Source organism: Allobosea sp. NPDC055353, from assembly GCF_053644975.1.
The window spans coordinates 1,828,751-1,942,318 of record NZ_JBSHMC010000001.1 but is presented as its reverse complement, the minus strand read 5'-3'; the positions used below and the strand labels follow the sequence as shown (position 1 = coordinate 1,942,318).

At 66.5% G+C, this 113,568-nt stretch carries 101 protein-coding genes, 3 tRNA genes and 1 pseudogene (2 of these 105 only partly in view); 42 read left to right on the top strand and 63 right to left on the bottom strand.

Features of this window, described 5'->3' with window-relative positions:
* A protein-coding gene (locus ACWIEX_RS08960; protein ID WP_454032710.1) for an NAD-dependent succinate-semialdehyde dehydrogenase crosses the window boundary here: on the top strand, window positions 1-201 show its end. The gene continues 1,260 nt to the left of window position 1, outside the view; the window shows 201 of its 1,461 coding nt (coding positions 1,261-1,461); its start codon lies off the left edge, out of view; its stop codon occupies window positions 199-201.
* Between the two features lie 64 nt (window positions 202-265).
* On the opposite strand, the gene ACWIEX_RS08955 is transcribed toward ACWIEX_RS08960, so the two are convergent.
* Together ACWIEX_RS08955 and ACWIEX_RS08950 are read right to left on the bottom strand one after the other, a co-directional pair.
* On the bottom strand, window positions 266-1,543 hold the full coding sequence (locus ACWIEX_RS08955) for an NAD(P)/FAD-dependent oxidoreductase (protein WP_454032709.1): 1,278 nt from the start codon (window positions 1,541-1,543) through the stop codon (window positions 266-268).
* A 25-nt stretch (window positions 1,544-1,568) separates the two neighbouring features.
* A complete protein-coding gene (locus tag ACWIEX_RS08950) occupies window positions 1,569-2,237 on the bottom strand; it encodes a haloacid dehalogenase type II (RefSeq protein ID WP_454032708.1) in 669 nt (222 codons plus the stop codon).
* Window positions 2,238-2,569: 332 nt separating this feature from the next.
* Here ACWIEX_RS08950 and ACWIEX_RS08945 point away from each other — a divergent pair, with 332 nt between their 5' ends.
* From ACWIEX_RS08945 to ACWIEX_RS08915, 7 genes are all read left to right on the top strand, one after another.
* On the top strand, window positions 2,570-3,418 hold the full coding sequence (locus ACWIEX_RS08945) for a GNAT family N-acetyltransferase (RefSeq protein ID WP_454032707.1): 849 nt from the start codon (window positions 2,570-2,572) through the stop codon (window positions 3,416-3,418).
* Between the two features lie 14 nt (window positions 3,419-3,432).
* The gene (locus ACWIEX_RS08940) at window positions 3,433-4,809 is read left to right on the top strand and encodes an aspartate aminotransferase family protein (protein WP_454032706.1); all 1,377 of its coding nucleotides are present in this window, start codon (window positions 3,433-3,435) and stop codon (window positions 4,807-4,809) included.
* Window positions 4,810-5,102: 293 nt separating this feature from the next.
* Window positions 5,103-5,819, top strand: a complete 717-nt coding sequence (locus ACWIEX_RS08935; RefSeq protein ID WP_454032705.1) for an HAD-IA family hydrolase — start codon at window positions 5,103-5,105, stop codon at window positions 5,817-5,819.
* Between the two features lie 64 nt (window positions 5,820-5,883).
* Entirely contained in the window at window positions 5,884-7,497 is a 1,614-nt protein-coding gene (locus ACWIEX_RS08930; RefSeq protein WP_454033488.1) for an ABC transporter substrate-binding protein, read from the top strand.
* Between the two features lie 88 nt (window positions 7,498-7,585).
* Window positions 7,586-8,536 (top strand): ABC transporter permease, encoded by a 951-nt coding sequence (locus tag ACWIEX_RS08925; protein WP_061963512.1) that lies wholly within the window; start codon window positions 7,586-7,588, stop codon window positions 8,534-8,536.
* A 2-nt stretch (window positions 8,537-8,538) separates the two neighbouring features.
* The gene (locus ACWIEX_RS08920; protein WP_454032704.1) at window positions 8,539-9,393 is read left to right on the top strand and encodes an ABC transporter permease; all 855 of its coding nucleotides are present in this window, start codon (window positions 8,539-8,541) and stop codon (window positions 9,391-9,393) included.
* A complete protein-coding gene (locus ACWIEX_RS08915; RefSeq protein WP_454032703.1) occupies window positions 9,393-11,060 on the top strand; it encodes an ABC transporter ATP-binding protein in 1,668 nt (555 codons plus the stop codon). The genes ACWIEX_RS08920 and ACWIEX_RS08915 overlap by 1 nt, the downstream gene beginning before the upstream one ends.
* Before the next feature lie 8 nt (window positions 11,061-11,068).
* Here ACWIEX_RS08915 and ACWIEX_RS08910 read toward each other — a convergent pair whose 3' ends face one another.
* Window positions 11,069-11,557 carry an Lrp/AsnC family transcriptional regulator gene (locus ACWIEX_RS08910; RefSeq protein WP_113585860.1) on the bottom strand — a complete coding sequence of 163 codons (489 nt, stop codon included), beginning with the start codon at window positions 11,555-11,557 and terminating at the stop codon, window positions 11,069-11,071.
* A gap of 222 nt (window positions 11,558-11,779) precedes the next feature.
* On the opposite strand from ACWIEX_RS08910, the gene ACWIEX_RS08905 reads away from it, so the two are divergent.
* From ACWIEX_RS08905 to ACWIEX_RS08880, 6 genes are all read left to right on the top strand, one after another.
* On the top strand, window positions 11,780-13,105 hold the full coding sequence (locus ACWIEX_RS08905) for an NAD(P)/FAD-dependent oxidoreductase (protein WP_454032702.1): 1,326 nt from the start codon (window positions 11,780-11,782) through the stop codon (window positions 13,103-13,105).
* Between the two features lie 146 nt (window positions 13,106-13,251).
* Entirely contained in the window at window positions 13,252-13,998 is a 747-nt protein-coding gene (locus ACWIEX_RS08900; protein WP_454032701.1) for an ABC transporter substrate-binding protein, read from the top strand.
* Window positions 13,999-14,021: 23 nt separating this feature from the next.
* Window positions 14,022-14,678, top strand: a complete 657-nt coding sequence (locus ACWIEX_RS08895) for an amino acid ABC transporter permease (RefSeq protein ID WP_454032700.1) — start codon at window positions 14,022-14,024, stop codon at window positions 14,676-14,678.
* 2 nt (window positions 14,679-14,680) lie between these two features.
* Complete coding sequence (locus ACWIEX_RS08890; protein ID WP_454033487.1) at window positions 14,681-15,409, top strand: amino acid ABC transporter ATP-binding protein; 729 nt, start codon at window positions 14,681-14,683, stop codon at window positions 15,407-15,409.
* Window positions 15,410-15,419: 10 nt separating this feature from the next.
* Window positions 15,420-16,730 (top strand): NAD(P)/FAD-dependent oxidoreductase, encoded by a 1,311-nt coding sequence (locus ACWIEX_RS08885; protein ID WP_454032699.1) that lies wholly within the window; start codon window positions 15,420-15,422, stop codon window positions 16,728-16,730.
* Between the two features lie 88 nt (window positions 16,731-16,818).
* The gene (locus tag ACWIEX_RS08880) at window positions 16,819-17,718 is read left to right on the top strand and encodes a LysR family transcriptional regulator (RefSeq protein WP_454032698.1); all 900 of its coding nucleotides are present in this window, start codon (window positions 16,819-16,821) and stop codon (window positions 17,716-17,718) included.
* Window positions 17,719-17,728: 10 nt separating this feature from the next.
* Here ACWIEX_RS08880 and ACWIEX_RS08875 read toward each other — a convergent pair whose 3' ends face one another.
* Genes ACWIEX_RS08875 through ACWIEX_RS08860 form a run of 4 tightly spaced genes read right to left on the bottom strand, consistent with a single transcriptional unit; the run spans window position 17,729 to window position 23,479 of the window.
* Window positions 17,729-19,111, bottom strand: a complete 1,383-nt coding sequence (locus ACWIEX_RS08875) for an FAD/NAD(P)-dependent oxidoreductase (RefSeq protein WP_454032697.1) — start codon at window positions 19,109-19,111, stop codon at window positions 17,729-17,731.
* Window positions 19,108-19,425, bottom strand: coding sequence for a (2Fe-2S)-binding protein (locus ACWIEX_RS08870; protein WP_454032696.1), 318 nt, complete (start codon window positions 19,423-19,425; stop codon window positions 19,108-19,110). Before ACWIEX_RS08870 ends, ACWIEX_RS08875 begins: the two co-directional genes overlap by 4 nt.
* Entirely contained in the window at window positions 19,422-21,410 is a 1,989-nt protein-coding gene (locus tag ACWIEX_RS08865) for a hydantoinase B/oxoprolinase family protein (protein ID WP_454032695.1), read from the bottom strand. The genes ACWIEX_RS08870 and ACWIEX_RS08865 overlap by 4 nt, the downstream gene beginning before the upstream one ends.
* 5 nt (window positions 21,411-21,415) lie before the next feature.
* The gene (locus ACWIEX_RS08860; RefSeq protein ID WP_454032694.1) at window positions 21,416-23,479 is read right to left on the bottom strand and encodes a hydantoinase/oxoprolinase family protein; all 2,064 of its coding nucleotides are present in this window, start codon (window positions 23,477-23,479) and stop codon (window positions 21,416-21,418) included.
* A gap of 320 nt (window positions 23,480-23,799) precedes the next feature.
* Between ACWIEX_RS08860 and ACWIEX_RS08855 the strand changes: the two genes are divergently transcribed.
* Window positions 23,800-24,942, top strand: coding sequence for an NAD(P)/FAD-dependent oxidoreductase (locus ACWIEX_RS08855; protein ID WP_454033486.1), 1,143 nt, complete (start codon window positions 23,800-23,802; stop codon window positions 24,940-24,942).
* A gap of 13 nt (window positions 24,943-24,955) precedes the next feature.
* On the opposite strand, the gene ACWIEX_RS08850 is transcribed toward ACWIEX_RS08855, so the two are convergent.
* On the bottom strand, window positions 24,956-27,010 hold the full coding sequence (locus ACWIEX_RS08850; RefSeq protein WP_454032693.1) for an oxidoreductase: 2,055 nt from the start codon (window positions 27,008-27,010) through the stop codon (window positions 24,956-24,958).
* 158 nt (window positions 27,011-27,168) lie between these two features.
* On the opposite strand from ACWIEX_RS08850, the gene ACWIEX_RS08845 reads away from it, so the two are divergent.
* Complete coding sequence (locus ACWIEX_RS08845; protein ID WP_454032692.1) at window positions 27,169-28,110, top strand: LysR substrate-binding domain-containing protein; 942 nt, start codon at window positions 27,169-27,171, stop codon at window positions 28,108-28,110.
* A 41-nt stretch (window positions 28,111-28,151) separates the two neighbouring features.
* On the opposite strand, the gene ACWIEX_RS08840 is transcribed toward ACWIEX_RS08845, so the two are convergent.
* The 6 genes from ACWIEX_RS08840 to dapA form a co-directional block, all read right to left on the bottom strand.
* Window positions 28,152-29,321 (bottom strand): alpha-hydroxy acid oxidase, encoded by a 1,170-nt coding sequence (locus ACWIEX_RS08840; protein WP_454032691.1) that lies wholly within the window; start codon window positions 29,319-29,321, stop codon window positions 28,152-28,154.
* A 54-nt stretch (window positions 29,322-29,375) separates the two neighbouring features.
* Window positions 29,376-30,137 carry an amino acid ABC transporter ATP-binding protein gene (locus ACWIEX_RS08835; RefSeq protein WP_454032690.1) on the bottom strand — a complete coding sequence of 254 codons (762 nt, stop codon included), beginning with the start codon at window positions 30,135-30,137 and terminating at the stop codon, window positions 29,376-29,378.
* A 10-nt stretch (window positions 30,138-30,147) separates the two neighbouring features.
* Complete coding sequence (locus ACWIEX_RS08830) at window positions 30,148-30,813, bottom strand: amino acid ABC transporter permease (protein ID WP_454032689.1); 666 nt, start codon at window positions 30,811-30,813, stop codon at window positions 30,148-30,150.
* 102 nt (window positions 30,814-30,915) lie between these two features.
* Complete coding sequence (locus tag ACWIEX_RS08825) at window positions 30,916-31,764, bottom strand: transporter substrate-binding domain-containing protein (protein ID WP_454032688.1); 849 nt, start codon at window positions 31,762-31,764, stop codon at window positions 30,916-30,918.
* Window positions 31,765-31,890: 126 nt separating this feature from the next.
* Entirely contained in the window at window positions 31,891-33,315 is a 1,425-nt protein-coding gene (locus ACWIEX_RS08820; RefSeq protein WP_454032687.1) for an FAD-binding oxidoreductase, read from the bottom strand.
* An 11-nt stretch (window positions 33,316-33,326) separates the two neighbouring features.
* Window positions 33,327-34,226 carry a 4-hydroxy-tetrahydrodipicolinate synthase gene (gene dapA / locus ACWIEX_RS08815; protein WP_454032686.1) on the bottom strand — a complete coding sequence of 300 codons (900 nt, stop codon included), beginning with the start codon at window positions 34,224-34,226 and terminating at the stop codon, window positions 33,327-33,329.
* Window positions 34,227-34,463: 237 nt separating this feature from the next.
* On the opposite strand from dapA, the gene ACWIEX_RS08810 reads away from it, so the two are divergent.
* The 10 genes from ACWIEX_RS08810 (at window position 34,464) to ACWIEX_RS08765 (ending at window position 47,615) form a co-directional block, all read left to right on the top strand.
* Window positions 34,464-35,105 (top strand): helix-turn-helix domain-containing protein, encoded by a 642-nt coding sequence (locus ACWIEX_RS08810; RefSeq protein WP_454032685.1) that lies wholly within the window; start codon window positions 34,464-34,466, stop codon window positions 35,103-35,105.
* A 148-nt stretch (window positions 35,106-35,253) separates the two neighbouring features.
* Complete coding sequence (locus ACWIEX_RS08805) at window positions 35,254-36,414, top strand: ABC transporter ATP-binding protein (RefSeq protein ID WP_454032684.1); 1,161 nt, start codon at window positions 35,254-35,256, stop codon at window positions 36,412-36,414.
* A complete protein-coding gene (locus ACWIEX_RS08800) occupies window positions 36,411-37,286 on the top strand; it encodes an ABC transporter permease (RefSeq protein ID WP_454032683.1) in 876 nt (291 codons plus the stop codon). The genes ACWIEX_RS08805 and ACWIEX_RS08800 overlap by 4 nt, the downstream gene beginning before the upstream one ends.
* Entirely contained in the window at window positions 37,283-38,107 is an 825-nt protein-coding gene (locus ACWIEX_RS08795) for an ABC transporter permease (protein WP_454032682.1), read from the top strand. Before ACWIEX_RS08800 ends, ACWIEX_RS08795 begins: the two co-directional genes overlap by 4 nt.
* Window positions 38,108-38,151: 44 nt before the next feature.
* Window positions 38,152-39,189, top strand: a complete 1,038-nt coding sequence (locus ACWIEX_RS08790; RefSeq protein ID WP_454032681.1) for an extracellular solute-binding protein — start codon at window positions 38,152-38,154, stop codon at window positions 39,187-39,189.
* 95 nt (window positions 39,190-39,284) lie between these two features.
* Window positions 39,285-41,333 (top strand): hydantoinase/oxoprolinase family protein, encoded by a 2,049-nt coding sequence (locus tag ACWIEX_RS08785; protein ID WP_454032680.1) that lies wholly within the window; start codon window positions 39,285-39,287, stop codon window positions 41,331-41,333.
* Entirely contained in the window at window positions 41,330-43,315 is a 1,986-nt protein-coding gene (locus tag ACWIEX_RS08780; protein ID WP_454032679.1) for a hydantoinase B/oxoprolinase family protein, read from the top strand. Before ACWIEX_RS08785 ends, ACWIEX_RS08780 begins: the two co-directional genes overlap by 4 nt.
* Before the next feature lie 816 nt (window positions 43,316-44,131).
* A complete protein-coding gene (locus tag ACWIEX_RS08775) occupies window positions 44,132-45,319 on the top strand; it encodes a M14 family metallopeptidase (RefSeq protein WP_454033485.1) in 1,188 nt (395 codons plus the stop codon).
* A gap of 44 nt (window positions 45,320-45,363) precedes the next feature.
* Window positions 45,364-46,806: a metal-dependent hydrolase family protein gene (locus tag ACWIEX_RS08770; protein WP_454032678.1), complete on the top strand. Its 1,443-nt coding sequence runs from the start codon at window positions 45,364-45,366 to the stop codon at window positions 46,804-46,806.
* Window positions 46,807-46,907: 101 nt separating this feature from the next.
* A complete protein-coding gene (locus ACWIEX_RS08765; RefSeq protein ID WP_454032677.1) occupies window positions 46,908-47,615 on the top strand; it encodes an alpha/beta hydrolase in 708 nt (235 codons plus the stop codon).
* A 48-nt stretch (window positions 47,616-47,663) separates the two neighbouring features.
* On the opposite strand, the gene ACWIEX_RS08760 is transcribed toward ACWIEX_RS08765, so the two are convergent.
* The 9 genes from ACWIEX_RS08760 to ACWIEX_RS08720 all read right to left on the bottom strand — a co-directional run bounded on the left by ACWIEX_RS08760 (window position 47,664) and on the right by ACWIEX_RS08720 (window position 56,791).
* Window positions 47,664-49,367: an alpha/beta hydrolase gene (locus ACWIEX_RS08760; protein ID WP_454032676.1), complete on the bottom strand. Its 1,704-nt coding sequence runs from the start codon at window positions 49,365-49,367 to the stop codon at window positions 47,664-47,666.
* 113 nt (window positions 49,368-49,480) lie between these two features.
* Entirely contained in the window at window positions 49,481-51,280 is a 1,800-nt protein-coding gene (locus tag ACWIEX_RS08755; RefSeq protein ID WP_454032675.1) for an SLC13 family permease, read from the bottom strand.
* Window positions 51,281-51,302: 22 nt separating this feature from the next.
* Window positions 51,303-52,934 (bottom strand): complex I subunit 5 family protein, encoded by a 1,632-nt coding sequence (locus ACWIEX_RS08750; protein ID WP_454032674.1) that lies wholly within the window; start codon window positions 52,932-52,934, stop codon window positions 51,303-51,305.
* The gene (locus ACWIEX_RS08745; protein ID WP_454032673.1) at window positions 52,931-54,454 is read right to left on the bottom strand and encodes a complex I subunit 5 family protein; all 1,524 of its coding nucleotides are present in this window, start codon (window positions 54,452-54,454) and stop codon (window positions 52,931-52,933) included. The genes ACWIEX_RS08750 and ACWIEX_RS08745 overlap by 4 nt, the downstream gene beginning before the upstream one ends.
* The gene (locus ACWIEX_RS08740) at window positions 54,451-54,786 is read right to left on the bottom strand and encodes an NADH-quinone oxidoreductase subunit K (RefSeq protein WP_454032672.1); all 336 of its coding nucleotides are present in this window, start codon (window positions 54,784-54,786) and stop codon (window positions 54,451-54,453) included. Before ACWIEX_RS08740 ends, ACWIEX_RS08745 begins: the two co-directional genes overlap by 4 nt.
* The gene (locus ACWIEX_RS08735; RefSeq protein WP_454032671.1) at window positions 54,783-55,715 is read right to left on the bottom strand and encodes a hydrogenase subunit MbhD domain-containing protein; all 933 of its coding nucleotides are present in this window, start codon (window positions 55,713-55,715) and stop codon (window positions 54,783-54,785) included. The genes ACWIEX_RS08740 and ACWIEX_RS08735 overlap by 4 nt, the downstream gene beginning before the upstream one ends.
* Window positions 55,712-56,005 carry a monovalent cation/H(+) antiporter subunit G gene (locus ACWIEX_RS08730; protein WP_454032670.1) on the bottom strand — a complete coding sequence of 98 codons (294 nt, stop codon included), beginning with the start codon at window positions 56,003-56,005 and terminating at the stop codon, window positions 55,712-55,714. Before ACWIEX_RS08730 ends, ACWIEX_RS08735 begins: the two co-directional genes overlap by 4 nt.
* Window positions 56,002-56,289: an MrpF/PhaF family protein gene (locus ACWIEX_RS08725; protein ID WP_091855391.1), complete on the bottom strand. Its 288-nt coding sequence runs from the start codon at window positions 56,287-56,289 to the stop codon at window positions 56,002-56,004. Before ACWIEX_RS08725 ends, ACWIEX_RS08730 begins: the two co-directional genes overlap by 4 nt.
* Window positions 56,282-56,791 (bottom strand): Na+/H+ antiporter subunit E, encoded by a 510-nt coding sequence (locus ACWIEX_RS08720; RefSeq protein WP_454032669.1) that lies wholly within the window; start codon window positions 56,789-56,791, stop codon window positions 56,282-56,284. Before ACWIEX_RS08720 ends, ACWIEX_RS08725 begins: the two co-directional genes overlap by 8 nt.
* A 149-nt stretch (window positions 56,792-56,940) precedes the next feature.
* Here ACWIEX_RS08720 and ACWIEX_RS08715 point away from each other — a divergent pair, with 149 nt between their 5' ends.
* Complete coding sequence (locus tag ACWIEX_RS08715; RefSeq protein WP_454032668.1) at window positions 56,941-58,767, top strand: metallophosphoesterase family protein; 1,827 nt, start codon at window positions 56,941-56,943, stop codon at window positions 58,765-58,767.
* Here the strand turns inward: ACWIEX_RS08715 and ACWIEX_RS08710 are convergent.
* The 11 genes from ACWIEX_RS08710 to ACWIEX_RS08660 form a co-directional block, all read right to left on the bottom strand.
* Window positions 58,757-59,815, bottom strand: coding sequence for an AI-2E family transporter (locus ACWIEX_RS08710; protein WP_454032667.1), 1,059 nt, complete (start codon window positions 59,813-59,815; stop codon window positions 58,757-58,759). The two genes, ACWIEX_RS08715 and ACWIEX_RS08710, sit on opposite strands and share 11 nt — an antisense overlap.
* Before the next feature lie 65 nt (window positions 59,816-59,880).
* Window positions 59,881-60,948, bottom strand: coding sequence for a patatin-like phospholipase family protein (locus tag ACWIEX_RS08705; RefSeq protein WP_454032666.1), 1,068 nt, complete (start codon window positions 60,946-60,948; stop codon window positions 59,881-59,883).
* A 31-nt stretch (window positions 60,949-60,979) separates the two neighbouring features.
* The gene (locus ACWIEX_RS08700; RefSeq protein ID WP_454032665.1) at window positions 60,980-62,710 is read right to left on the bottom strand and encodes a hypothetical protein; all 1,731 of its coding nucleotides are present in this window, start codon (window positions 62,708-62,710) and stop codon (window positions 60,980-60,982) included.
* Window positions 62,707-63,216, bottom strand: a complete 510-nt coding sequence (locus ACWIEX_RS08695) for a DUF1269 domain-containing protein (RefSeq protein ID WP_454032664.1) — start codon at window positions 63,214-63,216, stop codon at window positions 62,707-62,709. The genes ACWIEX_RS08700 and ACWIEX_RS08695 overlap by 4 nt, the downstream gene beginning before the upstream one ends.
* A complete protein-coding gene (locus ACWIEX_RS08690; protein ID WP_454032663.1) occupies window positions 63,209-64,687 on the bottom strand; it encodes a leucyl aminopeptidase family protein in 1,479 nt (492 codons plus the stop codon). Before ACWIEX_RS08690 ends, ACWIEX_RS08695 begins: the two co-directional genes overlap by 8 nt.
* A 91-nt stretch (window positions 64,688-64,778) precedes the next feature.
* Window positions 64,779-65,918 carry an efflux RND transporter periplasmic adaptor subunit gene (locus ACWIEX_RS08685; protein WP_454032662.1) on the bottom strand — a complete coding sequence of 380 codons (1,140 nt, stop codon included), beginning with the start codon at window positions 65,916-65,918 and terminating at the stop codon, window positions 64,779-64,781.
* The gene (locus ACWIEX_RS08680) at window positions 65,915-68,998 is read right to left on the bottom strand and encodes an efflux RND transporter permease subunit (protein ID WP_454032661.1); all 3,084 of its coding nucleotides are present in this window, start codon (window positions 68,996-68,998) and stop codon (window positions 65,915-65,917) included. The genes ACWIEX_RS08685 and ACWIEX_RS08680 overlap by 4 nt, the downstream gene beginning before the upstream one ends.
* A complete protein-coding gene (locus tag ACWIEX_RS08675; RefSeq protein ID WP_454032660.1) occupies window positions 68,995-70,050 on the bottom strand; it encodes an efflux RND transporter periplasmic adaptor subunit in 1,056 nt (351 codons plus the stop codon). Before ACWIEX_RS08675 ends, ACWIEX_RS08680 begins: the two co-directional genes overlap by 4 nt.
* A gap of 288 nt (window positions 70,051-70,338) precedes the next feature.
* Complete coding sequence (locus ACWIEX_RS08670) at window positions 70,339-71,511, bottom strand: MFS transporter (protein ID WP_454032659.1); 1,173 nt, start codon at window positions 71,509-71,511, stop codon at window positions 70,339-70,341.
* 80 nt (window positions 71,512-71,591) lie between these two features.
* Window positions 71,592-72,587, bottom strand: a complete 996-nt coding sequence (locus tag ACWIEX_RS08665; protein ID WP_454032658.1) for an AraC family transcriptional regulator — start codon at window positions 72,585-72,587, stop codon at window positions 71,592-71,594.
* A 194-nt stretch (window positions 72,588-72,781) separates the two neighbouring features.
* Complete coding sequence (locus tag ACWIEX_RS08660) at window positions 72,782-73,957, bottom strand: alpha/beta hydrolase (protein ID WP_454032657.1); 1,176 nt, start codon at window positions 73,955-73,957, stop codon at window positions 72,782-72,784.
* 325 nt (window positions 73,958-74,282) lie between these two features.
* Between ACWIEX_RS08660 and ACWIEX_RS08655 the strand changes: the two genes are divergently transcribed.
* The 4 genes from ACWIEX_RS08655 (at window position 74,283) to ACWIEX_RS08640 (ending at window position 79,491) form a co-directional block, all read left to right on the top strand.
* Window positions 74,283-75,833 (top strand): AbgT family transporter, encoded by a 1,551-nt coding sequence (locus ACWIEX_RS08655; protein WP_454032656.1) that lies wholly within the window; start codon window positions 74,283-74,285, stop codon window positions 75,831-75,833.
* Between the two features lie 51 nt (window positions 75,834-75,884).
* The gene (locus ACWIEX_RS08650; RefSeq protein ID WP_454032655.1) at window positions 75,885-77,090 is read left to right on the top strand and encodes a M20/M25/M40 family metallo-hydrolase; all 1,206 of its coding nucleotides are present in this window, start codon (window positions 75,885-75,887) and stop codon (window positions 77,088-77,090) included.
* 48 nt (window positions 77,091-77,138) lie between these two features.
* Window positions 77,139-78,968: an SLC13 family permease gene (locus ACWIEX_RS08645; protein WP_454032654.1), complete on the top strand. Its 1,830-nt coding sequence runs from the start codon at window positions 77,139-77,141 to the stop codon at window positions 78,966-78,968.
* A 235-nt stretch (window positions 78,969-79,203) separates the two neighbouring features.
* Entirely contained in the window at window positions 79,204-79,491 is a 288-nt protein-coding gene (locus ACWIEX_RS08640; protein WP_454032653.1) for a hypothetical protein, read from the top strand.
* A 577-nt stretch (window positions 79,492-80,068) separates the two neighbouring features.
* Here the strand turns inward: ACWIEX_RS08640 and ACWIEX_RS08635 are convergent.
* Window positions 80,069-80,335 (bottom strand): YMGG-like glycine zipper-containing protein, encoded by a 267-nt coding sequence (locus ACWIEX_RS08635; protein ID WP_454032652.1) that lies wholly within the window; start codon window positions 80,333-80,335, stop codon window positions 80,069-80,071.
* A 576-nt stretch (window positions 80,336-80,911) separates the two neighbouring features.
* Between ACWIEX_RS08635 and ACWIEX_RS08630 the strand changes: the two genes are divergently transcribed.
* From ACWIEX_RS08630 to ACWIEX_RS08615, 4 genes are all read left to right on the top strand, one after another.
* The gene (locus ACWIEX_RS08630; RefSeq protein WP_454032651.1) at window positions 80,912-81,274 is read left to right on the top strand and encodes a hypothetical protein; all 363 of its coding nucleotides are present in this window, start codon (window positions 80,912-80,914) and stop codon (window positions 81,272-81,274) included.
* 403 nt (window positions 81,275-81,677) lie between these two features.
* The gene (locus ACWIEX_RS08625) at window positions 81,678-81,908 is read left to right on the top strand and encodes a hypothetical protein (protein ID WP_454032650.1); all 231 of its coding nucleotides are present in this window, start codon (window positions 81,678-81,680) and stop codon (window positions 81,906-81,908) included.
* Window positions 81,898-82,221, top strand: a complete 324-nt coding sequence (locus ACWIEX_RS08620; protein WP_454032649.1) for a hypothetical protein — start codon at window positions 81,898-81,900, stop codon at window positions 82,219-82,221. Before ACWIEX_RS08625 ends, ACWIEX_RS08620 begins: the two co-directional genes overlap by 11 nt.
* A 407-nt stretch (window positions 82,222-82,628) precedes the next feature.
* The gene (locus tag ACWIEX_RS08615) at window positions 82,629-83,471 is read left to right on the top strand and encodes an O-methyltransferase (protein WP_454032648.1); all 843 of its coding nucleotides are present in this window, start codon (window positions 82,629-82,631) and stop codon (window positions 83,469-83,471) included.
* Here the strand turns inward: ACWIEX_RS08615 and ACWIEX_RS08610 are convergent.
* The 6 genes and pseudogenes from ACWIEX_RS08610 to ACWIEX_RS08585 form a co-directional block, all read right to left on the bottom strand.
* A pseudogene (locus tag ACWIEX_RS08610) lies at window positions 83,468-84,034 on the bottom strand (SOS response-associated peptidase family protein); the annotation flags it as partial. The gene ACWIEX_RS08615 and the pseudogene ACWIEX_RS08610 sit on opposite strands and share 4 nt — an antisense overlap.
* The gene (locus tag ACWIEX_RS08605) at window positions 83,970-84,149 is read right to left on the bottom strand and encodes a hypothetical protein (RefSeq protein ID WP_454033514.1); all 180 of its coding nucleotides are present in this window, start codon (window positions 84,147-84,149) and stop codon (window positions 83,970-83,972) included. The pseudogene ACWIEX_RS08610 and the gene ACWIEX_RS08605, both read right to left, overlap by 65 nt.
* Window positions 84,146-84,433 (bottom strand): hypothetical protein, encoded by a 288-nt coding sequence (locus ACWIEX_RS08600; protein ID WP_454032647.1) that lies wholly within the window; start codon window positions 84,431-84,433, stop codon window positions 84,146-84,148. Before ACWIEX_RS08600 ends, ACWIEX_RS08605 begins: the two co-directional genes overlap by 4 nt.
* The gene (locus ACWIEX_RS08595) at window positions 84,433-84,555 is read right to left on the bottom strand and encodes a hypothetical protein (RefSeq protein ID WP_454032646.1); all 123 of its coding nucleotides are present in this window, start codon (window positions 84,553-84,555) and stop codon (window positions 84,433-84,435) included. Before ACWIEX_RS08595 ends, ACWIEX_RS08600 begins: the two co-directional genes overlap by 1 nt.
* A gap of 492 nt (window positions 84,556-85,047) precedes the next feature.
* Window positions 85,048-85,124 (bottom strand) — tRNA-Asp (locus ACWIEX_RS08590).
* Between the two features lie 119 nt (window positions 85,125-85,243).
* Window positions 85,244-85,693 (bottom strand): hypothetical protein, encoded by a 450-nt coding sequence (locus tag ACWIEX_RS08585; RefSeq protein WP_454032645.1) that lies wholly within the window; start codon window positions 85,691-85,693, stop codon window positions 85,244-85,246.
* 131 nt (window positions 85,694-85,824) lie between these two features.
* On the opposite strand from ACWIEX_RS08585, the gene ACWIEX_RS08580 reads away from it, so the two are divergent.
* Window positions 85,825-85,900: transfer RNA gene (locus tag ACWIEX_RS08580), tRNA-Val, on the top strand.
* Window positions 85,901-85,937: 37 nt separating this feature from the next.
* On the opposite strand, the gene ACWIEX_RS08575 is transcribed toward ACWIEX_RS08580, so the two are convergent.
* From ACWIEX_RS08575 to ACWIEX_RS08550, 6 genes are all read right to left on the bottom strand, one after another.
* Window positions 85,938-86,150 (bottom strand): hypothetical protein, encoded by a 213-nt coding sequence (locus tag ACWIEX_RS08575; RefSeq protein ID WP_454032644.1) that lies wholly within the window; start codon window positions 86,148-86,150, stop codon window positions 85,938-85,940.
* Between the two features lie 137 nt (window positions 86,151-86,287).
* On the bottom strand, window positions 86,288-88,714 hold the full coding sequence (gene lon / locus ACWIEX_RS08570) for an endopeptidase La (protein ID WP_091855403.1): 2,427 nt from the start codon (window positions 88,712-88,714) through the stop codon (window positions 86,288-86,290).
* A 345-nt stretch (window positions 88,715-89,059) separates the two neighbouring features.
* Entirely contained in the window at window positions 89,060-90,331 is a 1,272-nt protein-coding gene (gene clpX / locus ACWIEX_RS08565; protein WP_061963721.1) for an ATP-dependent Clp protease ATP-binding subunit ClpX, read from the bottom strand.
* Between the two features lie 267 nt (window positions 90,332-90,598).
* Window positions 90,599-91,222 carry an ATP-dependent Clp protease proteolytic subunit gene (locus ACWIEX_RS08560; RefSeq protein WP_061963723.1) on the bottom strand — a complete coding sequence of 208 codons (624 nt, stop codon included), beginning with the start codon at window positions 91,220-91,222 and terminating at the stop codon, window positions 90,599-90,601.
* Between the two features lie 163 nt (window positions 91,223-91,385).
* A complete protein-coding gene (gene tig / locus ACWIEX_RS08555; protein ID WP_454032643.1) occupies window positions 91,386-92,816 on the bottom strand; it encodes a trigger factor in 1,431 nt (476 codons plus the stop codon).
* Window positions 92,817-92,956: 140 nt separating this feature from the next.
* Window positions 92,957-93,041 (bottom strand) — tRNA-Leu (locus ACWIEX_RS08550).
* A 189-nt stretch (window positions 93,042-93,230) separates the two neighbouring features.
* Here ACWIEX_RS08550 and ACWIEX_RS08545 point away from each other — a divergent pair.
* Entirely contained in the window at window positions 93,231-94,667 is a 1,437-nt protein-coding gene (locus ACWIEX_RS08545; protein ID WP_454032642.1) for a multicopper oxidase family protein, read from the top strand.
* A 164-nt stretch (window positions 94,668-94,831) separates the two neighbouring features.
* On the opposite strand, the gene ACWIEX_RS08540 is transcribed toward ACWIEX_RS08545, so the two are convergent.
* The 3 genes from ACWIEX_RS08540 to ACWIEX_RS08530 form a co-directional block, all read right to left on the bottom strand.
* On the bottom strand, window positions 94,832-95,356 hold the full coding sequence (locus ACWIEX_RS08540) for a gluconokinase (protein WP_454032641.1): 525 nt from the start codon (window positions 95,354-95,356) through the stop codon (window positions 94,832-94,834).
* Window positions 95,357-95,360: 4 nt separating this feature from the next.
* The gene (gene gnd / locus ACWIEX_RS08535; protein WP_454032640.1) at window positions 95,361-96,347 is read right to left on the bottom strand and encodes a phosphogluconate dehydrogenase (NAD(+)-dependent, decarboxylating); all 987 of its coding nucleotides are present in this window, start codon (window positions 96,345-96,347) and stop codon (window positions 95,361-95,363) included.
* Between the two features lie 79 nt (window positions 96,348-96,426).
* Window positions 96,427-97,296 (bottom strand): AraC family transcriptional regulator, encoded by an 870-nt coding sequence (locus tag ACWIEX_RS08530; protein ID WP_454032639.1) that lies wholly within the window; start codon window positions 97,294-97,296, stop codon window positions 96,427-96,429.
* On the opposite strand from ACWIEX_RS08530, the gene ACWIEX_RS08525 reads away from it, so the two are divergent.
* From ACWIEX_RS08525 to rpmG, 5 genes are all read left to right on the top strand, one after another.
* Window positions 97,295-97,705 carry a DUF2000 family protein gene (locus tag ACWIEX_RS08525; protein WP_454032638.1) on the top strand — a complete coding sequence of 137 codons (411 nt, stop codon included), beginning with the start codon at window positions 97,295-97,297 and terminating at the stop codon, window positions 97,703-97,705. The genes ACWIEX_RS08530 and ACWIEX_RS08525 overlap by 2 nt on opposite strands.
* Before the next feature lie 422 nt (window positions 97,706-98,127).
* Complete coding sequence (gene rnr, locus ACWIEX_RS08520) at window positions 98,128-100,497, top strand: ribonuclease R (RefSeq protein WP_454032637.1); 2,370 nt, start codon at window positions 98,128-98,130, stop codon at window positions 100,495-100,497.
* Window positions 100,497-100,943 (top strand): DUF983 domain-containing protein, encoded by a 447-nt coding sequence (locus ACWIEX_RS08515; protein ID WP_454032636.1) that lies wholly within the window; start codon window positions 100,497-100,499, stop codon window positions 100,941-100,943. The genes rnr and ACWIEX_RS08515 overlap by 1 nt, the downstream gene beginning before the upstream one ends.
* Complete coding sequence (locus ACWIEX_RS08510; protein WP_454032635.1) at window positions 100,940-101,674, top strand: NUDIX hydrolase; 735 nt, start codon at window positions 100,940-100,942, stop codon at window positions 101,672-101,674. Before ACWIEX_RS08515 ends, ACWIEX_RS08510 begins: the two co-directional genes overlap by 4 nt.
* A gap of 141 nt (window positions 101,675-101,815) precedes the next feature.
* Window positions 101,816-101,983 (top strand): 50S ribosomal protein L33, encoded by a 168-nt coding sequence (gene rpmG, locus ACWIEX_RS08505; protein ID WP_038367996.1) that lies wholly within the window; start codon window positions 101,816-101,818, stop codon window positions 101,981-101,983.
* Between the two features lie 130 nt (window positions 101,984-102,113).
* Here rpmG and ACWIEX_RS08500 read toward each other — a convergent pair whose 3' ends face one another.
* From ACWIEX_RS08500 to ACWIEX_RS08440, 13 genes are all read right to left on the bottom strand, one after another.
* On the bottom strand, window positions 102,114-102,428 hold the full coding sequence (locus tag ACWIEX_RS08500) for an I78 family peptidase inhibitor (RefSeq protein WP_454032634.1): 315 nt from the start codon (window positions 102,426-102,428) through the stop codon (window positions 102,114-102,116).
* 85 nt (window positions 102,429-102,513) lie between these two features.
* Entirely contained in the window at window positions 102,514-103,200 is a 687-nt protein-coding gene (locus ACWIEX_RS08495) for a DUF2161 domain-containing phosphodiesterase (RefSeq protein ID WP_454032633.1), read from the bottom strand.
* Window positions 103,201-103,402: 202 nt separating this feature from the next.
* Window positions 103,403-104,524 (bottom strand): mandelate racemase/muconate lactonizing enzyme family protein, encoded by a 1,122-nt coding sequence (locus ACWIEX_RS08490; RefSeq protein WP_454032632.1) that lies wholly within the window; start codon window positions 104,522-104,524, stop codon window positions 103,403-103,405.
* 29 nt (window positions 104,525-104,553) lie between these two features.
* Complete coding sequence (locus ACWIEX_RS08485; protein WP_454032631.1) at window positions 104,554-104,913, bottom strand: RidA family protein; 360 nt, start codon at window positions 104,911-104,913, stop codon at window positions 104,554-104,556.
* 35 nt (window positions 104,914-104,948) lie between these two features.
* Entirely contained in the window at window positions 104,949-106,316 is a 1,368-nt protein-coding gene (locus tag ACWIEX_RS08480; RefSeq protein ID WP_454032630.1) for an FAD/NAD(P)-dependent oxidoreductase, read from the bottom strand.
* Complete coding sequence (locus ACWIEX_RS08475) at window positions 106,313-106,645, bottom strand: (2Fe-2S)-binding protein (RefSeq protein WP_454032629.1); 333 nt, start codon at window positions 106,643-106,645, stop codon at window positions 106,313-106,315. Before ACWIEX_RS08475 ends, ACWIEX_RS08480 begins: the two co-directional genes overlap by 4 nt.
* On the bottom strand, window positions 106,635-107,771 hold the full coding sequence (locus ACWIEX_RS08470; protein WP_454032628.1) for an NAD(P)/FAD-dependent oxidoreductase: 1,137 nt from the start codon (window positions 107,769-107,771) through the stop codon (window positions 106,635-106,637). Before ACWIEX_RS08470 ends, ACWIEX_RS08475 begins: the two co-directional genes overlap by 11 nt.
* Window positions 107,772-107,868: 97 nt before the next feature.
* Window positions 107,869-108,663 carry an ABC transporter permease gene (locus ACWIEX_RS08465; protein WP_454033484.1) on the bottom strand — a complete coding sequence of 265 codons (795 nt, stop codon included), beginning with the start codon at window positions 108,661-108,663 and terminating at the stop codon, window positions 107,869-107,871.
* Between the two features lie 11 nt (window positions 108,664-108,674).
* Complete coding sequence (locus tag ACWIEX_RS08460; protein WP_454032627.1) at window positions 108,675-109,547, bottom strand: ABC transporter permease; 873 nt, start codon at window positions 109,545-109,547, stop codon at window positions 108,675-108,677.
* The gene (locus ACWIEX_RS08455; protein ID WP_454032626.1) at window positions 109,540-110,607 is read right to left on the bottom strand and encodes an ABC transporter ATP-binding protein; all 1,068 of its coding nucleotides are present in this window, start codon (window positions 110,605-110,607) and stop codon (window positions 109,540-109,542) included. The genes ACWIEX_RS08460 and ACWIEX_RS08455 overlap by 8 nt, the downstream gene beginning before the upstream one ends.
* Window positions 110,608-110,656: 49 nt before the next feature.
* The gene (locus tag ACWIEX_RS08450) at window positions 110,657-111,682 is read right to left on the bottom strand and encodes an ABC transporter substrate-binding protein (RefSeq protein WP_454032625.1); all 1,026 of its coding nucleotides are present in this window, start codon (window positions 111,680-111,682) and stop codon (window positions 110,657-110,659) included.
* 216 nt (window positions 111,683-111,898) lie between these two features.
* Window positions 111,899-112,822, bottom strand: a complete 924-nt coding sequence (locus ACWIEX_RS08445; protein ID WP_454032624.1) for a LysR family transcriptional regulator — start codon at window positions 112,820-112,822, stop codon at window positions 111,899-111,901.
* A 37-nt stretch (window positions 112,823-112,859) separates the two neighbouring features.
* Window positions 112,860-113,568: the 3' portion of a LysR substrate-binding domain-containing protein gene (locus ACWIEX_RS08440; RefSeq protein ID WP_454032623.1), read on the bottom strand. 257 nt of this gene lie beyond the right edge of the window; 709 of the gene's 966 nt are visible here — the last part of the coding sequence; its start codon lies off the right edge, out of view; it ends in the stop codon at window positions 112,860-112,862.

Below are 113,568 nucleotides of genomic sequence, written 5' to 3'. Positions count from 1 at the left end.
TTCTTCACGCAGGACATGCGCCGCTCCTGGCGCGTCGGCGAGGCGCTGGAATTCGGCATGGTCGGCCTCAATACCGGCGCGATCTCGATGGAGGTCGCTCCCTTCGGCGGCGTCAAGCAGTCCGGCCTCGGCCGCGAGGGCTCGCAGCTCGGCATCGAGGAGTATCTCGAGGTCAAGGCCTTCCACATCGGCGGTCTCTGAAAACAGAACAGGCGCCGGGAGTTTTCCCGGCGCCTGTTCAAGCTGTCGCACAGTGCGATGCGCTTTACTGAATCCGGTCGAGCGCCTTGTAGTAAAGCCCCACCAGCGGCAGGAACCAGGGCTTGCCGAAATGGCCCGGAACCGGCGGCCAGGACAGCCCCTTCAGCGGGTTGCGGTCCGGCCGGCCGAGGATCGCATCGGCCATGATCATGCCGAGATGGGTCGACATCTGGGCGCCGTGCCCGGAATAGCCCATCGCGTACCAGACACCGTCTTCGTAGCCGGCGCGCGGATAGCGGTCCTTGGTCATGTCGACCAGCCCGCCCCAGCAATAGTCGATCTCGACATCCTTGAGCTGCGGGAAGATGCCGGCAAGGCTCGCGCGCAGGATGGCGCCGCTCTTTGCATCGGAGGTCTGGTCGGAGGTGGCGGAGAAGCGCGCCCGGCCGCCGAAGATCAGCCGGTTGTCGGGGGCGAGGCGGAAGTAGTTGCCGATGTTCAGCGAGGTCACGGCCGTGCGGTTGCCCGGCATGGTCGCGGCGGCCTCGGCTTCGGTGAGCGGCCGCGTCGCGATCAGGAAGCTCCCGACCGCGATGACGCGCCGGCGAAACCAGGCGAAGGGGCCGGAGGTATAGGCGCCGGTCGCGACCAGCACATCCCTGGCGGAGACGCTGCCGCGCGGCGTGTCGAGGATATGTCGCCCGGCCTCCTGCCGCCGCCCGGTGACCGGGGCGTTTTCATGGATGACCGCGCCGTAGCGCGCCGCGGCGGTGGCGAGCCCGGCGACGAAGCGGCCCATATGCATCATCGCGCTCTTCTTCGAGAGCATCGCGCCATGGAAGCTATCGGAGCCGATTTCGCTCTTGAGCTCGGCCCGGCTCAGCATCGCGGTATCGGGATCGGCCTCGCGATGCAGCACCTCGAAATTGCGGGTGAGCGAGGCGACGTGCTCCGGCTTCGAGGCGAGCTTGAGCTTGCCGGCGCGGCGGAAGGCACAGTCGATGCCCTCCTCCGCCACGATCCGCTCGATCGTGTCGACCGAGTCGTCGAAGGCCTTGTAGAGCGCGACGGCACGCTCGGTGCCGAGCGCTTCCTTGGCAGCGATGAAGCTGTGGGCGAGTCCATTGTTGAGATGGCCGCCATTGCGGCCCGAGGCGCCGTAGCCGACGCTTCGGGCTTCCAGGACGACGACTTTCGCACCGGCCATCGCCAGTTGGCGCGCAGCCGCAAGACCCGTGAAGCCGCCGCCTATCACCGCAACGTCATAGCTGCCCTCGACCGGCCCGGAGACGGCGCAGTCGAAGGGCGCCGCCGTATCATGCCAATAGGACTTGAACTGCATCGCGCCTATGTCCCCTGCCCTTGCCTCAGAGGCCGAAGACGCCGGGCAGGCCGCCGATGTCCTTGATCTCGGTGTAGCCGTAATACGGGTTTGCCGGCTCGTGCCCGCGATTGACCCAGACCTTGTTCCTGATGCCGAGGTCATGGGCCGTCATCAGGTCGTAGCGGAACGAGGACGAGACGTGGCAGACGTCCTCCGGCCCGCAGCCCAGCATGTCGAACATATATTCGAAGCCCTTCATGCGCGGCTTGTAGGAGCGGGCCTGCTCGGCCGTATAGACGGCATGGAAAGGCGCGCCGAGCCGGGCGACGTTATGCGGAATCTGGTCGTTATCCGCATTGGAGAGAATGACGAGCGGGATTTCCTTCGCCACCTTGGCGAGGCCGGCCGGCACGTCCGCATGCGGGCCCCAGGTCGGCACCTGCTCATAGACCCAGCGCGCATCCTCGGGGCGGAAGGCGACGCCGTCACGGCGGCAGGCGCGCTCCAGCGAATTGTAGACGACCTCCTCATAGGGCTTCCAGTCGCCGAGGATTTCGTCGAGCCGATAGGCCGAGAAATTCGTAATGAAGCGCTGCATCGCCGGCTCGTCCAGCTTGTCGCCGTAGAGCGCGCGCGCTGCCTTATCCATCGCGAAATAGATCAGCGTGCCGTGGCAGTCGAAGGTGACGAATTTCGGCTTGAAGACAGTCATCCGCGCAAATCCCCTGTGGCGAAACGGTTGTGGCCGTTGCAGGGATCATAGACGGGCCTCAAACGGCGCGAGCACCGCATTGCCCGCGGCAGGAAGCACAAACTGCCGTCCGCCCCCGAGGCTATGGCACAGTGTTGCGCCTCTCCACCGCGGCCGATGTGCCTGGCGAGGCGGCGGCGGCCGCTTTCCACCCGGCCGTGCATCTGGCCGTGGCATTCCATGCGGTCGCCGCACGTTCCTACGGCCGAAGATATCGCCTGAGCCCGTTCCTCGGGAGGAACTGCGCCGGCATGCGGCTTATCCATGATGCAACGGATACGAAGCGAAGCAGCATGGACCAGGAAACGATCGATCTCGTCGCGTTCGAGGAACACCATCTCGACGGCGCCCTTCAGCTCTCGCGCGAAGCGGGCTGGCCGCATCGGCGCGAGGACTGGGCGATGCTCCTCACGCTCAGCGACGGCTTCGTCATGCTCCAGGGCGACGTCGTGGTCGGCACCGCCATGATGACCCCGTTTGCCGACGAATCCGCCAGGATCGCCATGGTGATCGTGGCTGCCACGATGCGCGGCCGCGGACTCGGCCGCCGGCTGATGGATGCCGCCCTGCAGGCTTGCGGCGAGCGGGAATGCTGCCTCACGGCGACGGCAGACGGCCTGCCCCTCTACGAGAAGCTAGGCTTCCGCACGGTTCATGAGATCCGCCAGCATCAGGGCCATCTTCGCGAGGGGATAGCGGCTCCGGTCCCGGTGCGCGGCATCGCATGGGCGCGCGCCGAGGATTTCGCCACCATCGCCGCCCTCGATCGCCAGGCGCTCGGTTTCGATCGTCGCACTCTCCTCCGCTTCCTCGGCGAGACCGCGCAGATCGCGGTCCTGCGCGAAGGAGACCGCATCGCCGGCTTCGGAGCCTTGCGCCCGTTCGGGCGCGGCGAGGTGATCGGCCCCGTGATCGCGGAGACCGAAACGCAGGCGCAAGCCATTCTGTCGTTCCTGATCAATGCCCGGTCCGGCACCTTCCTGCGGGTCGACACGCCCTTGCCCGCCGGGCTCTCCCCCTGGCTCGCCGCCTGCGGCCTCGCGCATGCCGGCGGCGGCATCGCCATGCGCCGCAACGCGGCGAACCGGCAACCGATCGGCCCCGCCCAACCCTTCGCTCTCGCCAGTCAGGCGCTCGGATAAGCTGGAGAACCGCCATGTTGAGCAATTCCCTGATCGAACTCGACCGCGAACACTGGATTCATCCGGTCGCCTCCTATCGCGGCCACGAGAAGGCCGGGGTTCGCGTGCTGCGCTCGGCGAAAGGCGCGACCATCACGGATGCCTCCGGCAAGCAGCTCATCGACGGCTTCGCCGGGCTGTGGTGCGTGAACGCCGGCTACGGGCATGACAGCATCGTCGAGGCGGCGGCGAACCAGATGCGCGAACTCGCCTATGCGACCGGCTATTTCGGCCTCGGCTCCGAGCCGGCGATCCGGCTGGCGGCTGAGCTCGCGGAACGTTCGCCGGGCGACCTCAACCGCGTCTACTTCACGCTCGGCGGCTCGGACGCCATCGACAGCACGGTCCGCTTCATCCGCTACTATCAGCAGGCGCGCGGCAAGCCGCAGAAGGACCAGTTCATCTCGATCGAGCAGGGCTATCACGGCTCCTCGACCGTCGGCGCCGGCCTCACCGCCCTGCCCGTCTTCCATGCCGGCTTCGGCGTGCCCTATGACTGGCAGCATAAAATTCCGTCGCATTATACCTACCGCAACCCGGCGGGCTCGGCGCCGGACGCCGTCATCGCCGCCTCGCTGGCGGCGCTCAGGGCCAAGGTCGAGGCCGTGGGCGGCACTGAGCGGGTCGCAGCCTTCTATTGCGAGCCGATCCAGGGCTCCGGCGGCGTGCTCGTTCCGCCGCCCGGCTGGGTCAAGGCGATGCGCGAGCTCTGCCGCGAGCTCGACATCCTCTTCGTCGCCGACGAGGTGATCACCGGATTCGGGCGCACGGGTCCGCTCTTCGCCTGCGAGGACGAGGATATCGTCCCCGATCTGATGACCGTCGCGAAGGGACTGACCTCCGGCTATGTGCCGATGGGCGCCGTGCTGATGTCGCAGAAGGTCTACGCGGTCATCGCGGACGGCGCGGGCGCGGCGGCGGTGGGCCATGGCTACACCTATTCGGCCCATCCGGTCAGCGCCGCAGTCGGCCTCGAGGTGCTGCGCCTCTACGACAACGGCCTGCTCGACAACGGCCGCAAGGCCGGTGCGCGCCTGATGGCGGGGCTCGAAAGCCTCAGCGATCATCCCCTCGTCGGCGAGGTGCGCGGCCGCGGCATGCTGGCCGCGGTCGAGCTTGTCACCGACAAGGCGAAGAAGACGCCGCTGCCCGCGTCCTCCGCGCCGGCCCAGCGCATCTTCGACCGCGCCTGGGACAGGGGTCTGGTCATCCGGGCCTTCGGCAACGGTGTGCTGGGCTACGCGCCGCCGCTGTGCTGCACCGACAGCGAGATCGACGCCATCGTCGAACGGACCCGCGCGACGCTGGACGAGACGCTGGCCGACCCGGATGTGCGCGCCGCGATGGCGTGACCGTCCGGTCCCATCACGTCATCGGGAGCGGACGCAGCTTCTCCTCGCGCCCGCTTCCGCAACAGCCGATATTCCGCGAACTCCGCGAATTCGGAATTTTGTGCCGCCCGGTTTTCGACATTCGGTGAATCCGGCGAGCCAGCGGTGGGAAACTCATTCACGGCCGGCGCAGAGCGGCCGGGGAACAGAACGCAACCGTCGCGACCTGCGACCGAGTAACCCCGAGGCGACGCGACCGCGCTCGCCGACGATCACGGATACCCGCACGCAAAAGCGGGAGAAGCGGAGAGGCGATGGCTAAGGGTTTCGGCGACTTCCGCTACATGACCTTCGACGTCGTGGGCACGCTGATCGATTTCGAGGGCGGCCTTGTCGGCAGCCTCGAAGCCATCGCACGCGAGGCCGGGGTTCCCTTCGACGGCGAGGAGGCACTGAACCTCTACCGCGGCGCCCGCTATATGCCGGATGTCCAGCACTTCCCCGACGATCTCGTCCGGGTCTATGGCGTGATCGCGCCGAAGCTCGGCCTGCCCGTCGGCGGCAGCCATGGCCAGCGCCTGCGGGACGCGGTCAAGGACTGGCGCCCGTTCCCGGACAGCACTGATGCCCTCGCCCGGCTGGCCAAGCGCTACAAGCTGATCGCGATGACAAACGCCCAGCGCTGGGCTTTCGAGCATTTCTCCCGCGCGCTGGGCAACCCGTTCCATGCCGGCTTCACCGTCGACGACACCGGCACCGAAAAGCCGGACCCGGCCTTCTTCGAGCAGGTCTTCGCCTTCGTCGAGAAGGAGGGCGGCTCGCGCAACCAGATCCTGCATGTCGCGCAGAGCCAGTACCATGACATCGGAATCTCGCGGAAGCTCGGGCTGAGCAATTGCTGGATTCAGCGGCGCCACGCGCAAGCCGGCTATGGCGGCACGATCGAGCCTGAACGCTTCACCGAACCCGACTTCCACTTCACCTCGATGGGCGCGCTCGCCGATGCCGTCGAGAGCCGTCTGGTGGCCTGAAGGAACCCGCAACGAAGAAGACCAACGCCGGCGCAACGGCGCAAATCAGAAGAGGGGAATGAGCATGACCGACAAGATTTCTTCCAGCTGGACGAGCGCCGACGACGCCATCGTCGAGAATGCGATCCGCCGCGGCGCCAGCCGCCGCGATCTCCTGCAGATGCTGATGGCCGGCGGCCTCGCCGCCTCCGCCAGCAGCCTCGTGCTGGCGCGCGCCACCTCCGCGCTCGCCGCCACGCCGGTGAAGGGCGGCAATCTGAAGGCGGCCGGCTGGTCGTCCTCGACCGCCGACACGCTCGATCCCGCCAAGGCCTCGCTGTCGACGGACTATGTCCGCTGCTGCGCCTTCTACAACCGCCTGACCTTCCTGGACGGCGACGGCAAGCTGCAGATGGAGCTCGCCGACAAGTTCGAGACCAAGGACGCCAAGGTCTGGACCGTCACGCTCAAGAAGGGCGTCACCTTCCATGACGGCAAGCCGCTGACCTCGGCCGACGTCATCTATTCGCTGAAGCGCCATCTCGACCCGGCCGTCGGCTCGAAGTCGAACTCGCTCGCCAAGCAGATGACCGAGTTCAAGGCGGTCGACCCGCTGACCGTCGAGATCACGCTCGCGGCGCCGAACGGCGACCTGCCGACCATCCTGTCGACGCACCACTTCATGATCATCGCCGACGGAACCACGAATTTCGCCAAGGCGAACGGCACTGGCGCCTTCACCTGCGAGTCCTTCGAGCCCGGCGTGCGCTCGATCGCCGCCCGGAACAAGAACTACTTCAAGCCCGGCGGGGCGAACCTCGACTCCTTCGAGTTCTTCGCGATCACCGACGACACGGCGCGTGTCAACGCGCTGCTCTCCGGCGATATCCATATGGCCGCGGCGATCAATCCGCGCTCGATGCGCCTGGTCGAGAGCCAGCCGAACGTCGTCTTGTCGAAGACCACGACCGGCAACTACACGAACCTCAACATGCGGCTGGACATGGCGCCCGGCAACAAGGCGGATTTCGTGGCCGGCATGAAATATCTGCTCAACCGCGAGCAGATCCAGAAATCGGCCTTGCGCGGCCTGGCCGAGATCGCCAACGACCAGCCCGTTCCGCCGATGAACGTCTATCACAACAAGGATCTGAAGCCGAAGGCGTTCGATCCCGAGCGGGCCAAGTCGCTGTTCCAGAAGGCCGGCGTGCTCGGCCAGTCGATCCCGATCGTCGCCTCGGATGCCGCCGGCTCCTCGGTCGACATGGCCGTGCTCGTCCAGCAGGCAGGCAATGCGATCGGCATGAAGTTCGACATCCAGCGCGTTCCCTCGGATGGCTACTGGTCGAACTACTGGCTGAAGGCCCCGGTCCATTTCGGCAACATCAACCCGCGACCGACGCCGGACATCCTGTTCTCGCTGCTCTACGCCTCCACCGCGCCGTGGAACGAGAGCCAGTACAAGTCCGAGAAGTTCGACAAGATGCTGCTGGAGGCGCGCGGCTCGCTCGACGAGGCCAAGCGCAAGCAGATCTACGGCGAGATGCAGGTGATGGTCGCCGAGGAGGCCGGCACCGCGATCCCGGTCTACATCTCGAATGTCGATGCCATCTCGAACAAGCTCAAGGGCCTGCTTCCGAACCCGCTCGGCGGGATGATGGGCTACGCCTTCGCCGAGTACGTCTGGCTCGAAGGCTAAAGCCCTCTTCTCCTGCGGGCCGGGCGCGTGCGTCCGGCCCCCTTTTCGTGTCACACTCCACCTGGAGGTGTCAGCTGCGGGAGCGTCGATGAACCTTCACCTGTTGTCCCTGCTGGGCGGACGGCTGCTCGTCGCGCTGCTGACGCTGCTGATCGTCTCGTTCGTGGTGTTCTGCGCCACCCAGATCCTGCCCGGCGACGTGGCCGAGGTTCTGCTCGGCCAGGCGGCGACGCCGGAGGCCGTGGCAGGGCTTCGCACGGCGATGCATCTCAACGACCCGGCGATCCTGCGCTTCTTCCGCTGGCTCGGCGGAATGCTGACCGGCGATCTCGGCATATCCTACGCCAATAACCGGCCGATCGCGGAGCTGATCGCCGGGCGGCTCGGCAATTCGCTCCAACTCGCGGCCGCGACGGCCCTCTTCTCGGTGCCGATCGCGCTCGCGCTCGGGATCACCTCCGCCATGCTGCGCGGCACGCTCTATGATCGCTCGGTCACGATGGCGACGATCACGGTGATCTCGGTGCCGGAATTCATGATCGCCACGGCGGGCGTGCTGATTTTCGCCGTCTGGCTGAAATGGCTGCCGGCGCTGTCCTTCGCGCGTGACGTCCACTCCTTCGGCGAGATGCTGCGCATCTATGCGATGCCGGTGTTCACGCTGAGCTTCGTCATCTCCGCGCAGATGATCCGGATGTCGCGTGCCGCCGTCGTCGAGACCCTCGACACGCCCTATGTCGAGATGGCGCAGCTCAAGGGCGCCTCCCGCACGCGGGTCGTGCTGCGCCATGCGCTGCCCAATGCGCTCGGCCCGATCGTCAACGCGGTGGCGCTGTCGCTCTCCTATCTGCTCGGCGGCGTCATCATCGTCGAGACGATCTTCAACTATCCCGGCATCGCCAAGCTGATGGTCGATGCCGTGGCGACGCGGGACCTGCCGCTGATCCAGAGCTGCGCGATGATCTTCTGCGTCGTCTACCTGCTGCTGATCACGACGGCGGACGTCATCGCCATCCTGTCGAACCCGAAATTGCGCTGATCATGGCAACCGACGCCACCACCACGATCCTGAAGCCGCGCCGGGCGGGATATCGTTTCAACCTCACGGGCTGGATCAGCCTCGTCATCATCCTGACCTGGGCTGCGATCGCGATCCTTGCTCCCTACGTGACGCCCTACGGCATCAGCGACATCGTCGACACCGACTATTTCGGCCCGATGAGCCTGCAGTTCCTGCTCGGCACGGATTATCTCGGCCGCGACATGCTCTCGCGCATCATGTTCGGCGCGCGCTATACCGTCGGCATCTCGCTGGCGGCGACGCTGATCGCCTGCACGATCGGCGTCACGCTCGGCATGGCCGCGGCCGTCAGCGGCGGCTGGTTCGACACGGTGCTGAGCCGCTTCATCGACGCGCTCAGCTCGATCCCCAGCAAGCTCTTCGCTCTCGTTGCCGTTGCCGGCGTCGGTTCCTCGATCCCCGTGCTGATGGTGATCCTCGGCATCATCTACACGCCCGGCTCCTATCGCTTCGCCCGGGCGCTCGCGGTCAACGTCAACACCACGGATTTCGTCACCGTGGCGCGCATCCGCGGCGAGAAGCTGAGCTACCTGATCCGCGCCGAGATCCTGCCCAACATCATCGGGCCGGTGCTCGCCGATGTCGGCCTGCGCTTCGTCTTCATCGTGCTGCTCCTGTCCGGCCTGTCCTTCCTCGGCCTCGGCGTGCAGCCGCCGGAGGCGGACTGGGGCTCGCTGGTGCGCGAGAATATCGGCGGCCTGCCGTTCGGCTCGCCGGCCGTGATGGCGCCCTCCTTCGCCATCGCCAGCCTGACGATCGCGGTGAACCTGCTGATCGACAACCTGCCCCAGAAGATCCGCGACCGGAGCGAATGATGAGCCCTCTCGTCGAAATCCGGGACCTCAAGGTCGAGGCGACCACCGATGCCGGCCGGCGCGTCGAGATCATCAAGGGCGTCAGCTTCGAGATCGCGCCGGGCGAGATCGTCGCGCTGATCGGCGAGAGCGGCTCGGGCAAGACCACGATCGCACTGACCCTGCTCGGCTATACGCGGACCGGCTGCCGCCTCACCGGCGGCAGTGTGCGCGTCGACGGCGCCGACATGGCCGCATTATCGGAGAAGGAACGCGCGAAGATCCGCGGCGTCGCGGTCTCCTATGTGCCGCAGAGCGCGGCCGCCGCCTTCAATCCGGCGCAGCGCATCATGGACCAGGTGATCGAGATCACCCGCATCCACGACCTGATGCCGCGTGCTCAGGCCGAGGCCAAGGCGGTGGACCTGTTCCGTGCACTCTCCCTGCCCTCGCCCGAGACGATCGGCACGCGCTATCCGCACCAGGTCTCCGGCGGCCAGCTCCAGCGCCTCTCGGCGGCCATGGCGCTGATCGGCGACCCGAAGGTCGTGATCTTCGACGAGCCGACGACGGCTCTCGACGTCACCACGCAGATCGAGGTCCTGCGCGCCTTCAAATCGGTGATGCGCCAGAGCCGCATGGCCGGTGTTTATGTTTCGCACGATCTGGCTGTCGTCGCGCAGATCGCCGACCGCATCATCGTCCTGAAGGGTGGGGTCATCCAGGAAGTCGGCGCCACCGCACAGATATTGTCGGCGCCGAAACACCCTTATACCCAGGAGTTGCTCGCTGCCTTCGCGCCGCCCGGGCGCGTGCCCGCACAGGTGGCGGGCCCGGAAGGCGCGGCTCCTCGCCCCGTACTGGAACTCGCATCCGTCAGCGCCGGCTACGGCAAGCTGCAGGCGGATGGAACGCCGCTGATCCTGGCGGTGGACAAGGTCAGCTTCAAGCTGGAGCGCGGGCGCAATCTCGGCATCATCGGCGAGTCCGGCTGCGGCAAGTCCACGCTCGCGCGTTCGATCGCCGGCATCATCCCGCCTTCGTCCGGCACGATCTCCTTCGACGGCAAGCCGATGGCGCCGCGGGCGCAGGACCGGAGCGCCGATGATCTGCGCAAGCTCCAGATCGTGTTCCAGTCGGCCGATACGGCGCTCAATCCGGCCAAGCCGATCGAGGATATCCTGGGCCGGCCCCTCACCTTCTACCACGGCCTGCGTGGCGCTGCCCGCGACGCACGCATCGACCGGCTGCTCGAGCTGGTGCATCTGCCGCGCGCCCTGAAGCACCGGCTGCCGAGCGAATTGTCGGGCGGACAGAAGCAACGCGTGAATCTGGCCCGCGCGCTCGCCGCCGATCCGGAACTGATCCTCTGCGACGAGATCACCTCCGCGCTCGATACGGTGGTCGCCGCGGCCATCATCGAACTGCTGAAGGATCTGCAGCGCGAGCTCGGCCTGTCCTATCTCTTCATCAGCCACGACCTGACGACCGTGCAGGCGATCTGCGACGAGGTCGCGGTCATGTATCGCGGCGTGAAGGTCGAGCAGTTGCCGGCCGATCAAGTCGGCAAAGCCGGCGGCCACCCCTATGCCCGTCTGCTGATGTCATCGGTGCCCAAGCTCGACCCGAGCTGGCTCGACAAGCTCGAACGCGATCCGGAACTCGTCGCCGCCTTCTCGAAGCGCTGACGCAAGTCCTAGCTCGTCGCCGTGACCGGAAACAGGCTGGTCAGCGGCATATGCGGCTTCACGATCGGCGATTTCAGCACGACGAAGCTGAAATACTTGTCGATGCCGATATCGAGGTCGATCAGCCGCTCCATCAGCGTCTGGTACTCGATGATGCCGCTGGTGACGAACTTCACGAGATAATCGTAACCGCCCGAGACCAGGTGGCATTCGATCACCTGGTCGAGCTTCTCGATGGCGGCGAGAAAGCGCGCGAAATCGATCTGCCGGTGGTTCTTCAGCGTCACCTCGGTGAAGACCGTCAGGGTCTGGCCGAGCTTGCCGACATTGATGCGGGCGGAATAGCCGGTGATGTAGCCGTCCTGCTGCAGCTTCTTGACGCGCATCAGACAGGGGCTCGGGGACAGATTCACCAGCTCGGCCAGCTCGACATTGGTGATCCGGCCGTTCTTCTGCAGCTCGTAGAGGATCTTGATGTCGATCTGGTCAAGCTTCATGGCGATTCCACCTCGATCGACGGACAAATGCTGGGCGCCGTCCAGCATCGGGCGCTCCGGCAGCAGATTATGCCGGGAACAATGCGCAGTGTCTAACAGGTGCCAAGCGCAGGCGATGACGAAAATATCCCGTCTGAACCGAAGGAAATGCCGTTGCGATCCGATCTGCGGCGCACATGCACTTCGTCCGGCCGATAATCTCGCCTCGGCAAGGAGACCGTGATGCCGGCGCCACTGTTCGAGATCGAAACCAGCCCCGCTTTGCCCGAGAGCGCCGATGTCGTCGTGATCGGCGGCGGCATCGTCGGCGTCAGCGCCGCCTATTATCTCGCACGGCGCGGCGTGAAGGTCGCGCTCATCGAGAAGGGCCGGATCGGCGCCGAGCAGTCGAGCCGCAACTGGGGCTGGTGCAGGCAGCAGAACCGCGACGCCCGCGAGCTGCCGATGGCGACGGAAAGCCTGACGCTCTGGGATCGTTTCGCCGGGGAGATCGGAGAGGATCTCGGCTTCCGTCGCTGCGGCCTGCTCTATCTGAGCGATGACGACGCACAGCTCGCCAGTTGGGCGAAATGGCGCGATTTCGCCCGCGGTGAGGGTGTCGTCACCAACATGCTCTCACCGGAGGAAGCCTCGAACCGCGGCAGCGCGACCGGGAAGCGCTGGAAGGGCGGCGTGTTCTCGCCGACGGATGGCACCGCAGATCCCGCCCGCGCCGCACCGGTGATCGCGCGCGGCATCCTCAAGGCCGGCGGGAGCGTGCATCAGTTCTGCGCGGCGCGGGGCATCGAAACGGCGGGCGGGCGCGTCTCGGGCGTCGTGACCGAGAAGGGCACGATCCGAACCACGACGGTCATCCATGCCGGCGGTGCCTGGGCCTCCTCGTTCCTCAACCAGTATGGTATCCGCTTCCCGCAATCCTCTGTCAGATCGTCCATTCTATCGGTCGCGCCCGGCGCGACCGGCCTGCCGGACGCTCTGCATACCGCCGCAGTCTCAGTGACGCGGCGCAGCGATGGCGGCTACACGCTGGCGATCAGCGGCGGCGCCCGCGTCGACCCGACGCCGCAGCAATTGCGCTTCGCCCGCCAGTTCGTACCGATGTTCCTGCGGCGCTGGCGCAGCCTCGCCATCGGCGGGCTGGACGGCTGGAAGGCCGGCCACGAGACGCTCGGTCGCTGGAAGCTCGACGCGCCGACGCCGATGGAGGCCAACCGCATCCTCGACCCGACGCCCGATCCGCGCCAGATCGCCGAGACCCATAAGCGGGCGCAGCACCTGCTGCCCGCCCTGAAGGCCGTGCCGGTGCAGGCGCGCTGGGCGGGCTATATCGACTCGACGCCGGATGGCGTGCCGGCCATCGGAGAGCTCACCGGCCTGCCGGGCTTCATCCTCGCAGCCGGGTTCAGCGGCCACGGCTTCGGCATCGGTCCCGGCGCCGGCCACATGATCGCGGATATCGTGACCGGCGCGCAGCCGATCGTCGATCCGGCGCCCTATCGGCCGGAGCGACTGGAGGGCTCGGCCTTCGGCAAGGTGGCGGAGTTCTAGACCGGCGGAACGATACACGCCCGGACCGCATAAGCCCGGCTTATGGACCCGGAAAAAATCCGTCTTTTCGCTCGCTGCGCCGGGCACGGATGCTGCATGGGCCAGTTCGGAAAGACGAGCGAATTCGAAGCAAAAAGGGGAACGGGATGATCGGGTTCAGGACAACGGTCGCGGCGCTCGCCATGATGGCCGCCGCGGCGACCGCCCAGGCACAGACGGTCTACAAGGTCGGTTCGACGCCGACGGGCACGCCGTTCACCTTCCTCGACGCCAAGTCCAACACCATCCAGGGGATGATGGTCGACGTGATCGAGGAGATCGGCAAGGACGCCGGCTTCAAGGTCGAGATCCAGCCGATGCAGTTCTCGACGCTGATCGCCTCGCTGACCTCCGGCAAGATCGATATCATTTCCGCGGCCATGTACGGCTCGCCGGAGCGCGCCAAGGTCGTCGACTTCAGCCAGGACGTCTACGCCTATGGCGAGGGTCTCGTGGTCAAGTCGGACGACACCAAGGATTATGCCGGCTTCGCGGATCTCAAGGGCAAGAAGGTCGGCGGCCAGATCGGTACGCGCTATATCGACGCCCTCAAGGCCTCGGGCGCGCCGGCCGAGGTCGGCGCCTATGACAGCCTGCCCGACATCCTGCGCGACGTCTCCAACGGCCGGCTCGATGCCGGCATCGGCGACTATCCGATCCTGGCCTACAACCTCGCGCAGGGGCGCTTCCCGCAATTGCGACTGGTCAAATCCTACAAGCCCTCGGTGCCGGGACCGATCAACATCGCCGTCAAGCAGGGCAATGCCGAGCTTTTGGCGAAGATCAACATCAGCCTCGCGAACATGAAGAAGGACGGCCGCTTCGAGACGATCCTGAAAAAGTGGGGTCTCTGAGCGCGCACCATCCCCATCCCGTCATGACGCATTTTCTCAGCCAGGTTCCGACATACCTGCCGATCCTGATGCAGGGCGTCTACCTCACGCTGCTGGTCACGCTCGGCGCCTTCGTCCTCGCCACAGTGCTGGGCCTGGTCTGGGCCTTCATGCGGGTGAGCGGCATCGCGCCGCTCGCCTGGACGGCGCGCACGATCATCGTCATCGTGCGCGGCATCCCCGGTATCGTCACCCTGTTCTACATCTATTTCGTGCTGCCGGATCTCGGCCTGTCGCTGAGCGCCGTCCAGGCCGCCATCATCGGCCTCGGCATCGCCTATTCGCCCTATATGGCCGAAGTCTTCCGCTCCGGCATCGAGGCGATCGACCGCGGCCAGACGGAAGCGGCGCTCTCGATCGGCATGGGCTGGGGCCTGCTGATGCGGCGCGTCATCCTGCCCCAGGCGATCCGCGTGGCGCTCCCGCCCTATGGCAGCACCATGGTCATGCTGCTCAAGGATTCCTCGCTCGCCTCGACGATCACCGTCGCGGAGCTCTCGCTGCAGGGCAAGCTGCTGGCATCCTCGACCTTCGAGAACACCACGATCTTCACGATGGTCGCCCTGATCTACCTCGCGATGAGCCTGCCGCTCACCGCCTTCAACGGCTGGCTCGAACGCCGCTTGAGGCAGGCCCGATGAGCATCATCGAACTGCGCAACATCAGAAAATCCTTCGGCTCGGTCGAAGTCATCCACGATGTCTCCTTCTCGGTCGAGAAGGGCGAGGTGGTCTGCATCATCGGACCGTCCGGCTCCGGCAAGTCGACGCTCCTGCGCTGCATCAACGGCCTCGAGACCTATCAAGGCGGCTCGATCGCCGTGCACGGCGAACGGGTCGACACGGGGTCGTGGACAATCCGGCAGGTGCGGACCCGCGTCGCCATGGTGTTCCAGCGCTTCAACCTGTTTCCGCACCGGACAGCGCTGGAAAACGTCGCGGAAGGCCCGATCTTCGTGAAGAAGGAACCGCGCGAGGAGGTGCTGAAGCGCTCGCGGGATCTGCTCACCCGTGTCGGACTCGGCGCCAAGATCGACGCCTATCCCGCCCAGCTCTCCGGCGGCCAGCAGCAGCGCGTCGCGATCGCGCGCGCGCTCGGCATGAAGCCCGACGCGATCCTGTTCGACGAACCGACATCGGCGCTCGATCCGGAGCTCGTCGGCGAGGTCCTCGCCGTCATGCGCTCGCTCGCCGACGAGGGCATGACGATGGTCGTCGTCACCCATGAGATGGGCTTCGCGCGCGAGGTCGCAGACCGCGTGCTGTTCCTCGATGGTGGCGTTCTGGTCGAGCAGGGCCCGCCCGACGAAGTTCTAAGCCGCCCGCAGAACCCGCGCACGCAGGATTTCCTGCGGCGCATCCTGCCTTCGTGAGGACATACGCATGGCTCGCCTGACCGGTCCGTTCTTCAGCGATGATGCGGTCGACACACCCTATTGGTGGGATGCGGCGAAGCCGGCAGCCCCGACAGCGAGCGAACTGCCGGGGCAGAGCGAAGTCGTGATCGTGGGGGCCGGCTTCACCGGGCTCAACGCCGCGCTGACGCTGGCCCGGGCCGGCAAGCAGGTCACCGTGCTGGACGCGGAAGCCCCCGGCTGGGGCGCCTCCTCCCGCAATGGCGGCATGCTCGGCCCGGGCTGGGCCAGCCTCGACACCGCGATGGCCTATGGGCCGGACAAGGCGCGTGCCATCGTCGAGGAAAGCTTCCTCGCCCTGGAGCACGTCAAGGATGTCGTGGCCCGCGAGGCCATCGCCTGCGACCTCGCGGTGGTCGGCTATTTCCGGGGCGCGATGACGCCACGCCTCTACGACGCGATGGGGCGCAATCTCGACCGCATCCGGCAGGTCATGCCCTGCGATGCCTATCTGGTCCCGCGGGCCGAGCAGCAGGGCGAGATCGGCACCGAACTCTACCATGGCGGCCTCGCCATGCCCGGCTATGCCGGCCTGCACCCGGCCCGCTATGTCGCCGGCCTCGCCGAGGCCGCGCGCCGCCTCGGCGTTAAGATCGTCGGCGGCGCCCGCGTCACGGCGATCGCATCGCAGGCCGGTGGGTTCAGCCTCTCCGTCAAGGGGCGGACGATCACGGCGAAGCAGCTCCTCGTCGCGACCAACGGCTATACCGGAGCGCTCCTGCCCTTCCTGCAGCGGCGGATCATTCCGATCCGCAGCGCGCTGATCGCGACCAGCCAACTGCCAGCCGAGGTGATGGATCGCCTCATGCCGAAGCGGCGCATGCTGGCGGGCAGCCAGCGTGTCGTGACCTATTACCGCCCCTCGCCCGACGGGACCCGGATTCTCTTCGGCGGGCGCGTGCTCAAGGTGACCGGCGAGAATGTCGGCCACGCCAATGCCGCCCATCTGCGCAAGCAGATGCTGCAGGTCTTCCCCGAGCTGGAACGGACGCCGATCACGCATTACTGGCACGGCCAGACCGGCTTCACCTTCGACAAGCTGCCCCATCTCGGCGAGCAGGACGGCATCTTCTACGCCTGCGGCTACAACGGCACCGGCATCGCGCGGGCGAGCTGGTTCGGCCACAAGATCGCGCAGCGCATGCTCGGCAGCAGGGATGCGCCCAGCGCCTATGCCGACCTGCCCTTCCGCAGCCGCCCGCTCTATTACGGCAAGCCCTGGTTCCTGCCGCTCGCCGTGCTGTTCTACGAAATGCGCGATCGCTGGGACCAGCGATAATCCGGGAAGCCAGCCCAGCGGCGGTTGAGACTGGACATCCGCGTCGACGGCGGCGATGTCTGCGCTATCGCCGTTGATGGGACGACAGATGCGGGCGCGCCAACTCGAAGTCTTCTGCACGCTGATGCGCTGCGGCACGGTGACCGGCGCGGCCGCGATGCTGAACATCTCGCAGCCGGCGCTCAGCCAGATCCTGCTTCATGCCGAGGACCAGCTCGGCTTCAAGCTGTTCAACCGCGTGCGCGGCCGGCTGGTGCCGACGCAGGAGGCCGAGGAACTCTACTCCCAGGCCGAGCACATCTTCGGCGAGCTCGATGCGCTCAGGCGCCGGACGATCGACATGCGGCACGGCCGCACCGGTCTTGTCCGGCTCGCTGCATCGGCGCCGCCGTCCATGTCGATCGTGCCGCGGGCCCTGACCGCCTTCCGGGAAGCCCATCCCGAAATCGTCGTGCGCTCGCTGATCGCCTCGCAGACGGCCATCGTCGAGATGCTGCGCAACGGCGAGGTGTCCCTCGGCATTGCCATGAACAACCTGCCGCATGCCGGCATCCATGCCGAGACGGTGGGGCGCGCCACGCTGGTCTGCGTCGTCTCGGCCAAGCATCGGCTGGCGGGGCTGGACTGCGTCCGTTTCGCCGATATCAGCGACGAGACCCTGATCTCCTATCGCGCCGACACCTTGCCGGGCCGGCTGCTCGCCGCCTCGGCCGAAGCCGAGGATTTCGCCTATGCACCGGCGATCGAGATCGATCTTTCGATCACGGCCCTGCCCTATGTGCGCGACGGGCTGGGCATCGCGATCGTCGACAGCCTGCTGCCCTGGGAGCAGTTCAACGGCGTCGTGACCCGGCCGTTCGAGCCCCGGATCGAGGTGCCGATCGCGATCCTGACCAGCAATGACCGGCCGCTCTCGGCCAGCCATGAATTGATGCGCGATTGCCTGCGGGCCGCCTGCCGGGACCTCGGCCGGCCCGGCAACGCATGAACGCGCCGCTCTACCCTTCGACGACCGCATCCTGAAGCAAGGCTGCGATCGGGACCGGCCTCACCGGAGCCTGGCCACGCAGCCGGCCCGCCGCTGCGACACAATCATGGCCTGCGCTGCCGGCGACGATCTCCGCAGCGGCCAGTTCGCAATAGCGTCCCTGACAGCGCCCCATGCCGACACGCCCCAGCGATTTCGCGCGATTGACCTCGCCGCCGCCGAAATCGACGGTCTTGCGCAATTCACCCGCCGTCACGCCTTCGCAGCGGCAGATCACCGTCTCAGCAGGCAATCCCGCCGCCGCCTCGGCCGGCCAGGGAAAGGCCTCGGCGACGCCGCGCGCGAAGCGGCTCAATCGCGCGAGACGGCGCCTGTCGCCCGCCATGTCCGGTGCCGGCAAGCCAAGGTCCTGCAAGCATGCCGCGGCGGCCAGGCGCCCGGCGACCTCAGCCCCGTCAGCGCCGAGAATCCTGAGTCCGTCACCGGCGAGATAGACGCCCGGTACAGCCCGGCCGACCGCATCGGCCTTCGGCAGCCATTGCCGCCAGGTTTCGTCATAGGCGAAATCGCAGCCCGCCAGATCCGCGAGGCGGGTCTCCGCCCGCAGATGCCAGCCCAGCCCGACCGCGTCGCAGGCCGTGCGCTGCTCCCGGCCCGCGGCGTCGCGCCAGAGCAAGGCGACCGGGCCGCGCTCATCGGCCTCGATACGCTCCAGTTGGACACCGGCATGGTAGAGCCCGGCAAGGCGCCGGCGCATCATCAGCCCGCGCAATGCGAAAAGCGGTCTCGCCGACAGACCGGGAAAGCCGCGCAACTGCCGGCGCATGGGCGCCGTATCCAGCACGGCCGCGATCTCCGCTCCGGCCTTCAGCAACTGCACCGCGAGCAGGGTCAGCAGCGGGCCGGAGCCAGCCAGTACGATACGCCGCCCCAGCGCCGCGCCTTGCGCCTTCAGCGCGATCTGCATCGCGCCGAGCCCGTAGACACCAGCATTCTCCCAGCCCGGCACGGGCATCACGCGATCCATCGCTCCGATCGCGAGGATCAGCCGGTCATAGGCGATCCAGCGCGAACCCGCCCCGTCGAGCACCTGCAACCGCCCGTCCGCGATGGCCACGACGGAGCTTCGTGGATGATGAGCGAGGCGGCCTGCCGCGGCCATGGCGTCGAAAGTCTCGTGCAGCGCGACCGCCTTCGCGGCCTCCGAGCCGTAAAGGATCTCGGGCGGGCGCGTGAAGCCTTGCGGCGGCCTGCGATAGATCTGGCCGCCCGCCCGCTCGCCCTCGTCGATCACGACGGGCGTCAGGCCTGCGGCGACCAGGGTCTCTGTCGCCCGGATGCCCGCCGGCCCGGCGCCGACGACGACCACGCACGGCTTTTCCGCGACGCTCATGGCCAATCGCCGGGAATGTCGGAGAGGAGGCGCATGCCTTCGACCAGAGGCGTCGAACAGGCCCGCAGCCGCGGCCCATCCTCCTGCCAGATCCAGCAATCCTGACAGGCGCCCATCAGGCAGAAGCCGGCGCGAGCCTCCGGGCCGAACTCGGAACGGCGCAAAGCGGGCGCAACCGAGAGCACCGCGCTGAGCACGGTGTCGCCCGCCAAGGCGCGGTGCTCGCTGCCGTCGAGGACGAAGCGCAGCGGCGCGCGATCCGTCTCTGTCAGCCGAACCAGCCGCCCCATCGCCTCGCCTGCAGCCATACTCATTCGGCAGCCTCGGCATAGGATAGCCGAGGCTCCGGCATCTCGGGAAACCGGACCCTGGCTGCGGCAAAGGCCTCGTCCACACCTCGGGCACCGACCCTGCCGGTCATGCGGCGGAATATCTCGGTCTTGGCGAAGAAGCGCCAATGGGTCGGCAGGCCGGCGAGGATCGCCGTCAGCCTGTCATAGGCGCCGGGCGTCCATTGCGCCTCGTAGCCCTCGCGCTCCGGGCCGAAATGGAAGTGGCCCGCGACGGCCGCGCGGTCGCCGCGTCGTAGCTTCGTCGCATCCTCGTCCAGGACGCCGTCACTGATGACGACGCCGTACTCGCGCTCGGCCGCCGCCTGGGAGACATAGCCGCGCACGACATCCTCCGCGACGCGCCAGGCCTCGCGGTCGAACGGGTGCCCCCGGCCGCCGCCGCCGGCCGAGCGGATCTCCAGCACGTCGCCGGGCTGGAGCACGGCGGTATCGATATTGCCGAGCCGCCGCGCTTCCGGCTGCCCCGGGTTGACCACCATGTCGGAGAGACCTGCGGCCTTTCCGCCCAGCACGCCCCAGGGGCGGAAGAAGCTGCGGTCCCGGTTGCGGGCGGTGATGCGGCTGTCGGGCGCGAAGACACGGAACGCCATCTCGGTGGCGAGGCCACCGCGCCAGCGCCCGGCGCCGCCGCTGTCCCGCGCCAGCCCGTATTTGACGAATTCCACCGGCGTCTCGGTCTCGGTGATCTCGATCGGCGTGTTCTTGAGATAGGCGGCGTCGGCGCCCGAGCCGTTGGTGCCGTCGCGATGCGGCATGCCGCCGCCGCCGCCCACCACCGGGTTGACCGCGGCGATGACGGTCCGGCTGGTGCGCTCGTCGGTGGTCATCACGTTGACGATGCAGTTGTTGCCGGCGGGCGCGGCCGGCAGCCGTTCTGGCACCGCCTGCGAGAACGCCCCGAAGATCACCGAACGCAGCCGCGCGCAGGTCAGCGAGCGCATGCCGACCGCGGCCGGGAAGACCGGGTTCAGGACCGTTCCCTCGGGCGCAATGCAGGTGAAGGGGCGCGTCAGCCCGGTATTGAGCAGGATCTTCGGATTCAGCGTGTAGAGGACGTAATAGACCCCGACCAGCAGGATCGTATGCCGGGGATTGCCGCCGCTCGGTACGTTGAGCGAGGAGCCGAGTTGCGGATCGGAGCCGGTGAAATCCAGCACCGCCTCGTCGCCGCGGATGGTGAGCTTGAGCTTCAGGCGGCAGGGATTGGCCTCGACCGAGTCCTCGTCGGCGTAATCCGCGAATTCCCAGGTGCCGTCCGGCATGCCGCGCAGCACCTCGCGCGCCTGCGCTTCGGCGTGGTCGAGCAGCGCATCGATGCCTTCAAGGAAAGCCTCGCGGCCGAATTTCTCGATCATCGCCAGCACCTTGCGCTCGCCGGTGTTGAGCGCGCCGACCAGTGCCTTGATATCGCCGATGTTCAGGTCCGGCTTGCGCACATTGGTCGTCATGATCCGGAGGATCTGCTCGTCGAAGACGCCTTCGTTGACGAGCTTCATCGGCGGGAAGCGGATACCCTCCTGATGGATCTCGGTGAGCGCCCGCGAGAGCGAGGCCGGCACGGCGCCACCCATGTCGGTGTTGTGGATGTGGCCGCCGGTCCAGGCGACGATCTCGCCCTCGTGGAAGACGGGCTTCCAGAGATGGGTGTCGGGCGCATGGGTGGCGACGAAACAGGAATAGGGATCGTTGGTGAAGGCGACGTCGCCCGGCTTGTAGTCGTCGACCATCGCCAGTGCCGGCGCCCAGGACAGGCCGGGATACCAGGTCGCACCCAGCTCCATCGGCACGGCGAAGGTGTCGCCGCGGCGGCTGATCAGCATGACGGTGAAATCCTCCGTCTCCTTGACGAAGGCGGAATGGGCGGTGCGGTGCAGCGTATGCGCCATGTTCTCGGCGGCGGCGCGCGCATGATTGGCGAGCACCTGAAGCTTCATCCGGTCGAACATCGGCATCACTCCGCGAAGGTCAGGTGCAGGTTGAGATGGCTGTCGATCCGGGCGCTGGCGCCGGCCGGAATCGCGACCGTGGTGTCCTCCTGCGCAACGACCGCCGGCCCCGCGAAGCGGTTGCCGGGCTGCAGATCGGCGCGGCGATAGAGGCCGACGGCCTTACGGCTCCCGCCGGTGTGGATCGTCAGCTCGCGTTCCGGGATAGCGACAGCATCGGTCTCCGCGACCTCCGGGAAGGACAGCACGGGGCCGGCACCGATGGCCGAAAGCCGCAGATTGACGATCTCGATGCGGCCATCGGGATCGTCGAAATCGTAGATCCGCTGATGGGTCCGATGAAATTCCCGGGCAATCGCCGCCGGGTCGCCGGCTTCCAGCCAGGCCGGCAGCAGGGGGACCTCGATCTCATAGCTCTGGCCGACATAGCGCATATCCGCCGAAAACCGGAGATCGGCGGGGCCGACATGCCCCTGGGCTGCCAGCCAGTTGCGCCCGTCCTGGACCATCGCGGCCGCCGCCGCCTTCAGTTGCGGCAGCACCGCAGCCGAGAGTTCGGCGAAAAGCGTGCGGACGAAGTCGCCGCGCAGATCGGCGACGAGACCGCCCAGCGCGGAGACGACGCCCGGCCGGCGCGGCGCCAGCAACCTGTTCATGCCGAGTTCGCGGGCGAGGAAGGCGCCGAGCATCGGGCCGCCGCCGCCGAAGGGCATCAGGGTGAAATCCTTCAGGTCGACGCCGGCCCGCGAGGACAGCTTCTCGACCTCGACGAACATCTCGGAGACGGCGATGTCGAGGATCGCCTGCGCCGTGTCCTCCAGCGGCCGCCCGAGCTTTTCGGCCAGCCGCCCGACGGCAGCGCGGGCGAGGCCGGCATCCATCTTCAACTGGCCATAGGCCATCTCGCTATGGCCGAGCCAGCCGCAGACCACCATCGCGTCGGTGACGGTCGCCTGCTCGCCGCCGCGGCCATAGCAGGCCGGCCCCGGCGTCGAACCGGCCGATTCCGGCCCGACGCGCAGCACGCCCTGTCCGTCGACGGAGGCGATCGAGCCGCCACCGATGCCGATCGAGCTCACCGAGACCGAGGGGATATAGAGCGGGAACTCGCCGATCATCTCGCCGGTGCCGTATTGGGGCTCGCCGTCGATGATCAGGGCGAAGTCGGCGGAGGTGCCGCCGATGTCGAGCGTCAGCACGCGCTTCTCGCCGGCCTGTCGCGCGAACCAGGTCGCCCCGATCACGCCCGAGGCCGTGCCCGAGAGCAGCATCGAGACGCAGGCGCGCTTGCCCTCGGCAGCGTTCATCACACCGCCGTTCGACTTGGTCAGAAGCGCGCGCGCCGGCACGCCACGATCCGCGAGCCGCTGTTCCAGCGCCGTCAGGTAGCCGGCAATGCGGGGATGCACATAGGCGTTGAGGATCGCCGTCGTCGTCCGCTCGTATTCGCGGATGACCGGCCAGACCTCGGCCGAGGTGAAGACGAAGAGCTCCGGAGCCAGCCGGGCGATCTCGGCCTTGACGGCCTCCTCCTGCGCGCCGTCGCGCCAGGCGTGCAGGAAGGCGATGACGATGCCGACGGCCCCGCGCGCCTTCGCCGAAGCGACGGCGGCTGCGACCGCAGCGAGATCGGGCTTCACCGTCTCGCGCCCGTCAGAGCGCATGCGCGCCGGGATGCCGAAGACCCGGTCACGGGTGATGAGCTGCTCCGGGCGGCAGCAGAACAGCGAATAGGTCTCGGGCATGCGCAGCCGGGCGAGCTCGATGACGTCCTCGAAGCCGGCATTGGTGAACAGCGCGAGCGGCGCCCCCTTGCGCTGGATGATGGTGTTGACGCCGACCGTCGTGCCGTGGACGAAGCGGGTCACAGCGCGGGGATCGAGACCTTCGCGCTCGGCCAGCAGCGAGAGGCCGGTCATCAGCTCCGCGCCGGGATCGTCCGGCGTCGTCAGCACCTTCAGCGACGCGACCTGGCCCGAATGCGTTTCGAGCGCGCAGAAATCGATGAAGGTGCCGCCGATATCGACGCCGACCTTCCAGTCCGCACTCGGCACAGTTCCACCGTCCATGTCCGCTCCTCTTGCTGGCCGCCGGAAGCTGGCACGGAAGCCGCGGAGCGGTCCAAGAGACATGCGTGGCAGGACCATAGGCTGGACTTATGGCCTGCCGGCCATCGCGTCTTTGACCTAGCCGCCGGCGGGCGGCAGGTTCGGCCGGACGAAGGACCCCGGGCGCGCGGCAAGAGCGCTTTTCGATGGGATCGGATTGTCATTGCGAGCGTAGCGAAGCAATCCAGGAGACGTAGAGCGCTGCCGCCCCTGGATTGCTTCGCTACGCTCGCAATGACGGATCCTGCGATCCGGATCGGAAAATGATCCAGAGGCTGGACATGGATGTGATCGTGCTCGGCGGCGGCCTGATGGGAACCGCCGCAACCTTCTTCCTGAGACGGCGCGGCCTGAAGGTCACGCTGATCGAACGAAACCGTGTCGGCACGGGCGCCACCGTCGCATCCTTCGGCAATATCCGCCGCACCGGGCGCCATCTCACGCAATTGCCGCTGGCGCATCGCTCCCGCACGCTCTGGGGCGAGGCGGAGCGCCTGCTCGGCCGCGACGTCGAATTCCGCGCGACCGGGCATCTGCGGCTGATCTTCGAAGAAGATGCGCTGATCGACATGCGCGCCTATGCCGAGGCCGCGCGGCCCTGGGGGCTGGAACTGGAGGAACTCGGCGCCAACGAGATCCGGGCACGCTTTCCCGGCCTCGGCCCCGGTGCGATCGCAGCCTCCTACTCGCCGCAGGACGGCTCGGGCAACCCCCGGCTGATCGCGCCGGCCTTCGCCGATGCGGCGCGGCGGATCGGCGCGGAGATCGTCGAGGACTGCGAGGTCGGCCGCATCCAGAAGACCGATGCCGGCTTCCGCGTAACGACCTCCAAGGGCGTGTTCGAGGCCGGCAAGCTGCTCAATACCGCAGGCGCCTGGGGCATGCGGATCGCCGCGCAATTCGGCGAGCCGGTTCCCCTCACACCGCGCGGGCCGCAGATGGGCGTCACCGAACCCCTGCCCCATCGCATCCTGCCGGTCGTCGGCGTCTGGACCCGCCGGCACGGGACCGACGCCTATTTCCGGCAGGTCGAGCGCGGCAACATCGTCTTCGGCGGCGCGGCCGAACGGGTCGACGTTAATCTCGATCCCGGCCACGCCAGGGCCGATCCGGCGCGGCTGCCGGCGCAGCTTCGTGCCCTCGGGCAATTGCTGCCGGCCCTGGACAAGGTTTCGGTGATCCGCACCTGGTCGGGCTGCGAAGGCTATCTCGCCGACATGCTGCCGGTCATGGGCGCCTCCGCCACCACGCCAGGCCTTTTCCATGCCTTCGGCTTCAGCGGGCACGGCTTCCAGCTCGGCCCGGGCGTCGGCGACACGATGGCCGAACTGATCGCGACGGGCACCACGGAGATCCCGCTCCACGACTTCCGGATCGAGCGCTTCGCCAAGGCGGAAACCGGCCTCAGCCCAGCCGCGGCTTGATCCTGACGACCGCTCAGAGCTTCGAGCAGAGCCGGTAGGCTTCGTAGATCGCGGAATAGAGGTCCCGGCTCGAGACCGCGTCGCCGATGCGGTGCAGGAGGAAGCCCCCCGGCGCAGGAGCGGCCGCCTCCGCGCTACCCAGCATGAAGGCGATATCGGTCACTCCGTCATTGGCCGAGAGATGCCGCAGGTCGTGATAGATCTCGGCGGCCGGCAGCGTGCCGTATTCGACGACGACCTGGCTGGCCTCGACCCTGCTTTCGGCGCCGGTCAACTCGTTGCGGAACGTGGCCTGCAGCGTGTTGCCGCGGCGCTCGACCTTCTCCAGCCTGGCATCGACGAGCGAGCGGATGCCGAGCTCGGCGAAGCGCTTCCGGAAGCTCGACTTGTCGATATAGGACATCTCGACGGCAAGCGCGTCGTCGGGCGTGGCGATGCTGACGGCCTTGCCCTGCCGGGCGAGCTGCAGCGCACAGGACGCCGCGGCCTGCCGGCCGGTGCCGTCATAGACGAGCACGTCGGCCTTGCCCGGCACCGTGCCGGTCAGCACATCCCAGACGCTGTCGCAGAGGTCCGAACCTTCGAACCAGTCAGTATCGGGAATGCCGCCGGTGGCGACGATCACGAGGTCCGGCATCTCGGCGCGGACGGTGTCGGCCTCGGCATAGCAATTCGTCCGGACATCGACGCCAAGCCGCTCCAGCTCGGCAATGCGCCAATCGACGATGCCGATCAGGTCGTGGCGCTCCTCGGCTGCGGTCGCAACGAGCAACTGCCCGCCGAGCTTCGCCGCTGCCTCGAACAGCACGACCGAATGCCCCCGCTCGGCGCAGACGCGCGCGGCTTCGAGCCCGGCCGGCCCGCCGCCGACCACCACCGCCTTCAGGCGGCGCGAGGCCGGCGCGACCTCGTGGCCGAGCACGGTTTCGCGACCGCTGGCGGCGTTATGAATGCAGTTGACCTTCTTGTAGAGGCAGTACGAGGCGCCAACGCAGGGCCTGATGCGCTCCTCCTCTCCGCGCCTGATCTTGTTGACCAGATGCGGGTCGGCGATATGAGCGCGCGTCATGCCGACGAGGTCGACGACCCCCTCGCGGATCGTATGGCGCGCGGTCGCCACGTCGCGGATGCCGCCGGCATGGATCAAGGGCAGCTTCGTCTCGCGGCGGAACTGCGCCACCGAGGCGAGATAGGGCGCGTTGCGCTGGAACAAGCCGGGCATGTTGTCCTCGGCCAGCGCGAGATCGGTATCCATGCGGCCGTAGATGCAGTTGAAGTAGTCGATATGGCCTTCGCGTTCGAAGATCCGGGCAAGCTCGAGGCAATCGTCGAAATCCGAACCGTCTGCGACGCCCTCGTCGATCACGAAGCGGATGCCGACGATCGCCTCATCGCCGACGCGCTTGCGGATGGCCTCGTGGACCATGAGCCCGAAGCGCGCCCGGTTTTCCGGCGAACCGCCGAAACCATCCGTGCGCCTGTTGGTGCGCGGCGACAGGAACTGGCCGATGAGATGGCCTCCGGTCACGGTCTCGATGCCGTCGAGCCCACCCTGCATGCAGCGCAGCGCCGCATCGGCATAGTCCCGGACGATCCGCGCGATATCCGCGTCGTCCATCTCCTTGGGGAAATTGCGGTTGCGCGTTTCCCTGACGCGCGACGGCGCCAGCACCGGAAGCCAGTTCCAGCCATAGGAGGTGGCGCGGCGACCGAGATGCGACACCTGGCACATCACGGCGGCGCCATGGCCGTGAATGCGTTCGGACAGCGCTTGCAGATGTGGAATGATACGGTCACTGGAAAGGTCGAGCTGGCCGCCGCCCCAGCTCGAATCCGGCGAGGTCATCGCCGAGCCGCCGATCATCGTCATGGCGAGGCCGCCGCGGGCCTTTTCCTCGTGATAGCGCTGATAGCGTTCGAGCGGCAGGCCGCCTTCGTCCAGCATCGAGGCATGGCTGGTGCTGACGATGCGGTTGCGCAGCCGGAGGTTCTTGATCGCGAAGGGTTGAAGCAGGGGGTCGCCGGCGGCAGCCGAATGACGATCTGCTGTGACGATGGCCTCGCTCACCGAATGCCCCCTTGTGACCGGACCAGGATTGAAGCCACGGCACCCCGCGGCCGCGACGATGCCGGTTGGCACCGGCCCGAGCCGTCGACGCCGATGATGACGATGTTCCTGGAACAGGAACAGATTGAAAAAGCCTGGGAGAAGCATACGCTCAGCGTATGGCTCAGCTATCTCGCCTCGTCCCGTCCGCACGCGGGCTTCTGGTCTTCGAAGCCGCGGCCCGGACCGGCAGCTTCACGGCCGCGGCAGCGGAATTCAACGTCAGCCAGCCTTCCGCCAGCCGCAGCGTCGCGGAACTGGAAGCCGCCATCGGAGCGAGGCTATTCGAGCGGCGCGCCCGCGGTCTCGCATTGACCGTGGACGGCAGCGACCTCTACGCCGTCGTCGGCGATGCCGTCGGACGCATCGCGGAAACCATCGCGGCGATCCAGCGACGGCAGCACGGGACGAAGCCCATCGTCACGCTGTCGATGTCGAGCTCTTTCGTGGCCCATTGGCTGCTGCCGCGCCTCGGCGAATTCCACGCCGCCTTTCCGCAGATCGATATCCGGTTCGATCTGATTCCGGGTGTTCTGCGCGGCGTGCCCGACAATGTCGATCTGGCGACACGCATCATCGCCGACGATGACCCGAACTACCATCGCTGGTCCTTTGCGCCCGAGATCGTCTTCCCGGTCTGCAGCCCCGCCTATCTCGACGCGCGCGGCAGGCTGGATCATCGGGGCGATGGCGCCGGGCATGTGTTTCTCTGGCTGAGCGACCACGCCACGCATGAATGGGCCAGGGACTGGGGCAATGTCGCCCATCGCAACGCCTCCAAAGGGGTCTGGCACGAGTTCACCGACTATTCCGTCATTCTCCAGGCCGCGCTGAACGGGGACGGTATCGCTCTGGGCTGGCTGAGCGTCGTGTCGAGCAGTCTGGTGAAGGGCACATTGGTGCCGGCTTCGGACCTCGTCATCCGGACCGGCCGGCACCACAGCCTGATCGCGCCCCGGTCGAGGCCCCTCAACCCGATCGTCGCCGAGGTCGCGCTCTGGCTTCGCAGCCATCTCGCCCGGGAACTCGAGGCGCTGGACGAAAGCTTTCGCCCGCGATGAGCTTGCCGGAATGCCGGCGCCCTTTCCAGGAGGCAGCGATCCTATCGAACGGCTGGAACGGTGTCGTGCAGCTCGGTCGGCCGCACCTTTCCCAGGAATCCCATCGTGGTCCTCAGTTCCGCCTCCAGCAGGTCGAGGATCCGCCCTGCCCCGTCGGCCCCGCCGATCGCAAGGCCGAACAACGGGGCCCTTCCGACCATGACGCCGTTCGCCCCGAGCGCCAGAAACCGGGCAATATCGGCCCCGCGCCGCACGCCGCTATCCGCCAGGATCTCGATGCGATCGCCGACCGCCTCGACGATGCCCGGCAGCACCTCGGTCGGGCCGACGGCGCAATCCAGGTTGCGGGCGCCATGGTTCGAGACGACGATGCCGTCGCAGCCGCATGCAGCCGCCGCCATTGCATCGTCGGCGCGCAGGATGCCCTTGAGCACGAGCTTGCCGCGCCAGTGCCGGCGCAGCAGTTTCACGTCCTCCCAGGTCACGTCACGGGCGAGCGCCACCTCTTCGGAGATCGCCTCGCGGCCGAGCTTCGTGCGGAAGGCTTCGGGATAATGCGCATAGGTCGGCACCCGGCCGGTCGCCAGGGCGCGCAGCATCACGCCGATGGCCCAGCGCGGATGCAGGGCAACGTCGAGCCCGGCACGCCACGATGCCTTCAGGGGAATGCCGAAGCCGTTGCGGGCATTGTATTCGCGGTTGGGGGCGACAGCGGTGTCGACGGTCAGCACCAGCGTCTCCGCGCCCGCCTCCCAGGCCCGCTCGAGCAGGCCGAGCATGCGCTGCCGGCTCTTCCAGACATAGAGCTGAAACCAGAGCCGCGCGTTGGATTCGGCGGCGATCCGCTCGATCGCGGTGATCGACTGCGTCGCGACGCAGAAGGGGATGCCGGCCCGGGCCGCCGCCCTGGCGAGCGCGATCTCCCCGTCATGCCAGACGAGGCCGGCCACGGCGGTTGGCGCGATAATCAGGGGCAGCGGCTGGTCCTGGCCGAGGATCTGCGTCCGCGTCGAAATATCCGAAACGTCGACCAGAACCCTGGGCGCGAGCCGGATCGCATCGAGCTGCTGTCGGTTCAGCGAGATCGCGGTCTCGTCCTCGCTGCCGCGATCGACATAGGCGAACAGGCCGCGCGGGAGACGTCGCGCCGCGGCGCGACGGGCATCGGCGACGTTGAGAATGTGGGCAAAGGCAGGTCGCGTCGCGGTCATGGCAAGGGGCGGTTTTTTCCGAAACTCGGACCGGAGCATGGCCAAGGCCCGGCCTCAGCCGCGATTGTGGAAGTGGCTGAGGAAGGCCCGCGTCGCTTCGTGCTTCGGCTCACCGATCACGTCGCGAGCCGGTCCCTCTTCAACGATGACGCCGTCGCGCATGAAGACGACACGGTCGGCCACCTCGCGCGCGAACCCGATCTCATGCGTCACGATGATCATGGTCATGCCCTCTGCGGCAAGGTCGCGCATGACGCCCAGCACCTCTCCCACGAGTTCGGGGTCGAGCGCCGAGGTCGCTTCGTCGAAGAGCATCACCTCCGGCTCCATGGCCAGCGCACGCGCGATGGCGACGCGCTGCTTTTGCCCGCCCGAGAGCTTGTTCGGGAAAACATCGACCTTGTCGCTCAGACCCACCTTGGCGAGCAGCCTGCGCGCCAGCGCCTCGGCGTCCCGCTTCGGCATCGCCTTCACCGAGACCGGGCCTTCCATGACATTCTGCACCACCGTCATGTGCGGAAAGAGATTGAAGTGCTGGAAGACCATGCCGGTATTGGAGCGGAAGCGCGCCTGCTCACCGGTCGCCGGAAGCTTCGAACCGTCGCCGAAGGAGAAGCTGTCCCGGCCGATCCGGACGCGCCCGCCATCGGGCATCACCAGCAGGTTGAGGCAGCGGAGCAGCGTCGACTTGCCCGAGCCGGACGGGCCGATCAGCGCGACCACCTGGCCGGGCTCGACCGCGACATTGATATCGCGCAGCACGGTCAGGGCGCCGAAGCTCTTGCGCAGGCCGGAGACCTCGATCTTGTAGCTCATCGGCGCCTCCTCAATTGCTCTGGGCCAGGCGCTTTTCGGCCTGCTTGACGATCGCAGTCATGGGCAGCAGCACGATGACGTAGATCGCGGCGACGACGGTGTAGACCTCGAGCGCGCGATAGGTGTCCATCGCCGCCACCTGGCCCTGATAGAGGAGATCGGGCACGGCAAGCACCGAGACGAGCGAGGTGTTCTTGAACTGGATGATCGACTGATTCATCAGGGGCGGGATCATCCGTTTGATCGCCTGCGGCAGCACGATGCGACGCATGACCCGCGCCGGCGTCATGCCCAGCGCCATGCCTGCTTCCGTCTGGCCAGGATCGATCGAGACGATGCCGCCGCGGATCACCTCGGCGTAGAAGGAACCGCCATAGAGCGTCAGCGTCACGATCGAGGCGGTCAGCGCATCGAGCTTGATGCCGGTCACGATCGGCAGCGCGTAGTAGAACCAGAGCAGCAGCACGAGCAGCGGCGTCAGCCTGAACATCTCGATATAGGCCCAGGACAGCCAACGCAGCACCGGCGAGCGCGAGAGCTGGGCGATGCCGGCGACGAGCCCGACGATGAGGCCGAGCACGATCACCGCGATCGTGATGGCGATGGTGACGCCAGTCCCGCTCAGGAAGATCCAGCGATAGCTCCAGAGGATGTCGAAATTCCAGGTATAGGGCATGCCGAACCCCTGCAGCCGCCGCAGCGCGGCTGCAGGGGCAAAGCCGTTTGGAAATGAAACGAGGCTTCCCGCGACCAGGCGCGGGAAGCCGATGCGGTTGCGTCAGAGGGTGATGCCAGCCGGAATGTCTTCCGACTTCACGCCGACCTGCTCCAGGCTCTCGACCACCGCGCTGCGGACAAGGCCGAGCCCGCGTGCATAGCCGATCCAGGTGTTGACGAAGAACAGCCAGGTCTTGTCCACCTCGCGCCTGACCGCGGCGTTCGAGGTCGAGCCGAAGAAGGGCTGCGGCACGATCACCTTGCCGAGGGCGGCATCCGCCTTCACCGCGCGCACGCCGCCCATCCAGAAGATGCACTGCGCGTCGGTGCGCCCGGTGCGCAGCGCCAGCATCGCCTCGTTGATGGTCTTGAACCGCGTGATCTGCGCCTTGGGGCAGAGCAGCGTGGCGATCTGGTCATGCGCCGAGCCGAGGTCGACCGAGATCTTCACCTCCGGCTTGTTCATGTCGGCCCAGCTCTTGGGCTCGAAGCCGGGCCTGGCGACGACGACGAGCGCGCTGTCATAGGCCGGATTCGAGAAATCGACCGCCATGGCGCGCTTCGGTGTCGGGTTGAGACCGAACATGATGTCGATCTTGTCGGCCTGCAGATCGAGCACGGCATTGCCCCAGGTCGTCTCGACAAGTTCGAGCTCGACATCCATGTCCTTCGCCAGCGCGGCGCCGATCGTATAGAAATGGCCGCTCCACTTGCCACTGGCCGGGTCCTTGACGAACCACGGCGCACTCGACGTGACGGCGCCCAGCCGCAGTTTTTTGGCGGCGATGATGCGATCGAACGTGTTCTGCCCGGCGGCCTGCGCCTTGGCGCCGCTGGAAGCGAGCGTGATGGCGCCGGCGGCGACCGCGCCTGCACCGATGAGGCCTGCCAAATCCCTGCGTGTCGTCATGGTCTTCTCCCGGCTTTGCGAGGACGCGCCTCGTCCTGGTTGGTGAGGCAGGCATCCGCTTCCCCGGCGGATGTCCTTGACCCTGCGCCCCCTCACCGAAGGCCGCAGCGCATCCGTTTCGAGCGCTCACCTCGCCTTTGCGAGAAGGACGCCCGGATTCATCAAATTCTGCGGGTCGAACAGCGCCTTGACCTTGGTCATCAGCTCGTAGCGCAGCGGGTCGGCGAGGCGCTCCAGTTCTTCGGTGAGCTTGCGGCCGATGCCGTGCTCGGCGCTGAAGGTGCCGCCGAACCGTGCCGCGACATCGTGGATCGCCCGCTCGACATCGAGCGCGAAGGCCTCGGCATCAGGCAGCGCCGACCAGAATTCGCGGGTGAACATCAGGATGTAATGCACGTTGCCGTCACCGAGATGGCAGACGACCTCGGTCAGCGCCTGCGGAAACATCTCCGCGGCGACCTTGTCGGCGGCGGCGATGAAGGGGGCGACATCCGACGAGCGCACGGCGACGTCATGCGTGATGCTCACGCCTTCCTTCTTGTTCGCTTCCGAGACCGAATGGCGGATGTGCCAGAAATCGGCCGCCTGCTGCTCCGAGGTCGCGACGACCGCGTCAAGCACCTCGCCGGTCTCGAGCGCGGCGCCGACGACCTCTTCGAGAATGCCGGAAAGAGCCGTCGTCGCGTCCTCACTGCCGAGTTCGATCAGCACCGACCAGGCGGGGATTTCCGCGAAGGGGAAGCGCGCCCGCTCGGCGTGCTTGCGGACCAGCTCGAACTGCGATGCCGAGACCAGCTCGAAGGCCTGGATGTAGGAGCCGGCCCGGTCCTGAAGCGCTGCCAGAAGCGCGACCGCAGGCGCCGGGTCAGCGACAGCGACCCAGGCATGGGCGGTGTTCGGGGTCTGCGGATGCAGCCGCAGGGCCGCGCCCGTGACGATGCCGAGCGAACCTTCCGCGCCAATGAAGAGATGGCGCAGCATGTAGCCGGTATTGTCCTTGCGCAAAGCCGCGAGGTCGCTCAGCACGCGGCCGTCGGCCAGCACCACCTCGAGCCCCGCGACGAGATCGCGCATCGGCCCGTAGCGGACGACGCCAGTGCCTCCGGCATTGGTCGAGATCAACCCGCCGATCTGGGCGCTGCCCTCGCTGCCGAGATGCAGCGGGAACTGGCGGCCTGCCTGGGTCGCCGCATCGTGGAGGTCGCCGAGAACCACGCCGGCATCGACCGTGGCGATGCCGGTGGCGCGGTCGATGCCCCGGATGCGGTTCATGCGCCGCAGCGACAGCATGATGCCGGGCTTGTCGGCCCGGCCGCTTTCCGGCACCGCGCCGAAGCAGAGGCCGGTATTGCCGCCGACCGGAAAGACCGGCTGCTCCTGCGCGGCGCAAAGCGCGACGATGGCCGAAACCTCGGCCGTGGAAGCGGGCTGGACGATGGCAAGCGCATGCCCGCGCCGGCGCTGGCGCCAGTCGACGAGCCAGGGCTCCATCCCGGCTGGATCGGTGATCAGCCCCTTGTCGCCGACGATACCGCGAAGCGCTTCCAGCACGGCCGCTCTCCTCAGGCGAGGCTGATGGCTTTGGCCTGCGCCGCAGCGACCTTGAGCTTGGCCATGGTCTGGTCGCTCGGGCCCTGCAGCGGCAACCGCACGCCACCAACCGGCATGCCGGCCAGCGCCATGTATTCCTTGAGCGGACCCGGATTGGTCTCGACATAGATCGAGTCGACGACCGGATCGATCCTGTCCTGCAGCTTCAACGCCTCCTTGAGCTTGCCCTGGCGGGCGAGCTCGAAGATCTCGATCCAGATCTTCGGATAGATCGTCGCCGAGGCCAGCACGCCGCCACGCGCGCCGAGCGCGGTATGGGTCGCGAAGAGCGGCTCCTCTCCTGACAGGATCGCGATCTTTTCGCCGGCATATTTCACCGTGCGGATGAAGTCGGGCATGTCGTAGGAGGAATACTTCATGCCGATGATCGAGCCGTCCTCGGCCATCGCCTGGACGGTATCGGCAAAGGCGGAGACCGTCGTGCGGCGCGGGATCTGGTAAAGCATCACCGGCAGATCGAGCGCATCGCGATAACGCCGGAAATAGGCGCGCATGCCGTCCTGCGTCCCCGGCGCGTAATAGGGCGTCACGGTCATGACCGCGGCCGCACCGGCGGCCGCGAAGTCGCGGCCGGCTTCGAGCGCGTCCTCGAAGCCGGTCGAGAGCACACCCGGAATGACCGGCTTGTCGCCGGCGGCCTCGACACAGGCCGCGACGATCGTGCGGCGCTCGTCACGTGAGAATGCCGGATACTCGCCCGTGCCGCCGATCGGCACGATGCCGGCGGCGCCGGCCGCAAGCTGGAAGCGAACGAGTTGCTTCAGGCCCTCGACATCGACGGCTCCGTCGCCGGTCAGCGGGGTGACGATGGCCGTGTACAGGCCGCTCAACTGGTCGTGCGCAAGTGTCATGCGAAGCATCCCTGCCGCCGAGGCGATCGCCACGCCCGACCCCTCGCCGAGCATGCGCGGTTCATTGCCGGCGCATCATCGAAGCGAAGCCTCCTGCACAACAGGAATGCTGTCAACATAAAAATACATAAATGTCGTATCAGATAAATCCATGAACCAAACTGACCGACTTGGCTTTTCATCATGCAGCGGGAGGACTAAGACAGAAACAAGCGAACGAGGCGGCGGAGAGATGGCATGCCGGAACTTTCATGGGCTGAGCAGGGCGACGCGGCCGAGCCGCCCGAGCCCTCCCGCGACGCCGAGGAGCTGAAAGGCGTCGATGTCGGCGCCCGCCTGCTGAAGCTGCGCAAGAGCCGCCGCCTGACGCTGCAGGATGTCAGCGCACTCACCGGTGTCTCGGCTTCGGCCTTCTCGAAGATCGAACGCAACGAGCTGTCGCCGACGATCTCGACGATGCAGCGCATCGCCCACGGGCTCGAAGTGGAGCTGGTGACGCTGCTATCCGCCGATCAGGATAGCGCGGCGTTCGGTTTTCCCGGCCGCCGCAGCATCAGCCGGGCCGGCAGCGGCAGCAAACACGCCACCGGGACCTGCAATAACGTGCTGCTGTGCGCCGACCTGAAGAACAAGCGCGCGACGCCGATCCTGACCACGGTAACGGCGCGCTCGCCGGACGAGTACCCGACCTGGGCGAAATCGGACGCCGAGATCTTCGTGATGGTTCAGGAAGGGACGCTGATCGTTCACAGCCGCCTCTACGAGCCGCTTGAACTCAACAAAGGCGATTCGGTCTATTACGACGCGACGACCGAACATACCTGGACATCGAAGGGGCCGACCAATGCCGTCGTGCTCTGGGTTCTCGTGGATCTCTGACGCCTGGAGACCGCAAGCCGGGTTCCGACCGACCCCGCTTCCACCGCGCCTAAATCGCGTGTCTTTTACGAAAAATTCTGTCGCTTTGGAATTTTAAGCTTGCTACTGGAAAAATTCTTGGTTTAGCCTCTTCGTCAAGAGGGAAACCATGACGCAAACGACGCCAAAGGCGCAGTCACCCATCACGTCGGACGAGCCGGGCCTGCGGCTGCGCGACGTGAGCAAATCCTTCGGCAGCGTCGTCGCGCTCCAGCCCTCCTCCTTCGACGTTCCGGCCGGGACGCTTTGCGCCCTGCTCGGCCCCTCCGGCTGCGGCAAGACGACGACGCTTCGGATCGTCGCGGGCTTCGAACTGCCCGATGCGGGCCAGGTGCAGATCCGCGGCGAGGACCGGACCTACGATCCGCCGCAGCGTCGCAAGCTCGGCATGGTCTTCCAGAACTACAGCCTCTTCCCGCATATGACGGTGGCGCAGAACGTCGCCTTCGGGCTGCGCATGGCGCGGGTCAACCGGGCAGAGACCGAGACGCGCACGCGCCGGATGCTGGATATCGTGCATCTGCCGCAGCATGCGGATCGCTATCCGCATCAACTGTCGGGTGGCCAGCAGCAGCGCGTGGCGCTCGCGCGCTCGCTGGTGACCGAGCCCTCCATGCTGCTGCTCGACGAGCCGCTCGGCGCGCTCGACAAGAACCTGCGCGAGCAGATGCAGTTCGAGATCCGCCAGCTCCAGCGCGAAATCGGCATCACCACGCTGCTGGTCACCCATGACCAGGAAGAGGCGCTCACCATGAGCGACATGATCGTGGTGATGGACCGCGGGGCGATCCTGCAGACGGGCTCGCCGACTGAGGTCTACGAGCATCCGCGCACCCGCTTCGTCTCGGAATTCCTCGGCACGTCCAACATCATGGCCTGTACCGTCATGGGTCCGGACGCAGGCGGATTGCGGCTCCGGCTTCCCGGCGATGATGGCGGCCCCGGCTTCATCGTCGCCGACGCAGCAGGCCGCCCGGCCGGCGCAACGGCCCTCGTCGCCATCCGGCCCGAGCATCTGCGCATCGCGCCGGCGGCGGACGCGCCTGCGGATGCGCCGCGCGCAACGGTCTCCGGCCATGTCTTCCGCGGCGCCACCCATGTCTTCCAGCTACGGCGCCCCGGGCTCGACCGGCCGCTGATGGCCTATCGCCAGGTCACCGGCCCCGTCGGCGAGACGGCGCTGCCGGTCGGGGCCGACGTCGCCCTGTCCTGGCAGCCGGGCACAGCCCGCCTGCTCGAGGACGAGCCCGGGCGGGAGGGTGCGGCGTGAGCGCCGCCGCCGCACCGGTCCGCCGCCGTCGTCGCTCGCTTGGCGCCGGCCTCTGGCCCGTACTGCCGGCGGTCCTCTTCCTGCTGCTGTTCTTCCTGCTGCCGCTGGTGGAGAACGGCCTCCACAGCCTCTACGTCCCGGACGCCACCGGCAAACCGGTGCTTTCGCTGGGCTACTACGTCAAGCTCTTCACCGACGGCTATTATCTCGGCGTGCTCGCCCGCACGATCTGGGTGAGCCTGCTCGCCACGGTGATCTGCGTCCTGATCGGCTATCCCGTCGCCTATTTCATGGTCCGCCATGCCGGGCGCTGGAATGGCGTGATGATCTTTCTTCTGGTCGCGCCGCTGCTGACCTCGATCATCATGCGCACCTTCGGCTGGAACGTGATCCTCGCCCGCAACGGCGTGCTCAACAACACGCTGCAATCGCTCGGGCTGATCGAGCGCCCGCTGCGGCTGCTCCAGGACCCCTCCGCCGTCACGATCGGGCTCGTCCATGTGCTGGTGCCGTTCATGGTGATCTCGATCGCCGCGGTGCTGAAGGGCATCGACACGAGGCTGGAAGAGGCGGCGGAGCTGCTCGGCGCCAGCCGCTGGCGCACCTTCCGCGAGATCACCCTGCCGCTCAGCATCGACGGCATCGCGACCGGCGCCATCGTCGTCTTCATGCTGGCCAATGGCAGCTTCCTGACGATGCTGCTGCTCGGCGGCGGCAGCGTCGTGACCCTGCCGCTGCTGATCTACCAGCAGTTCCTGCTCGTCCAGAATCTCGGCTTCGCCGCGGCGATGGGCAATGTGCTGCTGGTGCTGGCGGTGATCTCGCTGTTCCTGCAACTGCGCCTGATCCGGCGGGACGGAGGTGCGCCATGACCGCGATCGCCCAGTGGCGCCGGTTCGAACGGCGCCTGCCGGCGCTGCTGCTGCTGGCCTTCGTCCTGCTCTTCTTCGCCTTCCTGCTGGCGCCGATCGTCTTCGTCGTGCTGGTTTCCTTCGCGGATTCCGAGATCGTCGCCTTTCCGATCACGTCCTATTCCCTGCGCTGGTACCACCGGCTGCTGGAATACCGGCCGCTGCTCGACTCGCTCTGGTTCAGCCTGAAGCTCGCCGGTGCCTCCGCCGCCCTCGCCGCGCTCTTCGGCGTGCCGGCCGCGCTGGCGCTGGCGCGCAGCCGCTCGGGCCTCGCCGACCTGGTCTCGACCTTCCTGCTGGCGCCGCTCTCGATCCCGATGATCCTGCTGGGCATCGCGCTGCTCTACAAGCTGTCGGCGATCGGGCTCGGCATCTCCTTCGCCTCGCTGCTGATCGCGCATACCGTCGTCTCGATCCCCTATGTCGTGCGGACGGTCGTCGCCGTCTATCGCGGCATCGGCCGCAATTACGAGGAAGCGGCCGCGATCCTCGGCGCCTCACGCCGCCAGATCTTCACCTATGTGACGCTGCCGCTGATCGGCTCCGGCATCTTCAGCGGCATGCTCTTCGCCGTGCTGATCTCGCTCGACAACCTGTCGCTCTCGCTCTTCTTCGGCAGCGCCCAGACCAGCACCCTGCCCGTGGTGATGCTGAGCTATCTGCAGAACCAGTTCGACCCCGCCATCGCCGCGATCGGAACGGTGCAGATGGCGATCGCGCTCGTCGTGCTGCTGCTGATCGAGCGCACCATCGGCCTGAAATTCATGAGTTCGCCGACGTGACGAGGCGTCTCGCCGCGCAACATCCATAAAAGGGGAGAATGACGATGAAGACGCTCACATCTTTCCAGCCGCTGCTGGCCATGGCCGGGCTCGCGCTGACGCTTGGCGCGCCGGCCCGGGCCGCAGACCTCACCGTCACCGCCTTCGGCGGCGTCTGGGAGAAGTCGCTGCGGACCTGCTATGTCGAGCCTTTCCAGAAGAAGACCGGCAAGACGGTCGACGTCGTGCTCGGCACCCCCGCGCAATGGGTCAACCAGGTCGCCGCCAACCCGGGCAAGCCGCCGATCGACGTGTTCCTGACGCTCATGGACGGAGCCGAGGACGCCAGGGCCCGCGGGCTCGTCGAGCCGATCGATCCGGCCAAGGTTCCCAATCTCGCCGATGTGCCGGATGTGCTGAAGCGCGTGGTCGGCGGCGATGCCGTGGTGCTGCACTACGGCGCGGCCGGGCTCGCCTATAACGAGGCGAAGATCAAGAACCCACCCAAGACCTGGGCAGAATTCATCGATCGTACGCTCAAGGGCGAGTGGCAGGCGGCCCTGCCCGGCATCAACGTCGCCAGCACGACGCCGACGGCGCTGATCTGGAACTTCAACGACATCCTCGGCGGCAAAGGCACCGACATCTCCCCGGCGATCGCCAAGATGAAGGCGCTGCGCGACAGCGGCAACGTGATCTTCTGGAACGACGTCAACCAGTTCCTGACCCAGATGCAATCCGGCGAGGCCGATATCGGGATCTACTGGGACGGGCGCGCCTGGGCGGCACGCGATGGCGGCTTCAAGGCGTTGAACTTCTATTATCCCGAGCCCGGCGGGGTCGTCAGCCCGACGGTCGTCCAGAAGGTCAAGAACGGCTCGCCGCTGGCATGGGAGTTCATCGACTTCGCCTTCTCGCCCGGGCCGCAATCCTGCTGGGCGGCGGCGATCCAGTACCCGGTCGCGAACGTGAAGGCGGAATACAATCCGCAGCAGGCCGCGCGGATGCCGAAAGTCGATACCGTGCGCTGGCCGCCCTTCGCCGAGATCCCTGGCGCGATGCCGAAATGGGTCGAGATCTGGAACAAGGAAATCGGCCGCTGAGCGCGCCACGAGGCCGCCGTTCAGGCGGCCCGACCTGATCCGCGGGCGTGGCGCCGGAGCGTGCGCTCGCATCCCAAGACCATCTGGAGGATTCCATGGGTTACCGCGTGGGCGTCGATATCGGCGGCTCGTTCACCGATTTCGCGCTGTTCGACGAGGAGACGCAGAGCCTCAAAACGCTGAAGACATTCTCGCGGCCCGACGAACCGGGCGCGGAAGTGATGGAAGGCCTCAGGCTGATCGGCGAGCGCTACGGCATCGCGCCCTCCGACATCTCCTACTTCACCCATGGGACGACGGTCGGCATCAACACGGTGATCCAGCGCAAGGGGTTGAAGCTCGCGCTGTTCACCACCGAGGGCTTTCGCGACGTGCTGGAAGTCGCGCGCCTCAAGATACCCGACATGTACAACCTGCTCTCGAAGCGCCCGGACCCGCTGATCCCGCGCAGCCGCGTCTTCGGCATCGGCGGCCGCCTGCGCGCCGACGGCACGCAGGACCGTCCGCTCGACGAGGACAGCGTCGCGCGGGCCGTCGAGGCCACCAGGGCCGCCGGCTGCGAGGGCATCGTCGTCTCGCTGCTGCATGCCTACCGCAATCCGGCGCATGAGGAAGCGGTCAAGGCGATCGCACAGCGCCTGGCGCCGGACATCCCGGTCTTCGCCTCCAGCGAGACCTGGCCGATCATCCGCGAATACGAGCGCACCATCACCGCGACGATCGGCGCCTATGTGCAGCCGCGCGTCTCGCATTATCTCGGCTCGCTGCAGGCGGCGCTGAAGACGGCCGGCGTCGCGCCCGAGCCGCGCCTGACCAAGTCCAATGGCGGGGTGATGACCGCCGAGCAGGGCAAGAGCGAATGCGTGCAGATGATCCTGTCGGGCACCGCATCGGGCGTCATCGGCGCCGCCTACGTCGCCGAGGTCTCAGGCATCAAACACTGCATGAGCCTCGACATCGGCGGAACCTCGGCCGACGTCGCCGTCATCGTCGATGGCCAACCGCAATACGGCGTCGGCGAGCTGATCGGCGAGTTCCAGATCTATATCCCCTCGGTATCGGTCTCCTCGATCGGCGAAGGCGGCGGCTCGATCGCCTGGGTCGATGGCCAGGGCGTGCTCAAGGTCGGCCCTGAAAGCGCCGGCTCGCGCCCGGGCCCGGCCTGCTACGGCCGCGGCGGCGAGCGCGCGACCATCACCGACGCCTTCGCGGCGCTCGGTCTCGTCGGCCTCTCGGAGATCGGCTATTCCGCGGTCACCATCGACCGCGCCAAGGCACGCTCCGTGGTCGGCGAGCTGGCGACCACGCTCGGTCGCAGCATCGAGGAGACCGCCGAGGCGATCATCCGCATCGCGGTCTCCGGGATGTATACCGATGTCAGCGCGCTGGTCTCCCGCTTCGGCATCGACCCGCGCGACTTCTCCTGTCTCGCCTTCGGCGGTGCCGGCCCGATGATGGCCTGCTTCCTGGCCCGCGAGCTCAACATGCGCGAGACGGTGGTGCCGCCGACGCCCGGCGTCCTCTCGGCGCTGGGCGGGCTGATCGCCGACATCAAGAACGACTTCATCAAGACGCTCTACAGCGATCTCCTGCCAGCAGCCGGCGCGACCATCCGCGACGAATTCGCCGCGTTGGAAAGCAAGGCGCGGATCTGGCTGGATGACGACCAGGGCTATGCCGGCGAGAGCCGCCTCCTCTACTCGGCCGAGATGCGCTATCGCGGCCAGTCCTTCGAGCTCGACACTCCGCTCGATCCGGCTGCGGTCGCGGCCGGCGACACCGCCGCGATGGCGCAGGCCTTCCATGCCGAGCACGAGCGGGTCTATGGCCACAGCGACCCGACGGCGGCCGTGCAGATCATCTCGCTGCGACTCGTCATCAGCGGGCGCACCGCCCGGCCAGAGTTCAAGCGCCATGCGCTGGTCTCGGAAGCCGCCGCGCCGCGACGCCATGCCGAGGTCTGGCTCGATGGCGCGTTGCGCAGCGTCGCGGTCTTCGCCCGCGTCGACCTGAAGCCCGGCCAGAGCTTCGCCGGCCCCGCCGTCGTCACCCAGGACGACTGCACCACGGTGGTGCCACCGAACATGACCGTGAGCGTCGACGCCTACGCCAACCTTCGCATCGTTCCGGAGACCCAGCCGTGAAACTCGACAAGACCACGCTGCAGGTCCTGGCCAATTACTGCGCCGCGGCCGCCGAGAGCATGGGCTGGACGCTGATGCGGACCGCCTACTCGACCTTCGTCAAGGAGACGGAGGACTTCTCCTGCCAGGTGCTCACCCGCGACGGCCTGACCGTCGCCTCGCCCAAGACCTTCGGCGCGACCTGGTACACCGGGCTCGACTATGGCGACGTGATCAAGCGCTTCGACTACGAAGAGGGCGATATCTGCATCACCAGCGACCCCTATGCCGGCCATGTCGCGACCCATACGCCAGACATCCATATGTGGAAGCCGGTCTTCCGCGACGGCGAGATCGTCTGCTTCGTCGGCAACCATATCCACAACACCGATGTCGGCGGCGCCGTGCCGGCGACCCTGTCGCGCACCCTGACGGAGATCCAGCAGGAGGGCCTGCGCATCCCGCCGATGCGGCTCATGCGCGGCGGCGTGCTCAACAAGGACCTGCTCGATATCATCGCCCACAACGTGCGCCTGCCGGAACAGAACTGGGGCGACCTCAACGCCCAGATCGCCTGTGCCAATGTCGGCGAGCGCAAGGTCCACGAAATCCTCGATCGCTTCGGCAAGGAGAATTTCGTCGCCGGCCTCGACCAGCTGCTCGACTATGCGGACAATCAGGCCCGCGCGGTGATCGGCGCGATTCCGGACGGCGAATATTTCTTCGCCGACTATGCCGATGAGGACCAGGCCGGCGGCTATCCGGTGCGCGTCGCCGTCACCCTGAAGATCCATGGCGATACACTGACGGTGGACTTCACCGGCTCCGACCCGCAGCTCGCCTCCTCGCTCAACATGCCGACCGGCGGCAAGGAGCGCCATGCGCTGGTGACGGTCGGCACCGTCTACGCGCTCTATTGCCTCGACCCGACGATGATGCTGAACGCCGGGTTGATGCGCCCGACACGGGCGATCCTGCCGGAGGGCACCGTCGTCAACGCGGTGGCGCCGGCTGCCGTCGGCATGCGCAGCTTGCTTTGCAATCTCGCCCAGACCGTAACGATCGGCGCCTTCTGCCGGGCCTTGCCGGACCGCATGCCGGCTTCGCCCGGCAGCGCGGTGACGCTGATGAACGTGAAGACCAGCACACGGGCCGGCCAGCCGATCATGGCCTCGATCGGCCCGGTCGGCGGCGGCGCCGGTGGCAGCGCGATCGGCGACGGAGCGGACGGCAGCGGCGCCAATCTGTCCTTCCTGAAGAACACCCCGGTGGAGATCAGCGAAGCCGAGATCCCGGTGCAGATTCGTCGTTACGGCCTCGTCCCCGATTCCGGTGGACCGGGCGAATACCGCGGCGGCACCGGCCTGGAAATGGAGTTCCAGCTCGACCAGCCGCAATCAATGGTGACGGCGCGCAACCGCGATCGCTCGGTGTTCTCCGCCTGGGGCCTGCGCGGCGGCCGTGCCGGCGCTGTCTCGCGCTTCATCAAGAACCCCGGCACGCCTCAGGCGATCGATCTGGGCTCGCAGGACGTGGTGAAATGCGACCCGGGTGACATCATCCTGATCCAGGGGCCGGGTGCCGGGGGCTACGGCTCGCCGCTCGATCGCCCGGCCGGGAAGGTCCTCGCCGATATCCGCAGCGGGCTGGTTTCGTCCGAGCGGGCCCGCAGCGACTATGGCGTGGTCACCACCGGGCAAGGTACGCTCGACGACGCCGCCACGGCTTCGCTTCGGCAGAGCCTGCGCAGCGACGCCGATACGGCCGAGTTCGGCCACGGCGCTGGTCGGAAAGCCTTCGAGGCCGTCTGGACACCGCAGCGTTATGCAGCGCTGACGCGCATCTTGAGCGAGGTTCCGGTAACCTGGCGCTATTTCGTCAAACACGAGATCTTCCGCCGCCTGCCACACCCCCCGGCCTCGGGCAGCGATGGCGCGGCAGACGTCGTTCAGGCTTATGCCGAAGTGGCCGATCGCTTCACGGATCTTCCCAGGGTGGCCTGAGGACATTCTCGATCCAGCCCGATCGGCGACGCTTTTCGGGCTGGTGCATTCTTGAGAAGACGCCGCACGAGTGCCGATGCGAAGGCGTCGCGGGTGCGCAGGCGATCTCGATCCGACTTCAGCAGGCCGGCACCGCGGTCGACGTCGCCACCATGCGCGATGTCGATGCCCGTCGCCGCGAGGGCCGCGCCGAGTTCAGAAGATCAAACCAAGGGAGAAGGGAATGGCCGCACTTTGAAAAGTGTAGCAGCCGGTGAGCTTTCGCGAGCGAATCCCCTGCCCTGTTGACCTTCGATCACCCGCACGCGACGGCCGATGACACCCTGTCATCGCATGTCCTGTCCAGGTTGGTGGGCCGGGCCGGATCAATTTGCGAACGCCTATGCGATTGAAATGCTGGCCTAATTCTCAGTTGCCCATCCTTGGCTATCTGATCCCTAAGCGGCTTGATGATGGACTGGAGCGCCTCCTGCACCTTGCTGACCAATGAGGACGTGCTGGCAGTCAAGGTTTTCCTCTTCTCGCCAAACCCGTCAGGCAGCAAACCAAGCCGAACGCCTTCGCCCTCCCGTATGCCGAGCGCGTGTTGCAAGTGAAAGCCGCCCGTCAACGGCCAAGCGCGACCGCTTCCCACGACGGTCATCGCCCACGCGCTGTGACTGTATTTCCGCTTCTCCTTTCATAAATCGCCCCGAACGCCGGTATCTCAAAGTCGTTCGTATCGAGATAATGAGCAGGACACCGCTATGGGGGTTGCCCAGCATCGTTGCTTGTCGCTCCTATGCATGTACTCTTGGCACCCTGAGGATCGTAGCGATGACGATTGAACGAGCCGAAAGCCTCGACCGTCGCGATTTTATGATCGCGGCAACGGTCAGCGCGGCCGTGGCGCTGAAGGCGGAGCAGGCACAGGCGCAATCTGCCGCGGTAGCGCCGACGGCTTCTCCCAGCGCAGGATCGGGCACCGTCTATACGGGCGATATCATCGACGGCAAGCGCGTGATCAGCGCCCTCGATGTCGCGGACCTCGCGCCCGGCAAGCACAGCTTCTACTTCCAGGGCGTTCAGATGCCGACGGGCCAGCATTGGTACGTGTCGGTGATGGTGGCCAAGGGCGCCGCCCCCGGCAAGCGGCTCGGGCTGATCAGCGGCATTCACGGCGATGAGATGAGCCCGATGCACACCGTCCAGTCCGTGATGAGGCAGCTCGAACCGGCCGGGATGTCCGGAACGGTGCTGGCCGTGTTCGACGTCTCGCGCCCCGCGATCGAAGGGATGGAGCGGCGCTGGCCGAGTTCCGGGCGCGGGATCGACCTCATCGATATCAACCGGCTGTTTCCCGGCAACGAAAACGCCCCCGACGCACCGAGCCGCCATGCGGGCCTGGTGTTCAATCGGTTGCTCCGCGCGAATCTCGATTACGGCATCGACTTCCATACCGCCGCGACGGGAATGGACATGACGGCGTTCCATCTCGCGCGCATGGATCTGCCCGAAGTCAAGGCGATGGCCGAGCTCTACCCGATCGAGCAGATTTTCGACAATCCCGCCTATCCCGGACTCCTGGCAAATGCGCTGATCGCGGCCGGCATTCCGGCCTTCACGCCCGAGATCGGCCGGCCGCGCGTGTTCGATCACGAGATGATCGCGCTCTTCGTCGAAGGGACGATGAACGTCCTCAAGCATCACGGCATCGTCGCCGGGGCCATCGGCAGGACGGGCAAGGATTCGAACGTCTTCGTCGCCGACGGCATGCTGCCGGTCGTCACGAACAGAGGCGGTTTCGTCGAGCTTCTGGTCAAGCTCAACCAGGCGGTCGAAGCCGGGCAGAAGGTCGCGGTCCAGCGCAACACCTTCGGGGAGGTGGTCGCGGAATATACGGCACCGCGCAGCGGCAAGGTCGGCGCCCGCAGGACCGACGCCACGGCCGAGGCGGGTACGCCGATCGTATTCATGCTGTTCGATAGTGCTCAAGCGGTCGGCGGCGACGTGGTCGTCGAATGAGCGAAGGCTGCAAGGCGGCCTGACCGGCAAACGGGAGAGAGACGATGCTGAGACTCGGCCAGAAATACGGGCATCTGGCTCGTCGCACTGGATGCGGTTGCCTCAGCCCCGATCTGCACGCAGCGTCCAGTCGCCTCGACCTGCTGTCGCGGCGCGGCCTGCTCGCGAGTGCCGCCGCCGCCGCTTTGTCCGGCGTGCTGCCTGGGCGCTTATCCGCGCAGACGGCCGCGCCGCCCACCAGGATTCTCTTTCGCGAAGCGCGGCTTTTCGACAGCGCCTCCGGCAAGGTGAGGGAGGGCGCGCAGGTCCTGGTCGAGAACAACAGGATCGCCTCGGTCGATTTCACCAACGCTCCCGCGCCGAGCGGAGCGACCGTGATCGGCTGCCGCAACGGTGTGCTCACCCCCGGCCTGATCGATGCGCACTGGCATACGATCTTCGCCGCCGTGCCGCTTCCCATCCTGCTGAATGGCGATCCCGGCATCATCTACGCCGCGTCGACTGCCGAGGCCAATCGCACGCTGCTGCGTGGTTTCACCACGGTTCGAGATCTCGGCGGCCCCGTCTTCTCCTTCAAGCAGGCGATCGATGCCGGCATGACCCCCGGTCCGCGCATTTTCCCGTCCGGTGCGATGATCACCACATCCGGCGGGCATGGCGACCTCAGGCTGCCGAGCGAAATCCCGCGCGATGGCGCCCGATTGAGCAAGGGCGAACTGATAGGAGGCGCCGCGATCGTTGACAGCATCGGCGACCTGCAGATGCGCATTCGCGAGCAGTTGCTGCAGGGCGCATCGCAGATCAAGCTCGTGGGCGGGGGCGGCGTGTCGTCGCCGCGCAGCCCGCTCGATATTCTTACCTTCAGCGAGGACGAACTGCGTGCCGCGGTCGCCGTAACGCAGGACTGGAATACCTACGCGACGGTGCACGCCTATACCTCTCGCGCCGTCCGCCGCGCATTGGCCGCCGGCGCGATGTCGATCGAACACGCCCATCTTGTCGATGAGGACACGGCGCGGATGATCGCCGAGAAGGGTGCCTGGCTCAGCATGCAACCCTTCCTGACCATGGAAGACGCGGCCACGCAGACGGGGCCGGCGGTCGAGCGCATCGAACAGCTTTTTGCCGGGACGCCGCGGATCTATGGCTTCGCCCGCAAGTTCGGCATCAAGACCGCTTGGGGCTCGGACGTCCTGTTTTCGCCTGAACTGGCCCCTCGCCAGAACATCATGCTCACGCATTTGAGCAACTGGTACAGCAACGCCGAAATCCTGCAGATGGCGACCTCGGGGAATGCCGAGCTGCTGCAACTGTCGGGCCTTCGTAATCCCTACCCGGGCAAGATCGGCGTTCTCACGGAAGGGGCTTTGGCGGACCTTCTTGTGGTAGCAGGCAATCCGATCGACGACATCCGACTGCTTGAAGATCCGCATAAGAACTTTGCCGTGATCATGAAGGACGGCCGGTTCCACAAGAACCTGTTGTGAAGTGATCGATTCGGCTCTGGAACATGCGCTGCCGTGGTTTTCTCGCAGGTCAGAGCCGAGAGTGAGCCCGAGCGTCCAACAGAGTGCGAACCAGGGAGCAAATGACGAGCGAATCCGAAACAGTCATCCTGCTTCATGGTCTCGCACGAAGCAGATCGTCACTTCTGCTCATCGAAAAGCTGCTTTCGGCTGTTGGCTACAACGTCATCAACGAAACCTACGATTCAACGGACCATGCGATAGAAGGCCTGCTGAGCCACGTCGAGAACGCCGCCCGAAGCTGCAACGGGGAGCGGATGCATTTCGTAACCCATTCGATGGGAGGCATCCTCCTGCGTGCATGGCTACGGCAGAACCGTCCGCGCGAGCTCGGGCGCGTCGTGATGCTGGCCCCGCCCAATCACGGCTCGGAACTGGTGGATGGGCTCGGTCGCCTGCCGGCTTTCGAGCTGATCAACGGACCCGCCGGCCGACAGCTCGGAACGGACCCGGACAGCCTGCCCAACTCCCTGCCCAAGGCAGATTACGAGCTGGGCATCATCGCCGGAACACTCTCGCTCAACCCGCTCCTGTCGCATTTCTTCGCCGGCCCGAACGACGGCAAGGTCTCCGTGGAGAGCACGAAGCTCGATGGCATGACCGATCACATCGTCTTGCCGGTGACCCATACCTTCATGATGAACAACCCGCTGGTCGTCGCCCAGGCGGTGACCTTCATCAGGACCGGGCGCTTCAACCACGACCTGACGATGTCGGAGCTCGCCCGAAACGTCGCAGCCTATCTTCAGGGCGAGAAAAGCGGCTTCTGAAGCCTTGGTTCGGCGCGCTCGGGCGCGACACTCTTGCCGCCCCGGCGGTCAGCCCCCGCGATTGTCGTAGGGGCCCTCCTCTCCGTCCCGATCGTCGGTCCTGCGCTGAGCTTTTTCCAGGAGATGCCGCTTCAACGAAGCCAGACTTTCCTGCGACCAGTTCCGGATATCGGCAACCGCGACCCAGGCATCGACATAGTGCTGGGGGGCATAGACGTGTCCGTAGCCCATCGGCGTCCGCGTCGCGAAAGCCATGTCGAGCGCGAGTTGCAGACCCGTCACGATCGGATACCAGCGGAACTCCGGGGAAATATCCGGGCCGCGCACCGGCTCGAGCCAGGCGGGCCGCCGGAAGAAGGAGTTCCGGTCGAAGAAGGTGACCGCGTCGCTGGCATATTGGAGATAGACGATCCGCAGGACGCCCCAAGGCGTTTCGGGGGTCACGCGCGGACCCTCCTGGTTCATGAAGCGGACGAAGCGACCGTCACGATATTCAGGAAGCCAGGCGGGGGAGCCGGGATTGCGCCGATCCGTGATGCTGCGCCAGAAGCGGCTGCCGAAGGGAGGGCCGCTCCACAAGGCGCCGTCGACCGGGTCGCCGATCATGTCGAGCAGCTCGACCGAGCGCTCCGAATTCATCGAGCCAAGGCTCAGCCCGTGCAGATAGAGCCGTGGCCTGCGGTCCTTGGGCAAGCCCGTCCAATAGCCGTACACCTCGGCGAACAATGCCTGCGCCGCCTCCGAGCCATATTCGGGCTGGGCCAGCAGCGACAGCGGGCTCGACAAATAGGAGTACTGCAGTGCCACGCTGGCGACGTTGCCGTCGCCGAGATATTCGATCGGGGCGATGGCGGAGGGGTCGACCCAGCCGGTGCCGGTCGGCGTTATCACGACGAGGATCGCGCGCTCGAAGGCGCCGGCGCGCTTTAGCTCCTCCAACGCCAACCGTGCCCGCGCCTGCGCAGATCCGGCGGCCCGCAGCCCGACATAGAGCCTGATGGGCTGCGAGGCGGGCCTGCCTGTCATCGCCGCAATCTCGGCCGTGCTCGGCCGCGAGGCTACGAATTCCCGGCCCGCACGCCCCAATTCCTGCCATTTCACAAGCGAGGCGGCACTTCCCGACTGGAGCGGATCGATCGGTTGCGGGCTGGTCGGCTCGATCAGGGCGTCGCGCTCGCGGAAGGAGGAATCGAGCATGCGAAAGCTGATGCGGACCAGGAAACCATTCGCCAGCGTCCACAGCAGCAGCGTCGTGATCGTGAGGCCAGCGGCCAAGGCGACGCGCCGCGGCATGAAGCGCAGCGGTCGCCGCGCCAGGAACAGGGCGACAAGCCTGAACAGCCGCCCAAGAGCCAGCAGCACGGCGAAGGTCGCGAGCGCGATCAGGCTGACCTGAAGCGGATGGGCGCTGTCGATCGGCTCCATCGCCATCACCTTGCGGATGGAATTCTGCCACCCCGCAGCGTTGGCCAGAAAGATCACGGCCACCGGCAGGCAGACGCAGGCGATGACGATATTGCCGATGCGCCGCATGCGCTCGTTCGGCTCTGGCATCTCCAGATACGCCCAAAACCAGCGCCAGGCCGTACCGAGACCGTAGCCGATGGCAAAGCAGACTCCTCCAAGAACCCCTTGGGTCAGAGCAGTGCGCGGAACGAGCGTCGGGGTCAGCGAAGCCGCAAACAGGAACGTGCCCAGAGCCAGTCCGATACCGGACAGGTTACGGCTCCAGCGCAGCGGAAGGAGAAGCATTCTCGTGCGATAGCCTGTCATCTTACCTGCCGAAAATGGGATCTGCTGCGTTCAACCAGCCGGTTGGGGTCCATAGCCGGCCTCGGAGAGCAAGTAGGTGAAGGCGGCGACATTCAGAAGCGCCAGACCAGCGGCACGTAGAATACGGCCATGACGAAGAACCAGAGCATCAGCGGCGCTCCGAGCTTCCAGTAGCTGTTGAAGCTGTAGCCGCCCGGCCCCATCACCATCATGTTGGTCGCGGTCGCGATCGGCGTCAGGAACGAGGCCGAGCCGGCAATGCACAGGCTCATCAGCACCGGGCGCGGTGAGACGCCCAGGCCCGCGGCGGCCGCCATGGCGATCGGAATGACCAGCATCGTCGTCGCCGTGTTGCTCATGACCTGGCCGAGGCTCGCGGTCAGCACGAAGAGGCCGCCGAGGAAGACGAAGGGGCCTGCTCCACCCGTCAGCGTCACCAGCTGGTCGGCCACCACCTTGGCCGCCCCCGACTGCACCATCGCCGTGGAGAGCGGCATCATCGCCGCGATCAGGATCACCGTCGTCCAGTTGATCGCGCGATAGGCCTGCTCCACGGTCATGATGCCGGCGAGGACCAGGGCACCGGCGCAGATGAGTCCGGCCACCGCAGGCGGCAGGATGCCCGTCGCGAGCATCGCGACGAGGCTGGCCAGCACGGCGAGCGTCACCCCGGCGCCGGCCCCCATCGGCACCGCCTGGCGCCGGACCAGATCGGGCGAGTTGACGACGAGCACGTCGGGGTCGTCGAGGCGCAAATCCAGCGCCTCCCAGGTCCCTTCGAGAAGCATGGTGTCGCCGGCAAGCAAGGTCTCGCCCGGCTCGACGTCGACGCCGGCTCGCTGCACGGCCAGCACGACGAGATCGCCGCTATCGGTCACCATGCCCGGGAACAGCGCGCGGCCGATCAAGGCCGAGCGCGGCGGGATCACCACCTCGGCGAGGCCGGAACGGCGACTGAACAATCCCGGCTGCGCCCCCTCCTCGCGCAAGGCCAGATGCTTGTCGGCAGCCAGCGTCGCGATCGCCTCTGCATCGCCGCGTACGAGCAGGTAATCACCCTTGGAGACCGCCGGGGCTCGTAGCGGCGTCCGCGTTTCCCCCGCCTGTACGGCCATGAGGTTGAGCCGCCCGGCCGACCCGACATCGATCTCGTCGGGTGGGATGCCGACATAGGTGGAGGTCGACCGCACGCGCAGCCGGAAGACGCCGTCGCTCAGCCCGTAATGCTCGACGAGGGTCTGGGCGTGCCGGCTGAAGTCGGCCGGCAGCCGCGCGCTGCTCTGCTGCGGCAACAGGCGCTTGCCCAGCAGCAGGATGATCGCGATGGTCCCGACCAGAAGCGGCAACCCGGCCAACGCGAACTCCGCGAAGGCGAAGCCGGGGAGCCCCGCATCCTCCAGCGCCTCCGACACCAGGATATTCTTCGGCGCCCCGGTCAGTAGCAGGTTCGCGCCGGCATGGGAGGCGAAGGCGAGCGGCATCAGGAGCTGCGCCGGCGATTGGCGCAGGCGGACCGCCGCCATGACCGCGACCGGCATCAGCGCCGCGACCGCGCCGCTGCCGCTGATGAAGGCACTCAGACAACCGGCCGCGACCATGATGATGACCAGCAGCCGTGTCAGCCCTTCGGTTCCCGCCTTCGCGATCAGGTACTGTCCGGCCCAGGCGGTGATGCCCGTTCTTTCGAGCGCAGCGCTGACAATGAAGAGACTGGCAACGAAGAGGGCGGCGCGGTCGCCGAAGCCGGCGAAGGCTTGGTCGAGCGTGACCACGCCCGTCGCCCACAGCGCCAGCGCCGCGCCGATCGCGACCACGACGACCGGCAGCCTGTTCCAGGTGAACAGCACGATCGCGGCCATGGTGACGAGGGCGGTGCTCTGGATCGGTGCCACGTCGAGGCCTCCTGCCGCCCTCTCAGGCCTGCAACATCAAAACGCCGCCAAGCAGGATGGCAAGAGCGATCAGGACGAACCCGGCAACGGGCCAGCGGCGAAAATGGGCGTCGATACCCCCGATCCGATCCGAAAAGCGGCTGGCAACCGGTTGTGCGGCTTGTGCGAGGACGATGATGTCGCCTTCCGGAATCGCACCGAGCCGTTGCGGCAATCGATGGACGAACAGCATCGCGACCGCGCCGAGCAGCATCGGCCAGGTCACCTTCCAGAGCGCCTCCGGCTGGAGCAGGCCGAAAACCGTTTCGCCGGAAACCGCCGGATAGAGCGACCACGGGATGAGGAAGGCGGCAGCCACCACGACCAGCCAGGGCACGAGCTGCCCGAGCGCCGGCGATCCCGCCGGATTGCCCGCCGTGTCGCGGCGCAGGATCAGCAGGAAATGCAGCATCAGCGCGGTGCTGCCGGCGCCGGCCAGCGTCATCGCGCCGGTGAGCCAGCCATAGCCGAACAATGGCTTGGTCGCGAGCTTGGCCAGTGCACCGCTGGTCAGCGGCATGCCGCCGAGGCTCAGCGCGAGCACCGCGGTGACCAGCAGCGCGAGCCTGAGGCGGCGCCCTCCTGTCGTGGCGAGGACGCCGACGCCCAGGAACAGCGCGCCCTTCACCAGCGTGTGGTGAACGGCGTAATAGGCCGTCAGGTTCGTGACGGCAGGATCGGCGGTGTCGAGGCCGACACCGAGCAGCACCGCGAGCAGCCCCATCTGGCTCACGGTAGAATAGGCCAGCACCGTCTTCGCCCGCGGCTGGGTGATGCCGACGATGACGCCGTAATAGGCCGTGACGAGGCCGACCCCGATCAGCACGGAACCCCAGAGCGGCACCCCGGCCTCGAAGGGCAGGAAGCGGATCAGCCCGATCACGCCGGCCTTGACCACGACGCCGCTCAGCACCGCCGAAGCCGGTGTCGGCGCGGCCGGATGCGCCAGGGGCAGCCAGACATGCAGCGGCACCAGCCCCATCTTCAACGCGAAGCCGAGTATGAACAGCGCGAGGGTGCCGTCACGCATCGGCGAGGCCGGCAATTCGGCGACGACGCTGCGGATCTGCGGATTGGCGTCGGGATACGTGGCCGACAGCATCACCAGCGCGATCAGCAGGAAGGCCTCTCCCAGCAGAGCGAGCCCGACATAGATGACACCGGCCCGGTGCGCGGAGGCGCTCTGCTCGTGGACGATCAGGCCATAGGCCGAAAGGCTCGCCAACGTGAACAGCAGGTAGAAATTCACAACGTCGCCGACGATGAAGAGGCCGAGGCTGCCGGTGAGGGTCAGCAGCCACCAGATTGCAAAGCGCGACGCAGCCGGGTCGCGCGCCATGAGCGAGGCCGCGTAGGCGCCGGCAGCGCTCCACAGCAGCGCGGCGCCCCCGAGCAGGATCGCGCCCGGCTGGTCGAGCACCAGCGTCAGCCGGAACGGCGCCGGGAAGAAGGCGAAGCGACCTTCCGGTACGAGGACCGCCGCCGCGAGGGCCGGCAGCGGCGCGATGACGACCACGGCCAGGGCCCTCGCCCGGAACCGCGCGGACAGGCAGCCGATCGCGAGCACGAACGGGAAGAACAGCGCTGCGGCGAGAAGCAGGCCGGCGCTGCTCATGGCGCCCATGCCATGTTGAGGCCATCGCGGCCGATCTGCAGGAAGCCGAAGGGCCGCAGCGGCACGAAACCGATCAGCACGGCTGCAATGGCCAAGGCGAGCGCCGCGCATTCGAGCCGGCGCTGCACGGCACGGCGCGCCACGATCGGAACGGTGGGGACGGCCAGCGCCTTGTCGATCACGCGGAAGACGTAGGCACCGGCCAGAACCCCGCCGGCCAGGATGGTTGCTGCCAGCCAGGGATTCCCCTGGATCACTGCGGCCGTCAGCAGCAGGCATTTGGCGACGAAGCCGCCGCTCGGCGGAATACCCATCAGCGACAGACCCGCGAGGCCAAAGGCGGCCGCGCTGATCGGCAGTACCCGGCCGAAGCCGCCGAGATCGGCGATGCGATCATGACCGAAGGCCTCGGCAATGACGCCCGCCGCCAGGAACATCGCCGCCTTAGCCAGCGCATGGGAGACCAGCTGGAGCGCGCCGCCTGTCCAGGCGATCGTGCCCCATGGCGGTAGGTCGGCGCTGCCGGCGGCCAACGGGAAGACGATGAAGAGATAGCCGATCTGCGCCACGGTCGAATAGGCGATCATCAGCTTCAGCCGCGCCTGCCGGAGCGCCATGACGCTGCAGAACAGGATCGAGGCGGCGCCCAGGACGGCGAGCATCTGGCCTGCAATCGCGGCCGCCTGCGGGGGCGCGACGTCGAGCACCAACCGCAGGATCAGGAAAACCGGCGCCTTGATCACCAGCGCCGACAGGACGGCGCTCGCCGGAGCCGGCGCCCCGGCATGGGCCGGCGGCAGCCAGAGATGCAACGGAAACAGCGCCGCCTTGGCCAGGAGCCCGACGATCATCAGCGCCAGCGCAACCGCGAGCGCCGGGTCCTGCCGGCCAAGCTGCGCCAGCGCGAGCAGGTCGAGCGTGCCGTACTGGCCGTAGATCAGGCCGGCCCCAAGCAGATAGAGCAGCGAGCCGATCAGCGCGAACAGCAGATAGCGCAACGCCGCCGTGACGGTCTCAGCCCGGCCGTCGAGGCAGACCAGCGGCACCGCCGCGAAGGTCAGCAGTTCAAGCGCGACATAGAGGTTGAACAGATCCTCGCCGACGAAGACGGCATTCAGTGCGCTCCAAAGCGCCAGCAGCATCACCCAGAAGGTCGTCTGCGCCCGTCCGCCGCCAGCGTCCGCCTGGAGCCCATGCTGGATATGCGCGAACAGCCCGACCGCGACCACGACCAGCGCCGTCATGACCAGCATCGCCCCCGATAGCCCGTCGGCCCGCAGCGCGATGCCGAGCGGCGGCTGCCAGGCGCCGACGACATAGGAAAGCGCTTTCCCGCTCGATATCAGCTCGATGGCGATGGCGATGGCGACGGCGAACCCGGCGGCGAAGGTCGCCAGCGCGATCCGGGCCGCGCTGCGCGGCCCGGAGGCGAGGATGGCGAGCACGGCGCAGACCGGCAGGACCGTGGCCAGGACCAGCAGGAAACCGCCCGGCGTGGTGGCATGGACGAGCGGCGTCACAAGCCACTCCGCGATTCATCAGGGGCCGCTCGGTCGCCGACAGTCAGCTCGGAGAGCCGCTTCAGCAAGGCGACGGCCAGTGCGCTGGCAGAGAAGGCGACGACGATGCCGGTGATCACCAGGGCCTGCGGCACCGGGTCGGCGTCGAAGCCCGCGCCGGCACTGCGCCGCGCGACGGCGCCGAAAACGAGGAAGATGCCCGCGCCAAGGATGTTGCAGCCGACGATCCGCCGCAGCAGCCCAGGATGGGTGATGACGGCGAACAGGCCGATGCCGACGAGCGCTGCCCCGCACAGGCCGAACAGGACACCGGGCTGAAGCACCGCCATCATCGCGCCCGCGCCTTGCGGGCCGGCCCGGCGACCAGCATGGCGAGCGCCGCAGCGACGGAGAGCGTCAACGCCGCCTCGATCGCCAGGATCAGGGGTTTCGCCAGTGCCTTCGGATAGGCGAGGAAGCCGTCGGCGAAGGCGAAGCCGAGGAAGGCGATCGCCAGGAACAGGATCGGCCCGCCTGCCAGCACCAGCCGTAGCAACCATCGGGCCGTGTCGGGGGGCGGATGAAGCCCCGCCATCATCACCAGCAGCCACATCGCCGCGAGCACCGTCCCGGCCTGGAAGGTGCCGCCCGGCGCATCCGCCCCGACCCAGAACATGTAGACGCCGATGACGACGCCGAAAGGCGGCAGGACACGCCCGAGATAGGCAAGCGGCCCCGGAACGGCGGCGGGCTTCACATCGGGAGCGCCGCCCCACAGCGCGTCGGGCGCCAGCGACCAGACCCCGATCAGGGCGAGCAGCACCACGACCTTCTCCAGCAGCGTATCGAGCGCGCGATAGGCCAGCAGGACGGCGGTGACGGGATTGCCCAGCCCCGTCGCGGGAAGCGCCTGCGCGGCGGCCGGCGCGAGCGTCGGCGCCGGTGTGGAGAAGGTCAGCACGGCGAAGCCGAGCCCGGCGGAGATTGCGGCGCAGCCCGCAGCGACGGCGAGCTTGCCCGTGCGCGTCACCGGCTCCGCCTGCTTGCCGCGGCCGCGCAGGGCGGCTTCCGCCCGCAACAGCAGGATCCCGGTCGCGCCGCCGCCGATCGCGATCTCCGTCAAGGCGACGTCGGGCGCCGACAGCCGGACCCAGGCCAGCCCGAGCAGCAGGCCGAAGGCGAGGAAGGTGATGATCGCGCTGCGCTGGTCCGGCTCGACGACGACGCGAAGCGCGAGCATCAGCAGCAAGGCGACGAGCGCGAGGTCGAACAGCGCCATCATCGATCGGTTCGGTCGCGATGGACGGCGCGCGCGAGCAACTGGCTCGCCGTCGCGGCCGAAAGCTGCGCGAGCAGCCAGATGCAGACGAGCTTCAAGCCGCCCGCGATGCTCGCCGATTGCGGCAGGAGACCGAGCACGATCAGCCCGAGCCCGAGATTGTCGGCCTTGCTGATCGCATGCAACCGGCTCAACGTATCGGGAAAGCGCAGCAGGCCGAGCGCGCCGGCCAGGAAGAGCAGTGCCCCCACGCTCACCAGGACGACGGTGACGGTGTCGAGAAGGGCGCTCATGGCTGCTCTCCCGACGAAGTGCGGTCCGCGTCCTGCCCAGCGGAGCCCAGGACGAAAGCCACGCAGGAGAACGCCGCGAACAAAGTGAGCAGCAGCGCGACATCGCTCGCAGCCGCAGAGCCGGATGCCGCCCCCAGCAGCAGAAGAACCGCCGCTCCGCCGGTCCCGAGCAATTGCACCGCCATCATGCGTTCGGCCGTGATCCGGGAGCGCAGCACGCGCAACAGCGCGATGGCCGTGACGGCCAGGATGAACAACGCCGCAGTGGTCAGAAAATCAGCCATCACGCCGATCCCGTTCGAGGATTCGGCGGAAAGCGACCTCGTCGGCCGCAACCTGCTCGGCCACGGCCTCACGCAGATCGAGGCAATGGATATGCAGGGTCCCGTCGCTCTCAACGGCAACCGGCAGCTTGCCCGGCTGCAGGCTCATCACGGCGCAGGCGGAATCGCGCGCCATGCCGCCGGGAATGCTGGAACGGCAGGTCGCGAAGCCCGGCCGCAGGTCGAGTTCGCGTGCAAAGGCGCGCCGCGCCACGTCGAGCCCGGCGGCTACCGATTGCGGCAGGAAGCGGACCAGGAACCGCGCGAGGCCCGCTGGCGAAAGCTTACCGCCGGGTGGCCACAGCGCCGTACTGGCCCAGACTCCGGCGGCGCTGGCGACGAGCCCGACAGGCAGATCCATCGGTGCGGGGCCAATCAGGATCACCCACAGCAACAGCAGGCAAAGCCCTCGGATCCAGAGCGCCGAGAGCCGCGCGTCGTCGGCCGCGGCCGCTCCACCCATCGTCTCGCCCGCCTCCGGTCGATACCCCCCAGTTCAGCATGAGGGTAGCGCCCACCTCCCCGCGCAACATCAGCCCGATGTCTCATGACTGTGCGCCACGTCCCATTCTCGGCGCGATGGCTGGCAGGCGGGCACCCGATCTGCGCAGGATGGCGGCTCGCTCTGTCCGGGGACCGCATGCCGCAGCTCAAGTTTCCTTCGACGCCGCCCGCCCGGCCGGCCGCGCCGCCATGCCGATGATCATCGAACCGCGGCACGGCGACGCGGAAGACGACGCGAGCAGCACCAAGAAGCACTCACTGATCGCCATCGCGGGCAGCCTGCTTGGCGAGATCAGCCTGCCCAAGCTGGCGCTCGCCTGGGTTCTGGGTGCCCTGCTGCCGAGTCTCCTGCTGGGCGCGGCCCCCCTCGTCATGTCGGCCTGGGTCGCGTCCGTGTCAGGCCGCGTGACGGCACTCGCCGGAATCGGTTCGCTGGTGCTCCTCGCTTTGGTCGGCGCCGTCGGCTGGTACGGTTTCCGGCCGCTGTTCCGCCTGGCGGAGAAGAGCTTCTGGTCGCTGAACGCGCTTGTGGTGCAGCCAGGCTACGCCATCTGCCGCGAGGGGCTGCAGCATCTCGCCGAGCGCTTCATCCCCGCTGCCGCCGCTCCGGACAGGCGGGCGACCTGGCGCGCGGGCAGCGCGATCGGCGCGGGGCTGGTCGGTTGCCTCGTCGCCAGTGCGGTCGCCGCTCTCGCCTGGCCGGCGACACGCTGGTCCGGCGGCTTCGCCGACTTCGTCGATCCGGTCCGGCTCGTCCTTCCCGCCCTCGCCAATGCCGTCGTGCTGATGTCGCTCTATCTGGCGGCGGCCTCGCTGCTCTGGGGTATCGCCGACGGGTTCATGGACCAGCCGCAGGATCTCGACGGCTTCGACACCGTGCCGCCCGCGGCCCGCCGGTGGCGCGTCGCGCATCTCTCCGACGTCCATGTCGTCGGCGAGCGCTACGGCTTCAGGATCGAGAGCGGGCGCGCCGGCCCGCGCGGCAACGAACGCTTTCGCCAGGCGCTCGAGCGGCTGGCTGAAATCCATGAGGTCGAGCCGCTCGACCTGCTGCTCATCACCGGCGACATGACAGACGCCGGGCGCTCTGCCGAATGGGCCGAGTTCCTCGACGCGATGCTGCGCCACCCCGCTCTCGCCGCGCGCAGCCTGATCCTGCCCGGCAACCACGACGTCAACATCGTCGACCGCGCCAATCCCGCCCGGCTCGAATTGCCGGGCAGCCCGGGCAAGCGCCTGCGCCAGATGCGCACGCTCTCGGCCATGGCGGCTCTCCAGGGCGAGCGGGTTCAGCTTTTCGACGACAGCCGAAGCCACCTCGCCGGCAGTCTCGCCGCCACGCTGGAACCACATCGCGACAGGATCGCCGCTTTCGCCGATTCGGGGGGCTTGCGCCTCTCAATCGGCCTCGCCGCGATCTGGGAGGATGCCTTCCCGATGGTGCTGCCGCCGGCCGAGCCGGACGGACTCGGCGTCATCCTGCTGAACTCCAACGTGGAAGCGCATTTCTCCTTCACCAACGCGCTCGGCCTCGTCGCCGAGGAGGATATGCAGGCGTTGCTCGCCGCGACCCGCGCCTTTCCGCAGGCGCGCTGGATCCTGGCGCTCCATCACCATCCGGTCGAATATCCGCGGCCGGCAAAAGCGTTTTCGGAGCGCATCGGCACGGCCCTGATCAATGGCAGCCGGCTCCTGCGGCTGCTGCGACCGGTCGCCTCCCGAATGGTCGCGATGCATGGGCACCGCCATATCGACTGGATCGGCCGTTGCGGCGCGCTGAAGATCGTCTCCGCGCCGTCGCCGGTGATGGAGGCGACGGATGACGAACCGACCTGCTTCTACATCCACACGCTGGCGGCGGCGCCCGGCGGGATTGCGCTGCTGGAACCGCAGCGCATCGTGATCGAACCCGCGCCGCCCGCCGTCATGGCGTGACGGACGAGCCTTCCGCGATCTTCTCGTCCTTCTGTGGCGAGCCGAAGATTTCGGCCAGCCACAGCGTCGACGGATGCAGGGCGCAGAAGGTGAGCAGGGCGATGGTGATCGGCACGCCGATGAAGGCGCCGAAGACCCCCCAGAGATAACTCCAGAAGAACACCGAGAACAGGACGGTCGCGGGCGAGATCGAAAGGGCGCTGCCGGCGACCCGCGGCTCGACATAGCTCCCGACCACGAACTGGATCAGGTTGAGGCAGGCGAAGACCGCGATCACTGCTTGCCAGGAGCCGAACTGCGTCATGGCGAACAGGGTCGGGAAGACCGTCGCGACCAGCGGGCCCAGGAACGGGATGTAGTTCAGCAGGAAGGCGATGAAGCCCCATTCCTCGGCCAGTTGCAGGCCGACAGACTTGGCGAAGACCCAGACCAGCACGCCGGTGATCACGCTCATCGCCGTCCGGACCAGCATGTAGCGGCGGATCTTGACCGCCGTCGCGATGCTGCCGCGCAGCAGCAGGTCGCCGGTGGCGCGATTGCGCATGCTCCTGAGCTTGCGGCCGAACTCATCGACTTCGAGCAGGCCGAGGAAGACATAGACCAGCACCACCAGCCAGAAGCTCATCGTGCTGTTGAGGCGCCCCGTGACGGTCTGGGCGGTGCGCAGCATCCAGCTGACGCTGAACGCCTCGGACCAGGCCCCGGCGACCGCGATCCCGTGCCCTTCGAGCCAAACCGTGACCTGGTCGTAGAAGGTCTGGAAACGGGCGGCATCGCTGACGATCCAGCGGCCGACACGGCCGAAGGCCCAAGCGATCAGGGAGCCGAATCCGACGAAGGCGACGACCATGACCACGACGCAGACCGCCAGCGCCAGAAGGCGCGGCAGGAAGCCCTGCAGGGCCTTCTGCAACGGCCAGACCAGCGCGATGATGAACAGTGCGAAGGCGACCGGCGCAAAGACCGAGCTCGCGATCGACAACGCCGCCACCACGATGATGGTGGCGACCACGACCAGACCGGCCTGATGGATATTGCCGCCCGTCATGATCCTGTCCGTCCTCGCATCGGCGGCAATATCGAGGTTGTGCGGCCGTTCAGGATGAGCACCGGTCAGCCCCCCCTGGTGAGTTCGGCGAGATCGAGCGTCGAGCGCTTGCCGATCTCGTTGCGATTTGCCTGATAGAAGGCCTCTGCCGAACGCCTGCCCTCGTCGTGCAGCATCGTCAGGAACTCCCATTCGGCATTGAGCTTCGAAGAGTAGCCGAGCTCGGTCATGGCGTCGCTGGTGATGCGGTGGACCCGCATCCGCGCCCAGCGCGCACCCTCGCCGGCCCCGGAAACCGCCTCGCGTTGCAGGAGCGCCATCATGCGGAGCTCCTTCAACAGAACCGCGTTGAAGGAGACCTCGTTGAGACGGTTCAGGATGTCACGCGCCGTCCGCGGCGTTCCCGGCCGCTCCACCGGATTGATCTGGACGAGGATCGTATCGCTGGCATTGCTCTCCTCGATTAGCGGCGTCATGGTCGGGTTGCCGGAATAGCCGCCGTCCCAATAGCTCTCGCCGTCGATCTCGACCGCCTGGAACAGGGTCGGCAGGCAAGCCGAGGCGAGCAGCACTTCAGGCGTGATCTCGGCGTTGCGGAAGACGCGATTGCGGCCGGTGCGGACATTCGTCGCGGAGATGAACAGCTTGATCGGGCTTTTCGCGATGGCGTCGAAATCGATCATCTCGGCAAGGATCTCGGTCAGCGGGTTCGTGCCCGCCGGATTGAGGCTGTAGGGCGAGACGACCCGGGACATCATGTCCATCGCGACGAAAAGCGGCGAGGTGTCGAGCGTCCAGCGCCCGAGCAGCACGTCCAGCGGCGAGCGCTGGAACGGGCTGAACTTCGCCGCCTCGGAGACCTTCCGCCAGAACTGGTTCAGTGCCTCGCGCGCGCCGCCCCGTCCGCCGGTGACATAGCCGGAGGCCAGGACCGCCGCATTCATCGCCCCGGCCGAGGTGCCCGAGATCGCCTCGATCGTCAGCCAGTCCTCCTCGAGAATCCGGTTCAGCACGCCCCAGGTGAAGGCTCCATGCGCGCCCCCACCCTGCAAAGCGAGATCGATATCGAGCGGCTTGCGCGGCGGGGGGCTCGCGCCGCCGGCTTGGCTGGAGGAAGCAGGCGTCTTGCTCACGACATCACCGTTGTTGGCGGAACCGGCCGCGTCATGACGACTTCACCAGCCCCGAGAAACCCGCGACCGCGAGCAGGCTCAAGGCCCAGCCGACGATCGATTGGAAGTAGAAATAGCTGATGGCGACGCGCCCTCCGGGCTTCGCCGGATTCGGTCGCCAGAAACTGCGCTGGCCCATGTCCAGCACCGGCAGCAACGTGTCGAGCGAATACATCCACGGGCTGAAGGCGGGGTAGCTCGAGGCTTCCCAGCGCTGCCGGAAGCAGTCGAGCTGGGTCTGGCCCGGCATGGCCAGCCCTTGTGACGGGCCGCTGGCGACCAGCGGTCTCTGCTCCCCATGCGCGATGCCGCACAAGGTCCATTCCGGCGCGCGCAGCACGACGGCACTGTTGGGCATCACCGCGCCCTGGCCCTCCGCATAGGCGAAGATTCCGACGCCTGCGAGCCAGAAGAACACAAGCCAGACGAGCGCGAAGAGCGGCCTGCGGCCATAACCGAGCGTGATCCCGAGGATACCGTCGGCGACGAAGAGAAGTGCCCGCCAGACCGGACTTTCCGTCCGCGCCCGGCGGGCCCGGCGCTGCAGTCTTTCCTTGATGACGAGCACCGAGCTGGCATCCTCGCCATGCCCCATCTCGCGGAAGACCGCCGCGAGCTGCTCGTAGGGTTGCGGCCAGAAATCCTCGCCCCAGCGTGCGGGTGTCTGGCGCGCCAGCCAGTCCAGGCGGCTGTCCGCATCGACCGGCCCGTCGATGAAAGCGCCGTAGCGGCAGCGGTTGAGCAATAATTCGCCCGGCTTCGGCCAGCAGGCCGCCTCGTCATGGATCGTGCCGATCGAGGCACCGGTCAGCCCCAATGTGCCGTCCAGCCGAGCGTCGCGGCGCAGGAAGAAGGCCCCCTTGATAACCGCCCGGCTGGCGTCGAGGGCGGTATCCCCGGCATGATCGACGAGCGTACTGGAACAATCGAGATCACCAGCGATAGCTGACCCGGTCAGTCGCACCTCGCCGGTGACGTGTGCGCTTCTCAGCACGATGCTGCCATGGCAGGTGATCTCGGTCGCGTCGATCGCGCTTCGCTCGAAGGCCGGAACGGTCGCGCCCGCGGCGTCGAGATCGGCCGCCAGGACCGCGCCCGCCAGATTCGCGCCGCCGCGCAGGGTCGCGCCGCGCAGGAGCACGTTGCGCACCTCCAGGCTGCGGCCCAGCAGGGCGTAACCGCTGCGATTGCGGATCGTCGCTCCGTCGCATTCGAGGTTGCTGCCGAGGCGCGCCTGGTCAAGGTTGATCCCGCCCTCGACATCCGCCCCCCGAAGGTAGATGCCGCCGCGCGCCTCGAGTCGCTCGGCCTGCAGGCCGGGTAGCCGAGAGCCGTCCAGAAAGAGCCGGTTGATGATGGCGGCGCGCAGGATCGGCGCCGCCTCGAAATGGCAGTCGTTCAGGCCGATATCACGAAAGACGCGGCAGGCCTCGAGATCGAGCACCTCCGAAATCCAGGCGCCGCGGACGAGCACGCCCTTTTCGTGCGGCCGGCAACCGGCCTCGCCTCCCAGGATCAGGAAGCGCAGGAACGGAGCCCGCACGACGCGAGCGGGATCCGCCTCCGTCGGCAGGTCCCCGTCCCCGAGCCGGTCGAAATTGCCGGATTGGAGCTTGGCAACGATCTCCTCCTCTGCCGGAAGCAGAGGCCGGAAATCGTCGAGGCGCATGGTCGAGGCTGCCCAGATGGCGGCCTCTGCACCCAGGCTCCCGTCGACGGTCACGCCGGCGATGCCTCGGCGCTCGCCGCGGCCGAGAGGGCTTCGCGCAGCTGGGCTTCCTTCGTTTCGTCGAAGGAGGTGCTGATCAAGGTGCCGCCGACGCCCTTGAGATCGGCCAGAACCTTGTCCGTCGTCATCTTGCGGATCAGCAGGAAGAGGCCAGCCGTGTTCGGCTGCAGCGCCGAGGCGGTATCTTTCATGAACTTGTCGTTGATGCCGATATCGGTGAACTTGCCGCTCAGCGCGCCCGAGGCGGCACCCAACGCCGTGCCGACCAGCGGCGCCAGGAAGATGAAGCCGATCAGCGTGCCCCAGAGCGCGCCCGAGGCAGCGCCCGTCGCGGTCAGGTTGATCATCTGGTTGAGCTTGACCTGACCCTTCTCGTCCTTGACCACGACGACTGCGTCGCCGAGCTCGATCAGATACTCGCGCTGGAGCGAAAGGACCTTCTGGCGAACTTCCTCAGCCTTCTGTTCCGTCGGGAAGGCGATGAAAACGAGATCACTCATGAATGGAGCTCCTGCTTGAGCGGGGAGAAAAGATCGCGTGCCCCGGCACCGCTCGTGCCCGGCCGACCAGGAATTCCGCCAATAACGGCACCGGACGCCCTGTCGATCTCCTCCGCTGTGCGGTCGATGCGGTTCCGGCGATGTCCAGATGCGCCCAGGGATAGGCGGTGGCGAAGCGGGCCAGATTGGAAGCGGCCGCGATCGCATCGGCGGGACATTCGATCTCTTGATCGGCCTCAGCGTCCTGGTCCGCGGGTAGTGGCGGATCATCTTCCCACAACGGAAGCTGCCATACACCGTCGCCCGATATCCCACCGCATTTCAACAGTTCCGATGCCAAGCCTTCGTCATTGGCGAACAAGCCGCTGGCATGGCTGCCCAGCGCGATGAAACTTGCGCGGCTCAGCGCAGCGACGGTGATGACACAGCTCGGCGAAAAATGAGCGGCGTAGCCGAGCACGTCCCCCAGGAGCGAGAGTTTCCGCGCTTGGTGGCCGTCATCCCTGTCGATACATGATGCTCCACGCTGGCTGGCGACGATGAGACCCACGACATTCAAGGCGAGCCCCAGCCGCTCGACCGTCCGCATCGCGCCCAGCACGCTCCCGATGCCGTGCATGTCGCAAGCTGAAGGAGGCGCGAACGGCTTGTGCTTGGCAGGCGCCTGGAGCGCCGCGACATCGTCACCGATCAGGACGATCGGGCGGCCAGCCGCCTTCCGATGATCGCTCCTCACGACGAAGAGCTTGCAGGCGCCGGCCACAGCGTTCTCTCTTGCCAGAAAGTGCGTCATGCCATGCTTCTCGAATTCGTGCCTCCCCAGCACATCGAGGCTGAAGCCGAATTGGTTCGACATCGCCTGCAGCGTCCGCGCGATGAAAGCCGGCGTGCACAGGTCCGGTGAGAGATCCCCCAGATCCTTGGCGAAGGAAACGCCCTCGCCGATCGCCACGCCCTGCCGCAGCGCTCCGACCAACTCCGAAGTCAGGGCCTGTGGCACGAGCAGTGTAATGGTGCATTTTTCGTCCCGGATGTTTCGATCGGGCAGCCCGAAGTCGAAGCGGCCATCGGCGAGAATCCGCGCGGCCTGCTGCATCCGCCAGCTGAGCGCCCGGCGGGGCACCTCGTTCTCCGCGAGCGTGACGACCACCTCCGCGACCGGTTCGTCGTTCAGGGCCACGGCCACCGCCGCGAGCGCCTGCCGATAGGCCCTGTCGGAAAACCGTCCGGCTTTGCCAAGGCCGACCAGCAGAAGGCGATGCGCCGCGACACCGGGCAGCTTTCCGATCAGGCAGGTCGCGCCGACGGTTTCCCCAAGGCCAGCCTGGTCGAGGATGGCGGCGAGCCGGCCGGCCGACCGATTGTTCACCGCCCGCGCCGAACCCATCAGCGGACCGTCGCAGAAAACCCCCAGGACGAGAAATTCCGTCCCGAGTTTCTCCGCTTCTCCGGCTGCCGGAACGATCTCCATGGATGCCCTCTGCCAAGGAAACTGCAATGTCGGTGGGCCAAATTCTGGAATGCCGCTGTTCGCCATCCGCATCGGCCTCCGCCCGCGACGGTCACGGCGACACGGCCGCCTGCTGCCGCGACGAAGACGATTGCCCAAGCAACAGCCTGACGCGCTGGCCGGGATGCAGGGCTTGAGCGCCAGCCGATACGATGATTTCGCCGGGCGCCAGCCCCTGGGAGAGGATGATCGTGCCGGCATCGAACCGCAACACATCGATATCGCGCAGGGAGACGGTCGATTTGGCGGGATCGACGACCCATACGGCGGGCGAACGGCCTTGCTGGGTCAGTGCGCTCGCCGGAATGGAAACGATCGCCGCGGTGGTGAGTTCGATCGTGCCGACGACCGTCGAGCCGAGGCGCATCGCCTCCGGCGGGCCTTGCAGCCCGACCCGAACTGCAAAGGTGCGCGTCACTGGATCGGCCTGCGGCGCGACTTCGCGCACCGAGCCATATGCCGTCACAGTAGGAGCATCAGCCAGCGCGACACGGATTCGGGCATCGCTGAGATGGGTGTCGAGCACCGCTGCGGGCACGTTGAACACCGCGTCGCGGCTGTCGTCGCGCGCAATTTGGACGACGACCTGACCCGGCTGGATCACCTCGCCGGGCTCGATCCGGCGCGCGGTCACGACGCCCGCAACATCCGTGCGCAACGCAGTGAACCCAAGGCGATCTTGCGCCAACTCGACCTGAGCCTCGGCATTTTCGAGCGTGGCCTGCGCCGTTTCCTGCGCCCGCCGGGCTTGATCGTAGCGCGGCCGGGTCGTGAAGCCTTGCGCCATCAGGCGTTCCTGGCGCTCGAAGGTGCTGCGCGCCGTGCTGACCTCGCCACGCGCGGCTTCCAGTGCCGCCTTGGCAGCCGCCAGCGCATTCTGTTCGAGAGCGGGGTCAAGTCGGGCGATGACCTGCCCCGCCTTCACCTGGTCGCCGACATTGACCGGGCGTTCAAGGACACGCCCGCCGATGCGGAAGGCGAGCGAAACGTCCTTCTTGGCCTGAATCTCGCCACTGAGCTGGACGTCGTCGGAGAACTGCCCCGCCTCCACCGTGACGACGCCGACCGGCCGCCCCTCCGCCTGCGGTGCCTTCTCATCGCCGCAGGAGACCAGGACCGCCCCCAGCAACGTGACGGCGGCAATGCGTCCGATACCTCTCGCAAGCATCCGCCTCGTGATGATCGCGCTCATGATCGGGAGGCTCCCGCATTGACCATCCGCTTCGTCTTGCCGTTGCGCGCGGTCGCGGCGCCGAAGACGGTGACGTAAAGGACGGGGAGGAGGACGAGGGTCAGCACCGTTGCGACCAGCAGGCCGCCCATGATCGCGAAGGCCATCGGCCCCCAGAACACGGTCGGCGCGATCGGGATCATGCCGAGCACCGTCGAGATCGCGGTCAGCACGATCGGCCGGAAGCGCGTGCCGGCCGCGTCGACCGCGGCCTCGACCACGCCCTTGCCGGCCGCGCGCTCATCCTCGATCTGCCCGACCAGGATCACTGCGTTCTTGGTGATGATGCCGATCAAGGCGAGGATGCCAAGCAGCGCGACGAAGCCCAGCGGTTTGCCGGAGAGCAGCAACGCGGCGACGACGCCGATCAGGCCGAGCGGCGCGATGCTCAGCACGATCGCGAAGAGCCGGAAGCTCCTGAGCTGCGCCATCAGCACCGTGAACATGATCAGCAGCATCACCGGGATCACCGCGATGACCGAGGCTTGCGACTTGGCGCTTTCCTCGACCGTGCCGCCGACGGCAATGTCGTAGCCTGCGGGCAGTGTCTTCCTGAGCCCGTCCACCGAGGGTTGCAGCGCGCCGACCACCGCGTCCGGCAATATCCCGGGCGGCACATCGGCCGAGACCGTCAGGTTGGGCACGCGATCACGGCGCCAGATCAACGGCGCGTCGAGGCCGTAGCTGAAGCTCACAAACTGCGAGACCGGCACCGAACGGCCGCTCGGCAGCGCGACCTGCATGCTGCGCAACGTGTCGAGCGAGGCCCGCTCCGCCTCCTGCGCCCGCACGACGACATCGACGAGATAGATGGAATCCCGCACCTGCGTCACAACCGTCCCGGAGACCACCGTGTTGACGATAGCGGCGACAGCCGCGGAGCTGAGGCCGAGCCGGCGCGCCTCGTCCTGGTCGACGCGCAGGCGCAATTCGCGGGCGGGCTCGATCCAGTCGAAATTGATCTGCTGCGCCTTGGGATTTGCCGCGACCACCTGCGCCAGCTTCATCGCGATGGTGCGGACCTCGGCGATATCGGGGCCGCTGACGCGGTACTGCACTGGCCAGCCGACCGGGGGGCCGAGTTCGAGCGGTGAGACACGCCCGACCACATTCGGGAAGTCCTTGGCGAGAAGGGCCTCGAGCTTCTTCTGCAGCCGCTCGCGCGCCGCCACATCCTTGGCGACGATCACGGCCTGGCTGAAGAAGTCGTTGGGCAATTGCGCATTCAGCGGCAGGTAGAAGCGGATAGCGCCGCGGCCGACATAGGTGCTCCAGCGCTCGACATCGGGATCGCCCTTCAACGAAGCCTCGAAGCGGTTGACCATGTCCTCGCTCGCATAGATCGAGGCGTTCTGCGGCAACGTGAGATCGACGAGCAGCTCCGGCCGGTCCGACGCCGGGAAGAACTGCCGCGGCACCAGCGGCAGCGCCAGGAGCGAGGCGGCGAACAGGCCGAGCGTGACCACGATCGTGACCCAGCGCAGCTTGATTGCGCTTGAGAGAAAGCTTCGGAAGCCGCGCTCGACACGCCCCGGCTCCTTCTGCTGTGCGGAGGCGTCGGGTGCTTTCAGCATGGCGACGCCGAGCACGGGTGCGAACAGCACGGCCACGAACCAGGAGACGACCAGCGCGATCGTCACCACAGCGAAGAGCGAGAAGGTGTATTCGCCAGCCGAGCTTGCGGCAAAGCCGATCGGCACGAAGCCGGCGATCGTCACCAGCGTGCCGGCCAGCATCGCGGTGGCGTATTTCTCGAAGGCAAAGGTCGCCGCCTTCATCTTCTCCTCGCCGGCGGCGAGTCGCGTGACCATGGCGTCTGTCGTGGTCATCGCGTCGTCGACGAGCAGCGCGAGCGCGATGATCAGCGCACCGAGCGAGATGCGCTGCATGTCGATGCCGGCCACCAGCATGCAAGCGAAGACGATGGCGAGCGTCAGCGGTATCGCGAGAGCCACGACGAGGCCCGGCCGCACGCCGAGGCTGATGAAGCTGACGACCAGGATGATGCCGACGGCCTGCCAGAGCGACATCATGAAATCGTCGATCGCGTGCGAGACCGTCACCGCCTGGTCGGCGACGAGATAGGGCTCGATGCCGAGAGGCAGGCCGGCGGTGACCTCGGCCATCACCTTCTTGATGTTGTTGCCGAGCGCCAGGATGTCGCCGCCGTCGCGCATGGCGATGCCCAGCCCGATTGCGTCACGCCCGTTCACCCGGAACATCGGCGTCGGCGGATCGGCATGGCCGCGCCTGATAGTCGCGATGTCGGCCAGCCGCACCATACGGTCGCCCACCGGGAAATTGATGCCGAGCAGATCCGCCTCCGATTGGAAGGCGCCGGAGACGCGCACCGAGAACTTCTCGTCCTGCGTCTGCACCTCACCGGCCGGTCGCACGACATTTTGGGCCTGCAGAGCCCCGAGCAGGGCCGAGCGATCGAGGCCGAGATTGGCCAGTTCCCTGACCGAGAACTCGATGAAGATGCGCTCGTCCTGCGCGCCGACGATCTCGATCTTCGAGACGTCTGGCACGAGCAGCAGCCGCGAACGGATGGCCTCGACATGGTCGCGCAGGTCGCGGCTGGTGAAGCCGTCCGAGGTGAAGCCGTAAATGATGCCGAAAGTGTCGCCGAAGCGGTCGTTGAAGAACGGCCCGAGCGTGCCAGCCGGCAACGTGTGCCGCATGTCGGCAATCAGGTTGCGCACCCGGTACCAGGTGTCCTGGACCTGGCGGCCGGGAACGTCGCCCTTGAGGTTGACGAAGATCGTCGTCACGCCCGGCCTGGTGAAGCTGCGCACGCTGTCGAGCCCGGGGGTTTCCTCGAGCTGCCGTTCGAGGCGTTCTGTCACCTGGCTCAGCGTGTCTTCCATCGTGGCGCCGGGCCAGATCGCAGAGACCACCATTGTCTTGATGACGAAGGCCGGATCCTCGTTGCGGCCGAGCTTGATGAAGGCGAAGACCCCGGCAGCGACCGCGATGATCATGAGGTAGATCACGACCGAGCGGCTCTTCAGCGCCCATTCCGAGAGGTTGAAGCTCATCGCGGCTCCGCTCCGATCAGGCGTACGCGCTGGCCTTCACGTAGAAGCCCGGCACCAGCGGTGACGACGATGTCGCCTATGTCCAATCCCTTAGAGATCTTGGCGGCCGCCGGGTCCGCGCTCGCGACATCGAGCTTGCGCAGCGAAACGGTCAGGTTCTTAGGGTCGACCACCCATACGCCGGTGGCCTGGTCGCGCCGCGCCAGCGCCGTCGCGGGGATGGTGATGGCTCCGCCCCCGGCGCCACGGATCGAGCCCGAGACGGCTGCGCCGAGACGGAAGGCCGGGGACGGGTCCGTGAGGCCGACCCTGATCCGGAAGGTCCGAGTCACGGGATCGGCCTGCGGCGCAATCTCGCGCACCCGGCCGGTCGCCTCCGCACCGGCCTCCCCGGCCAGGGCGACGCGCACCTGCATATCGGGCGTGAGCTGTCGCACCAGATCGGCCGGAATCTCGAAGACCGCGTCGCGGCCCTCCCGCCGCGCCAGCTGGACGATCATACGGCCGGCTGAAACGACTTCCGAAGGTTCCGCACCGACGCGCGTGACGACGCCCGGCGCATCGGCCTTCAGCGTTGTGAAGCCGACGACGTCCTCCGCAGACCGGACCCGTGCCTGGGCCGCATCGACTTGGGCGCGCGCGGCGGTGAGTGCCTGTTGCGCGCTCTCGAAATCCGCCTGCGTCGTGATGTGGCGTTCGAGCAGATGGCTCTGCCGTTGGAACTGGTTTTCCGCCTTGCGCAGATTGCCCTGCGCCGCAGTCAACGCGGCCTGAACGGAGCGGAGATCGTTAAGCTCGTTCTCGGGGTCGAGCCGCGCGACGGTCTCCCCCTCGCGGACGGTCGCGCCGAGACCGACCAGGCGTTCCGCCAGGCGACCGCCGATGCGGAAGGCCAGCGAGGCCTGGTCCTGCGCCTCGATATGGCCGGTGAAGGCGAGATCGGGCGCCTGGCGTGGCGGCTCGACGGTCACGGTCCGGACGAAGCGAACCGGCGCCGGGGCCTCCTTCTCCTCACGGTTGCAGGCGGCGACGGCGAGCGCGATGGCGGTCACGACCGCAAGACGGGCCAGCCGCGATGAAGCCTCGCTGTGCCTCATGCCCGCCCCCTCGCAGCCTCCTGCCGCTGCAGCGGCGCACCCTGGCATCCCAAGCCTTGCCTCTGCATCGAACCCTTCCCCTGACGGCCGTGCCCCCGCATGCCAACGGGCGCGTTTACGGCCCGCAAAGCCCTTTCAGGACGACACAGAGAGGCTAGCAACCCCGAAGAAAAGGCGGATCAGCTCAGAATCCCAACTCTGGGCTGGTCATCCCATTGTTGGAAAAGGCCGCGTTCACGGGGGTCAGGGCAGGCGGTTCTCGAGCCGCGGTGTGCGCAGGGCGAAAGCGACAGGCAGCAGCAGCAGTAATCCAACGGCGGCGACCGCGGCCATCACCAGGTAGATCTGCTCCCCCCAGCTTTCGTAGAGCCGGCCGGACAGCGTCGTCAGAACGGCCATCACGCCGGCCCACCCGCCGGCGAGCCAGGCCTGGGCGCGCGCCTGCAGGCCGCCCGGAGCCAGTCTCGTCAGCAGGAAGATGCTGGCAAGATGCGTGGCCCCGAAAGTCAGGCCCTGCGTCACCTGAAGGCACATCAGAGCGGAGAGGCCGGGATCCCGCGACATCGCTCCCCAGCGCAGCATCGCCGTCGCGGCCGACGCCACCAATAGGCCGGCTGCGCTCGCGGCTCCGTTCATGCGGTAGCCCAGGCATGAAAACACGACGACCTCGGACAGGACGCCGAGAGCCCAGAGACCGCCCATTGCGGCACTGGACGTCCCGATCGTCTGCCAGTGCAGCGTGCCGAAAGCGTAGAACGCAGCGTGGCTCGCCTGCACGAACGCGGCACCGGCAATCGTGCAGACGAGAAGCAGCGGATGCGCCGGCCATGCGGCGCTTTGCGCATCGTCTCGCGGGCGGTTCACGGTACCCGTCATGCAGCGGGCAGCGGCAACGGCGGTGAGAATCGCCGAGACCAGCAACAGCACAACGATCGCGTCGGTCGAGAACCATTCGAGCGACCAGCCGGCCGCGAGATTGGCGGCGGCGAAGCCGAGCGATCCCCACAAACGGATACGGCCATAGGCGAGTTCCGACCGCGGCGCCCCGGCGAGGCGGCCGAGAGTCATGACATCGGCCAGCGCGATCAACGGTCCCTGCGCCAGGGCGATGGCGATGACGACGAGGAGGATCGGCCAGAAGCCGCGCGCGACGGTCAGGAGACCGGTGCCAGCCACAACCAGCATGGCGCACAGCGTGAGCGCCACCGCAATGCGCCCGCTGCGGTCGGCGAGCGCTCCGACCGCGGGATTGGCCACGACCCGGATCAACAATGGGGTCGCCAGGATGACGCCGATCGCGTCGCTATCGAGCGACTGCGCCTGGAGCCACAGCGGGAAGAACGGAAGATTGACCCCGAGCTCGAAAAACAGAATTGCGTAAAGAAGCGAAAGCCGCCCGGTGGGCACGCCTGTCATCAGGCCCACTCCCCGAGCAGCGGGTTTGGGCTCGGCCGGTCAGATGGCCGCGTTTTCGGGCGTGATGGAAGCCGCACCGGTCAACCCTGGCCCAGCCCTTCCCGTTCATCGGCGAAGGAGCGGACGATCCCGCGCTCGCGCGCCTCGGTCGGGCTGTAGCCGAACTCCCGCCGGAAGGCCCGGCTGAAGGTCGAGTGATCGACGAACCCAACCTCGTTTCCAATGGCGTGGATGGAGAGCATTTCACGCTGGGAACTCAGGCGGAGATGCGCCTCGCGCAGGCGCTCTCTATTAATGAAATGAGCCACTCCGCCGCTGTTCTCGAAAAGCCGATACAGTTTCGAGCGGGACATCGCCAGCAGGCGGACCAGCCGCTCGGGACCGAAATCCGGGGCGGCCATGTTCTGACGCACGACGGCGCGCGCCCTGTCGATGAGAGCCGCCCCCAAGGCGGAGCGCGCAGGCTCCAGATAGGTCGATAGGGGCGTGATGCAGGCCGCGATGAGGGCCCTTGTCGGCATCTCCAGGTTTGCGGCGTGCTCCGGGGTGACGTGAGGCAGATGCCGGACAAGGCCGTCCATGTAGTCGCTGAGCAGCGGTGCGAAATCCGGGCTCACCTCAACACCGTGGGCTCCATCGAAGCGCTGCTCATCGACCGGGCGCTGATCACGCGGCAGATAGAGGGTGATGACCTCGCTATCCTGTGCCTGGCCCTCATAGGGCAGCGCCAGCGAACGAAAGCTCAGCTCTCCCCGCGCCGAGCCGTCGGCTGCCACCGCTCGCGCCAGCACCACACACCAATGGTCCAGATAGGATTTGGGGTGGTGCCGCCATTGCCGGCCCGGCGCGCCCGAATAGACAACACGTGTCAGAACAAGCTCCCCCAGGGTCCAGGACGAGAACGCAGCGGCAAATCCCGCCGACTGCTCCCCTGTCGGAAAAAGCTCGATCGTGTCCTTGTGCAAGGAACGCCAGGCGTCGAACTGGTCCTTAGCCTGAAGCTCCATGGTGCAAAACTGCGCCACAGAAAACATGCTGACGTCCTTCCTCACCCCACCATGAGAGAAAGCCGGCATCAGATACTCCAATTACTCTGCGGTTTTGCGCAGGCCACCGAAGCAGGATCTGATCCTAACACTGGTCGCATTTGGACGGAATTGATCTAAATCAACAGGGCAGGCCGAAAGTAGAGTTATCCAACAACAGTCTAAAATTTGAATTATCACCGAATACCCGTCAATATTGGCTTTCGCCGCCCGACCCGTCAACCCTATGGGGTCGTTGCTGCATCGAAGACTCGGATTGGCGCGGTGACCAGAAGAGTCGCGGCCGAGCTGATCGCCCCCGCTGCCGCCACGGGCGCCGGGACGTCGAAATCGGTGATCACCTGTCCCTGCAGCAGCCGGTCGCCGATGAGGCGCACTGCATCCGGGCTCGCCGCGAACAGGTCGTGGTTGAGGCGGTCGCCCGCATTGATCGCGGAGAGGTCGATCACAGTGATCCCGGAGAACCCGGCGAACTGTTTGCGGTATTCCTCCTGCGTCGGGTCGATGCCGCCGAGCCGCGTCGCACCGCGCGCGATGAAGCGGGAGACCTGCAGCGCCCGGTCGTGCTGGGCCGTGAACAGCGTGATCTGCGGTCGCTTCGGCCCCATATCCTCGATCTGGCGGCGGAAGACGCCGACATCGAGATCCGGCGACGCCAGGATGAGATTGGTGATCTTGCGCGGGACGCCGCCGCTTTTGAGCGCGATCTGCCGGACCGCCTCGACGGCGGGCCAGCTTCCCATCGAATGGGCCAGGATCACGATCTCCCGGACAGAGGGGGCGGCGGCCGCGACGCCCAGCAGGTCGGCGAGGTCGGAGCGCGAATAGGACGCATTGTCGAAGTCGCGGCTGTAGTCGAGCAGGTAGCCGCGGGAGGGCCAGGAGAAGAGAACCGGCGAGGCATCGGCGTCGGCATCATGCGCCAGTTGCGCGAAGCGGAAGACGGCTCGGTCGAACGGCGTATTGAAGCCGTGCACGAACACGAAGACGCGTTTCGAGCGTCCGCTCGTCGACCTGAACCAGTCGGCGAGCTTGGCTTTCGGCAGCGCCCTGGAGGCGGTGACGACGAAATCCGTAGCGGGGTTCCCGGGAACCGATCGTGGGAGCTGGATGCTGCCGACCTCGCGGTTGCGCGGGATCGAGACGACGATATTCCTGAACGAGACGCCCTCGCCCCGCTCGCCGCTGAACAGGACGCCGGCATCGGCGGAGGGCGCGCGCGTCGTCGCCGCCAACATGTTGACGTTGTCGGTGCCGGGAACGGGCGCCACCGGCTTCAGGAGCCCCCGCGGCGTCGATGCGCAAGCTGCCAGACCGACGGCGAGCGCGACGAGCAGGAGCCAGGATAAACGCGCGCGAGCGGGGCGCGGGCACCGCTCCAGCCATGTCACGCCGTTCATCTCGACGCCTCGAACATCCCTTCCCCCGCATCCTGGCCCTGGTCCGGCATCGTTGCGCCCCGGTCGATCATCGGCCGACAAAGGCCTTCACCGCGGCGGACCGTAGAAAGCCGCCCCGCCGGCGGCAAGCCTAGACCCCGCCTACGGGCGCGAGGAAGGAGACTTTGGGACAGAAGGCCCAAAGTTTGGGATTCTCTGCCGATGCTCTCCCGGCTCCCGGACTTAAGGTTCCCCCATCACGCTCGGAGCTTTGCGGGTGCCGGACTCTTCGGCACATCGGCCGCGGGCTTGCTGCTGAAAGCCTGGGCTCAAGGGGGGGAATGCGATGACCACTGCTACCATCGCGCCGAAAACGACCATGCAGAGGTTTCTCGACACCGTCGAGAAGGTGGGAAACATGGTTCCCCACCCCGTTGTCATCTTCCTGATCCTGATCGGCATCGTCATTGCCCTCTCGGCTGTGCTGGGGCTGTTCGGCACCGCCGTCACCTACGAGCGGATCAACCCCGACACGCACAAGATCGAGACGGCGAGCACGGCGATTCAGAGCCTGCTGACCATCGACGGCATCCGCTTCATGTATTCGTCGCTGATCCCGAATTTCATGAGCTTCACGGCCGTGGGCCTCATGATCGTCGCGATGATCGGCGCCGGCGTCGCCGAGGAATCAGGGCTCGTCACCGCGCTGATCCGCAAGCTCGTCATCGTCTCCCCACACTGGGCGCTGACCTATATCCTCGCCTTCGTCGGCATCCTCGCCAGCATCGCCGCGGATGCCGGCTATCTCGTCCTGATCCCGCTCGCCGGCATTGCCTATCTCGCCGTCGGCCGCCATCCGGTCGCGGGCCTGGCGCTTGGCTTCGCAGCGGTCGCCGGTGCCTTCACCGTCAACATGCTGATCAAGCCGCTCGATGCGGTTCTGGTCGAGTTCACCAACGACGCGGCCCGCCTTGTCGACCCCAATCGCACGATCGGCCTCGCATCCAATCTCTGGTTCTCGATCGCCTCGGTGCTGTTTCTGACCGTCATCATCGCGTTCATCACCGACAAGATGATTTCGCCGCGCCTGGGTACCTACGATCCGAAGCTGGCGGCCGAAGGAACGGTCACCGAGCAAGGCGCCGTGCTGTCCGAGGCGGAGTCGCGCGGTCTTCGCTTCGCCGGTTTCGGCCTCCTCGGACTGATCGCGGTGTTCTGCCTCCTCACCCTCCCCGCGGGCGCGCCCCTGCGGAATCCGACCACCGGAGAGTTGATCGGCAACTCGCCCTTCATGAACGGCCTGATCGCGCTCATCATGCTGATGTTCCTGGTCACCGGTTGGGCCTATGGCATCGGCGCCGGCACGCTGAAGACGCTGGCGGAGGTCATCGCCGCGATCGAAAAGTCGATCAAAAGCATGGGCGGCACGATCTTCCTGTTCTTCGTGCTCAGCCAGTTCGTCGCCTACTTCACCTACACCAATATCGGCACGGTCATGGCGCTGAGCCTTTCGGGCATGCTCCAGGCCGCCAATATCGGCGCCCTGCCGCTGCTGCTCGGTTTCATCGTTGTGGTCGCGATCATCGACCTGCTTCTCACTGGCGCGATCGCGAAATGGGCGATCTTCGCCCCGGTCTTCGTGCCCCTGCTGATGAAGCTCGGCGTCGAGCCGGAAGCCGTGCTCGCGGCCTATCGCATCGGCGATTCGCCGATGAACGCGATTACCCCGCTCAACGCCTATTTCGCCCTCGTGGTCGGCTTCGTCCAAAGATACGACAGGAATGCCGGCGTCGGCACCGTGGTCTCGCTGATGCTGCCCTATGTCGTGTGGATGTTCGTGCTTTGGACGGCTCTGTTCGCCGTCTGGAAGATGCTCGGCCTGCCTTGGGGGCTCTGAGCCCCATCGCAGCCCTCCCCGTCGCCAATCCAACCCGTTCGGATGCAGATCATGACGACACCCGCCATTCCGCTCGACGTCGAAGCCGCCATCGCGCATCTCATGCGCTTCCTCTCGGTCGAGGGCGTGACCGGCAAGGAAGCCAATATCGGCGCTGCCGTGAGCGAGGCGCTGAAGGCCGTCGGCGTGCCGGCCTCGGCCATCCGCTTCGACGATGCCAACAAGCGCATCCCGCTGCCGACAGAGACCGGCAACCTCATCGTCGACCTGCCCGGCACCAAGGCCGGTCCGCGCCTGCTGTTCTCGACCCATCTCGACACCGTGCCGCTCTGCGCCGGGGCCAAGCCGAAGCGCGAGGGTGACCGCATCGTCTCTGACGGCACCACCGCGCTCGGCGGCGATGCCCGCACCGGCGTGGCGCTGCTCGTCGTGCTGGCCGAGACGCTGATCAAGAACAAATTGCCCCACCCGCCGATCACGCTGCTGTTCACGGTACGCGAGGAAAGCGGGCTGCACGGCGCGCGCGAGCTGAACCCGAAGGATCTCGGCGGCGCCGTCATGTGCATCAATGTCGACGGCCAGCTCGCCTCCGAATTGCTGATCGGCGCGGTCGGCCAGGAGAACTGGGAAGTCGAGATCACCGGCAAGGCCTCCCATGCCGGCGTCGCGCCCGAAAAGGGCATCTCGGCAACGCTCGTCGGCGCGATCGCACTTGCGGAAGCTCGCCGCGAGGGCTGGTTCGGCAAGATCGTGAAGTCCGATGGCCGCGGCACCAGCAATGTCGGCATCTTCGGCGGCAAGGGCGGCACGGTCGCCGCCGGCGACGCGACCAATGTCGTTACCGACTATGCTTACATCCGCGGCGAGGCGCGCAGCCCCGAGGCCGCTTTCGCCACCAAGATCGCCGAGGCCTTCAAGACCGCCTTCGCCAAGGCTCAAGGCGAGGTGAAGGGCGATGGCGGCGAGACGGCGAAGGTGACGTTCACCCACAAGCCGGCCTATCCACCCTTCGAGCTCGCCAAGGATTCGGCTGTGGTCAAGCGCGCTGCCAAGGCGCTCGGTATCCTGGGTATCGAACCGAACTACCTGTTCTCCAATGGCGGCCTCGATGCCAACTGGCTCGACAAGCACGGCGTCCCGACCATCACGATCGGCGCCGGCCAGGCCGAGATCCACACGATCAAGGAATATGTGAATCTCACCGAGTACGAAAAAGGCTGCCGTCTCGGCATCCTGATGGCGACGCTCGAAGACTGAGACCCTTCAAACGGGTCTGCGGCCGAGAACACCCCAAGGAGCTGATGCGTGAGTCCGATCGCCTATACCGGCATCATCGTCGCCATTACCGTGGTCCTGTTCGTCACGAACAAGGTGCCCGTCGTGCTCGTCGCGATGGGCACGGCGCTCGGCCTCTGGGCGACCGGCGTGCTCACCCTGCCTCAGGCGCTCGCCGGGCTTGGTGATCCCGCCGTCATCTTCATCGCCTCCCTGTTCGTCGTCAGCTCCGGGCTCGAGGTCACGGGCGTCACCGCCTGGGCCGGCCAGCTCCTGATCAAGGGGGCCGGAGAGGAAAGCCGGACGCGGCTCCTGCTGCTCATGATGGGGCTGGTGTCACTTCTGGTCGCGCTGATCAGCCTGAACGGTGCGGTTGCTGCGCTGCTGCCGGTCGTCGTCGTCACCGCCGTCCGCCTGCGACGCAACTCCTCGCAATTGCTGATGCCGCTGGTCTTCGCCGGACATGCCGGCTCAATGCTCGCTTTGACCGGCACACCGGTGAACGTGCTGGTTTCCGAGGCCGGGCTCGATGCCGGCGTCGGCGGCTTCGGCTTCTTCGAGTTCGCGCTGGCCGGCATCCCGCTGCTCGCCGGCACCATGGCGATCATCATCCTGTTCGGGGAGAAGCTTCTGCCCCAGCGCAACGGCGCGACCATGCCGGCCGATTTCAGCCGCCACGCCAGGACGCTGGTCGAGCAATACGGGCTGGCGAGCGGCGTCCATCAACTACGCGTCCGCGCGACCTGCCCCTATGTCGGGAAGCGCTCCGACGAAGTCGACCTCGGCACATGGTCCGGGCTCCAGCTCGTGGCAGTCCAGGACGGCGACACGGCCGGGCCGCTGCGCCGCACGATGATCGCAGAGGGGGACCATCTGCTGCTGCGCGGCGATGCCGAGGCCGCGGCCAATTTCGCGGCGCAGATGCACCTCGCCTTCCGCGAGGAAGGCGCGGGCGATGGCGAAGAAACCCTGTTCAACCGCCGCTCCGGCCTGGCCGAGGTGGTGATCCCGCCGCGCTCAGGCCTGATCGGCCAGACTGTGTTCCCCGGCATGGTCACCGAAAGCGGCGACCTGATCATCCTGGCCGTGCAGCGCGGCGCGAGCGAGGCTCCCGGCACGGGCAAAACCAAGACGGCCGGCGTCGTGCTGCAGGCTGGCGACACCATGCTGCTGCAGGGCACCTGGAAGGCGCTCGACACCCATCTCGACGATCCCGACGTCCTCGTCGTCAGCTCCCCGGAACTGGTGCGGCGCCAGGCCGTGCCGATGGGTCCGGGCGCCAAGCAGGCGATCATCATCCTGTTCGCGATGGTCGTGATGCTGGCCACGGGCATCGTCCCCTCCGCGGTGGCAGGGCTGCTGGCGGCCGGCGCGATCATCCTCTGCGGCATCATGACCGTCGAGCAATCCTACCGCGCGATCAGCTGGACGACCGTGATCCTCGTCGGCGCGATGATGCCGCTGTCGACCGCGATGATCCAGACCGGCGCGGCCAAGATGCTGGCCGACCACCTCGTCTCGATGGTGGGCGACGCCGGGCCGACCGCGCTGCTCGCCGGCCTGTTCGTCCTGACCGCGATCATGGGCCAGCTTATCAGCAACACCGCGACGGCGCTGATCGTCATTCCGATCGGCGTCGCCGCCGCCACCGCCATGGGCATCTCGCCGCGGCCGGTGCTGATGAGCACGGCGGTCGCCGCAGCCGGCGCCTTCCTGACGCCGATTGCGACGCCGACCAATCTGATGGTGATGGGACCAGGCGGCTACGTCTTCAGCGATTACTGGAAACTCGGGTTGCCGCTGCTGATCTGGTTCTTCGTCGTGGCGGTCTTCATCGTGCCCCTGATCTGGCGATTCTGAATTTCGCAAGCAACCGAAGCGATGGCGGCACGCTCCTCTCGCTCTTTTAATCAGCCCTCGTCAATCAAAGGCACAGGCAGATAATCTCGCCGCTTCCACAAAAAACGAAGACACCGACTGGAGTTCGATTACCGAACTCTGCTCCGATCGGGAACGATCGCGAGCATTGGCAGGGCAATGGTACTAGGAGCCATAGCTCCACCGAGCGCACATAACGATCAAGGTAAGTGACGAGATGCAGATGGAACGCAGATCATTTTTGATTTCACTTGTCGGCGGCGTGCTGATTGCGGCGACAGCAAAGACCGCGCCGGTCGAGGCGCGATCCGCAGTGACAACAAGCGCGCTCGACACGCTGGATGCCGAATTCACACAAGGCCCGCCGCAGCCGCGGTCACCGGGCGCGGCTACCCTTCCCGCTCGGCCGGAAAATCCGCGGCCGCACCGCAAGAACTGGCATCGCTATCGCCAGCGCAACCGCCGGCCGCTGCCCCCGCCGCCCCGGCACCGCGGGCGCCGCTGACGGCAAAGCGGAACAGCCTCTACCCCGTGTGCAGGGCCAGCCCGTCAGACTCGTGGGCCTGTACTCGGACGCGCAGCGACCAGACAAGCCGACGAGCCCACTGTCAGCCTCCGGCTCCAATCGCGGAGACCCGTCAGGACGGCGTGGCTCGACGTGGAGGCCGCACACGGCCCCGGGAGCGGCGAAGCCGCGGGGCACGCCATTTCTGGCTACGCGGCTGCCGGGGGCGAAACTGCCGCTTCCGATTATAGTACAGTTGCGGGCGTTGGCTGAATGCCACATCGACCTGGTCCAGCGCACGCGCCATCCCTTCTGGCAGCGCTGCCTCGCCTGTCGCGGCAGCGCCGATGGCAATGTCGAACAACGCCGAACCGGCCAGTCCGAGAAGTCCGGACAGAACCAGCCGTCTGCTCACCATATCGTGCTTCTCCTGCCACCAACGCACCGGGTGCCAGCCTGACATACGCCCCAGGCCAACCCGGTCAGGCTCTGTCCTCAGGCCGCCAAACTCCCGTCAGGCGAAGCAAGGGGCCGTCATTCCCGACGACCGTCACACCTGCGCGTTTGTTTCAGAACGTCAAGGGCAGCGCGCCTCGAACACGCGCCCATGGCGGTCACGATAAAGGCAGTTGTTCGGAGTGGTTGCCCGGCCAATCACGGCGCCCGTGACACCGCCCACAGCGGCACCGATCGCCGCTCCACGCCCACCTCCCGCAATGCCGCCAATGATGGCACCGGTCCCAGCGCCAATGGCCGCACCGCCGAGGGTCCGCTGATCGGCAGAATTGGCATTGCACCCCGCAAGAGCCAAGCCGATGGCGAAGACTGCAATTTTCGCGCGCATCCCAGTCCGTCCTTCTCAAAACCAAGGGGCCTTCGGCTTCGCAAGAAGCGGGTCCCACAATGATGGAACGCCATCGCAAGCGATCTTCCGAGACTGCCGCAAGCCTAAGCTGCGCAACCGAAAATACATCCGCAGAGAATCTCAGGGCCTGTACTCAAAATCCCAACCTGTCCCCCCGGCCTGCTGACAGCTTCATGGACCTGGCGGTTAGGCTGATGCAGCCGATCGTCGAGTGCCTGCAAACCACGTCGTCAAGCTAGGCTTGCGAACCTCCACGGGACCGAGTTCCGAGAGGCTCTCTATCGGTATCATTGGAATTGGAGTTGACCCGATTTCGTGGACTGTTCACGGCTATGGCAGGTCAACTGCGCCCCGTAGCATGACCGGGCGGCCAAGCTAGCTAAGGCTTTGATTTATATGGCGCGGGCGACGGGGCTCGAACCCGCGACCTCCGGCGTGACAGGCCGGCCGAATATGGGCTGAGCGCGCAATCATTCGGAAATCCGTTCCTCGGATGTCCCTCGGGATTTCCGATTCTTCCGAACGCTTTCCCCTGCCCCACCCAGGCCCCTCGCCATGGGTGAGCGGACACACACCCCCGCCGATCTGCATGATCGCGTCCGCTACAGTGCGGACGAGGAGGAAATCCGCGCCGCTGTCATCGTGCGGCTTCGCGAGCTGATGCCAAATGCCCGGCTCGTCCATGAACTGAATGTGGCAGGCCAAGGCTCAAACCGCATCGACGTGGCGGCGATCGACAGGCAGGTCATCGTTGCGGTTGAGATCAAAAGCCGGAAGGACACGCTGAAGCGGCTCGGTGAACAATGGGACGCATTCACCCGGTGCTGCCACTACGTCATCGTCGCGGCGCACGAGAAGCATTTCGTCGAGCACCGCGAGCCGGGGGGTCGCCATCTACCCCCACCGAAATTCGGTTGAACCACCCCGGGTTTGATCGCTGGAGCCGCCGCAACAACGTGTGGCGCTTCCCCCGCCCGGAGCGCGAGCCGCACCGCTATGAGGCGCCTTGGACCTTCTCCCCGGTCAAGGACGCTTCGAAGCAGCCAAGGGCATCCGCGATGCTCGGCATGCTCTGGGCTGCCGAGCTGAGGGCCGAATGCGCGCGCCATCGTCTCGCATGTGATGCGCGGCGAACCATCCCCGTCATGATTGCCGACATGGTCTGGAACATGACCGGTCGCGAAATCTGCGAGGCCGTTTGCCGCCAGCTTCGACAGCGCGTCTTTGTCCGCGCTGACCAGCCCATAAGCTCCCCCGCCTCTCCTTCGGAGGCCTCCCCCCATGTCTGAGCGGGCAAGCACAAATCCCCCGGAGGCAGAGCATGGCTGAGAAGAGCGAAGAGACCGAATGGTTCGATGCCCTGAAGGCGAAGGGCCACATGCCGGTCGTGGGCGAAGACGGCGAACTCGACTATTTCGTCTACGATCGTGGCCACCACAACGGGCCGGGCTGCCGAGCGTGCGGGTGGTCATGTTGTTGGCACTGCAAGACGACCGAAGACATTCCCGAATGCACCGCAATCGCCCTCGACGAGGCCAGCCATGACCTCTGAGAAGGTGAACCCAACCTGTGCAAAAAATGCACAGGTTCAAATCGCCCCTGCCGAGATGTCGGGGGAGCGCGAGATTGCCGAACTGCTGGTGTCAGAGCGTGCGTCGCTCGCTACGCCGCAGAACACCGCCCGCGCCATCCTCGCCCTCTTCGCCCCGATCCTGGCGGAGAAGGAGCGGTTGGCTCTGCAAGTTGAGGAAGTGTCTGTGCCCGCGCCTGCCGACATGCCAGCATCAGAGCAAGAGGCGTTTCACAAAGGCGCCGATGCTATGAACGAGGCCATTGCCGCAGCCATACGGGCGCAGGGGTCGTAAAGGAGAGAGCGACGCCGCCTCCCAACGGCGCGCTCTCTCCCTGCGACCCCATCCCGAGTGCCGTGTTCAACCGGCCCATTCCAAGACGAGCGGGCTCTGATTAGCTTCTACGGGCGAACCGGCCGATTACGCAGGGATTAAGGTACCGCCATGATCCGCCCCCCCTCCATCCAGCTTGCAGCGGCCTTCATGGCTCTGGTGATCGTCGGTATATTTGGGTGGCTGACAGGGGCTTGGGGATAAGGCTGGAATTCTCGGCAAATCCGGAGCGTTGCCGCAGCATGGCGGAAGAGCGCCTTCAAGCCGATATTTAGATTGGGATCGCCTCGCGAATCTGACGGAGCGCAACTTCCCATCGGCTTTGTACCCTAAACACCGCTGTAACGGACCGCGGGAGGTTAGGTATCATGTCGCTCAAGGAGATCATTCGATCAAAGCTTCCGCCTGCATTTCTCCGCTTCCAAGACGACTGGCGAGGCCGATACGCGTTGAGCCGCGAGCAAAAACTGCCATTCTCAAGCGTTTCTCTAAGACGCTTCGCCACGATAGATATCAATAATATCTGGCAAGATAAGAAAATTCATCAATTCTGGAATGAAGATCACAGAATTATTGGCGATATATTCGGCTTAGGTGAATACAATCTCGCGGTTAGCCCCGATTGCCGTCAAACAATCTACTTTCTTACAATGGGCTTGCGTCCAAAACGCGTCCTAGAGATAGGTACAAACGTTGGCGGATCGGCGCTTTATATCGCCGCAGCACTAAAGCGCCTGGAATCGGGCGGAAAACTAGTCACGGTAGATATCGTTGACGTTAATCACCCGGCTTCGGCACCTTGGGTTGATTTTGGAATGAAAAGTAGTCCATCAAAATATGCAAAAGAATTGAATCTTGATAATATATCTTTTCATAAAAGCGACAGCATTGAATTTCTTTCAAAATGCGATGAGAAATTTGATCTGATATTCTTGGACGGAGACCACTCTCCCAAGACAGTTTATAGAGAGACTTCGCTCGCCCTCAAACGATTAAGCGAAGGAGGAATAATATTATTGCATGATTATTACGATGGATTACGCCAATTCAACCCTAATGGAGAATATATAATCCCAGGACCATTTGTTGCCTGTAAAAGAATTCATTCTGAAAATCCCGAAATCGAAGCGCGTCCGATTGGAATAAGCCCTTCTGGCAAAAATCAATGCAACGTTACAAGCTTAGCACTCCTTGGAAGAGTTGGACCTTAATCGGGCTTTCTTGACCCAAGAGAATCGCTGTCGCCGTCCTTCTTGCCTCCGCGCGCGACGATATCGAGCGATCCATCTGGTAGAGGACGCTGGAGCGCCCTCGCCTCCTCCCACGGTGCCGTCATCCAGGTCTCGCACTCCTCTGGCGTCGTCAGGATGACAGGCATCGCCTTCGGGTGCACGGCGCCGACCTCGGCATTTGGCTCGGTCGTCAGGAATGGATAAAGATCGATCGTCTCCTCGCCAGTCTTGATCTTGCGCACGGACGCCCATTGGCGCGCCCAGATGCCAGCGAAGAACGCCGTGGGCCGCTCCTCACCGAATGCGAACCAGATGTCCTGCTTCGTGCTCCAGTCGAACTCGCTGAAGCTGTTGAAGGGGACGAGGCAGCGGTTCTCGACGCCAAGCCATCTCTTCCAATGAGAGCTCGAGGTGTTGCGGACGTTCGTCGTGTCGCCGTCCGGCTCCATGCGGAGCATCAGGTCGAAATCGACCGCGTTACCCTTCGCCCGCAGCTTGTCGGCACGCTTCAGCGCGGGTGCCGAGAACCGCGAACTGCTGGGCGAACTGGCGATCGGAGATCGCAGCCGGCACGGGCTCCGGCTCGACGCTGCCGAGCGACAACACCGGCTCCGCACCGGCCCAGGCGGGATCGATGCGGGCGCCGGCGAGGCTCACGTCGCCGGCGCCGATCCGCCCGGTCTCGCGCTCGATCGAGGTGGTGATGACCTCGGCCGGGAGATCGAGATCCGGCGAGCAGGAGAGCAGCCAGAAGCCCGGCCGGATCGCTTGGCGATCACGACCTGCACGCCATCCTCATCCGGTTCGCCGAACACCGCCTCGGCCGTGACGACCGCGACCGGCAGGAATTCTCCAGCCCATTCGCCATCGGAGTGGTAACCCGTCAGCAGCCCGATCGCCGCCACCTCGTCCGCGAATTGCAGCAGGGTGTCGATCATCATCAGCTCCAGTTCGCGGGGTTGGTGAGGGCCTGAAGCTTGGCGTTGGACAGCCGTCCCGGGTAGACGAGGATGCGCTGGATATGACCCTCCAGGCGCGACGATGTCGTGAAGTGGCCCAGCATCAGGCGCCCTCGCCTACGCCCCCATCACCAGGCGCGCAGCGAAGGTTATGGATGCCTATCTGGCTGGTCGGAAGGTGGTCGATCTCGAACGCCCGCTATTCAGGACACGGCGCGATTCGGACTACCGGAAGAACAGCCTCGCAGAGGACTTCCGTGACATTCGGAATCTCGTCTACCCGGGGGACACACGGCCCCTTACCGACATCCGTCGGTCGGGCGCGCTTGAAGCATCTGCCGGCGAGGTCGACCCGAAGGCTCTGTCCGATGTGATGGGCAATACGCTGGCTCAGTCCAAGGCTCTGCAGCGGACATATACGCCTGCGCAGATCGCCACAGCGTCCACTGTTCCTGAAGCCAGACGACGCGGCCGAAGGGCAAGATCCGCGAACGAAAGTAGCTCATAATTCCGAAATTGCCGGCCGGGCTATTCCGAATTGAGGCATTGCGAAATTTTCGAGAGAAAGAAAAGATGAGTATCTTCAGAGAGATACATGGCGCGGGCGACGGGGCTCGAACCCGCGACCTCCGGCGTGACAGGCCGGCACTCTAACCAACTGAGCTACGCCCGCGCAGGGCGGCTGGGGCATTCGCCGTCAGCGACGTGGTGAGTATTGCCCCCGACAGGAAGTGTCAAGCGAGTGACGCCGGCAAAATCGCATCTGGGGAAAATTATCCTCGCCCTCTCCTGTCACTCGGCTGCGTCGCCCTCGGTCCATGGCGATGCCAGGCAGGGATCGAGCAGGACGTGGCGGCTGTCCTGGCGGTTATATCCGCCGCGCAGGACCGCCTTGTCGCCCAGCTTCAGGTCACCGGCACCATAGGTCACGCACAGAACCCGGACGCCCGGTGCGGCACAGACCGCGACATACCAGAGGGCACCATCCGTTCGGACGAGGCTCACCGTTCCCGCGATCGCCATGTCGACACGCGAATCGCGTGGCACCGAATCCGGGAGCTGCGCCGCAATGCTCTCGCAGCTCGCCGGCTTGCCAGGCTGTTCCGGATGGGAAAAGGCCGGACGATCGACGAAGAAGGAATCGGGCAGGAGCGACTGCGCCGCAGCCTGCCCTGCAGCGAGGACGAGGCTGAGGCAGGTGCCTGCCAGTACGCAGGGCAGGAAGGGACGAGAACGGGTCAAGCGGCTGATCTCCATGAGCCCGGCAGGGTGACGATGAAGATGGCGGAATTCGGCCGCCCGCAAGCCTTGGCCAACCGCTCGCCCGACAATGCTTGCGATGCGGCGGCCGAGGCCTTAAAGGCGACCGCGTGGGGCGGTTAGCTCAGTTGGTAGAGCGTCTCCTTTACACGGAGAGGGTCGGCGGTTCGAGCCCGTCACCGCCCACCAGATCCGTCAGGCAGCTGCCGTCGCGGCCTGCTGGCCGCTAACCAGGCCGCTCCGCACGTCGCCTGGCCGCGGCATCGAGCCGGGCGACACGGCGGATCGCTTCTTCGACATCGGTCGAACCGGCCAGCTTCAGCGGATTCAACGGATGATCCGCCGCTGCCAGCGCCCGACGTACCGGCGCGGGCAGGCTATCGAATGCAGCCCATCCATCCGGGTTCGGCCTGCGTTTCGGAAGGCGTCGCAGCTTCATGGCCCTCTGATCGACCGCTTGCGGAGAAGCAGGCTCAAGATGGTCCTGAACGGGCCTTGCGGCAATGACCGGCCTTGCGCCCAACAGAAAACCGCCGGCGCTTGCGCGCCGGCGGTTCCTGTTTCCGAGACCGGAGATCAGTGGGCGACGAGGCCCGCCGCGTCGTCGTCCGCGCCCTTGGGCGGCACGGCCTTGAGATCCTCTTCCCAGACGATCGGAACCGGCTGGCGGGTCAGCGCATGCTGGAGAACCTGCTCCATACGCGCGACCGGGATAATCTCCATGCCGTCCTTCACCGACTTCGGCAGGTCGATCAGGTCCTTGGCGTTCTCCTCGGGGATCAGCACCTTCTTGATGCCGCCGCGAAGCGCCGCCAGGAGCTTCTCCTTCAGACCGCCGATCGGCAGCACCCTGCCCCGCAGCGTGACCTCGCCGGTCATGGCGACGTCCCGGTTGGTCGGGATGCCGGTCAGGATCGAGACGATGGTGGTCGCCATCGCGATGCCGGCCGACGGGCCGTCCTTCGGGGTCGCCCCCTCGGGAACGTGGACGTGGATGTCACGCCGGTCGAAGAGCGGCGGCTCGATGCCGAAATCGACGGCCCGCGAGCGGACATAGGACGCCGCCGCCGAGATCGATTCCTTCATCACGTCGCGCAGGTTGCCGGTGACGGTCATGCGGCCCTTGCCGGGCACCATGACGCCCTCGATCGTCAGCAGTTCGCCGCCGACCTCGGTCCAGGCCAGCCCGGTGACGACACCGACCTGATCCTCCGTCTCCGCCATGCCGTAGCGATAGCGCGGCGGGCCGAGATACTCTTCCAGCAGCGGCTCGTTGACCACGACCTTGGCCTTCTTGCCGAGCACAATGTCCTTCACGCCCTTGCGGACCGTGTTGGAGAGCTCGCGCTCGAGATTGCGGACGCCGGCCTCGCGGGTGTAGCGCCGCACCAGCGTCTGCACGGCCTCGTCCGTGATCGACCACTCCTTGCCGCTGAGCCCATGCTTCTTGATCGCATTCGGGATCAGGTGCTTGCGGGCGATCTCCGTCTTCTCTTCCTCGGTGTAGCCGGCGATGCGGATCACCTCCATCCGGTCCAGCAGGGCCGGCGGGATGTTCAGCGTGTTCGCCGTCGTCACGAACATCACGTTCGAGAGGTCGTAGTCAACCTCGAGGTAATGGTCGTTGAAGGTCGAGTTCTGCTCGGGGTCGAGCACCTCCAGCAGGGCCGCCGAGGGATCACCGCGGAAGTCCTGGCCCATCTTGTCAATCTCGTCGAGCAGGATGAGCGGGTTCGAGGTCTTGGCCTTCTTCATCGACTGGATGATCTTGCCGGGCATCGAGCCGATATAGGTGCGGCGGTGACCGCGGATCTCGGCCTCGTCACGCACGCCGCCGAGCGACATGCGCACGAACTCGCGGCCGGTCGCCTTGGCGATCGACTTGCCGAGCGAGGTCTTGCCGACGCCCGGAGGGCCGACGAGGCACAGGATCGGACCGGCGAGCTTGTTGGCACGCTGCTGCACGGCGAGATATTCGACGATGCGATCCTTGACCTTGTCGAGGCCGAAATGATCGTCGTCGAGCACCAGCTGGGCGGCGTTGAGATCCTTCTTGATCTTCGAGCGCTTGCCCCACGGAATGCCGAGCATCCAGTCGAGATAGTTGCGTACCACGGTCGCTTCCGCGGACATCGGCGACATCTGGCGCAGCTTCTTCAGCTCGGCCGTCGCCTTGTCGCGGGCTTCCTTGGTGAGCTTGGTCTGGGCGATGCGCTCTTCCAGCTCGGCCAGCTCGTCACGGCCTTCATCGCCGTCGCCCAGCTCCTTCTGGATCGCCTTCATCTGCTCGTTGAGATAGTACTCGCGCTGGGTCTTCTCCATCTGGCGCTTGACGCGCGAGCGGATGCGCTTCTCGACCTGCAGCACGGACATCTCGCTCTCCATGAGCGAGAGGACCTTCTCCAGACGATGGGCGACGTTGGTGATCTCCAGCACGCCCTGGCGATCGGCGATCTTGACCGCCAGATGCGAGGCGACGGTATCGGCGAGCTTGGTCGGCTCGTCGATCTGCGTGACCGCAGCGACGATCTCGCCCGAGATCTTCTTGTTGAGCTTCACATAGCTCTCGAACTCGCTGACGACCGAACGGGCGAGCGCCTCGACCTCGACCTTCTTGCCCTCTTCCTCGGCAAGGCCGGTGGCCTCGGCCTCGTAGAAGGATTCGCTGGCCGAATAGGACGAGGCCTTGGCGCGGCCGACGCCCTCGACCAGCACCTTCACGGTGGAGTCGGGCAGCTTCAGCAGCTGCAGCACGCGGGCGAGCGTGCCGATCTCGTAGATCTCGTCGGGCTGCGGATCATCGTCGCCGGCGTTCTTCTGGGTCGCCAGCAGGATCAGCCCGTCCGTCTTCACCACTTCCTCGAGCGCGCGGATGGACTTCTCGCGGCCGACGAAGAGCGGGACGATCATGTGGGGGAAAACGACGATGTCGCGCAAAGGCAGTACCGGGAAGGTGCCGGCCTCGCCTGGGACGAAGGGAGCGCGTGGCGTCGAGCCAGTCATGGCAATTCCTTTGCAGTTGCGCCCGGCGGACCCCCGAGATGGGCGGAACGATCGGACGTGTGCGGCCAAGGCGACCATTCGCCTCTCCGCCCTCGCGCATCGCACCCTCCAAGGCATGCGACTCTCGCAAGTGCACCTAAAGTGGAGACTTCCTCGCCGGCTTTCAAGCGAGGTATCCGGCCCATGCACCGCTGTCCTGCAGCGGACGAGGGACAGATGCCGCGAGAACGGGCGGTTCGATCTCGCGCAGGGCTGTTGCGATGCGAAACCGCAAGCGTCCCATTCCCATCACAACGCAAAACGCGCGCCAAGGGCGCGCGTCCTGTTGTCGCATTGCAGAAGAGGTCAGGAGGCCGAGGCGGTCTTCGTCTCGTCCTCGCGCTCGGCATAGATGAAGAGCGGCCGGGCCTTGCTCTCCACCGCCTCGGGGCCGATCACCACCTGCTCGACACCTTCGAGGCCGGGCAATTCGTACATGGTCTCGAGCAGGATGCTCTCCATGATCGAACGCAGACCGCGCGCGCCGGTCTTCCGCTCGATCGCCTTGCGGGCGATCAGGCTGACGGCCTCGTCGGTGAAGGTGAGCTGGGTGTCTTCCATCTCGAACAGGCGCTGATACTGCTTGACCAGCGCGTTCTTCGGCTCGGTCAGGATGGTCTTCAGCGCCGGCTCGTCGAGATCCTCCAGCGTCGCCAGGACCGGCAGGCGGCCGACGAATTCCGGGATCAGGCCGAACTTCAGCAAATCCTCGGGCTCGACCTGACGGAAGATCTGGCCGATGCGGCGGTCGTCCGGAGCCTCGACCTTGGCGCCGAAGCCGATCGAGGTGCCCTGCCCGCGGCTCGAGATGATCTTGTCGAGACCGGCGAAGGCACCGCCGCAGATGAAGAGGATATTGGTGGTGTCGACCTGCAGGAACTCCTGCTGCGGATGCTTGCGCCCGCCCTGCGGCGGCACGGAGGCGACGGTGCCTTCCATGATCTTGAGCAGCGCCTGCTGGACGCCCTCGCCCGAGACGTCGCGGGTGATTGACGGGTTGTCCGACTTGCGGCTGATCTTGTCGATCTCGTCGATATAGACGATGCCGCGCTGCGCCCGCTCGACATTGTAGTCTGAGGCCTGGAGCAGCTTGAGGATGATGTTCTCGACATCCTCGCCGACATAGCCGGCCTCGGTCAGCGTCGTGGCATCGGCCATGGTGAAGGGCACATCGAGAATGCGGGCGAGCGTCTGCGCGAGCAGCGTCTTGCCCGAGCCGGTCGGCCCGATCAGCAGGATGTTCGATTTCGCGAGCTCGACGTCGTTCTGCTTCGTCGCGTGCGAGAGGCGCTTGTAATGGTTGTGCACCGCCACCGAGAGCACCTTCTTGGCGTGCTCCTGGCCGATGACATAATCGTCGAGGACCTTGCGGATCTCCTTGGGAGTCGGCACGCCGTCCTTCGACTTCACCAGCGCGGATTTCGATTCCTCGCGGATGATGTCCATGCAGAGCTCGACGCATTCATCGCAGATGAACACGGTCGGGCCCGCGATGAGCTTGCGGACCTCATGTTGGCTCTTGCCGCAGAAAGAGCAGTAAAGCGTGCTCTTCGAGTCGCCGCCGGGCTTGTTAGCCATCGTCCATCTCCAGTTCGGGAGCCGGGAGCCGCATCGCCAGTGGCAGATGCAGCCGTCGTCTCTCCGTCATATCTAAGCGCTCAGATCACGATGATTAGGTTAACGGCCCGTTCCGGTACATTCGGATACGCAGGGCCGGCCCAAGCCGGATCAGATTGGAGCGCTCGCCCGCTCACCCCCGGCCCCATGCAAACACGGGGCCGATCCTCAATGCAATATGGGGGCTCCGGAAGGCCGGGCCAACCCACAGGATCGCGAGCGCCGCGATCAGGCCTCGGGCTCGGCGCGCCGCTCCATGACCTTGTCGATCAGGCCGAAATCGCGGGCCTGCTCGGCGGTCATGAAATTGTCGCGCTCCAGCGCGGCGACGATGTCCTCGTAGGGACGCCCGGTATGCTTCACGTAGATCTCGTTCAGCCGCTTCTTCAGGCTCTCGACCTCCCGGGCGTGGATCAGGATGTCGGTGACCTGGCCCTGATAGCCGCCGGAGGGCTGGTGAACCATGATGCGCGCGTTCGGCAGGGCGAAGCGCATGTCCTTGGCGCCGGCCGTCAGCAGCAGCGAGCCCATCGAGGCGGCCTGGCCGATGCAGACCGTCGTCACCGGGCAGCGGATGAGCTGCATGGTGTCGTAGATCGAGAGGCCGGACGTCACCACGCCGCCGGGCGAGTTGATGTAGAAGGAGATTTCCTTCTTGGGGTTCTCGGCCTCGAGGAACAGCAGCTGCGCCACGATCAGCGACGCCGAGTAATCCTCGACCGGGCCGGTCAGGAAGATGATGCGCTCGCGCAGCAGGCGCGAATAGATGTCGAAGGCGCGTTCACCGCGGCTCGACTGCTCGACCACCATCGGGACGAGATTGTTGTAGGTCTCGAGCGGATCGCGAAGCATGGATCTGTCCTTGAGGTGGAGCGCTGGGGAAGCCAGCGAGATGTCGAATCAGCGGTGTCTAGGCAGACACTCACTTAAGCACGGCAGTCGCGGCTGAAAAGGGAAGCGCCGCCGGTCGCGAAGGCCGGCGGCGCGATAGCTGTCGTTAAGGTTGCCGTGAGGCTCAGGCGGAGGCGTCGTCGGCCTTGGCTTCAGCCTTCTTCGCCTTCTTGGCGGCGGCCTTCTTCGGCTTGGCCTCGGCGGTGTCCTCGGCATCCTCGTCGGCGTAGAGCGCCTCGCGCGAAACCGTCTGATCCTCGACCTTCACCTGGCCGAGCAGATGGTCGACGACCTTCTCCTCGAAGATCGGGGCGCGGATCTCGGCGAGAGCCTGCGGGTTCTTGCGGTAGAACTCCCAGACTTCCTTCTCCTGACCGGGGAAGGAGCGGGCCCGCTCGATCAGGGCCTGGGTGACCTCGTCATCCGAGATCTGGACCTTGGCCTGCTCGCCGATCTCGGCCAGCACCAGGCCCAGGCGCACGCGACGCTCGGCGATCTTGCGGTAGTCGGCGCGGGCGGCGTCCTCGGTGGTGTCCTCGTCCGCGAAGGTCTTGTTGGCCTGCTTCATGTCGGCCTCGACCTGGCCCCAGACGCTGGAGAACTCCTGCTCGACCAGTGTCGGCGGCAGCTCGAAGCTGTACTTGCCGTCGAGCGCGTCGAGCAGGCCCTTCTTGAGCTTGCGGCGCGACTGGGCGGTGAAGTCACGGCCGATCTGCTCGCTCACGGCTTCCTTGAGCTTGTCGAGCGACTCCATGCCGAAGCCCTTGGCGAGCTCGTCGTCGATCTTGACGGCGTCCGGGCCCTGGACGTCGGTCACGGTGACCGCGAACTCGGCCGGCTTGCCGGCGAGGTTCTCGGCCGCATAGTTCTCGGGGAAGGTCACCTTGACGGTGCGGGTCTCGCCCGTCTTGGCGCCCTCGAGCTGCTCCTCGAAGCCGGGGATGAACTGGCCGGCGCCGAGATCGAGCGGAATGCCCTCGCCCGTGCCGCCATCGAACTTCTCGCCGTCGAGCGTGCCGACGAAGGAGATGATCAGGCGGTCGCCCTTCTCGGCCTTGGCCTTCTCGCCCTTCGAGGTGTAGCTGCGGTTGCCGGCAGCCATGCGCAACAGCGCGGCATCCACGTCGGCGTCCGGAACCTCGGCGACCGGCTTCACGAGCGAGACGTCCGAGAGGTCGGCGAGCTCGATCTTCGGCAGCACTTCAAGCGCGACGGTGAAGGCGAGATCGCCCTTGGCCTCCATCGCGGCCTCGATCTCTTCCTTGTTCTCGGGGAAGCGGATCTGCGGCTCGAAGGCGAGCTTCAGGTTGTTGTCGGCGACGATCTTCTGGTTCGCCTCGTTGACGGCGTTCTGCAGCACGTCGGACATGACCGAGCGGCCATAGAGGCGGCGCAGATGCGCGACCGGCACCTTGCCCGGGCGGAAGCCGTTGATCTTGGCCTTGCCCTGGAGGTCCTGGAGGCTGTCGTCGAGCCTGGTCTTCAGGTCGGCGGCGTTCAGCACCACCTGGAATTCGCGCTTGAGGCCCTGGGACAGGGTTTCGGTCACGTTCATTTTTGTACCGCCAACAGCTCGTTTACGTCTCAATGTCCAAAGCGCGACGCCGGTTCGACCGCCGCCGCGCTCGCGAAACTCTTCTTCATCTCGATCATCGTTCCCGTGCCCTGACGGGCGCGCGATGATCTTTAGACCGATGGTGCGGGCGGAGGGACTCGAACCCCCACGACTTTCGCCGCTGGTACCTAAAACCAGTGCGTCTACCAGTTCCGCCACGCCCGCCGGCCGATAACGCTTGCGCGCGAGCAAACGCAGCGCGGCTATCGTCAAGCCGCAGCGCTATACGCATTTCGGCCGGGCCATGCAGCAAAAAAATGACGGTTCTGCAAAACAGGCGCTGCGCCCGGCATTTTGCCGGGAGGGCAGAACCGGCTCTCGCCAGAGCGGGCCGCCCGGATTATGCGGTATGCCATGACGAAACCGCCCGCCGCCGTCCCGCTTCCCCTCACACGCCGCCAATGGCTGGCGGGGCTCGGCGGAGCCTGCCTGATCGCGCCCTCGGCGGGGTTCGCGCAAGCTCCCGCCCCGACCACCAAGCCGGCAGGTGAGCCGCAGCGGCGGACGCTCGTCGCCGCGCCGGCGAAGGCAAGGCTGCGCCCGTCACCGCCGGTCGATACGGAAATCTGGACATTCGACGGCGGGACGCCGGCCGCTGCCTTGCGAATCAAGCAGGGCGAAACGCTGGCCCTGAAGCTCGAGAACAAGACGACGGCGCCGCTCGACCTGCACTGGTACGGCCTGCGCGGCGAAGCCGAGCGCGATGGCGCCGCCAGCTTCACGCGCCCGCCCATCGCGCCGGGAGAGACCGGCGAGTTCCGGATCACGCCGCCGGATTCGGGCACCCTGCTCTATCGGCCGCTCCGGGCCGGCGGCTCTTCGGAACCCGCAGGCCGGGGCCTGAGCGGGCTCGTCATCGTCGACGAGAAGGAACCGCTTCCGGTCGATCTCGACCTGCCCGTCCTCGTCACCGACTGGCTCATCGGCGACGACCAGGCACTCCAGCCCTTCGTGCTGCAAGACAATGCCTCGGCCTCGGCCGGGCGGCTCGGGAGCTGGCTCACGGTCAACCGGCGTTCGCCGCCGCAGCCGATCACGGCCCGGCCCGGTGCGCGGATTCGCCTCAGGCTCGCCAATGCCTGCAATGCCCGGATCATGCGATTGCGCTTCGACGGCGGAAAGACGACCGTGATCGCCGTCGACAGCCAGCCGACCGAAAGCTTCGAGCCGGTGCGCTCGCAGCTGCCCTTCGCGCCGGGCACGCGCTACGACGTGATCCTCGACCTGCCGATCGAGGTCGGCGCCGCCGTCAATGTCAGCGCGCTGATCGGCGGCGGCCTGCCGCTGGTGCGGATCGTGACTGCAGGACAGCCACAGGTGCCGCCGGCAGCCATGCCCGCCTTGAAGCTCAACCCTGCCCTGCCGCTCGGCGTGCGGATGCAGGACGCGCTGCGGCCCGAACTCGTCATCGAAGGCGGCGCCAGGCTGACCGAGGATCAGAAGCTCGATTTCGCAGGGCTCGATCTCGCGAGCCCCTGGCGGGTCAATGGCGGCACCGGCTCCTTTGAAGGCAAGCCGCTGTTCAGCGTCAGGCGCGGCACGCCGATCGTGATGGCGATCGACAACCGCACCGCCTTCGTCCAGCCGTTCCATGTCCATGGCCACAGCTTCCGGCTGCTGCACCCGCTCGACGACGGCTGGGAGAACTATTTCCTCGACACCGTGCAGATCCCCGAGCGCAAGAAGCTGCACATCGCCTTCATCGCCGACAATCCCGGCCGCTGGCTGATCTCGTCGACCGTACTGGAGCGCTTCGACCTCGGGCTGTGGAGCTGGTTCGAGGTGACGTGAGGGACTGGGACGCGGAAACACCGTGTCATCCCGGACAAGCGGCGAAGCCGCGCCGATCCGGGATCCATTCCTGAGCTTTCATCGGAAGCGCTCCGGAATGGATCCCGGGTCTCCCTACGGTCGCCCGGGATGAGCGCGTGAGATGAAGCGGCCGCTGGGCGACCTTACAGCCCCAGCCGCTCGACTACGTCCTGCACGATCGCGTCCTTGCTGTCCTCGACCGAGACGACGAGTGGCTTCTCGTCGTCGCCCGGCTCTTCCAATGCGGCGAACTGGCTGTCGAGCAGGGCCGGCGGCATGAAATGATGCTGGCGGGCAGCCATGCGGCGGCCGATCAACTCACGCGAGCCCTTGAGATAGACTAAGCGCACATCCGGCCGGTCGCCGACGATCACCTGCCGATAGGCGCGCTTCAGCGCCGAGCAGGTGACGATGCCGTGCTCGCCGTTCGCGCGGAGATCGTCGATCCAGGCGGCGATCGCGGCGAGCCAAGGCTTGCGGTCGTCGTCGTTCAGCGGTGTGCCACCGGCCATCTTGGCGACGTTCTCGGGCGGATGGAAGGAATCGGCATCGCGGAACGGCCAGCCGAGGCGCTCAGCGAGACGCTCGCCGAGCGAGGTCTTCCCCGAGCTCGCGACGCCCATGACGACGATCACGGCCGGGCGACCGCCGCTTGCTGCCTCTGCCACCGTCTCAGCCCTGCTTCTTGGGTTCGACATGGCCGCCGAAGCCGGCCCGCATCGCCGAGAGGATCTTCTCGCCGAAGGTGTGGTCGACCCGCGAGCGGAAGCGCGCGAAGAGCGCGGAGGTCAGCACCTCGGCCGGGGTCGCGGTCTCGACGGCGGCATCGACCGTCCAGCGGCCCTCGCCGGAATCCGAGACATTGCCGGTATAGGAGGAGAGTTCCTCGTCGGCGGCCAGCGCCTCGGCCGTGAGATCGAGCAGCCAGGAGGTGACCACCGAACCACGGCGCCAGACCTCGGCGATCTCCGCCACGTCGAAATCGAAACCGTACTCGGCCGGCAGGCCTTCCTTGGCCGAGGCGTTGCGCAGGAGGTCGAAGCCTTCCGCGAAGGCCTGCATCATGCCGTATTCGATGCCGTTATGGACCATCTTGACGAAATGGCCGGCGCCGGTCGGGCCGCAATGCAGATAGCCCTGCTCGCTCGTCGGGTTGCGGCCCTCGCGATGCCGGGTCGGCTCGATCTCGCCCTTGCCGGGCGCCAGCGTGGCGAAGATCGGCTCCAGCCGGTCGAAGGCTTCCTTGTCCCCGCCGATCATCAGGCAATAGCCGCGGTCGAGCCCGTGGACGCCGCCGGAGGTGCCGATATCCATGTAATGGATGCCCTTGGCCGCGAGTTCCTTGCCACGGCGGACATCGTCCTTCCAGAAGGCGTTGCCGCCGTCGATCAGCGTATCGCCTTCGCCAACGAGACCGGCGAGCTCAGCCAGCGTCGCCTCGGTGATCTTGCCGGCCGGCAGCATCACCCAGATGGCACGGGGCGCCTTCAGCTTGGCGACCATGTCCTTGAGGTCGGCAGCGAGCGCCGCGCCGTCGGCGGCGAGCGCCTGGCCCGGCTTCGGGTCACGGTCATAGACCACGCATTCATGGCCGGCGCGCATCAGCCGGCGCACGATATTGCCACCCATCCGGCCGAGGCCGATCACTCCAAGCTGCATGTCAGATACTCCGCAAAGCCGGCTTTCGCTGCTTCAAGCATGGAGGCGGCGGCCGGGGCAAGCCAATGCGGCGCAGGTCTCAGCCCCGGATTTGCCGCTGCAAGGACCGCCAACGCCCCGGCGTGACGCCATAGGCGCGGCGGAACTGGCGGGTCAGATGGCTCTGGTCGGCGAAGCCGCAGGCAAAGGCTGCATCGGCCAGGGACACGCGCTGCGCCAGCATCCGGCGGGCGCGATCGAGGCGGCGCATCACGAGGTAGTTATAGGGGCTGGTGCCGAAGGCGGCGCGGAACTGGCGCGCCAGGGCGAAGCGATCGAGCCCGGTCATCGCCTCCAGCCGGCTGGAATCGACCACCTCCTTCGCATGGGCGTCGAGATAGTCGCGCGCCCGTTCGAGCGCCGGGGCGTCGAGCCGGGCGGAGCGAGCGCTGCCGGCGGAAGGATCGAGCGCGAACAAGGCCTGCGCGAGCCGTTCGACCAGATCGTCGGCCGCCAGCGGATCGAGCGGCTGGTCGAGATCGCGCAGCGCACGGGCAATTGTCGCGACCAGACGCGGCTCCCGCGAAACGGCTGTGGATATGAAGGGCAGTGCCCGGCCGCCCTCGCCCATCGCCTGCCGGATCAGGCGCGGCTCGACATAGAGCATGCGGTAGCGGAAGCCGCTCTCGATGCCGGAGCGGCCGTTATGGATCTCGTCGGGATGCAGGACGATGACATGGCCACCGAGGCTGTCGCGCCTTGCCCCGCGATAGTCGAAGGACTGCACGCCCGAGAGCGTCAGCCCGAAGGCGTAGGTGTCGTGGCGGTGCGGGTCATAGGCATAGCCGCGGAAGAACGCCTCCATGCGCTCGATGCCATCAGCGCCGGTGCCGAGCCGGACCCAGTCCCGCTCAGGTTCGCACGATCGTTCAAGACGGGCCTTGCCGGCCTCGGTTAGCGATGCGTCCATGCGTTACGATACCAAGATCGCCATCGTGGTTCGCGATGATCTCGCAACCTGGCAAAAACTCAATGTCGCCAGCTTCCTCGCCGGTGGGCTCGTCGGAGCTTCCCCGGAACTCGCGGGCGAACCCTACGGGGATGCCTCAGGCCGCTTCTACGGTCCGCTGGTCCGACAGCCAATCCTGATCTTCGCGGCCAGCGCAGCGGAACTCACGACTGTGCTCCAGCGGGCGCAGCAGCGCGGCGTCAGGCCGCATCTCTATATCAAAGACCTGTTCGCGACCGGCAATGATCTCGACAACCGCGCCGCCGTCGCGGCGGTAACGACCGATGCACTCGACCTCGTCGGCCTTGGGCTGCATGCCGAACGCAAGGAGATCGACAAGATCATCAAGGGATTGAAGCTGCACGGGTAACGCCTTGCAGCCCCTGCCCTTCCGACAGACTTCCTTGCCTCGTTCCTGAGCAAAGCGGGGTCGGCACCCGCATCCAAAGCCCGAACCTCAACTTTCGTCACACTCAGCCAGCGCATTTTTTGGCATTTACGAGTCCCCGAGAATCGCCTTAGCCTCCTTCTTGTCGGTAACAACTGAAAGGAGGTGATCCAGTGTCTCATTGTCATCAACCGCTGGTGCAAGGCGGGCGGATCTGGACCTCTTCTTGCTGGGGTTTCTATTCCGCGTGAGTTTTCGCACCTTTAGATCCGGTTCGCCGGATCGCGGTTCGGCAATGGAAGGGCAGCTCGCAAGGGCTGCCCTTCTTGCTTCTGCAGCCGCCATGCTGGCGCCCGGCCGCAAGCCGTGGCAGACAGGCGGCGTGTCACGCTTTTCCCTGCCCAATGCCCCGAGTACCGGCCGTGTCCGTTCCTGATCCGAGCCGCGAGGCCATTCTCGACTTCATCGAGGAAGAGCGCGCTGCCGGCCGCGAGGTCGGCCGGCGCGAGATCGCCAAGGCCTTCGGGCTCGATGGCGGCGGCAAGATCTGGCTGAAGCGCCTGCTCAAAGAGATGGCGGAGGAAGGCGAGATCGGCGGCGACGGCAAGGACCGGCCGGTCCATCCGCGCGGCGCGCTGCCGCCCGTCCTGCTCTCCGAGATCAAGCGCCGCGACCGCGAGGGTGACCTCGTCGCCCAGCCGCTCGAATGGGACGAGGCTGAGAGCGGAGCGCCGCCGCAGATCCTGATCGAGCGCAGCCGCGAGGGACGCCGCAAGGACAAGTCGGCCGGGCCTGCGCCGGGCGTCGGCGATCAGGTCATCCTCAAGCTGACGCGGCTGCGCGGCGTCGAGGGCTTCGGCTATTCGGGCCGCGTGCTCAAGGTGATGGGCAAGGCGAAGGCCGCCGTGCTCGGCATCTTCCGGGCCCTGCCCGACGGCTCCGGCCGGCTGGTTCCGATCGACAAGAAGGCGCAAGGGCGCGAGGCGATCATCCCGAAGGGCCGCACGGCCGAGGCGCAGGACGGCGACCTCGTCTCGGTCGCCTTGCGCCGGGAGAGCCGCTTTGGCCCGCCCGAGGCGCATGTGCGCGAGCGGCTGGGCTCGATCAAGTCCGAGCGCGCGGTCAGCCTGATCGCGATCCATGCCCATGGCATTCCGCATGAATTCCCGCCGGCCGCGCTTCAGGAAGCGGCGAACGCGCCGCTCGCGAGCCTGAAGGGTCGCGAGGACTGGCGTGAATTGCCGCTCGTCACCATCGACCCGGCCGACGCCAAGGACCATGACGACGCGGTCCATGCCGTGCCGGACGACAGCCCCGACAATCCCGGCGGCTTCGTCGTCACCGTCGCCATCGCCGATGTCGCGAGCTATGTCACGCCGCATTCGGCGCTCGACCGCGAGGCGCTGGAGCGCGGCAACTCGGTGTATTTCCCGGATCGCGTCGTGCCGATGCTGCCGGAGCGGATCTCGAACGATCTCTGTTCGCTGCGCGAGCATGAGGACCGGCCGGCGCTCGCCGTCAGGCTCGTGCTCAAGGCGGACGGCTCGAAGAAGAGCCATTCCTTCCACCGCGTGCTGATGCGCTCGGCGGCGAAGCTCTCCTACCAGCAGGCGCAGGCCGCGATCGACGGCAGCCCCGACGAGAAGACCGCGCCGATCCGCGAGAGCGTGCTGATGCCGCTCTGGGCCGCCTATGGCATCGCGGCGCGCGCCCGCGACCAGCGCCAGCCGCTGGAACTCGACCTGCCCGAGCGCAAGCTGATCCTTAAAGCCGACGGCTCGGTCGATCGCGTCATTGTGCCCGACCGGCTGGCGGCGCATCGATTGATCGAGGAATTCATGATCCTCGCCAATGTCGCGGCGGCCGAGACGCTGGAGAAGGCCGGCAGCCAGTTGATCTATCGCTGCCATGACGAGCCCTCGCTGGAGAAGATGCGGGCGCTCAGTGAGGTGCTGGCCTCGATCGGTATCAAGCTGCCGCAGGATGGGGCTCTTCGGCCCGTGCTGTTCAACCGCATCCTGGCGATGATCAAGGGTTCGGAGAACGAGACGCTGATCAACGAGGTCGTGCTGCGCACGCAGGCGCAGGCCGAATATGTCGCCGAGAATTACGGGCATTTCGGCCTCAACCTGCGCCGCTACGCCCATTTCACTTCGCCGATCAGGCGCTATGCCGACCTGATCGTGCATCGCGCGCTGATCACGGCGCTGAAGCTCGGCGATGACGGCCTGCCGAAAAGCACGACGCTTGCCGAGCTGCGCGAGGTCGCGACCCGCATCTCGGCGGCGGAGCGGCGCGCCATGGCGGCGGAGCGCGAGACCACCGACCGATTGATCGCGCATTTCCTTGCCGGCCAGATCGGCGCGAGCTTCGACGGGCGCATCGGCGGCGTGCACAAGGCCGGCCTCTTCGTGAAGCTCGACGGCACCGGCGCCGATGGCTTCATCCCGGCCTCCACGCTCGGCGGCGACTACTACCGCTATGACGAGGCCGCGCATGCGCTGATCGGCGAGCGCACCGGCGAGAGCTGGCGCCTCGGCGACCGGGTCCATGTCAAGCTGGTCGAGGCTGCGCCGGTCGCGGGCGCCCTGCGCTTCGAACTGCTTTCGGAGGGACGCGTCGTGGCGACGGGGCGCACCGGCAAGCGACGCGGCGGTGCCGCGCCCTTCGGGGCGAGCCGGCCGGCGGCGAGCTTCGGCAGGAAGGGTAAGCCGGGCGGGGGCGGCTTCGGCAAAAGCAAGCCGGGCAAGAACAAGCCCGTCAAGAGGCGGTGATGGGCGTCCAGATTCACAGCGCGGAGGCGCATCTCGACGCGCGCGACTGGCGCCAGGCGATCACGCACGGCCTGAAGGGTCACTGCCCGCATTGCGGGAAGGGCCGGCTGTTCCGCGCCTTCCTGAAGCCGGTCGACGCTTGCGAAACCTGCGGCGAGGACCTGCATCACCAGCGCGCCGACGACCTGCCGCCCTATATCGTCATCACCATCGTCGGCCACATCATCGTCGGCGGCCTGCTGCTGGCGGAGAAATTCGCCGACTGGCCGATGTGGCTGCACATGACCGTCTGGCCGCTGCTGACCATCGTCCTGTCCTTCGCGCTGATGCAGCCCGTCAAGGGCGGCGTCGTCGGCCTGCAATGGGCCGTGCGCATGCACGGCTTCGGCGGCGAGCCCGACCAGCCCGAGCGCCAGCCCCTGCCTTCTTCGGAAACACGCTCATGACCGATCACACCGTCACCCTCACCCAGGCCGAGCGGGCGCGCACGACCGCCAACCAGCGTCCCAAGGACGCCGCGACCATGATGATCCTCGATCGCAGCGCTGCCCGTCCCAAGGTGCTGATGGGCAAGCGCCATGCGGGCCATAAGTTCATGCCGGGCAAATACGTCTTTCCGGGCGGGCGGGTCGATGCCGGCGACCGGCTGATGGCCGCGACCGGAGCGGTGCCGCAGATCTGCGAGGACCGGCTCGGCAAGCGCTGCCTGCGCCCCAGCGCCGCCAAGGCGCGGGCGCTGGCGCTCGCCGCCATCCGCGAGACCTTCGAGGAAACCGGGCTGCTCTTCGGCTCCGACGAGTTCGGCGCGCCGGAGACCGCGCCGGCCGGGAGCTGGAGCGATTTCGCGGCACAGGGCATCTTCCCCGACCTGTCAGCCGTCACCTTCGTCGCGCGCGCGATCACGCCGCCGCGCCGGCCGAAGCGCTTCGACACCCGCTTCTTCGCGATCGATGCCTCCGCCGTCGCCAAGCGGATCGACGGCATCATCGGCCCCGATTCGGAGCTGGTCGACCTGGTCTGGGTCGATTTCGACGAGGCCAAGGAACTCGACCTGCCGACGATCACCAAGGTCATCATCCAGGAGGTCGAGGCCCGCATCGAGGGCAGCTTCGCGCCCTATCTGCCGGTCCCGTTCTACTGGGAGAAGCGCGGCAGCTTCGTGCGCGAGGAGCTCTGAGAGGAGCACAATCTCGACAGAGCTATTCTTCCTTGACTTCGCCGGCCCGTTGCGGCATTCCCCGCGCTGACGGTTTGCCGGGTTCGCCCGGCCATTTTCTTTTCCGAGGGCCTCTGGCCCGCATGGCTCGAGGATAGACCCATGGCCAAGGCCGTGACGATCAAGATCAAACTGCTTTCGACCGCCGACACCGGCTTCTTCTACGTGACGAAGAAAAACTCGCGTACGATGACCGAGAAGATGTCGAAGAAGAAGTACGACCCCGTCGCGCGCAAGCACGTCGAGTTCAAGGAAACCAAGATCAAGTGAGGCCATAGCCTCCCGATCTGATTTCGCTTTGAAAAACCGCCCTTTCGGGCGGTTTTTTCGTTTTGAGGTTTAGCGCAGCGGAGGCGGAATTGGCGGCAGCCCAAGGCTTGGAGACGCCGCCGCTTCGCTGCTAGCCGCAATAGGCGCGGATGATCCTGCCGGTCTTCGGATCGGTCTCGATGGTCACCCGCTCCTTGCGGTAGTCCATGGTCACGCCCTGCCCCGGCCGAATCTGCCGCACGATGGTTGCGCCGGTGGCCTGCTGGGCCTCGGCATCGCCAATGCGGGCCTTGCCCGCCAACGCCTCGGCCGCATCCTCGCTGCACGCGCCGGGCAAGCCGGGCGCAGTTCCCATCGGAGCCTGCTGCGCATCGCTCTGGCAGGCCGCCAGCGTCAAGGCGGCCAATGACAGCACCCCAGCCGCCAGACATTTCTGCGCCATCATCACAACCCCTTTCAGACCATCCGAACGATCGCGTGAGGCTCTACGATCGCGTTGAGGCGGAGCCGTGGCAAGGGGATGGCTATGCTCAGGCCGCGAGGCCCGCCGCCTCCGGGCTCGCCGGGAGCTGAGCCCGCCATGTCGCCAAGGCGCTGCGGCCGGCCTCGGTGAGCGCGTAGACGCCGCGCCCGGAACGCTCGAACCAGCCATAGACGTTGCGATGCAGGATCTTCTGGGCGTCCGGGCAGGAGGGCTTGAGATCGCGCGGTCGCTTCGGCTCCCCGGCCATCGCCGCGGCGCAGGCCAGCGCCTGCTGGCGATAGGCCGTCATGATCGGCCTGCGCGTGCCGCCGCCCAGCGCCGGATCGCCCTGGCGGCGCTTGTGCTCATCCACCAGCCGCGAGCGCCGGCGCGGGTCCTTGCGCGGCGTGGGTGCCACCGGAGACACCAGGATATCGACATCTCCGGATTTGGAGACGCCGAGCAATCCGAAGCCGAGTCGCCGGCAGAGGTTGCGATAGCGCGGATCGCTTTCGCGCCCCTTGCCCCTGGCGGAGAGCTGGGCTGCGAGCCAGATCTCGTCGCCGAGGCTCATCCGGTCGACGCCCTGCAGGATGAGTTCGAGATTGAAGCTCAGCTTCAGCTCGCCGATCACCACGACGGACGGATCATCGTCGCGCAGGCCGACGAGATCGCAATGCCCGATCTCGCCCTTCACGGCGTAGCCGAGCCCTTCGAGGAAGCGCTTGACGGGCAGATAGAGCGATGTTTCCACATCCACCTCCGGACAACAGAACGGCATAGATGCCAGACAGTCGTTTCGGAGAGGCAAACGGGCCGGGGCCGGCCGGGATTTTGGCCGTCACAAGTCAGCAGGTCGCGAGCCGCCTTTTGCAAAAGAGGGGGCTGCTTTCATCTCGACCGCCTGGGACCGTCTTGCGGCAAGCCGCTGAAAGCAGCTTTCCTTCGTCGCGTCCTCAGGCACGCACCACCCGCGTCGCGATCGCCAGCCCTGCCAGCGCCATCTCGTCGATGTCGACGCCAAGCCCGGGCGCTTCCGGCACCTGATAGCTGTCTCCGACGATCATCGGCCCCTGCCGGACGAACTGGCTGCGCGAGGGCGGATTGTCGTTCTCGTAGGATTCGAGGATCACGAAATTGGTTGCCAGCGCCGCCAGCGTCACCGATGCGGCGATCGCGACGGGTCCGTGCGGATTATGCGGCACGACGCCGATATTGTAGGTCTCGGCGGCGTTGGCGATCTTGACGGCCTCGGTCAACCCTCCGACGCGGATGATCGAGGGTTGCACCAGCCCGACCGCCTGCCGCTCGATGATCTCCGCGAACTGCCGGCGGGAATGCAGCCTTTCTCCGAAGGCGATGCGGGTCCGCGTGGCCGATGACAGCCGTACGAGCGCGTCCGCGCTCTGGAACTCGGTCGGTTCCTCGACGAAGACGAGGTCGCAATCGGCCACGCCGGAGCAGAACTGCGCCGCCGAGGCCCAGTCGAGCCGGCGCCAGAGATCGACCATCAACCCGATCGACGGGCCGACGGCGTCGCGAACCGCCCGCACCTCCGCCACCGCTTTCGGCACGTCGTGCTGCCGAACGCGATACTGGAGCTGATCGGCGGTCCCGAACGGATACCATTTCAGGGCGGTGGCGCCGCGCGAAACCGCGTCCTGCGCCTTCCGGATCAGGTCCTGCGTCGATCGGTATCCGGCCCACCACTGATTCAGGTAGACCCCGACGCGATCCCGCACGGCGCCGCCGAGGAGTTTGTGCACCGGCAGGCCGTAAGCCTTGCCGGTGATGTCCCACAGCGCCTGGTCGATCGCGGCGAGAGCAGCCATGCTGCTGGCGCCCTCGCCCCAATAGACCTTGTCCTTGAGCAGTGCCCAATGCTTCGCGACCGTGGTCGGGTCTTGCCCCGCTATGGCCCGAAAGCCTTCCTCGATACCGGCGGCGACAGACGGCCAGCGATGGTCGAGCGTCGCCTCGCCGAAACCGACGATGCCCCGGTCGGTCTGGATGGCCGCGTAGAGGTAATGCTTGTTGGCATCCGCGAGCACATAGGTTCGCAATTCGGCGATCTTCATGGCCCGTCCCCTGCGCCTGCTCCGTGAGATTACCGGCCGGCCGCGGCCGTCACGATGATCTCGACGAGAACGTCAGGCGCGCCCATCTCGCATTGAGCCGTCGCACGGGTCGGCGCGGCGTTCGGTGCGGTCCAGGCATTCCAGATCTCGTTCATGCCTTCGAAATCGCGCGCGAGGTCCTTGATCCAGATCTGCGCGGTCAGGACGCGGCTCTTGTCGGTTCCCGCCTTGGCAAGGAACTGCTCGATCTTTTCGAGCGTCTGCCGGGTCTGCCCCTTGATGTCCTGGCTGCGATCGTCGGCGGTCATGCCGCCGACATAGACGACGCCGTTGTAGACGACGACGCGGCTGCGGCGCGGATCGGTTTCGATGCGGACGATGTCGTTCATGGTCTTCTCCTCGTGGTGAAATCGGGGGCGGGAATTCAATCGACGAAGTCGCCGAGCATGACCGGCTTGATCGGCGCCCTGATGCGGTAGTAGCCCACGTCGTCAGGGCTGGCGCCGCGCGCCTCGGCGATGATCTCCGTCACCGTCAATCCGCACAGTCGCCCCTGACAGGGCCCCATTCCGCAGCGGCCGAACGCCTTGGTCTGGTTCGGGCCGCGGCAGCCGAGCTCGACATAGCCGCGGATCTGCCCAGCCGTGACCTCTTCGCACCGGCAGACGATGACCGCAGGGTCACGCGGGATGCGGTTCGCATCGGCCGGCCGGTAGAGGCTGTTCAGGAAGCGCCGGATATGGCTTTGCCGTTCGAATAGAGCCAGCAGCGCCGCGCGCCGGCTGGCGTCGACGGCGCGGCCGGTACGCTCGGCGATGGCGAGCGCCGACAGCCTCCCCTGGGTCGCCGATGCCTGCGCACCAACGATCGCCCGGCTGTCTCCTGCAACGTAGAGCAGCGTTTCGCCCAGCCGGCCCCAACGGTCCGTCTCGGGCAACCAGCACAGCTGCTCGCCGTCCCAGCGATGGGCCGCGCCCGTCGACCACGACAGCTGCGTGTTCGGGACGACGCCCTGATGCAGCAGGACCAGCGACGCAGGCAGCGTCACCCGCCGGCCGCGATGGACAAAAGACAGGCCCTCGGCTTGCCGCTCGCCCTCAATCGCGAGATCGCTTGCACCTGAATGGAACCTGACGCCGTGCCGGCGCAGCGTCGCGATCAGCTTGAGGCCCTTGGCGAGATCGCGCCAGCCGCGCATGGCGCCGGGACCGTGCCTTATGGCACCCAGATAGCCAGACCCTGCCGTCGTATCGACGATGGCCGCGATCGTCACGCCGGCACGGAGATATTGCCAGGCGAGGAGGTAGAGCAGCGGCCCGCAACCAGCCAGGACGACCGGCCCGCTGGGCAGAGCGCCGGAGCCTTTCAGCAGGATCTGCGCGGCGCCTGCCCCCAGGACGCCGGGAAGAGTCCAACCCTTGATCGGAAACGGCCGTTCCATGGCGCCGCTGGCGAGCAGCACGGCCTTGCCGACGACCTGTCGCGATCGTCCATCCGCGACATAGTCCACGGCACCGTTCTGCGCGACGTTCCAGACGGTCGCTCCATGCAGATGCCCGGCACCGCTGTTGCGGAACTCGGTCGCGAGACTGCGGCCGGCTTCGTAATCCTTGCCGAGAACCGCGATGCGATCGGCGGGCGCGGCTTCGATGTTGCGATAGATCTGCCCGCCGAGCGCCGGCTGTTCGTCGAGAACGATCACGGAGAGACCGAGAGCGCGCGCCTCGCAGGCCGCAGCCATGCCCGCCGGCCCGCAGCCCACGACGACGAGATCCGCCGCAGCAGCGTTCATGGCTCTTCTCCGGGGCTGAAGGCATCGAGTTGGGCCGCTCCGAGCTGGCGCGCGACGACCATCCCCTCGCGGACGGGGATCAGGCAGCTTTGCCGCGCCGGCACCCCGTCGATCTCCACGAGACATTCGAAGCAGACGCCCATCATGCAGTAAGGCGCGCGCGGAACGCCGCCGACGACGCTCGACCGGAATTCCCTGATGCCGCCGACGAGCAGGGCCGCGGCAACCGTGATGCCGGCTGGAACCCGCAAGGGCGTGCCCTCGAAGACGATCGTGACCGAGGCGCCAGCCGGCGCGTCCGGCACGGTGAAGAGCGGTTCAATGGTCATGGGAGAAGCTCGCATCGGCGTCCAGGAAGCGATCGCCGGTGAACACCTCGAAACCGGCCGGCACCTGCGAGAGACCGGCCATCCAGGGGCCGACGACGTAGCAATGGGCCGCCGCGAGCGTGACGCCGCTATGGCTGGTGGCGAGGAAGGCCCCCGGGCAGGACGCAGATTCCTGATAGATCGGGTAACCGTCCGGGGTCAGCGGCCGCAGGGCGCCCCACGCCCGCACGAGCCGGGCGCGCGCCAATGCCGGAAAGGTTTCGACCGCGCGGCGTGCCAGCACCTCGATCTTGTCGGTCGTCGTGCCGTCGTCGAGGCCGACATCCTCGGAGGTCGAACCGATCTGGACGCTGCCCTCCCGCGTCTGCCGGCACTTGTTCGTGGGGTAGTCGAGGAACGGCTTCAGCCGCTCGGTGATGAGAACCTGGCCGCGGGTGGATGCGACGGGCGCGTGCAGGCCGACCTGCGAGGCCAATCCGGCATTGCCAAGCCCTGCCGCCAGCACGATCCGGTCGCTCTTCCAGCTCTGGCGATCCTGCGAGACCGCCTCGAACCACCCGTTGGCGGGATCGTGCCGGATCTCGACAACGTCGACGCCGGTGATCACATCCGCCCCGCGCTGGCGAAGCGCGGCGTGCAGGCCGCGCAGCAGCATCAGGGGGTTGGCATGGCCATCGAGCGGACAGAAGCTCCCGCCCACCACGGCGGGCCCGATCCCGGGGAGATATTGCCGGAGCTCGGAGGGGTCCATCATCTTGAAGGGGATGCCGCCGACCTCGCGATCGATCCGTTCCAGAAGATCGGCGCGCGCCCTGACATCGGCATCGTTGAAGCCCAGCCAGAAGCCTCCCGGCTGTTCGAGACCGGCGTCGACATCGGTCAGATCGACCAGTTCCTTCTGCAGGTTCGGCCAGAGCTTCAGCGCATCGCGGCTCCAGCTGGCGTAGCGGGGCATCTTGCCGCCCTTGCTCGAGACCCAGACCAGGCCGAAATTGCCGCGCGAGGCGCGAAACGCGGTATCTCCCTGGTCGAGAACGCGCACGCGCATTCCGGCCCGCAGCGCTCCGTAGGCAATGGCGGCCCCGACAAGCCCGCCTCCTACCACCGTCATCGTCTGGCTGCTCATGTCCGCAACTCCGGTCCAGGCCGGCTTTCGTCTCGAATTTCGGGCGCAACTGTCCTGCCGGCGCCGATCGGGCGGCCGGTCGGGACGGTCGTTTCGGCTATTTCTTTCCGATGAGAACCCTGTCCAGGCCGACCATGCGGTCGAGGATGAACATGAAGGCCATCGTTCCCAGGATCAGGATGGTGGAGACCGACGTCGTCACCGGGTCCGTGAGCTGGGATATGCGGTTGTAGAGCGCGACGGGCAGCGTCGTGGTTCCGGGTGTCGCGACGAAGATCGTCATCGTGACCTCGTCGAAGCTCTGGATGAAGGCGAGCACCCATCCCGCCGCGACGCCCGGCAGGATGAGCGGCAGCAGGATGCGACGGAAGGCGACCGCTCGCGAGGCTCCGAGCGAGCGGGCGGCCGTCTCCGCGTCACGTTCGAGCCCGATCACGGCGGCGAGCGTCAGCCGCAGCGAGTACGGTACGACGGTGATCGCGTGGACGAGCACCAGGGCCACGAAGGAGCCGGTCCACTCCATGATCGAGAAAAAGCGCAGGAAGGCGACGCCAAGCACGACATGGGGGATCATCAACGGCGACATCAGGAACGCCATCAACCCGTCGCGTCCGAAAAACCGATGACGGGCGATCGCGAGCGCCGCGGGCACCGCGACGATCGTCGCCAATGTCGCCGAGGCCAGACCGAGCCAGATCGACAGCCAGAACGCGCTGATGAGTTCCGGTGCCGCCAGGATTTCCCGGTACCAGCGCAGCGACATGCCGTCGAAGGGCATCGACAGGTATTCCTTGTCGGAGAGCGAGACCAGCATCACCACGACCAGCGGTGCCAGGATGAACACGGTCAGCAGCGTGTGGAAGACCAGCGCCAGCGGTCCGTTCTTCGCGATATCCCGGCCGCTCATGCGAACACCTGCTTGAAACGCCGCTCGACGAGCCGGTTGCAGCCGACGATGATCAGGATGTTGGCAAGCAGCAGGAGCACCGCGATCGCGGCTCCGAGCGGCCAGTTCAGCGAGTTGAAGAATTCGTCGTAGAGCGTGGTGGCGACGACCTTGACCCTGCGCCCGCCGATGATCGCCGGGGTGGCATAGGCCGATGCCGCCAGGGCGAAGACGATGATGGCTCCGGACAGGATGCCGGGCATCAGCTGCGGCAGCATGATGCGGCGGAAGGTGGTGAAAGGTCCCGCGCCGAGCGAGCGCGCCGCATGCTCGATCTGCCCGTCGAGGCGCTGCATGGCGCTCCACACGGCGATCACCATGAAGGGCAGGAAAACATGGGTCAGGACGATGATGACGCCCGTCATCGAAAACAGCAGCCGGATCGGCTCGTCCACCAGGCCGAGCCCGCGAAGCACCGTGTTCACCACGCCCTGGCTGCCGAGCAGCACCGACCAGCCCAGCGTGCGAACGACGACGGAGATCAGCAGCGGTCCGAGGATCACGACGAAGAAGGTGCCGCGCCAGACCGGCTTCATCTTGGCGAGAATCAGGGTCTCGGGCACCCCGAGGACGATGCAGATCAGCGTGACGGCGAGCGCCATCCCGCCCGTCCGCAGGAAGATTTCCCGGTAGTAGCCGTCGAGCAGGATTTCGAGATAGTTGCCAAAACCATAGGTCTGCTGGATGCCGCGCATGCCGTCAAAGGCATTGAAGGACAGGATCGCAGTCAGAACCAGCGGAATGGCCAGCAAGGCGAGAAAGAGCGCGAGAGCCGGCAGCGAGAGCAGCCAGGGCAGGCCGCGGCTGGTCTGGTGGGTCGAGCTAGCCATGGGAACGCTCCGTCGCGATGACGCGCAGATCTTCGGCGTTCCAGCTCACCCCGATCGTTTCCCCCTCCTCGGGCTGCACCGTCCCGGTATTCTGCTGGGTGATACGGAGCATGCCGAGTTCGGTCTCGATTTCGTAGATCCACGACCCGCCGAGGAACAGGCGGGTGCTGACGCAGCCCCGCAGGGTGGCCTGGTCCGGAGAACCTAGGCGCAGGCGCTCCGGGCGGACGAACACGGCGATCTCGGGGCCCGCCTGATCTTTCGCGACCCTGGTCCGGAACGAGGTCGGTCCGACCCGGACGGTCGCCTCGTCGGCGATCCGGCTTTCGATCCGCCCGCTCAGCACGTTGGTGTGCCCCAGGAAGCTCGAAGCGAATTGCGATGCCGGCCTGTCGTAGACCTCCTGCGGCGTGCCGAGCTGCGCGATCCCGCCATTCGTCATGACGGCGATCCGGTCGCTCATCGTCATCGCCTCGACCTGATCGTGCGTGACGAGGATCGCAGTGATGCCGAGCCGCCGCTGCAGGGAGCGGAGCTCGACATGCATCTCGCCGCGTAGCTTGGCGTCGAGATTCGACATCGGCTCGTCCAGCAGGAGAACCCGCGGACGAATGGCCAGGGCGCGGGCGATGGCGACACGCTGGCGCTGGCCACCGGACAGCTCGCTGGGATAACGTCCCTCGAGACCGGCCAGGCGGACCATCGCCAAGGCCTCCTCGACCCGCCGCTTCAGCTCACCGCGCTCGACCCGGCGCATTTCGAGGCCGAAGCCGATATTCTGGGCCACGTTCATATGCGGAAAGAGCGCATAGCTCTGGAAGACGACGCCCATGTCGCGCTTCTCCGGCGCGATACTGGTCAGATCCTGTCCGTCGACGACGATGCTCCCCGTCGTCGGCGGGACGAAGCCCGCCACCATCTGCAGGGTCGTCGTCTTGCCGCAGCCCGATGGGCCGAGCAGCGAGAGGAATTCGCCTTCGTTCACATCCAGGTCCACGCCGCGAACGGCCTGGACCGGGCCATAGCTCTTCGACAGGGCGCGCAGAGACAAACTGCTCATTTCGATGGGCCTTCGCTTCGACGGCTGCGGAGATCGGGCGCTCGCGCCCTTATCTCTCGATCGTGCGGTTCCAGCGATTGGTCCACTCGGCGCGGTTCTTGTTGATCTCGCTCCACTTGACCGAGATCATCCTGCCGACGCGCTCATCGCCATAGGGGACCTGCGCGGCCAGCTTGTCATCCAGCCTGGTCTGGCGATTGGTGGGGCCGAAGCCTTCCGTGGCCAGCTTCGCCTGGATCTCGGGCGTGACGAGATATTGCAGGAAGGCCTGCGATGCTTCGGGAAGGCTGTTCTGGACCACCGGGCAGGCGCCGAGCACGAGCGCAGGCGTCCCCTCCTTCGGATACACGAATTCCATCGGGAAGCCGGTGTTCTTCAGTGCGATCGCGCGGCTGCTGCCCCAAACGGCCACGTCGACATCGTTGTTCTGGAACATTTCGGCGAGCTTCGCGGGCGAGGAAGACCAGCTCAGGACGTTCGGCGCCAGCGATTTCCGGATGGAGTCGAAGCCGGGCTCGATATTGCTCTCGTCGCCGCCGTTGATGCGGGCGAACATCACGAGCGTATGGACCCCGTAGGTGCCGGACAGCGAGGAGGCGGTCAGGCGCCCCTCCAGTTTCCTGTCGGTCAGGTCCTTCCAGGAGGTCGGCGCCGGCCAACCCTTCTTCTTGTAGTTCGCCGCATTGTAGGCGATGCCCGTCGCCACCAGCCCGACCCCGATGCCGTTTCCGCCGAACTGGGCGAACGGATAGATATCCTTGTAGATCGGGGCGTCGCTCAGCTTGTCGCAATAGCCGAACTGGATCGCCTGATAGAGCGGCCCGTCATCGAAGATGGCGACATTGATCTCCTGCTTGCCGGCCTGGGCCTGCAGCTTCGCGACGATCTCGCTCGAAATCCCGGGAACGTAAGTAATCTTGACGTTATGCTTGGTTTCGAACGCGGGAATGATCTGGGTTTGGAAGAGTTTCTGCGTGCTGCCGCCGGGGCCGGCGACATACATGGTTTGCTGAGCCAATGCGGGGGAAGCAACGACCAGGGTTCCCGCCAGCAAAAGATTACGAAATCGATTCATGACCCCTCCGAATTTTTTATCTGATCTGAGATGCGGCGCGCGCTCCTCCCGCGCCACGATCTCATGAGCAGGCAGGCTATGAACCGCCTGTCATTAGAGCAAATAGAAATACACCGGGGGTCTATGCAGTTATGATATAGGCCTCGCCTTTAGCCGTCGCGGATTTCCAGGCGGATTTCCAGGAGCAGATCGACGCCCGTTCCGGCGCGGTTTTCGCTATTTTTCGCCGCGCTCCCGCACGGCCGAGAGGGCTGCCTTCTCCTCCATCGTCACGGCCTTGAGGATTTCGATGAAGCTTGCGACCAAACGGTTTTCCGGACGCCCCTTCGGATAGATCAGCCGGGCTTCATGCTTGATCGAGGGGCGGAAGGGACGCATGACGACGCCCAGATGCCGGTAGTCCTGCGCCGCGAGCGGATTGACGATCGCCACGCCGAGCCCTTGCGCGACCAGCGCGCAAGTAATGGTGCTGAACGGCGTTTCCAGGGTGATGCGCCGATCGATGCCGGCCTTCGAGAACACCTCGTCGACGTTCGAACGGCCGTGGTCGTTCTGCGCGAAGGAGATATAGGGCTCGTCGGCGAGATCGGCCGGGCGCACCGCCGCCTTGCCGGCCAGGCGATGCTCCGCCGGCATCAGGCAGACCCCGTCGACGCTGTAGAGCTCCTCGCTGGAAAACCCGTAATTCTCGTAGAGATGGGATACGATTCCGACATCGCAGGACATTTCATCCACCCATTGCGAGACCGCCGCCGAATGTCCCGCATGAATCGAAATGCCGGTTTCCGGATAGATTTCGGCAAATCGTTTGATCGAGCGCGGGATCAAGCCATGTGCCAGGGTCTGGATCGATCCGATCCGCAGAAGGCCTCCGCTGAAGCGGCGAATCCGGTTTGCCGCCTCCTCCAACCGCCGGAGGCCGTGGAAGCTGCGCTGAACCTCGTTGAAGAACGACAGGCCGTCCGTCGTCGGCACGACCTTTCCCGGCATTCGCTCGAAGAGCTGCAACCCCACGGCCTTTTCCAGTTGCGCGATCGAGCGGCTCACATTCGGCTGCGACGTGTGGAGAATCCGGGCGGCGGCCGTGGTCGATCCGGTGATCATGACCGCGCGAAAGGCCTCGATGTGAGAAAACCGCACTCCCTTGCGCTCCCTTAAGGCGATGTCGTGAACGGGTTCAGCTCCAGCTTTTCGCGAGATCGTCGACGAAGCTGGTCGCCATCATCCTGGCTTCGGTCGCGAATTCCGAGATGAGCGGGAGATTCCGGGCATCGCGCCCGAAGCAGACCAGGAAGTCCAGCGGTATGGTCGGCTCGAACGGCCTGACGACCACCTGCTTTTCCACGCCGGCAATGAAGAGGGGATGGACGAGCGACACGCCGAGGCCGGCTGCGACGAAATGGCAAAGCGTCGAATTCGAATCGGCCGTCAGGACGACATTGGACCGAACATTGTAGGCGTCGAACATCGCCGAAACCTTCTGCCCCGTATAGGTTTCCGTGTTGAAGGCGACGAACGGGACGCCGTTCAGATCATCGGGGCGGACGACCTTGCGCTCGGCGAGCGGATGCCCCAGCGGCATGATGCAGAGCAGCGGGTGCTCGAACAGCGGTTCGGTGACGATGAACGGGTTCTCGACGCGTGCGGTGACGATCCCGATGTCGAGGACGCGCGTCAGGACATATTCGGGAATCCATTGCGAGCTGGGTGACTTGATCCAGCAATAGACATTCGGATTGCGCTTGAGGAAGCTCATCGTGGTGCGCTGGATATAGGCGCCGCTGAGCGCCGGGATCACGCCCACGACCAGGCGTCCCTGATCCTCGCGCTTGATCAAGCCGATCGCGCTTTCGACCTGACGCACCCCGACGAAGATCCGGGCGACC

Excerpts from the sequence above, each read along its gene's own strand:
- ACWIEX_RS08895 (WP_454032700.1), top strand. The coding sequence starts at position 14,022 with ATGACGCATTTTCTCAGCCAGGTTCCGACATACCTGCCGATCCTGATG.
- ACWIEX_RS08490 (WP_454032632.1), bottom strand. The coding sequence starts at position 104,524 with ATGAAGATCGCCGAATTGCGAACCTATGTGCTCGCGGATGCCAACAAG.
- ACWIEX_RS08660 (WP_454032657.1), bottom strand. The coding sequence starts at position 73,957 with ATGAACGGCGTGACATGGCTGGAGCGGTGCCCGCGCCCCGCTCGCGCG.
- ACWIEX_RS08485 (WP_454032631.1), bottom strand. The coding sequence starts at position 104,913 with ATGAACGACATCGTCCGCATCGAAACCGATCCGCGCCGCAGCCGCGTC.
- ACWIEX_RS08760 (WP_454032676.1), bottom strand. The coding sequence starts at position 49,367 with ATGCTTCTCCTTCCGCTGCGCTGGAGCCGTAACCTGTCCGGTATCGGA.
- ACWIEX_RS08885 (WP_454032699.1), top strand. The coding sequence starts at position 15,420 with ATGGCTCGCCTGACCGGTCCGTTCTTCAGCGATGATGCGGTCGACACA.
- ACWIEX_RS08950 (WP_454032708.1), bottom strand. The coding sequence starts at position 2,237 with ATGACTGTCTTCAAGCCGAAATTCGTCACCTTCGACTGCCACGGCACG.
- ACWIEX_RS08475 (WP_454032629.1), bottom strand. The coding sequence starts at position 106,645 with ATGACCATTGAACCGCTCTTCACCGTGCCGGACGCGCCGGCTGGCGCC.
- ACWIEX_RS08665 (WP_454032658.1), bottom strand. The coding sequence starts at position 72,587 with ATGCCGGCTTTCTCTCATGGTGGGGTGAGGAAGGACGTCAGCATGTTT.
- ACWIEX_RS08955 (WP_454032709.1), bottom strand. The coding sequence starts at position 1,543 with ATGCAGTTCAAGTCCTATTGGCATGATACGGCGGCGCCCTTCGACTGC.
- ACWIEX_RS08615 (WP_454032648.1), top strand. The coding sequence starts at position 82,629 with ATGTCGCTCAAGGAGATCATTCGATCAAAGCTTCCGCCTGCATTTCTC.
- ACWIEX_RS08595 (WP_454032646.1), bottom strand. The coding sequence starts at position 84,555 with ATGCTGGGCCACTTCACGACATCGTCGCGCCTGGAGGGTCATATCCAG.
- ACWIEX_RS08720 (WP_454032669.1), bottom strand. The coding sequence starts at position 56,791 with ATGGGTGGAGCGGCCGCGGCCGACGACGCGCGGCTCTCGGCGCTCTGG.
- ACWIEX_RS08765 (WP_454032677.1), top strand. The coding sequence starts at position 46,908 with ATGACGAGCGAATCCGAAACAGTCATCCTGCTTCATGGTCTCGCACGA.
- ACWIEX_RS08650 (WP_454032655.1), top strand. The coding sequence starts at position 75,885 with ATGACGACACCCGCCATTCCGCTCGACGTCGAAGCCGCCATCGCGCAT.
- ACWIEX_RS08900 (WP_454032701.1), top strand. The coding sequence starts at position 13,252 with ATGATCGGGTTCAGGACAACGGTCGCGGCGCTCGCCATGATGGCCGCC.
- ACWIEX_RS08690 (WP_454032663.1), bottom strand. The coding sequence starts at position 64,687 with ATGGAGATCGTTCCGGCAGCCGGAGAAGCGGAGAAACTCGGGACGGAA.
- ACWIEX_RS08635 (WP_454032652.1), bottom strand. The coding sequence starts at position 80,335 with ATGCGCGCGAAAATTGCAGTCTTCGCCATCGGCTTGGCTCTTGCGGGG.
- ACWIEX_RS08655 (WP_454032656.1), top strand. The coding sequence starts at position 74,283 with ATGACCACTGCTACCATCGCGCCGAAAACGACCATGCAGAGGTTTCTC.
- ACWIEX_RS08545 (WP_454032642.1), top strand. The coding sequence starts at position 93,231 with ATGACGAAACCGCCCGCCGCCGTCCCGCTTCCCCTCACACGCCGCCAA.
- ACWIEX_RS08450 (WP_454032625.1), bottom strand. The coding sequence starts at position 111,682 with ATGAATCGATTTCGTAATCTTTTGCTGGCGGGAACCCTGGTCGTTGCT.
- ACWIEX_RS08560 (WP_061963723.1), bottom strand. The coding sequence starts at position 91,222 with ATGCTTCGCGATCCGCTCGAGACCTACAACAATCTCGTCCCGATGGTG.
- rpmG (WP_038367996.1), top strand. The coding sequence starts at position 101,816 with ATGGCCAAGGCCGTGACGATCAAGATCAAACTGCTTTCGACCGCCGAC.
- ACWIEX_RS08515 (WP_454032636.1), top strand. The coding sequence starts at position 100,497 with ATGGGCGTCCAGATTCACAGCGCGGAGGCGCATCTCGACGCGCGCGAC.
- ACWIEX_RS08460 (WP_454032627.1), bottom strand. The coding sequence starts at position 109,547 with ATGGCTAGCTCGACCCACCAGACCAGCCGCGGCCTGCCCTGGCTGCTC.
- ACWIEX_RS08875 (WP_454032697.1), bottom strand. The coding sequence starts at position 19,111 with ATGAGCGTCGCGGAAAAGCCGTGCGTGGTCGTCGTCGGCGCCGGGCCG.
- ACWIEX_RS08795 (WP_454032682.1), top strand. The coding sequence starts at position 37,283 with ATGACCGCGATCGCCCAGTGGCGCCGGTTCGAACGGCGCCTGCCGGCG.
- ACWIEX_RS08715 (WP_454032668.1), top strand. The coding sequence starts at position 56,941 with ATGGCGGCTCGCTCTGTCCGGGGACCGCATGCCGCAGCTCAAGTTTCC.
- ACWIEX_RS08625 (WP_454032650.1), top strand. The coding sequence starts at position 81,678 with ATGGCTGAGAAGAGCGAAGAGACCGAATGGTTCGATGCCCTGAAGGCG.
- ACWIEX_RS08525 (WP_454032638.1), top strand. The coding sequence starts at position 97,295 with ATGCGTTACGATACCAAGATCGCCATCGTGGTTCGCGATGATCTCGCA.
- lon (WP_091855403.1), bottom strand. The coding sequence starts at position 88,714 with ATGACTGGCTCGACGCCACGCGCTCCCTTCGTCCCAGGCGAGGCCGGC.
- ACWIEX_RS08775 (WP_454033485.1), top strand. The coding sequence starts at position 44,132 with ATGACGATTGAACGAGCCGAAAGCCTCGACCGTCGCGATTTTATGATC.
- ACWIEX_RS08930 (WP_454033488.1), top strand. The coding sequence starts at position 5,884 with ATGACCGACAAGATTTCTTCCAGCTGGACGAGCGCCGACGACGCCATC.
- gnd (WP_454032640.1), bottom strand. The coding sequence starts at position 96,347 with ATGCAGCTTGGAGTGATCGGCCTCGGCCGGATGGGTGGCAATATCGTG.
- dapA (WP_454032686.1), bottom strand. The coding sequence starts at position 34,226 with ATGACACTTGCGCACGACCAGTTGAGCGGCCTGTACACGGCCATCGTC.
- ACWIEX_RS08830 (WP_454032689.1), bottom strand. The coding sequence starts at position 30,813 with ATGCCCTATACCTGGAATTTCGACATCCTCTGGAGCTATCGCTGGATC.
- ACWIEX_RS08680 (WP_454032661.1), bottom strand. The coding sequence starts at position 68,998 with ATGAGCTTCAACCTCTCGGAATGGGCGCTGAAGAGCCGCTCGGTCGTG.
- ACWIEX_RS08940 (WP_454032706.1), top strand. The coding sequence starts at position 3,433 with ATGTTGAGCAATTCCCTGATCGAACTCGACCGCGAACACTGGATTCAT.
- ACWIEX_RS08455 (WP_454032626.1), bottom strand. The coding sequence starts at position 110,607 with ATGAGCAGTTTGTCTCTGCGCGCCCTGTCGAAGAGCTATGGCCCGGTC.
- ACWIEX_RS08770 (WP_454032678.1), top strand. The coding sequence starts at position 45,364 with ATGCTGAGACTCGGCCAGAAATACGGGCATCTGGCTCGTCGCACTGGA.
- ACWIEX_RS08630 (WP_454032651.1), top strand. The coding sequence starts at position 80,912 with ATGGGTGAGCGGACACACACCCCCGCCGATCTGCATGATCGCGTCCGC.
- ACWIEX_RS08925 (WP_061963512.1), top strand. The coding sequence starts at position 7,586 with ATGAACCTTCACCTGTTGTCCCTGCTGGGCGGACGGCTGCTCGTCGCG.
- ACWIEX_RS08640 (WP_454032653.1), top strand. The coding sequence starts at position 79,204 with ATGCAGATGGAACGCAGATCATTTTTGATTTCACTTGTCGGCGGCGTG.
- ACWIEX_RS08480 (WP_454032630.1), bottom strand. The coding sequence starts at position 106,316 with ATGAACGCTGCTGCGGCGGATCTCGTCGTCGTGGGCTGCGGGCCGGCG.
- ACWIEX_RS08805 (WP_454032684.1), top strand. The coding sequence starts at position 35,254 with ATGACGCAAACGACGCCAAAGGCGCAGTCACCCATCACGTCGGACGAG.
- ACWIEX_RS08740 (WP_454032672.1), bottom strand. The coding sequence starts at position 54,786 with ATGATGGCGGTGCTTCAGCCCGGTGTCCTGTTCGGCCTGTGCGGGGCA.
- ACWIEX_RS08620 (WP_454032649.1), top strand. The coding sequence starts at position 81,898 with ATGACCTCTGAGAAGGTGAACCCAACCTGTGCAAAAAATGCACAGGTT.
- ACWIEX_RS08470 (WP_454032628.1), bottom strand. The coding sequence starts at position 107,771 with ATGAGCAGCCAGACGATGACGGTGGTAGGAGGCGGGCTTGTCGGGGCC.
- ACWIEX_RS08880 (WP_454032698.1), top strand. The coding sequence starts at position 16,819 with ATGCGGGCGCGCCAACTCGAAGTCTTCTGCACGCTGATGCGCTGCGGC.
- ACWIEX_RS08750 (WP_454032674.1), bottom strand. The coding sequence starts at position 52,934 with ATGAGCAGCGCCGGCCTGCTTCTCGCCGCAGCGCTGTTCTTCCCGTTC.
- ACWIEX_RS08730 (WP_454032670.1), bottom strand. The coding sequence starts at position 56,005 with ATGAGCGCCCTTCTCGACACCGTCACCGTCGTCCTGGTGAGCGTGGGG.
- ACWIEX_RS08685 (WP_454032662.1), bottom strand. The coding sequence starts at position 65,918 with ATGAGCGCGATCATCACGAGGCGGATGCTTGCGAGAGGTATCGGACGC.
- ACWIEX_RS08935 (WP_454032705.1), top strand. The coding sequence starts at position 5,103 with ATGGCTAAGGGTTTCGGCGACTTCCGCTACATGACCTTCGACGTCGTG.
- tig (WP_454032643.1), bottom strand. The coding sequence starts at position 92,816 with ATGAACGTGACCGAAACCCTGTCCCAGGGCCTCAAGCGCGAATTCCAG.
- ACWIEX_RS08500 (WP_454032634.1), bottom strand. The coding sequence starts at position 102,428 with ATGATGGCGCAGAAATGTCTGGCGGCTGGGGTGCTGTCATTGGCCGCC.
- ACWIEX_RS08920 (WP_454032704.1), top strand. The coding sequence starts at position 8,539 with ATGGCAACCGACGCCACCACCACGATCCTGAAGCCGCGCCGGGCGGGA.
- ACWIEX_RS08810 (WP_454032685.1), top strand. The coding sequence starts at position 34,464 with ATGCCGGAACTTTCATGGGCTGAGCAGGGCGACGCGGCCGAGCCGCCC.
- ACWIEX_RS08905 (WP_454032702.1), top strand. The coding sequence starts at position 11,780 with ATGCCGGCGCCACTGTTCGAGATCGAAACCAGCCCCGCTTTGCCCGAG.
- ACWIEX_RS08845 (WP_454032692.1), top strand. The coding sequence starts at position 27,169 with ATGGCTCAGCTATCTCGCCTCGTCCCGTCCGCACGCGGGCTTCTGGTC.
- ACWIEX_RS08870 (WP_454032696.1), bottom strand. The coding sequence starts at position 19,425 with ATGAGTATGGCTGCAGGCGAGGCGATGGGGCGGCTGGTTCGGCTGACA.
- ACWIEX_RS08910 (WP_113585860.1), bottom strand. The coding sequence starts at position 11,557 with ATGAAGCTTGACCAGATCGACATCAAGATCCTCTACGAGCTGCAGAAG.
- ACWIEX_RS08575 (WP_454032644.1), bottom strand. The coding sequence starts at position 86,150 with ATGAAGCTGCGACGCCTTCCGAAACGCAGGCCGAACCCGGATGGATGG.
- ACWIEX_RS08915 (WP_454032703.1), top strand. The coding sequence starts at position 9,393 with ATGAGCCCTCTCGTCGAAATCCGGGACCTCAAGGTCGAGGCGACCACC.
- ACWIEX_RS08860 (WP_454032694.1), bottom strand. The coding sequence starts at position 23,479 with ATGGACGGTGGAACTGTGCCGAGTGCGGACTGGAAGGTCGGCGTCGAT.
- ACWIEX_RS08785 (WP_454032680.1), top strand. The coding sequence starts at position 39,285 with ATGGGTTACCGCGTGGGCGTCGATATCGGCGGCTCGTTCACCGATTTC.
- ACWIEX_RS08695 (WP_454032664.1), bottom strand. The coding sequence starts at position 63,216 with ATGAGTGATCTCGTTTTCATCGCCTTCCCGACGGAACAGAAGGCTGAG.
- ACWIEX_RS08725 (WP_091855391.1), bottom strand. The coding sequence starts at position 56,289 with ATGGCTGATTTTCTGACCACTGCGGCGTTGTTCATCCTGGCCGTCACG.
- ACWIEX_RS08510 (WP_454032635.1), top strand. The coding sequence starts at position 100,940 with ATGACCGATCACACCGTCACCCTCACCCAGGCCGAGCGGGCGCGCACG.
- ACWIEX_RS08835 (WP_454032690.1), bottom strand. The coding sequence starts at position 30,137 with ATGAGCTACAAGATCGAGGTCTCCGGCCTGCGCAAGAGCTTCGGCGCC.
- ACWIEX_RS08855 (WP_454033486.1), top strand. The coding sequence starts at position 23,800 with ATGGATGTGATCGTGCTCGGCGGCGGCCTGATGGGAACCGCCGCAACC.
- ACWIEX_RS08735 (WP_454032671.1), bottom strand. The coding sequence starts at position 55,715 with ATGATGGCGCTGTTCGACCTCGCGCTCGTCGCCTTGCTGCTGATGCTC.
- ACWIEX_RS08840 (WP_454032691.1), bottom strand. The coding sequence starts at position 29,321 with ATGACCGCGACGCGACCTGCCTTTGCCCACATTCTCAACGTCGCCGAT.
- rnr (WP_454032637.1), top strand. The coding sequence starts at position 98,128 with ATGCCCCGAGTACCGGCCGTGTCCGTTCCTGATCCGAGCCGCGAGGCC.
- ACWIEX_RS08790 (WP_454032681.1), top strand. The coding sequence starts at position 38,152 with ATGAAGACGCTCACATCTTTCCAGCCGCTGCTGGCCATGGCCGGGCTC.
- ACWIEX_RS08530 (WP_454032639.1), bottom strand. The coding sequence starts at position 97,296 with ATGGACGCATCGCTAACCGAGGCCGGCAAGGCCCGTCTTGAACGATCG.
- ACWIEX_RS08710 (WP_454032667.1), bottom strand. The coding sequence starts at position 59,815 with ATGACGGGCGGCAATATCCATCAGGCCGGTCTGGTCGTGGTCGCCACC.
- clpX (WP_061963721.1), bottom strand. The coding sequence starts at position 90,331 with ATGGCTAACAAGCCCGGCGGCGACTCGAAGAGCACGCTTTACTGCTCT.
- ACWIEX_RS08865 (WP_454032695.1), bottom strand. The coding sequence starts at position 21,410 with ATGTTCGACCGGATGAAGCTTCAGGTGCTCGCCAATCATGCGCGCGCC.
- ACWIEX_RS08825 (WP_454032688.1), bottom strand. The coding sequence starts at position 31,764 with ATGACGACACGCAGGGATTTGGCAGGCCTCATCGGTGCAGGCGCGGTC.
- ACWIEX_RS08670 (WP_454032659.1), bottom strand. The coding sequence starts at position 71,511 with ATGACAGGCGTGCCCACCGGGCGGCTTTCGCTTCTTTACGCAATTCTG.
- ACWIEX_RS08600 (WP_454032647.1), bottom strand. The coding sequence starts at position 84,433 with ATGATGATCGACACCCTGCTGCAATTCGCGGACGAGGTGGCGGCGATC.
- ACWIEX_RS08945 (WP_454032707.1), top strand. The coding sequence starts at position 2,570 with ATGGACCAGGAAACGATCGATCTCGTCGCGTTCGAGGAACACCATCTC.